We start from the raw sequence: 102,405 nt of genomic DNA, 5'->3' as shown, positions 1-102,405 counted from the left end.
TTTTCTCGTGCGGTGTCTATTCAAGGATGATGAATCAATGTCCTGCGGAAAAACGGGCTTGCAAGACCCCGCAGCGAGGCACGAGTGAAGTTCGTCCGCGGAAAGCGAGTGGATTTCCTGACCATTTGAAAATCCATAATGGAATTTACCATAGCTGAAAAAATAATAATTTAGAGCTCGGATTCTGGGCTGTGATAGCGGGTGATGACAATGGAAAGCGGGCTGTTACTTGATAAAGTTATCATTGTGGAAGGCACTTCTGATAAAAAGAAAGTGAAAAGTGTGCTCAAGGAAGACATTGAAATCATCTGCACGAACGGTACGATTTCGTTAACGAAGCTGGATGAGCTGGTTGATGAGTTATTTAACAGGGATGTTTATATTCTGGTGGATGCGGATGAGTCGGGCGAGAAGCTTAGAAAACAATTCAAAAGGGAAATGCCTGAGGCCTCGCATCTATATATAGATAGGATGTACCGGGAAGTTGCCTCGGCTCCGGCCTATCATATTGCCACCGTGCTTTTAAGCGCGAATATCGATGTGAAAATGGAATATGTAGAACAAAGGATGATTTAACGGGTTATGGAGGAATGGACTGAAAAAGAATTAAATACGGCGATACAATGGAAGCGAACATTTTGCCTGTATCTATATACACCGATGTGTGGAACATGTCAGGTTGCATCGAAAATGTTATCCGTGTCACTTGAAATGTTTCCGGATGTCACGTGCGGCCAAATGAACATGAATTTTGCGAAAAACCTGGCGACGCAATATACGATCGAAAGTGTTCCATGCCTGATGGTATTCAAAGAAGGAAAACTTGAAAAGAAAATATATGCCTTTCAATCAGTACCCTACCTGTATGGGGTGTTGAAGGAGATATCTTAACAAGGGGACAGTCAGGTGAGTCCAAATGCAACATTGTTGACTACAGTAGTGTTGTATGATATATTTTCAGGAAATGAGCATTATAAATTGAATATTCAGATTGTCTTATCAAGAGAGGCGGAGGGACTGGCCCGACGAAGCCCGGCAACCGGTAAACACATACACGGTGCTAAATCCAGCAGAGTATTGGCTCTGGAAGATAAGGAGAGATAGATCAGCCTCTTCTTATGAAGAGGTTTTTTTATCTTTATCCCATCGATGAAATAGATAACCATCAGGGCCGGAAAAACAAATGGTGAAGGGGAGTTGCGTAATGACGGAAAAGAAGAAAGATTATCGTTTTGAAACTTTAAGCATTCATGGGGGACTTGAAGCTGATCCGGTGACAGGAGCTAGGGCGTTGCCGATTTACATGAGCAATGCGTATCAGTTTAAAGATACCGATCACGCCGCGAACTTATTTGGGTTAAAAGAACCAGGTTACATATATACACGTATCCACAACCCGACAGTTACCGTTTTTGAGGAACGGGTGTCTCTGCTTGAAGGAGGGATCGGAGCTTTGGCAACGGCAAGCGGAATGGCTGCGATTACGTTATCCATTTTGAATATAGCTGGCTCGGGAGATGAGATCGTTTCGGCTTCTACCTTATACGGCGGCACTTATAATCTATTCGCGAACACACTTCCGAAATACGGGATCAAGGTGCATTTTGTTGATCCGGCTGATCCGGAAAATTTCCTAAAGGCCATTACACCAAGAACCAAGGCGGTTTTTGCTGAAACGATCGGCAATCCGAGCCTTCGAATCCTGGATATCGAAAAGGTTGCAGATATCGCACATGAAGCAGGCGTCCCATTAATTATTGATAATACATTTGCTACCCCGTACTTGTGCCGTCCGATTGACTTTGGAGCGGACATCGTCGTTCACTCAGCAACCAAATGGCTGTTAGGAAACGGAACAACACTTGGCGGGATAATCGTTGATGCCGGAAAATTCAATTGGAATTCTCCGAACTTCCCTGGCTTTACTGAACCGGATCCAAGTTATGGCGGGATCGTATATAGCGAAGCTGTTGGAGCGGCTGCTTTCATCACGAAAGCCCGGGTTCAATTGCTTCGTGATTTGGGCCCAGCTATAAGCCCGCAAAATGCATTCCAGTTTACGCTTGGATTAGAGACTTTGCATGTGAGGATGAAGGAGCATATTACAAATACGAAGACGATAGTGGAGTATTTGGAAAACCATCCTGCCGTAACTTGGGTTAGTTACCCCGGAAAAGAGGATCACCCGGATAAACAACTCGCAGATAAATATTTGCCAAAAGGAGCAGGGGCTGTTGTTATTTTTGGCATAGAAGGGGGAAGAGAAGCGGGAGCCATATTAATTAATTCCATCGAACTATGGTCGCATCTGGCTAATGTGGGTGATGCGAAAAGTTTAATTATCCATCCGGCAAGCACGACACACCAGCAGCTGAACGCGGAGGACCTTGTGAAGTCTGGTGTCAGTGAGGATTTGGTGCGCTTATCGGTTGGGATTGAAAATGTGGAAGATTTAATCGAGGACCTGGAACAGGCGATTGAGAAGGCGACCGGACAAATATCCAACGCTGCTAAAACGCGATAATCGCAAGACTCACGAAGTTCACGGATGCCCGAAGATAAATTATTATAGAAAAATATACATTTGACACTCTCTCTTTTCCCGTGATAAAATCACAAAAGTAAATATTAAATGAACTTTACGAAGAAATTCGTCAATTAAATATAGTTAGTGCTCTTATCAAGAGAGGTGGAGGGATGTGCCCGACGAAGCCCGGCAACCGGCAAGGTTTTTACCTTGAAAAGGTGCCAATTCACACGAAGCGGAGGCTTCGGGAGATGAGAGAAAGGCTTCATAGTTATATGCCTTTCTGCTCATGCGGAAAGGCTTTTTTTATGTCTTTGCCGAATGGTCCGACTATATTACTAAGTTTAAAGTTTTATGGATAAGAGGTGAGTGCAAATGATTTCACTTTCAAATGTTAGTAAAATATTTCGTTCTGGATTTTCATCAGGCGATCCAATAGTGGCTGTGGATGACGTGAATGTAACCGTTAAGGACGGGGAAATCTTTGGCGTTATCGGTTATAGCGGAGCAGGGAAAAGTACATTGATCAGAATGCTGAACGGGTTAGAGACGCCAACGACAGGTTCCGTAACGGTTGCAGGCAATGAGGTTTCCAAAATTAAAGGAGCCCGGCTGCGAAAAGCCCGCCAGGAAATAAGCATGATCTTTCAGCACTTTAATCTGCTCTGGTCAAGAACCGTGTTTGAAAATATCTCCTTTCCGCTAGAAATTGCCGGAGTTCCAGCCGGGCAACGTAAAAAAAGAGTGGAAGAGCTTATTAATCTCGTTGGCCTTGATGGAAGGGAACAAGCCTATCCTTCCCAGCTAAGCGGAGGACAAAAGCAAAGGGTGGGTATCGCAAGAGCACTCGCGAATAATCCAAAAGTCCTTTTATGTGATGAGGCAACTTCTGCTCTCGACCCACAGACTACGGATTCTATCCTGGATTTGCTCGTCGATATCAATAAACGCTTAGGATTAACAATCGTTTTGATCACGCATGAAATGCATGTAATCCGTAAGATTTGCCACCGGGTGGCGGTGATGGAAAGCGGAAGGATTGTCGAGCTTGGACCGGTTTTGGATGTTTTCAAAAATCCTGTTGAGCAGATCACAAAAACGTTTCGTCCAGCAGGTGACCGAACCTGAGGAGACGAAGGAGACAATTGAACATCTTTTGGATCAATATCCAGACGGAAAAGTGATTCAATTGTCTTTTGTGGGAGACAGTGTAGAAAGTCCTGTGATTACCAAGCTGATCAGAAATTACAATCTTGATGTGAATATTTTGCAGGGGAAAATTTCGCAAACTCAAAACGGTTCCTACGGGACTTTGTTTATTCATCTAAACGGAGACATCGAAGAAATCAACCGCGGAATCGAATTCATCAAAAAGCAGCAGGTTGGCGTGGAGGTGATTTCCGATGATGAGTGAGTTGTTGCCGAATGTTATTTGGGAAAGAATGTGGACAGCTACAGAAGAAACCCTGTATATGACGGGAATCTCGCTCGTGGCAACCTTCTTTATTGGAATCCTGCTTGGCCTGCTGTTGTTTTTGACATCGAAAGGACAGCTGTGGGAAAATAAACTAATCAATGTTATTGTTTCAGCCGTTGTCAATATATTCCGATCGATTCCTTTTATTATCCTGATTATCCTGTTGATTCCGTTTACAAAGGCCATCGTGAATACGATGCTCGGACCAAGCGCGGCGCTGCCGGCGTTAATTATCGGTTCTGCGCCGTTTTACGCACGATTGGTCGAAATCGGCCTGCGTGAGGTAGACAAAGGGGTCATTGAGGCTGCCAGGTCAATGGGGGCAAGAACAAGCACACTTATCTTTAAAGTGCTTTTGCCTGAATCGATGCCTGCTTTGGTGTCAGGAATAACGGTAACCGCAATTGCTCTGGTTGGCTATACAGCCATGGCAGGTGCAATCGGTGCAGGAGGGCTTGGAAATCTGGCTTATCTGGAAGGGTTTCAGCGTAGTAATAGCGATGTGACATTGCTGGCTACCGTTCTTATCCTAGTGATTGTGTTTATTATTCAATTTATTGGCGATATTATCTCATCTAAAATAGATAAAAGATAATCAAAAATTTATTAGTTTACAGGAGGAAAAGAAATGAAAAAGTGGTTAAAAACAATGGCTGCTTCAACAGCATTGGTATTAAGCTTAGCAGCTTGCGGCACTGACGAAGGCGGCGGCGCATCAGAATCAAAACCTAAAACAGAAGACAAGAAGATTGTTGTGGGTGCTTCAAACATTCCACATGCAGAAATTCTTGAAAAAGCTAAACCGATCTTGAAAGAAGAAGGCGTCGAGCTTGAAATTCAGGTATTCTCGGATTATATTCTTCCAAATAGGGCACTTGAAGATAAGGAAATCGATGCTAACTACTTCCAGCATATTCCGTACATGGAATTGCAAATGAAGGAAGAAGGCTATAAATTTGCCAATGCCGGCGGAATTCATATTGAGCCGATTGGAATCTATTCCAAGAAGCACAAAAGCCTTGAAGATATCCCTGAAGGTGGAACAATTATCATGAGGGATTCTGTAGCTGACCATGGCCGAATCTTAATGATTTTCCAGGAAAAAGGCCTTATTAAACTAAAAGACGGCATTGATAAGACAAGTGCAACCATTGATGATATTGTAGAAAATCCTAAGAAGCTTAAGTTTAAGCCGGATGTTGAAGCTGGATTGCTGCCTCAAATTTATAACAATGATGAAGGCGATGCAGTTGTTATTAATGCGAATTATGCTTTAGATGCTGGACTAGATCCTGTCAATGATCCAATTGCAGTTGAATCTAAAAAGGATAATCCGTATGTGAATGTTATCACTGTCCGTGAAGGCGATGAAGACCGCGCGGAAATTAAAAAGCTAGTTGAAGTTTTAAAATCCAAAGAAATTCAGGATTATATTAATGAACAATATAAAGGTGCAGTAGTGCCTGCAGAATAATCTGATAAGAGGGCGGGCTCATAAAGAGCTGCCCTCTTTATTTATTCACAAATGAATCAATTTCATAAATTTCATCCTTAGAGTCCCAATGATTCTGAGACGCAAAAAAGGAGTACCTCCCAAAATATAGCTGTGTTAGTACTCACTATTGATTTCCAAACCGGTTGATTTTCGCTGCAGGCGGCGACTCCGCTCACGGACCGCCCGCGGAAAGCGTCCGCCTGTAGCGGAAATCAACAGCCCCATTCAACAGGTACAAACTAAGAACATTTTTTGAGTAACTAAAATTCGGTTGGTCTTTGTTTCTTTATAAAACGGAATTGTGAAATTGATTCAACTAGTAAAAAGATACATTTAAGACCTCTCATAAAAATTTGAATGCATAAACAAAACTTTCTGAATTCTATCCATAGCAAGCATTTAACAAGCAGGGTAAGGCCAACCAGCCTGTATATATGTTTTAGGTATGCAAATACTATTCAGGATACTGAATGAGGAGATGATTTTTTGAGCAATGAACCAAGAAACGCCACAGAAGCTGCGATCCATGATTATAAAGAAGGCCTTGGCGTATTTATGCAAAAAATGCCTGATCTTGCACAGCATTATAACGCCTTTACAGAAGCTTGTTTTAAAGAGGGCCAAGTCTCTCAAAAGAACAAACAGCTAATTGCACTGGGAATTAGCCTTTATACACAAGATGAGTATTGCATTCTTTACCATGTAAAGGGATGCTTGGATAACGATGCCAGTGAAGAAGAGATCATGGAAGCAATGGGAGTCGCGATGGCATTCGGTGGGGGAGCAGTCATGAGCCAGGCAGTGACTCTCGTTCAGGACGCCATGCAGGAACTTAAAGAAATTCAGTAAAAAAAAGCCTAAGATGAAGGTTGCGGTAGGGCAAGATACCGATACTTTCAACTTAGGTTTTTATTTTCGGACTCACTTATACTTGTTATCTATACAAAATCCATGCTGCCATTATAAGAATAGCCGTTAAACTTCTCAATTTGGAGGATTAAGGAGTCGATTCATTATGAGTGTTTCGAGAAAACGTAATTTCCAGTTTAATCGCAAACTACAAGGGTATATGAAGTTTGAGTGAACAAAAGCTCAAGTGATAGAATAAAAAAGAAACGAAAACCAGAAAGGATTGATTCATTATCAACTCTCTAGATTTAAACGTTACAAGCGAAATGGAAAAGGCGATGCAGCAGTCACATGGGATTGGCTATAGTGAGTACAGCAGAAAGTTAGATGTCCGGCTCCAGGTGGAAAAACGCAGAGAAAGAGAGTATGAGCAATGCAATCAGATCGTAAATGATCTTCAGCGCAAGCTTCATCCGTAAGTTTGCTTTATAAAAGAACGCAAAACTTGGCCTTCATACAGTTTAAACAATGGAAGTTTCATGAGCACATGTTGCCTTGAGACTTCTTTTTGTTTAAATTCGCTATTTTTTTCGAATGAAGAAACTCGAATTGACAAAAGCTATAACAATGTATTTGACATGAAAAACAAGCATATTATTCCTCTCTTCGTTATTTGAATTACCTGCCTGAGAATTTCCACTATGTACAAAGGGTTTATATAGCCTTTATTAGTTGCTTACACTTTTCATTTGTTATAAGATTGTAATGAGAATAAATTGAGAATGAATGAAAGTATAGAAGGAATGCGTAACGCTTCCATGCTATAAATTAGGAATTATTCCACGGAGGTAAAGATAATGGCTGGTTCTACATTAACAATCAAAGATTTACATGTATCTATCGAAGGTAAAGAAATTTTAAAAGGGGTAAACCTTGAGGTTAAAGGTGGAGAGATCCATGCAATTATGGGTCCGAATGGTACTGGTAAATCCACTTTATCTTCAGCAATAATGGGTCACCCTAAATATGAAGTAACGAGCGGAAGCATCACATTCGATGGTGAAGATGTGCTTGAAATGGAAGTTGACGAGCGTGCGCGTGTCGGACTTTTCCTTGCGATGCAATACCCAAGTGAAATAAATGGTGTGACAAATGCGGACTTCCTTCGTTCAGCGATTAACAGCCGCCGCGAGGAAGGCGATGAAATTTCATTGATGAAGTTCATTCGCGAAATGGATAAAAAAATGGAACTTCTTGAAATGGATGAAGATATGGCTCAACGTTATCTTAATGAAGGTTTCTCAGGCGGGGAGAAGAAACGTAATGAGATTCTCCAGCTGATGATGATCGAGCCTAAAATCGCTATCCTTGATGAAATCGACTCCGGATTGGACATCGATGCGTTGAAGGTCGTTTCAAAAGGCATCAATGAAATGCGCGGTGGAGAATTCGGCTGCTTGATTATCACTCACTATCAGCGCCTTCTCAATTACATTACTCCTGATTACGTTCACGTTATGATGCAAGGCCGTGTTGTGAAATCCGGCGGACCTGAGCTTGCACAGCGTCTTGAAGCAGAGGGATACGACTGGATTAAGCAAGAATTAGGAATTGAAGACGAAACAGTAGGCCAAGAAGCGTAAGTAGGGGGATCTGAAATGACTACGGAAACGAAACTACCGATTGATAAGGAGAATATCCGCTCCTATTCACAAAAAAACAATGAACCATCCTGGTTTTCGGAGCTTCGGGTTCAAGCCTTGGCTGAATTCGAAAACCTTCCGATGCCCAAGCCTGATAAAACAAAGATCGATAAATGGAATTTCACTTCCTTTAAATCGCATATAGTTGAAAGCACTACATTTACTTCTTTGGAAGAACTTCCAGAGGAAGTGAAATCGCTTATTAATATAGAAGAAGCAAAAAATCTATACATTCAACGCAATAACACACCAGCATTCGTTAGTATTAGTGACGAGTTGAAAAGCCAGGGAGTTATCTTCACTGATATTTTTACGGCAGCTCGCGAACATGGAGAATTAGTACAAAAGTATTTCATGAAAGACGGCGTGAAGGTGAATGAGCATCGTTTAACGGCTCTGCATGCTGCCCTATTGAATGGAGGAACCTTCCTCTATGTACCTAAGAATGTAGAAATTAAAGAACCCGTCCAAGCGGTATTCATTGTTGATCATGCTGATACAACGCTCTTCAACCATGTCTTGGTCGTTGCAGAGGCAAATAGTTCTGTAACGTATGTTGAAAACTACATTTCTACTGTAGAAGCAGAAAATGGTGTAGCAAATATCGTCACAGAAGTATTCGTTAACGACAATGCAAAGGTTGAATATGGTGCGGTCGATACTTTATCTAAAGGGTACACTTCATATGTAAATCGTCGAGGTGTTGCAGGCCGTGATGCTCGAATTGAATGGGCACTTGGTCTTATGAATGACGGAGATACGATTTCTGACAATACAACCTATCTAATGGGAGACGGATCATTTGGCGATACCAAAACAGTAGTTGTCGGCCGTGGAGAGCAAAAACAAAACTTCACGACTCAAGTCATTCACTATGGCAAGCGTTCTGAAGGTTATATCCTGAAGCATGGCGTTATGAAAGACAGCGCATCTTCCATTTTTAATGGAATCGGCAAAATCGAGCATGGTGCTACCAAGGCTAATGCTGAACAGGAATCCCGCGTTCTTATGCTAAGTGAGAAAGCTCGCGGAGATGCCAATCCGATCTTGCTTATTGATGAAGATGATGTTACCGCGGGACATGCTGCTTCTGTTGGTCGGGTTGACCCGATTCAACTCTACTATTTAATGAGCCGGGGAATTCCACAAGTTGAGGCAGAAAGGCTTGTCATTCATGGTTTCCTTGCACCGGTCGTCAATCAGCTTCCAATTGAAGGAGTTAAGAAGCAGCTGACTGAGGTCATTGAAAGGAAAGTTAAATAATGAACCCATACGAAATTCGTAAGCTATTCCCCATACTGGATCAGGAAGTGAACGGTCAACCACTGGTTTATCTGGATAGTGCCGCAACATCGCAAAAGCCCGTTTCAGTAATTAAAGCAATTGAGGAGTATTATCGCGGTTACAACTCTAACGTACACCGCGGAGTCCATACCCTTGGAACGAAAGCTACGGATGCGTATGAAGGGGCACGTGAAAAGGTCAGAAAATTTATCAATGCCGCCTCTACCGAAGAAGTCATTTTCACAAGAGGCACGACAACATCCTTAAACACTGTAGCGCGAAGCTACGGAGGCGCTAATTTATCAGCTGGAGATGAGATCGTCATCTCCTATATGGAGCACCACAGCAATATCATACCGTGGCAGCAAATTGCCAAGGAAACCAGTGCCACATTAAAATATGTGCCGCTTCAAGAGGATGGAACGATTTCACTTGAAGATATGAGAGATACAGTAACCGAACGGACAAAGATTGTTTCAATTATGCATGTTTCCAACGTCCTTGGTGTTATTAATCCGATTAAAGAAATCGCAGCAATCGCCCACGAAAAAGGAGCGGTGATGGTCGTGGACGGGGCCCAAAGCGCTCCTCACCTTAAAGTGGATGTCCGTGATTTGGATTGTGATTTTTATGCTCTTTCCGGTCATAAAATGGTCGGTCCCACCGGTATCGGCGCACTTTATGGAAAAAAAGAGCACCTCGAAAAAATGGAACCAATCGAATTTGGCGGAGAAATGATCGATTTTGTTGGCTTGCACGAATCCACCTGGAAGGAACTTCCGTGGAAGTTCGAGGGCGGTACCCCAATTATCGCTGGAGCCATCGGGCTCGGAGCCGCTATCGATTTCCTGGAAGAAGTCGGACTGGAAAATATTGAAGCGCATGAGCATAAGCTGGCAGCCTATGCACTTGAGAAAATGTCGGCCATCGATGGGCTAACCATTTACGGACCTCGGGATGCGGGCAAACGTGCAGGGGTGGTTACTTTCAATATCGCTGATGTTCATCCTCACGATGTTGCAACCGTACTGGATGCGGAGGGGATTGCCGTCCGCGCTGGCCACCATTGTGCACAGCCACTTATGAAATGGCTCGATGTATCTGCAACGGCAAGAGCCAGCTTTTACCTCTATAACACGGAAGAAGACATTGATAAGCTTGTAGAAGGGCTTGTCAAAACAAAGGAGTATTTCAGCAATGTCTTTTAATAACCTAGATACACTATACCGTCAAGTAATCATGGATCATTACAAGAATCCCCGCAACAAAGGCAGCTTGGAAAATGGCAACCTTGTAGTGGATATGAACAATCCAACATGTGGTGATAGGATCAGGTTAACGATGCAAGTGGAAGACGGTAAAGTCACGGACACTAAATTCGATGGAGAAGGCTGTTCGATCTCAATGAGTTCAGCTTCGATGATGACACAGGCGATCAAAGGGAAGGATGTAGAAACAGCGATGAAGCTGTCAAACACTTTTTCTGCAATGATCCAGGGGAAAGAATATGACGATAATGGTCTTGACCTTGGTGACATTGAAGCCCTTCAAGGGGTGTCAAAGTTCCCTGCCCGCATAAAATGTGCCACCCTTGCGTGGAAAGCGATGGAAAAGGGCTTACAGGAATAAACAAAACACAAGCAATGGCGTGTTTTCACACCAGATGCTAACAGAAATGGAGGAAAAGTGATATGGCGAAGAAAATGCCTGAGATTGGCGATTATAAATATGGCTTTGCTGATAGAGACGTATCGATTTTCCGGTCAAAACGCGGTTTAACGAAAGAAATCGTGGAAGAGATCTCACGAATGAAAGATGAGCCGCAATGGATGCTCGATTTCCGCTTGAAATCATTGGAGCATTTCTACAAAATGCCAATGCCGCAATGGGGCGGAGACTTACAAAGCTTAAATTTTGATGAGATTACGTACTATGTTAAGCCATCCGAGAAATCAGAAAAATCATGGGATGAAGTTCCGGAAGAAATTAAACAAACGTTTGATAAACTCGGTATCCCAGAGGCAGAGCAAAAGTATCTGGCTGGTGTATCCGCTCAGTATGAATCCGAGGTTGTTTACCATAACATGAAGGAAGACCTGGAAGAAATGGGTATTGTTTTTAAAGATACCGATTCAGCACTTAAGGAAAATGAAGATATTTTCCGCGAGTATTTTGGAAAAACGATTCCTCCAACAGATAATAAATTCGCTGCATTGAATTCAGCTGTATGGTCCGGCGGTTCTTTCATCTATGTGCCAAAAGGCATAAAGGTTGATACACCGCTGCAGGCATACTTCCGTATCAATTCAGAAAATATGGGGCAGTTCGAGCGTACTTTGATCATTGTGGATGAAGGCGCACATGTGCACTATGTTGAAGGGTGTACGGCACCGGTATACACAACCAATTCACTTCACAGTGCGGTTGTTGAAATCATTGTCAAAAAAGATGCATACTGCCGTTACACAACGATTCAAAACTGGGCAAATAACGTGTTTAACCTGGTTACAAAGCGTGCTGTTTGCGATGCTAATGCAACAATGGAATGGATTGACGGAAACATCGGTTCGAAGCTTACAATGAAATACCCGGCTGTTATCCTAAAAGGGGAAGGTGCACGCGGTATGACATTATCAATCGCTATTGCCGGTAAAGGTCAGCATCAGGATGCAGGGGCTAAAATGACCCACCTTGCACCGAACACATCTTCAACGATTGTGTCTAAGTCGATTTCCAAGCACGGCGGTAAAGTAACATATCGCGGTATTGTCCACTTCGGTCGTAAAGCAGATGGCGCCCGTTCTAATATCGAGTGCGACACATTAATCATGGATAATCAGTCTACTTCTGATACCATTCCTTACAATGAAATCTTAAACGATAATATCTCATTAGAACACGAAGCAAAGGTATCCAAGGTTTCTGAGGAACAGTTATTCTACCTAATGAGCCGCGGTATCTCTCAACAGGAAGCAACTGAAATGATCGTAATGGGCTTCATTGAGCCTTTCACGAAAGAACTTCCAATGGAATATGCGGTAGAAATGAACCGCTTAATCAAGTTCGAAATGGAAGGTTCTATCGGGTAATAGAAAATATCATCCACTCCGCTGAAGCTCTTTCAGCGGAGGTTTTGTTTTTAAAAGAGAAAGTGTAAAATTTTTAACATGTATTGATGTCTAGCTCCGACGTACAGGACGTACTAGTGCCGACGAAGACATAAGGCCGTGGCGGTCTTAGTCGGCAAGCTCCCAGCCTCGACGCACAGGACGTGACGGATTAGCTGATGGTCCATACTTGCAGGGCGCTTGCGCTTTTCTTATGATAATCAAATGCAGACTGTTTAACCCCGGTACTATGCTATGATAAGATATATATATTTATTTAAAAGATGTGATGATGATGATCTATATTGGAGTTACGGGATGGGGAGACCACGATCGTTTGTATCCGGCGAAAACTCCCCGCCGGGATAAATTAAAAGAATATGCTGCCCATTTTCCAATCGTAGAAATTGATGCATCGTTTTATGCGATCCAGTCTAAACGGAATACAGAAAAATGGGTTAACGAGACCCCGGAATCTTTTCAATTTATCGTCAAGGCTTATCAAGGAATGACGGGTCATCAGCGGGGGGAAAGCCTTTTTCCAGGCAAAAAGGAGATGTTTGCCGCATTTCATGATTCGCTCCAGGCACTTAATGCGGCGGATAAGCTCTCGGCAGTACTGTTTCAATTTCCGCCCTGGTTTGACTGCAAGAAGGAAAATGTCGATTATTTACGCTGGTGCAAACAGGAAATAAGTGAAATACCTGTGGCGCTTGAATTCCGGAATCAGACCTGGTACGAAGCTCCATTTTATGATAAGACGTTGACCTTCATGGAAGAAGAAGGCTGGATCCATACAGTCTGTGACGAACCACAGGCAGGCAGCGGTTCCATTCCTATTGTACTTAAAGCAACCGACCTTGATAAAACGGTAATCCGTTTTCATGGCAGAAACGTACATGGGTGGAGAAACACAGGTGATGGAAATTGGCGGGAGGTCCGTTATCTGTATCGTTATAACCAAAAGGAACTGGAAGAATGGGCAGAAAATCTTCACTTTCTTGAAAAACAATCGAAAAATCTATATGTTTTATTCAACAATAATTCAGGCGGAGATGCCGCCGATAACGCCAAACAAATGATAGACCTTCTTGGGATAAATTATGAAGGGCTTGCACCAAAGCAGCTCGATTTGTTTTAATTCGGGAAGGGTATGTTAAACAAGGGAACAGTAGTCCATTCATGCATGGGTCGACATTACCGGATTGAGGGAGTTAAGATGTCAGAAATCATTCATTTATATCATACCAATGACCTTCACAGTCATTTTGAAAATTGGCCGCGGATTAAAGATTTTCTCAAACAAAGATGTGGGTTGCATAAAGAAGTAGGAGAAGAAGCCATTCTTCTTGATATGGGCGATCATATAGACCGCTGGCACCCCTTTACGGAAGGAACGCTCGGTAAGGGCAATATTACACTTCTGAATGAAGCCGGTTATCATTATGTAACCATCGGGAATAATGAAGGGATCACCCTGCCTTTCGAAGGGTTGGATTCTTTATATAACCAGGCTGAATTCAAAGTGCTGGCATCGAATATCTTTTATCGTAATGGTGAAAGGCCTAAGTGGGCATTGCCATATGAAATTCATACGACTGCAAATGGCACAAAAATAGGTTTGGTAGGACTAACGGCCTTTTTCCGACACTTTTATTCTGCACTAGGCTGGGAGCTCTCTGATCCATTTCTGGAGCTTGGCAAGCAGTTGGAAAATTTAAAAGAACAGAGCGATGTGATCGTTATTCTTTCTCATCTCGGAATCCACGAAGACGAAAGAATGGCAGCTGAATTTCCCGAGATTGACATTATTCTTGGTGCTCATACGCACCACATCTTACATCAAGGAAAAATGATTAATGACACGCTGCTGTGTGCCGCGGGTAAATTTGGCATGTTTGTCGGACATGTAGAAATAGAAGTGGGTGCCAGCGGGAAAGTTACCCGAAAAGAAGCTTATTTACACGATACAAATGATTTAGAGGAGAAACCGGATGAAAGAAGTTGGATAGACGATATCTATATGAGGGGTAAAGACTCCTTGCGGCAAGAAATTGTCCGGCTTCCAAGAAGTTTGAAAAGTGATTGGTTTAAGAAATCGGAGCTTTCAGTCATTTTATGTGAGGCTTTAAGGGAATGGGGCCAGGCAGACTGCGCCTTCTTAAATGCAGGACTGCTTTTGGAGGGACTGGATGCGGGCGAAGTTATGAAAGGGGATATCCATCAAATCCTTCCTCATCCGATCAATCCCTGTGTAGTGGAGTTAAGCGGAAGTGAATTGAAAGAAATTCTGTTACAATCCCTCAATGAAGAATGGCCGCACATGCAAATGAAAGGCTTTGGATTTAGAGGGAAGATTATGGGAGTTATTGTCTATGACTGTGTAAATTTTATAAAAGGCCAGAATGAAGTGATTGAAAGAGTGCAGGTAAACGGGAAGGAACTTATTGCCGAAAACCGTTACAAGCTGGCGATACCGGATATGTTTACATTCGGATACTTTTTTCCGCAAATCCAGCGCTCTAAAAATAAAGAATATTTCATGCCCGAATTTTTAAGAGATATCATGGTGTGGAAACTGAAAAAGATGTATTCGTGAAAATCGATAACACCCTTCTTTGCTTCATTTCATAAAGTATGAATGAAAAGGGAAGGAGCGATTAGATGATAAACGTCACCCCCATTATCATTCAAGGCAAGACTTTTTTAAGCATTTCTGTTACGCTGCCAAAAACGAATTTGCTCGTTGTTACGTCTGATTCTGGATATATTATGTGCGGTGCATTAGATGTTGGCCTATTGAATGAAAGGCTGAAAGACCGAAATATTATCGCAGGTAGAGCGGTTGGTGTGAAAACAATAGATGAATTGCTGAATGCCCCTTTGGAATCCGTGACACTGGCAGCGGAACAAATAGGGATTTCAAAAGGGCTCATCGGCAGAGAAGCCTTATTAATCATGCCATAATAATTTTTAGAGAATACAACATCTCGAGTGATGTCGTGTTCTTTTTTTTACCTTTTATTTGGATATTTTATAATTTATAAAAACAAACCTTTATATTTCAAGAAGAATATCCGATAAAAGGAGTAAAGGTAATTTTTGCCTATTGGATTGAACACTTAATAACCCGGCATATTTGAAGATAATCCAAAAAGGTAATTAAAAGCAATAGGAGTATGATCATGAGATTATTAGCTACAGATTCTTTGATTCCAGGTGTTGAACTTGGAAAAAGTATTCAAAATGAAAATGGACAAATCCTGTTAGGTGAAGGGATACAGCTAAGCGAGAGAATGATCCAGCGACTGAAGGATCTTAATATCCCATTTGTGTATATTAAGGATCCGAGGACAGATCACATTAAGCCGGGAAAAAGTATATCAGACGCATTAAGAAGAGAAGCCGTTCAAACGATTGAAAATACTTTTGTCGATATCCAGAGGAAGGATGTCTTTTCCAGCTCATTTGTCATTGAAAAGGCTTCTAAGCGTTTTAATGAGTTAATCCGCAATATTATGAATGAAATACGCGGGGATCAGGATCTTTTGACGATGATGGCAGATGTTTTTACATATGATAATTATATTTTTACTCATTCATTCAATGTTACGCTTTATTCTCTTGCTATCGGGATGGAGATGCAACTGAATCAAAAGCAAGTAGAGATGCTGGGACTTGGGGCTATTTTGCATGATGTCGGGAAAATGCTCGTTCCTGCTGAAATTCTGATGAAGCCAGATCGGCTGACTGAAGAAGAATTTGAGGAAATGAAAAAGCATTCCGAGGCGGGCTTCGAACTGATTAGAGGTGTAAAAACAGTTCCGGTCCTCGTAGCACACTGCGCCTACCAGCATCATGAGAGATTGGACGGTTCCGGTTATCCCCGCGGCCTTGGAGGTGAGGATATCCATACTTTTGGCAAGATTATTGCCGTAGCTGACGTTTTTGATGCGGTTACCTCGAATCGTGTTTATAGAAAAGCGATGCTCCCCCATGAAGGGCTTGAAATTCTGTATGCCGGCGCAGGCACTCAATTTGATACGAAAATAGTGGAAGCTTTCAGACGAGCCGTAGCTATCTACCCGAATGGGCTGGGCGTTGTATTGAGCGATGGGCGTCAGGGAGTCGTATCTCGCCAGAATGTCGGGGCCAGTGACAGGCCGGTCATTGAGATACTTGAGGAAAATGGGTTGCCAATTATTGATACATATGAAGTGGATTTAAAAACATATCTTCATTTAATGATTACCGGTTCCGACTCGTCCGATAGCAAGGTGAGCCATTAACGCTGAAAATAAAGAATGATTTCCCTCCTTACAAGCATACATATAGCATGTAAGGGGGGATTTTCTTTGGCATTCAGACGAAGGCAGAAAGGTCCTTTGCCGTTCAGATATGTATTACTTTTATCATTTGTTTTTTTTATCCTTTCTACGGCTGGTGGAGTGTTAATCATTGATAAAAGAATTGAACCAATATTGATGAGTTATGCCGAAGTCCAGACTCATGAAATTGCCAATTTGGTTATTAATAAAGCGATTAACCAGAAAATAATTGAGGAAAATGACTTTGATAACATTATAGAAATCACGGAAAATGACAATGGAGTAAAGTACGCAAAACTGAATCCAAGTGCGGTGAATCGAATACAGGGCGAAACGCAAAACCTTATCTTGATGAATCTTAAAGAAGCGGAAAAAGGCAATCTTTCCGATCTTGAATCATTAACGGATGTCGATATAAAAATGAATAAAAAAGACGAGTCCTCAGGTATGGTGTTCCACGTCCCGCTCGGGCAGGCCACCAATATCACCCTGCTTGGGAACTTAGGTCCGAAAATCCCGGTAAAGTTTCATACTATCGGGAATGCAAGGGTGAAGGTGAAGAGCAGTAATAAATCATACGGCATAAATTTTGGAAGTTTTAAGGCTGTAATTCATGTAGAAGTAAATGTCCAGGTGATCATCCCATTTGCTACTAAAACAACAACAATTAAACAAGACATTCTTTTAGGAGAAGTCATTATTCCCGGAGAGGTTCCCCAATATTATAATAACGGTGGTAATTCAAACCCGGCTGTGGAATTGCCGAAGCCGAAAAATAACTGAAGGTCCAGCTGCGGACCTTCCATATTGTTTAACGACGTTTCTTTGCTAAATCTTTTCGCTCCCAAACGCGCAGATGTGGAGTCGGATCAAAGCTCCATTCGATGAAGCCATTATCTTTATACATGCCATAATGCAGATGCGGTGGGAACTTCCCTGATGTTCCAGGCGGACCGTATCCAGAGCTGCCGACGCCGCCGATTACCATTCCCGGTTCAACAATCTGTCCATGCTTGAGATCCTTGGCAAACCCGCTTAGATGGGCGAAATAATGATACGTATTGTTAATGTCACGAATGCCGATCCGCCAGCCTCCGTATCGATTCCAGCCCTTCATTTCAATAATCCCGTAGCTGGTTGACCTTACAGGCAATCCATAATCGGCAAAGATGTCCGTGCCTTCATGGGATCGTCTCCCGCCCCAGCCGCGTGCCACGCCCCATGTACTGCGATAACTGTAATGTGTCCTGACCGGGACGGGAAACGCTTTTTCCTGAAGGTCTATGCGGCCATATTTTTTAAAAATCCTTGCATTGCCCATGATAATTCCGACTGCCTTATCCCGCTTATAATAATCCCAGAGTGCGATCCGAAAGTTATCTTCATCCGTACCGTAATAAAGAATTTGGTTGGCTATTGTAAATAAAACATCAGCATCATCATTTATATCTGCACGTGTGTCACCGTTTCCATCCATGCCGATTCCTTCAAAAAAACTAATGGAAAATGGATTGTCATCATTTTTATTAGGATTCAACAGTCCGCTCCATTTTTCGGGTTCTATATAAATGCCAACAGCACCCTTGGCGTCTTCCAAGTCTCTTCTGGCATCCCTCAGGCTGTGTTCATATTGATCGATTGCGGCCATGTAATACCATGGGATATGCGTGGTGGCTTCTATATTTTTATACAGCATCATCCTTGTAGTCAGCTGGTCTGATGGCTTGTCTGTATTGGCAGCGGCCTGTACTTGAAATGATCCGCATATAAAACTGAACACGATAAATGGAAGGACCTTTTTAAAGAACACGCTAATTCTCCTTTCCGCAAAATAATTAATATTGTCTATTCATGTGTGCCGGTGTCTGATACGAATCATAAGACAAGGAATAATTCGGCAGCGATTTATAATTGGCACAAGGATGCGTTCCGCCTAAATATTTACCGAGGATCCTGGTTGTTTTTTGAGGACGTTTGGGGTCTTGGTCACCCGCTCACACTTTTCTTTAATTCATGAAATTAGTTTGCTGAGTTATAATAAAAATAATGAAATCAAATAATGGTAATAAGATCGGAAACTTGTCTGAATGCATTTTATTATGATAAAGTGACAAGTGACATAAGAAGAAATTCACGCTTTTGCTTGGCAGATATTAAAGTATCAATTTTCCTATCTGCAAAAGTGCAATTGCACTAATCATTGCCTAAAAAGGCTCGCCAATCGTCGATTTTTTAAAAAACAGAATTGGAGTGACATCTTCATGAGTACAAAAGAAGAACATGTTCGTAAACCTGATTGGTTGAAAATAAAATTAAATACGAATGAAAACTATACAGGCTTGAAAAAAATGATGCGCGAAAAAAACCTACATACAGTATGCGAAGAAGCTAAATGTCCTAATATTCATGAATGCTGGGCTGTGAGACGTACAGCAACTTTCATGATCCTTGGCGATATTTGCACACGGGCATGTCGCTTTTGTGCGGTAAAAACAGGTCTGCCGACTGAATTGGATTTGGCGGAACCGGAACGCGTTGCTGATTCCGTATTCACCATGAATTTAAAGCATGCTGTTATTACAGCGGTTGCACGTGATGACCTAAAGGATGGAGGATCTGCTGTTTTTGCGGAGACAGTAAGAGCTATCCGCAGGAAAAACCCATTTACGACGATTGAAGTATTGCCATCCGATATGGGTGGGGTTTACGAAAACCTTAAAACACTGATGGATGCTAAGCCGGACATCTTGAACCATAATATTGAAACGGTCAGACGTTTATCTGACCGCGTACGTGCAAGAGCAAAATACAATCGTTCAATGGAGTTGTTATTGAGAGCAAAGGAAATGTATCCTGAAATCCCAACCAAGTCCAGCTTAATGATCGGTCTAGGTGAAACAAAGGAAGAAATCATGGAAACAATGGATGATCTTCGCGCTCACAAGGTCGATATTATGACGATCGGTCAATATTTACAGCCGACTAAAAAGCATTTGAAGGTACAGAAGTATTACAGTCCTGAAGAGTTTGCGGAATTGAAGGAAATCGCTCTTTTAAAAGGATTCAGCCATTGTGAAGCAGGTCCGATGGTCCGTTCTTCCTACCATGCCGATGAGCAAGTAAACTCTGCCGCCAGACAAATGCAGCAGCAAGGTGAAAAGGTGCTGGAAGCAAATTAATAAATAAAGCTATGTTAGAAATACACCCTGTTGATTTTTGGCTCAAGCGTTTGAAACCGTGGTTTCAAACGCCTTTCAGCACAGCTGAAGGTAGCTCATATTCCCGTGAGACCAGGGAGAAAGCTCGCTTTCTCAGGGGCTCATCGGAATATGAGCTTAATTGAGCCAAAATTTAATTTCAACAAAAATACATTACCATAAATAAAGAAAGTGCCAGGAATTTCACGGCACTTTCTTTTATTAAAATCAACGTCTATTCCCGATTTCCCGACTTATGGCGTATCACCTGCGATCGCCGATGCTTTCGCCGTTTGCGTTTTCACCGTCGCTCACCTTATTACCCTGAGGAGATTTAAGCATTTGCCTTATCGTTGAATCAATGGAGTCTTCAATGCCACGGCTGTCTGTATCTTGTGTCGCAAAATTTTCAATGTTTTGTCTGAGTGTTTCGTTATCACTGACATAGACATGAAAATAACGCGGCACGATGGATAAAGCCGTCCTTTTTACTTGATCTGCAGTCGCATTGCGGTTATTCGTATCAGAATCATATACGACCAGAACCTCTTCATCGGTAACAAGTGTAGATACATCATTCACATCTGGTATTTGATTGCCCAGGCGTGAGATAATATCAGCAAGCTGTTCCCGGTCTATCGTAGGTGCTTCTGTTCCGTTTTCATTTTCGCCAGTTCCGCTATTAACACGCGTATACCCGAAATTGTCAGAATCATTATTTGCTCCACGGTAGTCTTCATCATAATATTGAGATGCCGCATTCAATCTCGTCGGAGTTGTGTCAACGATGCCGGTACGCTGGTCATTATCGCGAGAATCGCCACAGCCGGAAAGAACAAGTAGTGAGCCCAAACCTATTGTCAGTATTGATTTTTTCAAAGATCAAGCACCCCCTTAATGCTTAGGATGAACAAGTCATTTAAATTTAGCTTAGTAATTCATGGGGAATCAGTTATAATTTAAGGTAGTTAAGTGTAATGATGTGAGGTGAAAAAATGATTAGTATCAATAATATGGCCTATGAAATAGCAGAGGATTTTAGGGAAGGCTTCAATGAAGAGGCTTTTCGTGCTCGTTATAGCGAGATTTTAACGAAATATGATTATATAGTCGGCGATTGGGGTTACGGACAGTTAAGGCTCCGCGGTTTCTTTGACGATCAGAACCAAAAGGCAACTTTTGATAATAAAATCAGCACCCTCACCGAATATCTATATGAATACTGTAACTTTGGCTGCCCATATTTTGTGGCGAGAAAAATAAAGAAATAGCATAGATATTTTTTGGGCTCATTTAGTTCGGTCCCAGAAGAGTCCCTTGCGAAAGCAAGCTTTCTCTGAGGCCTCTTCTGGGACCGAACAACCTTTCAGCTTCGCTGAAAGGCGTTTGAAACGTAAGTTTCAAACGAATGAGCCAATTTCGTAATACTGAACAGATCGCGTTTTTACCCTTCTTACTTTAATTTTGATTATCACTTTCCGTATAGGGTGCTTGCTGCCCGGATTCCGGGTCATCGTGTGTCGGATGGGCTCCGTCGTATTGACGGGGCCTGTTTTCATGTAATGACTTATTTTCATAAGTAAAGGCACTATAATATCTTTGCCCTTCTTCCCACGGAGTGCTTTTATTTTCCACAGGTTTGTTTTTCCCTCTTTTAGCTCCGTATGGCCCTTCGGTGAATTCCTCGGGTACCAGGTAGTCCCGTTGTTTTTCCACATTTGCGAAATCGAAGTATTCTTCTTTTTTATCCACTGCATTCACCCTTATACATACATTTTGACGTCACGTTAAAAGATTCGACAATCTTTATCTAAGGGTTCCCTAATGTGACTGTTCTAGACAACTTCAAATAAAAAATTCCGTAGCTCGGTTGCTTCGTTTTCTGAGATTTGAAAGGCATGTTCAAGATAGCCTTCCTCATCCAAATCATCCGGCCCGATTATCGCAAATCGATTACTCTGCATATCGAGCACTAGCTTTTTCCCATAGAAACGATCAGTGGTTGTGATGGCAAGGTCGAATCTAGACTGTTCTCCCATGAAGCTCACAAAACGTGTCTTTGAATCGATCAAGTCATTGTATAAGAAAAAACGTTCTTCCAAAGTTAATATCTCCTTCCTTGTAAACTGAATTTCGGTCTTTGTTTTTCATCATAACAAATAATGCATCGAAACAGTCAAAGAAAATCGATATCTTTGATTGAGCTTGTCTGAGGAAATTGAGAGTATGGGGAGGCTATGGTATGATCAAGGGGTTGATCTAACACAAATCCGATAGTAAAAACAGGTCATTACCGAAAAGGAGTCTTGTGACAATGTATTTTGTAGACCGACATAAAATTGAACAAATCGTAAATTATCTGGAACAGCAGCTTGATCGCTTTGAAACCAATTCGGAATGGGAGAATGATCTCGCCAAGCTCGCATTGGAGAGAATCGTCCAAACATCGCTGGATGCCGTGCTCGATGCAGGGAACGCTATGATTGATGGCTTTATCATGCGGGATCCGGGAAGCTTTGAAGATATTGTAGATATTCTGCTCGATGAAAAAGTGATTGATCAAAAAGCCGCCGATCAGTTTAAGCGGGTATTGCTCCTAAGGAAAACGCTGGTTCAGGACTACATAACCATCTCGCATGAAGAGCTGTTGAAAAATTTTACTGACAATATAGATGCGTTTAAGGCATATCCCAACCTGGTCAGGAAATATCTAACAAACGAATTAGGCCCCGTGTCTGCATTCAAAAACTAAAATGAATATATAGGCGGCAGGCGGGACCAAACATTTATAATTTTCCTGTCGTCTGCTGAATAGTAGGAGTGAAAATAGTGAGACAGTATAGAGGTTATTTAATTGATCTAGATGGGACGATGTACCGGGGAACGGAAAAAATAGAAGAGGCTGGAGATTTTGTCCATGAGTTGAGAAAAAGAGGGATTCCGTATTTGTTTGTGACGAACAATTCTTCGAGAACACCCGCACAGGTGGCTGAAAAGCTGAGGGAATTTGATATCCCAACCGAAGACACCCAAGTGTTTACAACAAGCATGGCCACTGCCAATTATATTGCCGAGCATAAAAAGAAAGCTTCTGTTTATGTAGTTGGAGAAGAAGGGATTATCCATGCGTTAGAGGAAAAGGGCATGACCATTGATGATGATAATCCGGACTTTGTCGTCATGGGGATTGACCGAGGCGTGAATTATGAAAAGCTTGCAAAAGCCTGCCTTGCTGTCCGTAAAGGGGCAACCTTTATTTCAACGAATGGAGATATTGCCATTCCGACTGAAAGAGGGCTGCTTCCGGGGAATGGATCGTTAACATCGGTTGTTGCGGTTTCGACACAAGTGCAGCCGATATTTATAGGGAAGCCCGAATCAGTCATCGTCGAGCAAGCCTTAAAAGTCCTTGGTGTGCCAAAAGAAAATACGATTATGGTCGGCGACAATTATGATACCGATATTCTTGCAGGCATAAATGCCGGGATGGATACACTGTTAGTTCATACAGGAGTAACGACAAGGGAACTGCTGCGAAATTATAAAGAACAACCTACGTATACAATAGATTCTTTACATTTATGGGAATTTGAATAAGAAGATAAAGGACCGGTTTCCCATGCGTGGCATAGGGAAACCGGTCCTGTTTTTATAGCGATAATCCAAATATATGAGCGATGCTCCGAATAGGAGCGATGCCCCGAATATATGAGCGATTAATCCAAATATATGAGCGGTGCCTCGAATATATGAGCGGTCCCCAAATATATGAGCGGTGGCCCAAATATATGAGCGATGCCTCGAATATATGAGCGGTCCCCAAATATATGAGCGATGCCTCGAATATATGAGCGGTAATCCAAATATATGAGCGATGCCCCGAATATATGAGCGATAATCTAAATATATGAGCGAAGCCTCGAATATATGAGCGATAATCCGAATATATGAGCGGTGACCCAAATATATGAGCGAAGCCCCGAATATATGAGCGATTATCCGAATATATGAGCGAAGCCCCGAATATATGAGCGGTCCCCAAATATATGAGCGGTGGCCCAAATATATGAGCGAAGCCCCGAATATATGAGCGGTGGCCCAAATATATGAGCGAAGCCCCGAATATATGAGCGAAGCCCCGAACATATGAACGGTCCCCAAATATATGAGCGAAGCCCCGAATATATGAGCGATAATCCAAATATATGAGCGAAGCCCCGAATATATGAGCGGTGGCCCAAATATATGAGCGATGCCTCGAATATATGAGCGGTCCCCAAATATATGAGCGAAGCCTCGAATATATGAGCGGTAATCCAAATATATGAGCGAAGCCCCGAATATATGAGCGATAATCTAAATATATGAGCGAAGCCTCGAATATATGAGTGAAGTCCCGAATATATGAGCGATAATCCGAATATATGAGCGGTGACCCAAATATATGAGCGAAGCCCCGAATATATGAGCGGTGACCCAAATATATAGAGCGATAATGCAAATATATGAGCGATGCTACGGATATATGAGTGATAATGCAAATATATGAGCGAAGCCTCGAATATATGAGCGAAGCCTCGAATATATGAGCGGTGGCCCAAATATATGAGCGATAATCCAAATATATGAGCGGTGGCCCAAATATATGAGCGATTATCCGAATATATGAGCGGTGACCCAAATATATGAGCGATTATCCGAATATATGAGCGAAGCCCCGAATATATGAGCGGTGACCCAAATATATGAGCGAAGCCCCGAATATATGAGCGATAATCCAAATATATGAGCGGTGGTCCAAATATATGAGCGAAGCCCCGAATATATGAGCGATAATCCAAATATATGAGCGGTGGCCCAAATATATGAGCGATAATCCAAATATATGAGCGAAGCCCCAAATTGTTGCATCCTTGCGGTTCGTCGTGGCTCAGAACGACGAAGACGTCTTAGTCGTTGTTCCTCTTAATGAAGAGCAGGCCCCGACGTTACACATATCGATGTCGCAGGTCTTAGTTGATGGGCATAACGATCGCCATTCTTACTCTACATTTTGTACGCGGTGGGCAAGTCTGCTTGAAGCAGCTGCAGCGATGGCACCAACGATATCATCCAAAAATGTGTGAACCATTCCGGTGCTTTTGTCATTTAAATATTTCAGGATCCCGGGTTTCTGTTTATCGATATAACCGTAGTTTGTAAAACCAATCGACCCATATACATTCACGATCGAAAGTGCCAGGATTTCGTCGACCCCATATAATCCCTCATCGACTTCAATAATTTTCTGAAGCGGTTGTTCGAGCATCTTTTTCTCAGTCAACATATCAAGCTGGATGCCAGTGAGGATTGCGTTTTGCACTTCTCGCTTTGATAAGACTCTTTCAACATTCTCGATACAGTCCTCCATCTGCAGATTTTCATGGTAACTTTTTTGAAGATACATAACCAAATCCGCAATATCTTGTACCGTTACCCCTCTTTCCGCTAACCATTTTCTTGCCGTTTGTTCGGTCATATTCACGCTTTTTTCTGCCATATTATCACCCGTTTCTGAATAATTCAGTTGGTCTAAGCTATTTCCCAAAAATTTATTGTATTAAAACCGTGTAATGAAATGTTTGTTCAAATAATCATTATTCATTCAGAAATCTGCCATTTCTTCATATATATAAGAGATAGAATACCCAACTATACTTACTTTACACTATTTGAAAGCAGGTGTTTACCCATATGATAGAAGAAATCATTTACGAAAATTACGGAATCCATGTAGAGCGGGAGGAGCAAATAGGACGGTTTCCTTCTTTTCGTTCACAGAATGTACTATATATTATTATACCGCTTGAAAAATTGGAACAGGAAGAATTGGTGGAAAGGCTAAAAATGTCTGAGCATCTGATTCAGCAAGGAGACCGTTATGTTTCATCCTTTATCATGGCAAAACATCAGAGTTATATTTCTGAAGCAGATGACCAAATGTTCCTGCTGCTTGGAAACAACGTCCTTGCAAAGACACGAGATCTACACCTTGGCAGGAAGCTTTCCAAATTTCATGCCAGAGCACGTACTATTGACTATCCGATAAAACAATGCTCGCGAATCGGAAATTGGAAGGTTTTGTGGGAACAGCGGATCGATCAACTCGAAAGAATATGGCGCGACACACTCCAAACACACCCCAATAATCAATTTGAAAAGTATTTCGTAGAAACCTTCCCATACTTTATGGCTCTCGGTGAAAACGCGATCCAATATGTAGTGGATACTGAAATCGACGATAACCCGGGCGAATTGGACGCGGGTACGGTATGTTATGAACGATTTACGAGCGAAGCCTGGGGCGGGACGTATTGCATCAAAAATCCTTTTGACTGGATATTTGACCACGGAAGCAGGGATATCTCGGAGTGGGCCAGGCAGCTTTATTTTTCAAATCCGCAAACGTACCAGCCTGGCCTGCGGCAGTTCGTAAACGAATATCAGAGCGTCCAGCCGCTTACTTCCTTTTACTGCAGGCTTCTCTATGCACGCCTCATCTTCCCAATTCACTATTTTGAAACCATTGAAGGGTATTACAGTAACCCGTCCGAGGCGAGATCACTGCAGCTTGAAGATCAAATTGCTGCTTATACCGAAAAATCGGCTGATTATGAAGAGTTTCTACGAAGCTTTTATGAGGTGGTCGAAATACCTGTTAGGCAAATGAACATACCGATACTGACCTGGCTTTAAGTATGGCAAGAAGCATATGGTCCCCTTTTGTTTGTAATATATTTTGAATTTTATTTCATCTCATTTCATCCTGCATTTTCCTATGTTATGATAATCATAACTTTAACACTGAAAGCATAGAAGGGGTCGCAATGAAGGTGATCGTCCTCCCGCGCCTTAGTAGCTCGACTATTAAAATAAGAAAAGCGATGATGGAGCCTTATTGCGTGGGTGGTTACAGGAAATGAACCACAAACAGTCGCAAATAAAAGATCACAAAAATAAAAAAGCAGAAGAAATGCGAGTACAGGAGGCAGACATGAAGAAAATCACAGGGATGGCAATTATTATACTTTTCCTATTAATCAGCATTTTTAACGGCAAAGCGAGTGCTGCTGTAACACAGCAAAGCAGCTGCAGTAAAACCAGTTTCCAGATACAGATCAAAGTGAGTGCCGACCTTAAAGAGAAGCCGGACGCTAAGGCTAAGACTTTGAAAAAACTGCCAGCAAACCAAAAGCTGGGGGTTATCGAACGCAAAGGCGGGTGGTATACGGTTTGTTATGGAGCCAAGACTGGGTATATCGCCGCAAGCCAGGCGAAAGAGCTTTATAGCTCCCAAGAAAACCTGATGCTTTCAAAGTTTAAAACACGGCTAAGTGTCAAGCAGGTTCTTGCGGTGACGGCGAATAAGCCAACAGATACGAAGGTTACGATCAAAGCCTATGAATTTACATATGGCGAGTGGAGAAGAACGTTTAAACCAATGGCAGGTGTGGTTGGCAAGAGAGGTTTATCGTCCAATAAGGTCGAAGGCGACGGTAAAGCGCCTATGGGTATATTTTCAATGGGAATCGGTTTTGGCAGTCAGGCAAAGCCAGCCGGCATGAAATGGTCATACAAGAAAACCACTAAATATGATTATTGGATTGATGATTACCGATCGAAAGATTATAACAAATGGGTCACATCAAGAAAAGCCCCATCAGTTAGCCATGAGAAAATGAACAACCCGCTCTACAAATACGGTGCGGTGATAAATTACAACAGATACCCGGTCGTTAAGAAAAAAGGCAGCGCGATTTTCTTGCATGTCTGGCGTGGTCCGAACAGCCCAACCGCTGGATGTATAGCAACAGACGAAAGAAATGTCGTCAGCATTTTAAAATGGCTGAACCCGGATAGTAAGCCGCACATCCTTATCAGCACCACTGACCATCTGAAAAAAATAAAATAACGTTAGCAAAGTGCTTTTCCAAAAGGGAAGGGCACTTTTTCTTAATAAATTAATAGAGTGTGCCTGTCACTCTTGATAATTTGCGGATTACACTTTATAATGTCTACTATGTAAAAACAAATGTATATGCAGAAAAAACAGAGGGAGAGGGGAAATTATATGAAAGCCATCTCTATCGGGCTGTTAGGATTAGGTACAGTTGGTTCGGGAGTCGTCAAAATTGTCGAGAGTCATCAAGACAAACTGATGCACCAAATAGGATGCCCTGTAGTCATCAAGAAAATACTTGTAAAAAGCTTATCGAAAGAACGCCAGGTGGCTGTTGATCCCAGTATGCTTACAACGAATCCGGACGATGTTATTAATGATCCGGAAATCGACGTAGTGATAGAGGTCATGGGTGGCATAGAAGAAACTCGCAGCCTGCTGTTGAATTCAGTCAGAAATAAAAAACACGTCGTGACAGCCAATAAAGATTTGATGGCCCTTCATGGACCTGAATTATTATCGGAAGCAACTGCGAATCAATGTGACTTGTTTTACGAAGCCAGTGTTGCCGGTGGAATTCCAATTTTAAGAGGTCTGGTAGACGGGCTTGCATCGGATCGGATTACAAAGATGATGGGCATCGTCAATGGCACGACGAACTTTATTTTAACAAAAATGAGCAATAACGGCAGCGCGTACGAAGATGTGCTTAAAGAGGCGCAGGAATTGGGCTATGCGGAAGCAGATCCCACTTCTGACGTTAGCGGAATGGATGCCGCACGTAAAATGTCGATCCTCGCTACCCTTGGCTTTTCCATGAATATAGATTTGGATGATGTGAAGGTAAAGGGCATTACAGAAATCAGTAAGGATGATTTGGATTATAGCCAAAAGCTTGGCTACACGATGAAGTTGATTGGAATAGCCTCACGCTGCGGCGAGAAAGTGGAAGTGAGCGTTCAGCCTACCCTGCTTCCTGAAGATCACCCGCTTGCTTCTGTAAAAGATGAATATAATGCAGTCTATGTCTACGGAGAAGCGGTCGGTGAGACGATGTTCTACGGACCGGGTGCGGGAAGCCTCCCAACGGCTACAGCAATCGTTTCCGATTTAGTGGGAGTTTTAAAGAATATGAGACTGGGAGTGAACGGCAGAAGCGCCGTGGCCCCTCAATACCCGAAAGCAATGAAAGGCCCGGAGGATATCAACGCCAAATTTTTCATCCGCCTGCATGTCAGCGATGAAGTAGGTGTGCTGGCGAACATTACCTCTATTTTCTCGGAGCATGGGGTAAGCTTCGATAAGATCCTTCAGCTTCCGTTAAAGCAGAAGGAATCATCTGAAATTGTACTGGTAACACATCGGGCATCATTATATAACTTCGAAAAAATTATGCAGGAACTAAATGATTATGAAATGATTAAAGAAATAAAAAGTGCATACCGCGTAGAAGGAGAGGGAGCAATATGAGCTGGAGAGGATTAATTCAAGAATATGCATCATTCCTGCCTGTATCGGAAAAAACACCAAAGCTGACGCTGCTAGAAGGAAACACACCATTACTTCCTTGTGATCGGTTATCCGAGGAATTGGGCGTCGAGCTTTATGTTAAATACGAAGGAGCCAATCCGACCGGTTCTTTTAAAGACCGTGGAATGGTAATGGCTGTGGCAAAGGCGATTGAAGAGGGAAGCGATACGATCATTTGCGCATCAACGGGCAATACGTCAGCGGCCGCGGCGGCTTATGCGGCAAGAGCGGGACTTCGCTGTATCGTTGTCATTCCTGAAGGAAAGATCGCAATGGGTAAGCTTGCACAGGCTGTTATGTACGGCGCAGAAATCATCTCGATCGAGGGGAATTTTGATAACGCCTTGCAGATTGTCCGCAACATTAGTGAAAATTCTCCGATCACGCTTGTAAACTCTGTAAATCCATATCGGATTGAAGGACAAAAAACGGCGGCATTTGAGATTTGTGATGTACTTGGCGGAGCACCGGACGTGCTTGTCCTGCCAGTAGGAAATGCCGGAAATATTACTGCCTACTGGAAAGGCTTTAAAGAGTACCATCAGCAAAAAGGAACAGGTCTGCCGCAAATGAGAGGATTTGAAGCGGAAGGCGCCGCTGCGATTGTTCATGACCGTGTCTTTGAAAGTCCAGAAACCATTGCTACAGCTATTCGGATCGGGAATCCAGCAAGCTGGAGATTCGCGGTTGAAGCTGCAGCGCAATCAAATGGAAAAATCGACGAGGTTTCGGATGAAGAAATTTTAGCTGCCTACCGTTTATTGGCCAGCAAGGAAGGAATCTTTGCCGAGCCTGCTTCTTGTGCCTCCATTGCGGGTCTGCAAAAACAGCTGCAGAGCGGTGAAATTAAAAGAGGAAGTAAGGTGGTTGCCGTATTAACTGGCAATGGCTTAAAGGATCCGACGACTGCGGTGGAAACAAGTCTCATTCAGCCTGTTTTGTTGGCGATGGACGAAAAGATCATCATGGAACACTTGCAAGGTGTGGGCCAGTCATGATGAAAGAAGGAGAGATGTATTCCATCACCGTACCGGCAAGCACTGCCAATTTAGGACCGGGCTTTGATTCTATTGGCTTGGCGCTTGGACTTTACCTAAAATTGGAGGTAAGCCTTGCTGAAAAATGGGAGGTCATTCCGCTTACAACGGAATTGGCTGTTTTTCCTTCAAATGAAGACAATTATATCATTTCAGTGGCCAAAAAAGTTGCGGACCATCACGGAAAGGAACTACGGCCGTGCCGCGTGTATGTGTCCAGTGATATCCCGCTTACGAGAGGACTTGGAAGCAGCGCGTCCGCCATTGTGGCCGGCATTGAACTAGCGGACGTGGCCGGAGGTCTTCAATTAACGAGAGAAGAAAAAAACCGGCATGCATCCTCCTTTGAGGGACATCCAGACAATGCGGGTGCCTCTGTATATGGGGGGCTTGTCGTAGGCAGGCATGTTAAAGAGAAAACGGATGTCATTTCATTTCCGCTTGATGAAGTGAAGGTAATTGCCGTCATTCCGGATTATGAACTTCCTACGGAGGAATCAAGAGAAGTATTGCCTGCCACTCTTTCATTTGGAAATGCTGTGCAGGCAAGCGCTGTTTCCAATGTATTGGTTGCGGCGCTGTTATCCAAGCAATGGAAGCTGGCTGGAGAAATGATGAAGAATGATGAATTCCACCAACCATTTCGTTCACATCTCGTCCCTCATTTAGCTAAAGTGGAAGAAATTGCTGAAGAATCAGGTGCATTCGGAACGGTCTTGAGCGGTGCCGGCCCTACGGTAATCAGTTTTGCTTTATGGGATAAGGCAAGCAAGGTAAAGAAGAAACTGGCTGAAGCATTTCCTGAGTTTATTGTACAAGAACTGAAAATCGATAATCATGGAAGCCAGGTTGAAATGCTAACAGAAGAGAAGCTTAAATCGAAAGAAAGAGCATAGCAAAAAAGCTGACTGTGGTGAATGTCCTTCGTAAAGGACGCTTCACATAGTCAGCTTTATTTTCGCAGATAAGAAAGTTTATACTTTCTTATCTGCATAAGGGCAACTACGCCTCTGATTTCGCCTTTCAGGCTCGCCAATCGGCGAGTTTACTTTATATGTTACTCTATTAGAATACTTGTTCAACTTCTTCTACACCTGGAACTTCTTCAAGAAGAGCGCGTTCAATACCGGCTTTTAGCGTGATAGTAGAACTTGGGCAGCTGCCGCATGCTCCAAGCAAACGAAGCTTGACAATTCCATCCTCTACATCCACAAGTTCGCAGTCACCGCCGTCACGAAGAAGAAACGGACGAAGTTTATCCAGCACCTCTTGAACCTGACCAAACATTGCCTGTTCAGACATTGCAATCGACTCCTTTCCTATTCTTTATTATACTGCCATGACTAAAAAAAATTCAACTCAAACTTCTTCTAATGGAATCTTTCTTTTTTTTAGAGCTGGAAATCAGGTACAATAGAAATAAATAAGCAGGAGGGGAAACATGGAGCAAAAAGAGATTGAGATACAAGTATACGGTGCCGAACAAATATGTGCGAGCTGTGTAAATCTGCCATCATCAAAGGAAACATATGAATGGCTTGAGGCAGCCCTCTCCAGGAAATTCCCGGACCAGAATTTTACGATTACCTATATTGACATATTCAATCCCCAAGCGGAACCAAAAAAGCAGGATTTCTCCAAAAGGGTCATAGAAGAAGACTTGTTCTATCCAGTGGTAGTCATTGAGAATGAAATAGTCGGAGAAGGCAATCCGCAGTTAAAAACAATTGTTAAAGAAATGGAAAAGTACGGCTATAAAGGCTAAGAAAAAAGTTTTGAAGAGAGATACTCTTCAAAACTTTTTTAACCTCTATGATACTTATACATCCACAGGATTCCTGATTTTAATAAACGAGCTACTCTTCCAGTAATGGCACGGTCTGCTACAAGGCCAAAGCCGTGTTTTTTGCCAAGCGAGCCCAGCACGCCCTTTAATTTGATAGTCGGAAAGCTTTCAGGGAGCGGTTCGCCTGCCCACTTTTTCAAAAGGACCGTTACGATTTGTTCAGCCTGGCCTTCAGCCAGCTGGGCGCTCGGAGCATGAGAAAGGCTTGCGCAGTCCCCTACTACAAAGACGCTGTCATCCGTCGGAAGGAAATGCTGCGGTGTTAAGATCGCCCTGCCCTGTTTATCCTTTTCAATATTCATATCTCTGACAACTTTATTCGGCTGGATTCCGGCAGTCCAGACAATTACATCACTTGATATCGCTTTGTCATGGTTATATAACAGCATTTCTTCAACCTTGGTAATATTTGAATTTGGAACGATGTCAACATTATGTTTGTGAAACCATGATTCAACGTATGTACTTAATCGTTTAGGAAAAGCGGAAAGAATATGATCGCCGCGGTCAAATAATTTAATTTTTAAATCAGGTCGGCTTTCTATCAGTTCACTTGCCAGCTCGACACCGCTCAACCCTGCACCGACGATGGAAACAGTTGATCCTGTCCCAAGATTGTTCAGGGCCTGATAGGTGCGGCGCGATTTATCGATCGTTTGGATGCTGTATGTATAGGTATCAGCGCCCGGAACATTGTGATATTTATCTTCACATCCAAGCCCAATCACCAGGTCATCATATTCGATTGGATCCTGGTCTTTCAGGAGTACTTTTTTATCCTCTAAATCAATAGAGCTGATTTCTCCATATGCGACATTCAATTTCGTATCCTCCGGAAATGCGACCCGGATGTGTTGATCGGAAATCGTTCCCGCTGCTAATGCATAATATTCGGTTTTTAAGCAATGATATGGATTCCGATCAACCAAAGTTATGTTTACATCATCGGGAAGTTGTCCATCCAATAATTTTTCAAGTATTCTCATTCCACCATAACCGCCACCAAGTATGACTAAGTTTCTCATCGTGAATTTCCCCTTTGTTTCTACAGAATAACTTGTTACTAATTTCACTTACCCCATATTGTAGATATTATCGTTACAGCGAAATAAATTACGGCGCCAAGATAACGATATTAAATAGTTAAATAATCATAGTCAAATTCAAATATTGCGATTTTTTAAATCCATACAAAGTATATCGAAATTGTGACAAAATCACAATAATATTGTGAAAATAAAGCGTTTTCCAAAACTTGTTTCGTTGACTGTTTAAAAGAAAAAGGGTAGGATAATCTGTTAGTGATAGAGAGGTGAGAGAATGAACCCAATCATAGAATTTTGCATAAGCAACCTTGCCAGTGGAGCTTATCCGGCTTTGGAACAATTAGAGCGAGATCCCAATTTTGATATTGTAGAATACGGTTGTTTGGGTTATTGCGGAAAATGTGCAGCAAGCTTATATGCTCTTGTTAACGGCGAGCCGGTTACAGGTGATACACCTGAAGAACTTGTCGAAAATATATATAAATATCTCGAAGAAAATCCAATGTTTTAAAGTAAATTCCGACCCTTCAAGCATGTGAAAGGCGTAAAGACGGTTTCCTAATAAAACCAATCTTTTAGAGAAGCTGTCCTCATGGTCAGCTTCTTTTTCAGGTTTTCATTCGCTTATTTCGCAGTTTGTCGATCACGGATTTCCTGCCACCGCTCTCTTGCCATTTCAACGAGCTTCGTCTCCACAGCTTGTTTTTGTTTCTCGATAACCATGGAAAAATATTTTGTTGCCGCAGCAATGTCGCCTATTCTGACCGACAACTCGCCCGTTAAATACAAGAGACGGATTTCCGTGACTTGTGTCCCTTTAAAATCTTCCGTTGAATAGGATTCAAGATATTCCTTCCGAGCGAGCTTTAAAAATCGAATTTCCTGTTCATCCTCTTTCTTTTGACGGTATAGCCAGGCAATCCGCATGTAAATACCAGCCGTAGTGATATGTTTTTCCTTTTTTAACGTTGCACAATAACCGGCCAGTTTATAAGTGTTGAGCGCATCTATGATTGTTCTTTCGCCACTGTAATTGTGCTTCGTCCATTTTGATGTGACCTTTTCCTCTATCTGTTTCTTTGTTCCGGGTGCAAAAGTTTTCGTAAAATCTTCGGAAAACGAAAATCCGCATTCTGGGCAGACGAAAATATTATAAAAGAGCGGATTGGCTTGATCGCTTTCGTATTGTGGACGGAAATCAGTATCGTACTCGGTTACCTTAATAAATTTGGCCCGAAGCTTTTTAGTTGTGAATTTATTTTTACAATAGATGCATTCAACTTTCCGGTCAAATGCAGGCTGTAATTCTTCCAATTCCATCACCCTTTGAAGTAGGTATAATGTGATTCTTTTATCCTGGGAATTTGTCCCTATAAAATAATTATAGCGAACATGTTAATGCTTTTACAGGATTAATTTGGATTGTTTCAGCTTTTAAAATGTATATGAGTTGAGCACCTTCAATTTTTTAGTATATACTAGGGTAGTAAAGAACTTCTCACAATAGAGAGTATTGTCCTGATGGTTTCAAGTGGAAATTTTGCACTTTCTCAAATTTATTAAGGGAGGGTTTTATATGAATGAAGAGTTACAATTAACGGAAGCGGCAGCTTTTCAAATAAAAGAAATGATGAAGCATAATGGCGAAGAAGGGTCTTTCTTAAGAGTAGCTGTAAAAGGCGGTGGTTGCAGCGGACTTTCTTATGGAATGGGCTTTGAACAGGAAGCAGCTGAACAGGATCAGCTGCTTGAACAGTTCGGTATCCGTATTCTGGTCGATAACCAGGATGCCCCGATTTTGAACGGAATTAAAATTGATTACAAGCAGTCCATGATGGGCGGCGGCTTCACGATTGATAATCCGAACGCGATTGCCTCATGCGGTTGCGGATCGTCCTTCCGTACGGCAGCCAATGCCGGTGCACCGGAAAATTGCTAATAACAAATAAACAGGGGACCCGGCGTAAATGCCAGGGTCCCCTGTTTTGTATGAATGGAGCCGATCTTACAAATGATCCAGGGCTTCTCCTATAGGAACATTGCCGTTTAATATTTCAAACGTTTTATTTTTTGTCGAGTCCAACTCTAGAGACTCAGCCAGGACCGTCGCAACGTCTCCTCTGGTAATTTCCCCTTTATTATTTTCCAGCTTTGTCTGGGCGATGATTTCACCGGTCGGTTCATCATCTGTCAGAAATCCAGGGCGGACGATGGTAAATCCTAAACCACTATTTAGCAGGTGCTCATCAGCGTCGTGCTTTGCCTGGAAATAGTGCTGCATTTCCTTTACACCTTGTTCCGGGTGTTCGGCACCCATGGAACTGAGCATGACAAAATGATTGACATCGTTTTTCTTCGCAGTATCAATCAGTCCAATCGCTCCATTTCTGTCAACGTCGATTGTCTTTTCGGGTCCGGTTTTTGAGCCGGATCCTGCAACGAAAATGACGGCATCGATATCTTTAAAGGCATGGTTGGTGTCTTTTTCAAGGTCTGCCAGTACCGGCACTGCCCCCAGTCCCTTCATTTTTTCGGATTGTTCTTCCTTTCGGATCATTGCTTTAACGGTATGTCCTTTTTGCACTAAAAGATCGACAAGGATTTTGCCTGTTTTTCCGTTTGCCCCAGCTATTAAAATGTTCAAAATGTATCATCCTTTCACGTTCTTTTGCTAAGTTTTTGTTATCACCACTATAGTGTTTGTACCCACTGTTGTTTTTAGTAAACAAAAAAAGGCCTGCAAAGCCAATAATGCTGGCTTATGCAGGCCTTTTTAAATGAGACTTAAAACATGGAAGTACTGTGTAGGGGTTGGACACGTGCTTTAGGGTCGATATATTGCTTCGCGTTATTAACGGCAGTTGGCGCTTCACCGAAACCGGTTGCGATTAACTTTGCCTTCCCATCGTAAGTGCAGATGTCGCCTGCGGCATAGATGCCCGGGATATTTGTTTCCATTTTAGAATTCACCACAATGGAGTTCTTCTGAATTTCAAGGTCCCACTCTTTAATCGGGCCGAGAGAAGAAACGAAGCCGTAGTTAACAATGACTGCGTCCACATCGAGTATTTCTTTTTCCTCCCCGTTGGCGCCTTCTAAAACTACCTGTTTTATTTCATTGCCATCGCCAATGACTTCAGCCGGGACATATGGAGTCTTTATTTCCACCTTGGAATTTTTAAGATTTTCGACACTGTGTTCATGTGCGCGGAATTTATCGCGGCGGTGAACAAGGGTCACTTTTTCTGCAATCGGTTCAAGCATCAGCGCCCAGTCAACCGCTGAGTCTCCACCGCCGAAGACAACGACCTTTTGGCCTGAAAATCGATTTAAATCATCAATAAAGTAATGCAGGTTCTTTCCTTCATATTGATGAGCTTCTTCCAATTCAATGCGGCGAGGCTGGAATGCACCGTTGCCTGCAGTGATAATGACAGTTTTTGTATAGTGAATTTCTTTATCAGTCGTAAGCTTAAAAATGCCGTCTGCCTGCTTTTCTAATTTTTCAACAGCCTGTTCAAGAGCAATCGTCGGTTCGAATTTTGCCATTTGTTCTTTAAGGTTGTTAACGAGCTCCTGTGCCCTGACTTTCGGAAAGCCTGCTACATCATATATGTACTTTTCCGGATAGAGCGCAGACAATTGTCCACCTAGCTGTGGAAGACTTTCGATAATCTTAACGGATGCCTGCCGCATTCCCCCATAAAATGCAGTGAATAAGCCAGTTGGGCCTCCGCCTATGATCGTAATATCATATACCTTTTCATTCTCCTTCAATGTAATCCTCCTCAAGTAAAAATTGTTTATTTAATATAATAGCATAAATTGCTGTCGACTAAAGAAAAAAGGCATGGAAAAACAAAGATATTGTGAAAAGTGATTCATTCTTAAGAATATTCCAATAGCTTTTTCTTGTTGCTAATGGATGATAATAACTCCTATTTTCGTTACAGGACTTCACTCTTAACGTTTATTTAACAAATAAATGGTTGTAAACATGATTTTTACCTGAAAAAAGCGTTTTCAGTCTTGAAAAAGAAGATAAAAAGGAATAATATTTATTTAGACATTATTTTGTTAAGATTTTATGCCATTTTTTTGGATTCGTTCGTGAAGTAATTCACAATCAGTACTTTTAGCTTTTTATAATGAAGTTTGTCCTATTGTGAAAACATATAATTATGGAAAGCCACAAAAATTGTAAAGGTGGAAGTGATACCGTGAGAAAGCCGAAAATAGTTATTCTGGGTGCAGGTTACGGTGGTCTAATGACCGCAACGCGCTTACAAAAGTCTTTAGGAGTAAACGAAGCTGAAATCGTATTAGTGAACAAGAATGATTACCATTATGAAACAACTTGGCTGCATGAAGCCTCTGCAGGCACTCTGCAACCCGATCAAGTACGCTACGATATTCGCAGCGTCATTGACAAAAGTAAAGTTGATTTCATTCAAGATACGGCGATAGAAATTAAACCGGCTGAAAAGGTCGTTAAGCTTGGAAACGGCGAAGTTTCTTATGATTACCTTGTAGTGGCTCTTGGCGGGGAATCAGAAACTTTTGGAATTGAGGGGATGAAAGAGTATGCATACTCCATTTCTAACCTAAACTCTGCGCGTCAAATCCGCGGCCATATTGAATATCAATTTGCTACTTATAATACTGAAGAAGTAAAGAAAGATGAGCGTTTGACAATTGTTGTCGGCGGTGCCGGCTTCACAGGAATTGAATTTCTTGGTGAATTGGCGAACCGGATTCCCGAGCTTTGCAAACAATATGATGTCGATTTCCATAAAGTACGTGTCATTTGTGTTGAAGCAGCCCCAAGTGCGCTACCAGGCTTTGATCCAGAGCTTGTAAGCTATGCTGTTTCTCACCTTGAGAAAAAAGGTGTTGAGTTTAGAATCGGCACTGCCATCAAGGGCTGTACACCTGAAGGAATCATTGTGGCCAAAGGGGAAAATGAAGTGGAAGAAATTAAAGCCGGTACTGTTGTATGGGCTGCGGGCATCCGCGGTAATTCGATCATCGAGGCTTCCGACATCGAGGCTATGCGTGGCCGTGTCAAAGTCAATCCTGATCTTCGCGCACCAGGGCATGATAATATCTTTATTATCGGGGATTGCAGCTTGATCATCAACGAGGAAATTAACCGTCCATATCCACCTACTGCACAAATTGCGATGCAACAAGGAGAAGTCGTCGCGAAGAACCTTACAGCTTTAGTGCGTAACGAGGAAAACCTGGAAGCATTTACTCCTGATATTAAAGGTACGGTATGCTCGCTAGGTGAAGACGATGCCATCGGTGTTGCGTTCGGCAAGAAAATGACAGGAAAGAAAGCTTCATTCATGAAGAAAATGATCGATAACCGCGCTCTTTATATGATTGGCGGACCGTCAATGGTTATCAAAAAAGGGAAATTCAATATTTTATAATATTAAATCATGAACGACTGCCGGGGATTATTCCTTGGCAGTTTTTTAATTTTATGCGTATGAATGTTTACTTAGTTGAATCAATTTCATAATTCCTTTTTATAAAGAAACACAGACCAACTGAATATTAATTACTTAAAAATTTTCTTAAGGTTGTACCTGTTGAAATTGGCTGTTGATTTCCGCTACAGGCGGACGCTTTCCGCGGGCGGTCCGCGAGCCTCCTCGTTGCTTCGCTCCTGCGGGGTCTCACCTGGCCACGCTTTCCCGCAGGACGTTGAATCATCATCCATGAATAGTCACCGCACGAGAAAATGCGTATGCATTTTCGAGGAGTCGCCGCCTGCAGCGAAAAGAAACCCGTTTGGAAATCAGGAGTGAGTACTAACACAGCGTATATTTTGTTAACTTAACTGAGCATGGATACAAATGAAGCATTATAAATGAACGTAACGATGTCAAAATGGACCTTGGTGGTAACTTACTCATTTCGACATTTTGGGGAGGTGCTCCTTTTTTGCGTTTCAGAACCATTGGGGCTCTAAGAGTGAAATTTATGAAATTGATTCAGTTAATGAATAATTGCGCGAGAAAGAACACGCTCGCTGATGCTCGGACAACTACTTTCTTTTAAGTAAGAAACCATGAGGGGACCCTTTTAGACGGCTTGAATCCGGGAAACCAGTTTGTTTATATGACATATAAAAGTATTTGCAATTTTCAGTAAACTGGATAAAAATAAAGCTAATAGAAGAAAATGATATATGTATCCGTTTACATAAATAGTTATGGGATTTTTCATTTTTGAACATTTTTGTTATATTATCAGAAAATTAAAACTTTTTATTCGAAGGGTGATTTTTATGATAATTAAAAATAATGAATGCGACTATTGTTCGGGAAAAGGATATTTCCAGCTACTACTCGGTGGCTCAGAAACCTGTTCCTGCTGCGGAGGAAGCGGAAAAAAACAAGATAACTAAAAAAGAAAAGGGTTAAAGTATACAATATTGACGAGCCCCTCCTCATTAAGTACACTAGTAATGATGCTTCTTAGGGAGGGGCTAGTACAGATGTCTATACCTATTTTACTTATATCCGTGCTTTTATTTTTTGTTTTATTCTTTGGAATCGGCTTTTTGCTGAATATGCTTTTTCGCTCTTCTTGGATTATGGTTTTTATATTTCCTTTAGTAGCCATTTCAATCGTTAATAAAGTGAAATTAATTGAGTACTTCAGGAATCCGGGTGATTCTTTTGGACAGCTTGGGGAGAATTTTTCAGCATTACATACTGCTGATATTATCATCTTGCTAAGCGGACTTGCCGGTGCAATTTTAGCTGGATTTGTCATAAAATTGTTGCGAAAAATGGGATACCGAATGTTTTAGGGAAAAGTCAGGCTGCATGTCATATGCAAGCCTTTTTTTTCGCTCTTTTTCCTGACTTTGCTTGTTATACTAAAAAAATAATTCGCGCTCATAGGAATACTTCTCTGTTTTTTGGGAAAGTAATATTCTTGTGAGGAGTGAAAAAATTTTATATGAAAAAAATAAAAAGCATATGTAAAAGGGTCGCTATTATATTGTTATTTATATTGGCACTTCATACTACTTTCGTTCACATTACCGGAGTCGACGCAAGTATGTACATGACAGAAAGATATAATTCTTTTAAGAAGGAACCAACTGTAAATAGAAATCGGAACGATAATCTTGGTTTTAAAGCATTGCAGGTTGATAACATGAATGAAACGGTGACTTCGGTTACGGAACAGAAATCAATTGAGGAATCTTTGGACTTTTCCGAATATCCCAAGCATAAGGTTGTGGCAACCGGTTACACAGCAGGGTATGAATCTACTGGAAAGAATCCAGATAGTCCTTCTTATGGAATCACATACTCGGGTGTAAAAGTAAAACGCGATTTGTATTCTACCGTTGCGGCGGACTTAACAGTATTTCCGGTGGGGACGATCCTCTTCATTCCGCATTATGGTTTTGGAGTCGTTGCGGATAAAGGCGGAGCCATAAAAGGAAACAAATTGGACCTTTATTATGATACCGTCGATGAAGTATATAATGATTGGGGAAAAAAGACATTGGACGTATACATAGTGAAGAAAGGAAACGGACGATTATCCGAGCAAGAATTGACCGCATTGAATGAAGATAAAGACATGCAGGTTTTCCGCCAGCAATATACCAGGAAGGCGAAAAAATAGCCTTCAATTCTATATAGGTTTCACATGAATGAGCCAAAAATATTGATTAACAACTTTAAATTCATAAATTCAACTTATATAGTCTATTTCCAAAGTGAAAAGGCTAATACTTATTTACCAGCAAAAACCTTGCTCCAATTTCGGGGCAAGGTTTTATGGTGTTGCTTAAAAATGTATTTCTAACGCCCTATATTTTTCGGGATGAAGCCTTTTTGCAAGTTTAGTCAAGCCTTCGATCAGGCGAGGGGATGGCCGACAGTATAGAGGTTCTTCAAGAATGAGGATTTTGTCACTTTTAACGGCATCCATCTCATCCCAGCCTTTGCGTTTTTTTACCAGCGCGGGTCTGACTTTTTCTTCGGGAACGCCAACCCATGCGAGGCAAATAAAGTCGGGATTGCGTTTAATGATCTCTTCGGGTGACACCTGGACGCTTGCAAGCTCGATATCTTCTAACAGGTTATAAGCCCCCGCTAGCCGGCTTATTTCAGTCAACCAGTTAATGCCTCCGGGGCTGAATAGCGGATTCGGCCACCATTCCCAGTAAAGCGAAGGCTTGTTTGCAATCGTAGCGGAAACCTTTTTAAATTGTCCGATTATATTTAAAAACTCTTCCGCTTTTTGTACGGCTTGTTGTTTTTTACCTACAGCTTCCCCCAATATCTTTAAATCATTGGCTATATCCTCAAGGGACTGCGGGTTCAGCACAATATGGGGAATATTTCTTTCCTCCAACTGTTTAACGTTCTTTTCCATCCCTGGCACGCTTAAGGAGGCTAACACCAAGTCTGGCTGCAGTTCTTGAACCCGGTCTATGTTGATCGATAAATCTGGACCTAATTTAGGCAGGCTGGCGACGATTTCGGGCCAGTCAGAATAATCATCAACTGCGATCAGTTGGTCTTCGATACCAAGATAGGCGCAAAGTTCGGTATTGCTGGGACATATTGAGATAATCCTCACATAGATTCACCTACCCTTTAAAAATAAAAAAATGAAGAAAAAGTGCGATAAAGATTCCTGTCAGCCCGCCAAAAAATACTTCAATCGGCTTATGGCCAAGCAGCTCTTTTAGCTTTCTTTGCTTTTGCCCCTCTTCTTTATTTTGCCATTTTTTTGCTTCCGAAACAAATACATTGAAGTCCGCAACAAGCTTATTCAGTACCGCAGCCTGCTCACCTGCCTGACGCCTTACCCCTGTGGCATCGAACATCGTAATGATAGCAAATATCAATGCAACCGCGAATACAGGAGAGGTCATCCCGGCTTCCAGTCCCACGCCTGTTGCCAGTGCTGTCACCGCCGCAGAATGGGAGCTGGGCATTCCTCCGGTGGAGGTGAGCAGCGACCAATCCAACTTTCTAAGGGCGATATATTGAATCGGCACCTTAACGAATTGAGCGAAAAAAATCGCCGTCAAGGATGCGACCAAAGAGAAATTCAAAAACATTTCCATGCGACCAACCTACTTTCCACTAGTTATTCTTCATTGCAGAGGTTTTTGAATAGTTTTTCCATAATCTTTTCTGATTACGCCTCTGATTCCATAGATATATTGTCTTTAAACTAATTGGATACACACTAAACGTAAATCAGAAAAAATCTTTTTTACTTATAAAATTTTTAGATGAAGTGAAATTTCATAATTGATGGTAACTTCGATATAATGTATGAAAGAAAAGTTTGGAGGTAGAACAATGTTTGCTGTTCAAAAGAACATTAACTTAGATGATAAACAGGAATGTCTCCTGATGGGCGTTTTTGATAAACCGGTCAAGCTGGAAGGAGTGGCACAGGCTGCAGATGAAAAGCTAGACGGTCAGTTGACGGAGTTGGTAAAGGAAGGAGAGATTTCTTCCAAAAAGAAATCAGTAGCCAAAGTACATACCCTCGGGCGCCTTGGAGCAAAGAGATTGATTTTCGTAGGTTTAGGAAAGGAAAAAGAACTGACGTTTGAAAGCCTGAGAGAAGCGTTTGGTAAGGCTGTTAAGTTCTTGAAAGGCTCCAAATTAACTAATGTGTCCTTGGCACTGGATACATTCACGACAGCAAATGTGGATGCGTTAGACACGGCCCATGCTTTCGGCGAGGCATTGGCACTTTCAGCCTATGAATTTGCGGGTTATAAGCAAAAATCAAATGAAGTCGATAAAGCAATTGAGGCGGTCACAATCTATAGCGAAGCCGATGAAGAGGAGATTTCAGCTTCCTTAACGGTAGGCCATGTGTTCGGAAGAGCTACAAATTCGGCGAGAGATTTGGTAAACACTCCCGGTAATTTGCTTACAGCTACCGATCTCGCCAATTACGCATTAAAGCTTTCTGAACGCTATGGTTTTGAAGCGGAAATCCTTGAGAAAGAAGAAATGCTTAAGCTTGGCATGGGAGCCATGCTAGCGGTTAACCAGGGATCAACAGAGGCTCCGAAAATGATCGTTCTGAAATATCAAGGCAAGGAAGAGTGGAAGGACGTTATCGGTCTTGTCGGTAAAGGAGTTACCTTCGATACGGGAGGATACTCGATTAAAACCAAAGCCGGCATCGTCGGGATGAAAACGGATATGGGCGGCGCGGCATCCGTTTTGGGCGCCATGGAAATCATCGGGGAATTAAAACCGGAACAAAATGTGGTCGCTGTCATCCCTTCCACAGATAACATGATCAGCGGAAATGCGTTCAAGCCGGATGATGTCATTATCTCAATGAGCGGGAAAACGATTGAAGTGCTGAACACCGATGCAGAGGGACGCCTTGTCCTTGCTGACGCCGTTACATATGCGAAGCAACATGGAGCAGATTACTTGGTCGATGTTGCTACATTGACGGGCGGTGTCATCACAGCGTTAGGGAATGAAATGACCGGCGCGATGACCAATAATGAGGAATTCTTTGAACAGGTACTGGAAGCTTCCTTTGAAGCGGGGGAACCGATGTGGCGTCTTCCGATTACGGAGAAAGACAAGGAACGCGTGCGCGGAAGCAAGATAGCGGATTTGAACAACTCACCGGGAAGTGCGGGCCACGCTATCATGGGGGGAGCGTTTATCGGAGAATTTGCCGAACGTACACCTTGGGTGCATCTTGATATTGCCGGAACTGCTACAACAAGCAATGCTTCTGATTTAGGCACAGCCGGCGCTACAGGAGTGATGGCAAGGACTCTGGCGCTTTTGGTGGAAAGATTTACAGCGGAAAAAGAGTAATAAAAAACCGAAGCTTTTTACAGGCTTCGGTTTTTTTACTGCCCGCTCAGCCTTGTGAAAAAAATCGTCTGAAAAGAAGGGTTTTTGAGAGGGAATGAAGAACCAATTTAAAAAAAGATAGAGAAGGAGAACCGAAATGAACCTTGAAAAAACATTAATGAACACATTGGGAATAGAGATTACCGAGCTGCGGGAGGGCAAGGTGATCGCGACGATGCCGGTCGATGAGAGGACCTGGCAGCCATTCGGCCTGCTTCATGGTGGCGCTTCCGTGGCCCTTGCTGAGACAGTGGCGAGCATTGGGGGTTTTGAATTGGTGGACAAAGAGAAGGAAGCGGTCGTCGGCCTTGAAATAAACGCGAACCATATCCGCGGAAAAAGAAATGGCGTAGTGACGGCGGAAGGGAATGTTCTGCATCAAGGGAAAACAACGATGGTATGGGATATAAAAATCCGTGACGAAGAAGAGAGACTGATCAGCGTATCCCGTTGTACCCTTGCGGTAATCTCCATTAAAAAAGATGCAGACGCTTAGGCGTCTGCATCTTTTGGTACCAAAGGGACTACAAATAAAGTATTTATAACCAATTATTCCCTCTCAATCAGGGAAGGCTTTGATTCCCGGCTCTCCTTCAAGTCATCCTCAACGCTCTGATCCCAAAGCTTAACGTCCGTATTATAGGCAGCCCGGCTGATCAGATGGCCGGCAACCGGAGCGGTCATGAAGATAAAAAATATGCCAAGTAAGATTCTCGAATTAAAATGGCCATGTTCCACAAAGAAAAAAATAAATGTGCCGGTCAGCAGCAACATAATTCCTAGTGTTGAAGTTTTCGAGGCTGCATGGTTACGTGTATAGACGTCAGGGAGTCTGATGATGCCGAACGCCGATACTAGCGATAGGAAGGCACCCAGCAAGATAAATGCTCCTGAAATGAATTTAAAGATCTCGGTCATTTTCGATTACTTCCCCTTTCTCTATGAATTTCGAGAACGCAACGGTTCCGATAAACGAAAGGATCCCTAATAAAAGAATGCCTTCCAGGTAAGCGGTTGTATCCAGGAGCATGGAAGTTAGCGCCATAATCGCAATTAGGTTTATGCCCATTGCGTCTAAGGCCACTACTCTGTCGGGAACGGTGGGACCTTTAATTAACCTGTATAGGAGGCCAAGCATGGAGATGGAGACACAAAGCAGGGAAATCTGCAAAACAATCTCAAACATTACTTGCTCACCTCCATAATCGCTTTTTCGAACGAACCTTTAATATCCTGGATTGCTTCTTCTTTATCAGCGATATCCATGGCATGGATATAGAGCGTTTTATTGTCGGGAGAAACATCCACTACGAGAGTACCCGGTGTTAACGTGATCAGGTTTGCGAGAATGGTGATCTCCCAATCCTTCTCCAGTTCCGTCTCAAGGGCAAAGATGCCCGGCCGGATATCCAGCTTTGGTCTGAGAATGACCTTTAGCACTGAAATATTGGAAAGAATCAGCTCCCTGGTGAAAATAAGGATCAGTTTCACAACCGCAAAGACACGCAGTAAATAGAACCTGCTGTCGAAAAACCTTCGGATGCCCAAGATTATCAGCAGACCAAAGAAATAACCGACTAAAAAGGTGGTCCCGGTATATTCATTTTTTAAAAACATCCATATAAAAGCAAGGAACACGTTCAACAATATTTGAAAGGCCATAAAATTACTCCTTTAAAACCGCATTGATATAAATGTCGGGCTGCATTAGCGTCTCCGTTGCTTGGGAAATGAATGGGTAGACCGCCTCCGCAGCAACACCGTAGACAATCGATACCGCAACAAGGAGAGCAGCCGGAAACAAAAGCCGTTTGACTAGCACACGATCGGCATCCGCGTATGGACGTGGCCGGGAGGGAGAGGGGGGCCCCCAAAAACCATTGATGAAAATTTTCATGACAGAGTAGAGCATCATTAAACTAGAAAGAAGAATCACCGCAAAACCAACATATTCCCCTCCACTTACAGCTCCTCGCAGCAGTAACAGCTTACCGGTAAATCCGGAAAATGGCGGGATGCCGGCAAGCGAAAGGGCGGCGATAAAAAATGTCCAGCCGAGGAAAGGATAGGAATTGAGCAACCCGCTGATTTCACGCAGGTTGCTGGTGCCCGTTATCTTAATCATGACCCCGATCAAAAGAAACAAAGCTGCTTTGATGATGATGTCATGAATCATATAAAAGATCGAACCAGACAACCCTTGTTCATTCATTAAAGAGATTCCGAACGCGATAACCCCCACAGCAATCACGATATTATAGATAATGATTTTCTTTAGATCCCAATAGCCAACCGCCCCGATGACACCAACGATAATCGTTGGGATGGCAAGAATCCCAAGAAGTTCGTGTGTATAGCCCTGATCATGGTAGAAAAGCAACGTATAGGTGCGCATAATCGAATAGAGACCGACCTTGGTCAGCAGTGCTCCGAAGAGAGCAATCACCGGGATGGGCGGAACGTAATAGGAACCCGGCAGCCAATAAAACAAAGGGAAAATCGCCCCTTTCAAGCCGAATACAATCAAAAAGGAAACAGCAATAACTGTAATGATGCCCGGCTGTCCTGCTTCGGCAATCCTTCTGCTGATATCGGCCATATTCAGCGTGCCCACGACGGAATAAAGATAGGCAACGGTAATGACAAAAAGTGCTGACGAAATGACATTCACAAGAATATACTTCAACGATTCCCTAAGCTGTGGCTTTGTGCCGCCCAATACCAGCAGGACATATGAAGCCATCAGCATTACTTCAAAGAATACGAACAGATTAAAGATATCCCCGGTTAAAAAGGCCCCGTTAATGCCAACGAGCAGGAATTGAAAGACCGGATAATAAAAGAATTTTTCTCTTTCAATACCGATCGAATAAAACGAATAAACCAAAATCGCTATTCCGACCATGCTTGTCGTAAGCACAAGCAGGCTGGATAGCATGTCCGCCACCATGGCAATTCCAAACGGTGCCTCCCAGCTGCTTACCTCGAGTGCCATAATCCCTTGATGATGGACATTCCGAACCAGGACAATAGAAATCACGATTCCAAGAATTACAGAAAGCAGGGACAGAATCCGCTGTGCTTTTATCTTTTTTGAAAAGAAAATCAGGATGATGCCTGTTAAGAACGGCAGCAAAACAGGCAAGAAAACGATATTATTCATTAGCTTCTTTTCCCCTCAATTGATCCATATTGTCCGTTCCAAGCTCTTGGTATGTCCTGTAAGCGAGGACAAGAAAGAAGGAAGTAACCCCAAAGCTGATTACGATGGCCGTTAAGATCAGCGCCTGTGGCAAAGGATCGACATAAGATTTAGCTTGTTCCCCGAGCAGCGGAACCGTCCCTCGCTTCAATCCGCCCATCGTTAAAATAAGCAAATGAGCGCCATGGCTAAGTAATCCGGTACCAATAATAATGCGCAATATGCTTTTTGAAAGCATCAAGTACGTAGCGCTCATGAATAAAATGCCAATTACAACTGCCATTAATACTTCCATTATTCACTCTCCCCAATCGTTTGAATAATGGTCATCGTCACTCCAATAACGACAAGATATACGCCTAAATCAAATAGAACTGCTGTATGTAACGACGTGTGACCGATTATAGGCAAATCAAAATACTGATAGGCATGGGTCATAAACGGAGCATCAAAGACCAGCGCTCCGGTCCCGGTTAATGCTGCAATCAGAAGTCCGATCGCCACCACCAGCTTGTAATCAATCGGCAAGATATTTGCCACCGTTTTTATATCATAGGACAGGAGCAGCAAAACGATGGCCCCCGAAGCTAATAATCCTCCCACAAAACCTCCCCCGGGTGAGTAGTGCCCCCCGAAAAATATATAGATAGAAAAAAGGAAGATAACAGGGGATGCCACTTTTGTAACGGTTTGAAGGATCAGATCATTCGTTTTCATCCGTCAACTTCCTCCTCGTCAGCCTTAATTTAATCATCGCAAAAATGCCAAGGGCTGCAATTCCTAACACAGTAATTTCAAACATCGTATCAAGGCCGCGGAAATCTACCAGAATGACGTTAACAATATTCTTGCCTCCAGCCTCCTTATACGCGTTCTCCAAATAGTAGCCGGAAATGGAGTCAAACAATTTGTTACTGTGCGATGATAAGGCGATTAAAGCAACTATGACACCAACACCTATAGAGATAAGTGCGTTATTCAGTTTGAAGGTCATCCGCTCTTCCTTCCTGCTCGGTAGCTTCGGCAAATGATAAAAGCAAAGCAGAAATAGAGCAACGGATATCGTCTCGATCACCAGCTGGGTAAGGGCAAGATCAGGGGCCCTGAATAACACAAAGAAAATGGATACCATATAGCCTACCGCCCCAAGGATGATGATTGAGGTTAATCTGGACTTTGCAAAAAGAATCGCAATGGCACCTATAGCGATGATCGTTGCCAGAATCAGTTCATAGATCCCGATGGGTGCAGTGTTTTCACTATCAAAAGCAAAGGCATCTTTCCAGAAGAGCGTAAATCCGAGTGAAACGATAAAAAACAGAAAAATATAAACGAGATAGGTTCGGATATAGCCTGTCATAAACAGCTTTGTTATCGAGATGAAGACTTTTTCGCCTCCTTTAAGAAGCGAATCATAAAAGCTGTTTAAAGACAATCGATCCGGCAATATCCCGTAGATTTTATTCCATTTGTTCAATGTGAGGTAAAGAAGCACCCCAAAAATGATGACCCCGATGGTCATGAATAACTCTGGCTGAAAGCCATGCCACGGTGAGATGTGAACATGGAATTCATTTTTCGCTAGCCCGGGTTGGATCGCCGCAACGACGGGTTCAAGGATGCTCGAAGCCAGAAGGTTTGGGAAAAGGCCGAATATTATCACCAATGAAGCCAGGATAACAGGGGGTATCAACATACCAATCGGCGCTTCATGTGGTTTTTTCTCCAGCATTTCCGGCCGAAAAACTCCTGTAAATGGCTTAAAGGCAATAATCAAGCTGTAGATGAATGTAAAAATACTGCCCGTCCAGGCGATAACCGGAAGCAACACACCCCATGTGTCCAGATTAAATAAATCCATTTCCGTTACAAGGATCATAGCCGCAAAGAACATTTCCTTGCTTAAAAACCCGTTAAAAGGGGGTACACCTGCCATTGACAGCGCACCGATTAAAGTAATCGTGAAGGTGATCGGCATAAAATTCATCAGCCCGCCCAGTTTGCGGATATCACGAGTCCCTGTTTCATGATCGATGATTCCTGCGGCCATGAACAGGCTCCCCTTAAAGGTAGCATGGTTAATCAAATGAAACACGGCTGCGACAGTTGCGGCCATATATATATTTTCATTCATGGTTTCATAGTGGAGAGCAGCAGCCCCTAGTCCTAATAGTGACATGATCATCCCGAGCTGGCTAATCGTCGAAAAAGCGAGTATCCCTTTTAAGTCAGTTTGCTTCACTGCAGAAAATGAACCCCAGAATAAAGTAGCGATTCCGAAACCGGCGATGAGCCAGAGCCACAATCCGGATTCGGCAAACACAGGACTTAACCTTGCGACAAGATAGATCCCTGCCTTTACCATGGTAGCCGAATGAAGATAAGCACTGACGGGCGTAGGAGCCTCCATTGCATCGGGTAGCCAGATATGGAACGGAAATTGTGCTGATTTTGTGAAAGCCCCAAGCAGTATAAGCAGGATGGTGGCGTTAAATAATGGATGGGCCGTCAATTCTCCACTCTTGCCAATAAGCTCACGCACGCTGAAGGTTTCACCCATGAAAGCCAACAGCACAGATCCCCCAAGCATACTAAGCCCGCCCAAAACGGTGATCAGCATCGATTTTTGGGCACCGTAGCGGGAACGCTCCCGATGATGCCAATAACCGATCAAAAGGAAGGAAGAAAAACTGGTGAATTCCCAAAACATATACAAAACAATCAGGTTATCTGATAATACCAAACCAAGCATTGCACCCATGAAAATTAGCAAATATACATAAAAATTATGCAGTTTTTCTTTATCCTTATCGAGATAAAAAATCGAATACAAGATGACGAGTGCCCCGATGCCTGTGATTAGAAGAACAAATAACAGACTTAAGCCATCCAGATAAACATCAAAATTCACATCCAGCGAAGGGATCCAGGCGAGGCTTGCCATTACCTGCTCCCCATTGCTTGTCTTTGGGATGAATATGAAAAAGTATATAAACAGCAGGATAGGAATAATAAGTACAAACCATCCGGTATGAATCCACCTGAAACGCTTGTACATAAGCGGTACAAAAAGCGCAGCCACAAAAGGGAAAAAGACGGCCCAGTGAAGCATTGACATAGGTTCAGCCTCCTTAGTGAGTAACTAGTCATCAAAAAGTCCTTTTATATTATGTAAAGGTGCACATGTTTTATTTATGTATCGAAATGCATGTTTTTTTCGGTAACAAATAAGAGATTTCTTATAAAGTATAAACTAATTTTTAGGCCGGTGCATTTCATATCGGTTTCTCAAGCCTTTGAATGAAACTGAGTTATTAAATAGGTAGTAACCAGTCGAAATCCGCCCAGAAAAATTTATTAAAATCGTATAAACTTCCTGCCTTTTTTCTAAAGCTAATGGAGAGGATGATGATAAGCTTATACTACAATCGGTATTCGGTATCTTATTGTTAGGCGCGCATGTCCAGACCAAAAGAGATTACACCCGAGTTTGACATCAATGATCCTGGAACTACGTCTAATCTCCGCCTTACGGCTCGTCAATTGACGAGTTTTCTTTATTCCCAAATTTAAAAGACCATTGTACATTGATGAATCTTTTTGCATAATGGAAGAGAACTAGATATAGAGATGGAGAAACATAATGAAAAATACATATTTGATTGGTTACTTTCCGTTAATTGCGATTGTTCTTTTCAGTCTTTCGTTTGCGGTATACGGCCAGATGCAAGTTTTGATCCTGTTGAGGAATATTGGAATTTACGATGGGATGCTTGAATTTTTTTCTGAGACGGGGATCAAGCTTTCCTTGTTAATTGTCATGTTTTTGATTTGCTTTATGCTATTCTCTGCCCTGAAGCTGATTTCAGATACGATAATCGAACTTTCCCTTTTGTTTTTCTCAAAAGACTCAGAGGGGGAAGATTTAAAAAATATCCGGATGGGTGCGATGATTTATTTTATTGGCGGAGCGGTTTCTTTGGTTAGCGTGAATTCGATTCTCGGTTTAGCAGCTATTTTTTTAGGGACGACCGTCATTGCTTTTATTTATCTCGTGTATAAAATAAGTCCGAGCCTGACGACTTCAGGATTAATTGGCTTAATTTTTTTTGATACTTTCGTTTGGTCGGGGATGATATTGGTTGTGGCTTATTCGTCCATCAGGCTTTACAACAGCATGATGGCAAGTTTGCCGTTATAGTGGAAAATAAATAACGCGGGAAGCAGTTTGATAGTCAATCAAATACTGCTTCCCGCTTTTTTAGTTAAAATCTTTATTAATATCTTTCCAGATTGATAAATTCGGATAAGTATGCTGAATATACTCAATGCTTGCAGGTTTGTCCTTTCCGATCCATACTCCCGTTGTATAGTCATTTGTGAGCCCTACGAACCACATATCCTTAACATCATTTGTCGTGCCCGTTTTCCCGCCAATGTATCCTCCGGGAAGGTAGGCTCTTGTGGCTGTGCCGTTTAAAGTAACTTCATGCAGCAATTCCCTCATTTTTTTTACGGTTTCTGGCTTCCATACCGTTTGCGGTTTATCGTTCCATTGATAGAGCACTTTTCCATCCTTGCCGGTCACTTTGCGGATGGCGCGGGCAGGGAGATAGGTGCCATCTTCAAAGGAAGTAAAGGCATTAGTCAGTTCGAGCGGACTGATCACATTTGTAAACCCGCCAATTGCTGCGGAAAGATGATAATCCTCTTCGTTCACTTGACTAAATTGAAACTTTTCCAAATAGCTAAAGCTCTTTCTTATACCGGTTTTATCAAAAAGCCTTAGGGCCGGTGTATTATATGAATTGGCAAAGGCCTTTTTGATGGTCACCATTCCATACACACTGCCGTCGTAATTTTTTGGGCAATATCCGTTTTTGCAATAGCGGGCACCACTGACACCCTCCAGCAGACTTGCGTTCGTTTCTTCAATATAAGGGGCATAGACCAATAATGGTTTAATGGCCGATCCCGGCTGGCGGTAGCCTTGATAGGCGCGATTGAAAGAATTTTTTTTATAATTCGTTCCCCCAATCAAAGAGACAAGCTCGTGCGTATGATGCTGTATGACGACTGCAGCACCTTCCACGTTGGTGGAAGATAAACGGCTTTGAACAGCACGTTTCGCACGACTCTGTATCCCGGTATCAAGTGCCGTGTGTATTGTAACACCCGATTCCAACAAGTCGGTTACCTTATTATCAAGCTCAGCTGCAGCTTCTTCTCGAATTTTTGGCTCGGGGTCGCGCAATCTTTCCATCATTCCTTCAGAATGGGCGACTAGACTTCTAAGTTCACTTTTCACATAGTCTGTATAATCTGGGTACAAGTTATTTTGTTCCCTGACATTTAACACAATTGGTTCTTTGACAATTTCAGTATATTCTTCTTTTGTCAGCTTGTTCAGTTCTACCATTTGGGAAAGAATCCGTTCCTGCCGTTTCTTGGTAGCGTCATAGTTTTTCAAAGGATTATACAGGTTCGGGTTGTTCGGAATCGCTGCAAGAAAAGCAAGCTCAGCCTTGGAAAGGTTCTTCGCGGACTTGCTAAAGTAAAATTGAGCCGCCGATTCGATTCCGTAATTCCCATTGTGATAGTAGATGGCGTTGATATACAATTCCAGGATTTCGGGCTTTGACAGAGTCCGTTCCAGCTGATAGGAATAGAGGAGCTCAGTCAATTTTCGATTATAGGTTTTTTCCTGTGTAAGATATACATTCCTGGCCAGCTGCTGGGTGATCGTGCTGCCGCCCTGTTCAATCGAATCACTCTGGGAGTTTGCGACGATGGCCCGGCTAATGGCGACAGCGTCGATTCCGGCATGCTGATAGAACTGCCTGTCTTCAATCGTGACAAAGAGATCCTTCAGAAATAAGGGAATATCTTTATCGGAAATATATATCCTCTTTTGAAGTCCTGCTATTTCAGAAATGACGGCGCCGTCTGCAGCCCTCACAAAACTGGTTTGCGGCAGTTTAATTTCATCGCCTGATATTTTCGTATCAAGCACCTTGTGGAAGCTCTCGGCGGAAGTCCATTCCCGATAGGACAGAAAGATTAAGAGCGTAAGCAAAGGAACGAGCAGGATGATAACAACATAGCCAAAAGACTTGCGCATAAGTCAACTTCCAATCTAATATATTTTGTTATGACGGCACCCGCTTGAAGTTTGGAATGTACAGAAATCCCTATCTTCGTCACGGGAATTTTTCGCTTAAAAGGCCCGTCGATCGATTTATGTCGAAAAATCTCGATTTACTTCCCCATAATAATCCAAAACCTGACAGGAAAAAAGGGGTTGCTAAGAAAAATACCGAATAAAATGCAAAAAAAGATAAAAATTATTCAGAAGTTTCTGTTATAATATTTGAATACTGATGCAGAAAAAAGGATAATTATTTAAAAATTGAACGTTTTATATATAAAAGGAAAGGAGGCATGGATATGGAGGGTGGACAACAGCATTTATTTATCGATTTTGAATTTACCATGCCCGAAGGAAAGATGAACCCAGAAGGTTTTTATCCGGAAATTATTGAAGTTGGACTTGCGGCCGTGATCAATGAGCAAATTATCGATCAATTTTCATCATTTGTCATCCCGTCTAAATTCTCTAAACTTACAGACCGCTGTAAAACTTTCCTTAATATTTCACAGGAACAGGTTGATAGCGGGATGCCTTTTAAAGACCTAATTGCTTTATTGAAAAAATATGACCAAAAGCAGCCTACTTCGATTGTTACTTGGGGAAACATGGATATGAAGGTATTGCGCCAAAATTGCCAAAGAGCAAATGTTGAGTTCCCGTTCCGCGGCAAGCAAATCGATTTATCGATGGAGTATAAACGCTTTTTCGGTGATCAGAACCAGACTGGATTGTGGAAAGCCGTTCAGGCATATGGAAAAGAAGGCACAGGGAAACATCATCGTGCCCTTGATGACGCACTGACTACTTACAATATTTTTAAACTGGTAGAAAAGGATAAAAGCTACATGAAAAATCACCAGCCTACGACAATAGGTGACCGAATCGATTTATCAAAAGTGTTTGATAATCTTGCATTATAAAAGCCAAATCACTTCCAACTGATTTGGCTTTTAGTATTTAATTAAGCGAAGTTACATATCTCTGTTGGATTTTGGTTCACTTTGCTCCCCAGCCATGAAAAGAAAGAGAAAGCGAGCTTTCTCCCATCTTTTCATGGCTGGGGAGCTTCCTTTCAGCATTCTGCTGAAAGGCGTTTGAAACCAAGGTTTCAAACGAATGAACGAAAATAATATTAAGAACGCGATATAAAGAGCCTTTATTTAAAATAATCTGTTTCCAGCTCATTGAGCATTTCCAGGCTTCTTTGGTTCCATTCCTTACTGTCTTCAGAAAGCTGCTGCTTCATTTTGTCCAAAGACTCTTTTAGTGAAGCCTTATATTCCGGGATTGTCTCTTCATAATGTTTAACCATATTTTTCGGGATATTGGCCTGTTCCCTGTAAGCAAGAGCCCGCCTTTGGTGAAACATCGTCACATCCGTCTGCTTAGGATTATGGAGATCTCCTTGCATCGGATGCTTTGCTACGGCAAGAACCTTAACAAGATAGGCATTCGGACGAATGTCTGTAAGCTCTCCGATATATTTTCCCGTTTTATAAATCGCCGTTACTTTATCCCCAACTTTAAAGTTGTCTTCCGTCATGTCTTTCCCCGCCCTTTCAAATACATTTCTACTCTCCATGATACATAAGATGCATGGATTTTTACAGTCAGCAGATTTTCTTTTTCCATTGCTGGAACGAAGATGTAGATAATGATAATATGGGGGTAAAATAATGGAGCAAACAAAATGGATAATCAGCTAATTGTGAAAGACGAGATTACCATCATTCACCTGCTTCAAAGGTATGGGGGGTTTTAGTGAAGCCTCCATTTATCAAGCAATGGGACGACTTGCCTGAAGATTACGATTATAATGTGGATTTAAACATCGGCAGTGAAATTTTATGGGGTCTGGATGACGGTCAATATACGAAATTGACTGTCATTACATGGGAACCGCAGAGCCTGCTTAGGATTTCCCTTTATAATTCAAGATGGGAACGACCTTTGGCTCCCGAAGACATCGCCTATACTTACAGCTTATCTGGTAATGACGGAAATATTCTGCTCTCAATCGAAATCGGTGACTTTGGGAAGCTTCCTGATGGAGAAAAATATTTCGAGGCATCGGTAGAATTTGCTGAAGAAGCCTTACAAAAAAATAAGGCTCTGTTAAACGATAATGTTGTTTTTGGGAAGGGAATCTGCGAGACTCCTCGAAAATGCATACGCATTTTCTCGTGCGGTGTCTATTCAAGGATGATGAATCAACGTCCTGCGGAAAAACGGGCTGGCAAGACCCCGCAGCGAGGTACGAGTGAGGAGGCTTGCCAGTTCGTCCGCGGAAAGCGAGTAGATTCCATGACCATTTGAAAATCAACAATGGAATTTAACAGAGCCAAAAATAAAAGAACTCGCAGAACAATAGAGGTTTCTAAAAATATGCTTTTTTAAAAAAAGTCGTGTAAAGTTGACAAATGAAGGCAATTAATAGAAGAAGCCAAGATTTCAGGGAAATTAAGAAGAAAGAAGTGAATCGATTATGACAGACTTTCCTCAATTAACGACAGAAGTACTGGAAAATGAAAAAGCAGTTGTCATGGAAACAAACCAGGGAAGTATCAAGATTAAGCTATTTCCGGAATTAACTCCAAAAACGGTAGAAAATTTCGTTACGCATGCCGAAAATGGCTATTATGAAGGTGTCATATTTCACCGCATCATTAAAGACTTCATGATCCAGGGCGGCGATCCACAGGGAACGGGCATGGGCGGAGAAAGCATTTGGGGCGCTCCGTTTGAAGACGAATTTTCGATGAAGGCGTTTAACCTGCGCGGCGCATTGTCGATGGCGAATGCAGGGCCCGGCACAAACGGCAGCCAATTTTTCATTGTTCAAGCACAGCATGTCGACAGCAGAATGGGCGAGCAAATGAAACAAGCGGGCTATCCGGATGAAATTATCACTGCTTATATGGAAAAAGGCGGAACCCCTTGGCTGGATCATAAGCATACGGTTTTTGGCCACGTTGTGGAAGGCATGGACATTGTCGACAAGATCGCCGGCTTAGAAACGGGATCTGGAGACAAACCAATGGAAGACGTCGTGATTCAATCAATCAAAGTTATATAAAGAGAAGAAGAAACGAAGGCGAGCTTTCGTTTCTTTTTTTCGAATGATAAGCTGGAGAGCACTGAGGATAATTGCTATAATGAATGAAATAAACGTGGGAACTTTAGAAAGGATGTAAGAAATGGACTTTCTTTATAACACCGTATTTGCACTTTTTCTTTACTTTCCTGAAGATAAAAGCGAATATATCCCGGCAGCAATAACTTCCGCAATTTTCTTCATCGGTGCCGTTTTTACAATGAGATTCATCATTAAATACTCACGTAAAGAGGCGCTTAAAACGAAGGAATTAGAAGAAGAAATCAACAAAAGAAATGGGCCGAATCATGAGTCTGTAAAATAAGAAAACCGTGAATTTCGTTATGAGATTCACGGTTTTTATATGTAATTACTCTGGATATTTTGCAGCGATAAAGAAACAGTGAGTAAAATGATTATAGAAAGCCCTATCGTTACATCTATTGAAATATATAAAAGTCTAAGAAGAATGTTATTCAATAAATTGAAGGTGAAATTGGAGGAGTGACATTTTATGAAGAGAGGCATCAGTTTTGAGATTCCAAATGAATACGGAACCTTTCTTGGAGATGTACTAAAGCCAATTAATACTACTGAGTACAGTTGGCGAATTGGTAGCGGAGAGTCCTATATAGTGGTCGATGATAAATTAGATGAAGAACTTTTCTCTGCAGATAAAAAAGTAATGGAAGACAAGGAGCTTAAAAACCTATTAGAAAACAATAGGTATTATATTATTTTCGCTGACTTACAAGCATATCCAAAAGGTAACATTTCGAAAATTGAAACTTATGAAGATTTCACTGAAAGCCAATGTGAACTTGTTCTGTTGGTAGTGGATAGCACCCATTCAACCATCTATTGCAAGGATAATGAAAAACTCAAATTATTTTATAAGAACGCACAAGATTATGGATTTGAAGAGGTGCAATATATTACGGATGAAAATGATACAAGAACAAGGCTATCTGTGTGGTAATAACATAAAAAGACCTTCGTGGTTGAAGGTCTTCAATCCTTGTGTAAAAGGTTTGATTATTTGAAATGAAAACTCCCATCATTTGAACGAAATGTTTTTATCCTTCATTTCTGTCAATTCCTTATTTTTCACATGTTTCAATAGTGCGACCGCCAGAAAACTGACAATGACCAGCAGGAGCCAGGAGCTAATTTTGCTGACATGTACGAGCTGCCATCCAGCTTGCTGGTTTGGATATTGCCAGGCGCCAAAGAAAGTGACGATGTTTTCCGCAACCCAGATAAAAAAGCCGATCAAGACAAAGGATAGTGAAAGGGGCATCTTGTAGGTCGTTCTTTGGATTGAGAACGCCACAAACGTTCTAAAGAAAAGCAGAAGGATTACCGCTTTTAGAACCCAGCGCAGGTCCCAGGTATAATGATGGGTGAAAAAGTTAAAGTAAGTCGCCGCAGCCACGAGGGTTACCATCCAGGTATTTGGCCAGTTAAGCAGCTGCAAATCCATGCGTCGCCATGCCTGGCACATATAGCTGGCGACACTGGCGTACATAAATCCGCTGTATAAAGGGACTCCCGCTATCTTAGACCATGCTTCCTCCGGATAAGCCCAGGATCCCATATGAACCTTATATAATTCCAGAGCGAGGCCGATGACATGGAATAGGCATATGACTTTGAATTCATCAAAGGTTTCCAGTTTGGTAACCAAAAATAGAAGCTGGGAAAGCAGGCAGACGAGCAGAATAAAGTCATAGCGCGCGATAAAGTCTCCCGGAATGAACTTCGAAACCGCCAGCGTCAGAAAAATAATCACAGGAAAAAGGCAGGACATGGCCTGGTGATAGCCGAAAATTAATAAATGGTGTATATATTTCATAAAATACTCCTGCAGAAAATTTAAGTTTAGTTACTCTAACACTACACTAGCGCAAATAGAATGAGAAGAGAATATGGAAATATTTTCTGATAATAGGATGGAGAGGAATGATTCGATGTTTAAAAAAGTAGCTGCGGATATGCTGGGTTTGAGCGATATCGGAAGTGTAATCAAGCCTGCTGATTATGACAAAGTTGATGCGGATGATTATGTCATGCATGAAGACGGTGAAAAAATTTATTTCTTAATAAAGTCCAAGATGGATGAATACTGTTTTACGAACAAAGCGTTGATCCATCTCGATGGTACGAGCGCAGTGAGCAAAAAACGCACTCTTCGCCGCTATAGATATAGTGAGCATACACTCTCTAATGTTTCCCTTGAAACGGCAGGGACGGTCGATTTGGATGTGGAAATAAAATTCGTCATCGGCTCTGTTCCGTTTTCCATTGATGTGCATAAAAAATTCATCGAGGAGATTAAAGACCTGTTTAAAGCTTTAATCAAGATCACTGAAATCTGTCATGAAAACGAGTATTCATTAAACTATGCGCATCAAAGTATCGACCTGGCTTCGAATACATTAAGCCGGGTAAAGTCCCCTGAAGCCCAGCTGGTTGAAAACTTCAAACAGATAAACGAGGCTTCCTTCAACTGGTTTATGGAAAGCAGGAAGAAATATCATGTAAAAGATTTCGGATATGTATTCGAGAAATATATTAATAATTAAGCGATAAGAGGCTTTGCTTGTCTTCTTATTGTCCTATAATTGTAAGTCATCCGCCGTGAATGTCTTGTGCTGCAGCAGGATCTGGCTTATCAGGTACGATTAAATTATTCAAGTCTTCTTTGTGAAAATCCTAATTTGACCCCTCAGCATAAAGCCTTTTTATCTTTTGGGTCCGGACCATAAATTATGTCGGAAAAAAATACCGAAATAAAGGCGGGGAGATAGAAAATACTAAGGGAAGTAGCGTTAAACATAAAGCGATCGCAATGTAGTACGTATCGGATTACGTTTAGCAACCGGAAAGGATTGGCGCAGATGCTCTCAGATCAAAAGTTATCCGAGTTGAAAAATCAATTGCAACAAACAAGTGAAGATTTAAGAAATAGATTGCACGAGTCAAATGATCTCAATTTAAAGCAGAGTCTTCTTCGCGACTCTTCTTTTGAATTGTCCAGCTATGATAATCATCCTGCGGATGAAGGCACAGAGTTGTTTGAAAGGGAAAAGGACCTCGCACTTTTAGAACATTACCGAAATGAAATCAGGGATAATGAAAAAGCGCTTCAAGCTATGGACGAGGGAACATATGGGAAATGTAAAGTGTGCGGAGAGGATATTCCTGCCCTTCGCCTAGAGGCCTTGCCAACCACCCTATATTGTATTGAACATACGCCTTCCCATGAGACCTCCCACAATCGGCCGGTCGAGGAAGGGGTTCTTATGCCGCCGTTCGGCAAGTTCGATATGGATGAGGAAGACGAGAACGTAGTGACGGATGCAGAAGACACCTGGCAGGAAGTAGCGACATTTGGCACCTCGAGTTCTCCGTCAGACTTGCCGAGACCTAAGGATCACCCCAATGATTGGTATGAAGAGAGCGAAGAAAATATCGGCTATGTAGAGGATTATGAAAATTTTGTCGGTGTCGATATCGAAGGCAAGAATATAACCATTTATCCGAAGCATGAAAAATATGAGAAAATGCTTGATGAAGAAGGCGTTATGAGCATATTGGGTGATTTGCCTGCTTATGAACATGATCCATATGTTGAAGAAGATGAAAAAGACGAATAAGAAATAAAAACCGCGGAGAAACTTTCAACAATTTTCTCCGCGTTTTTCATGCTTCTCTTATGAAAAAGACTTCTTCAGCCTCTGTAAACCTTCCAACAGAATCGGTCGCGGGCATCCGATATTCATGCGGACAAAACCTTCACCGCCTGGTCCGTACTTAGTGCCTGGCTCCAGAGCCAGCTTCCCTTTTTCAACCAGCGCTTTTTTCAATTCTTCATCAGTGAGCCCTAATTTGCGGCAGTCCAGCCAGACTAAATAAGAGGCCTCCGGATACATGAAGCCAATTTCCGGCAACTCACGGCTTATAAAATCCTTTGTTATTTCAACATTCTCTGTTAAGTAGGCCATCAATCCGTTCAACCAATCTTCCCCATCACGGTATGCCGCTTCCATCGCGGCCAATCCGAAAAGGTTTAATCCGTGAAAGGCATTCCGGTCCTGGACGGCTTTAATTTTTTTCTGGAATTCCATATTTTCTGTGATCATTAATGAAGATTGCAATCCGGCTATATTAAATGTTTTGCTCGGAGCCATAAGTGTAACGGTTATGTTTGCATATCTTTTATCAATGGAGGCAAGCGGAATGTGCTTAAATTCAGGCAGATAAAGATCGCCATGGATTTCGTCTGAGATGATAATGACTCCATATTTCATACAGAGCTCACCGATTTGCGCCAGTTCCTCTTTTGTCCAAATCCTACCGCCAGGATTATGGGGATTGCACAATAAAAAAAGCTTTACCCCGCTTTTCAGTTTTTCTTCGAAATCGGTAAAGTCTATTGTAAAACGGTTTTCCGTAATCTGCAGCTGGCTGTTGACTACTTCGCGTTCATTGTTTTTGATCATGTCAAAGAAAGGCGTATACACTGGGGATTGCAGCATCACCTTATCACCCGGTTCCGTAAATGCCTGGATGGTGACAGCAAGCGCCGACACGACTCCCTGGCTGAACATGATCCATGATTTTTTAATATCCCAGCCATGTCTTGTTTTCATCCATGCCTGGATCGTATCGTTAATGGTTTTGGATGGTGCTGTATAGCCAAAAACCGGATGCTTGATTCTGTCAATCAGTGCCTCTTGGACAGGTTCTGGGGAAGGGAAATCCATATCTGCCACCCACATTGGCAGAAGGTCCTGAGCTCCGTATATCTCCCCGAGATAATCCCACTTGACTGCACCGGTGTTTTTTCTCTCTATTAAGGTTTCAAATAACTTGTTGTCCATAAACTGATCACCGCCGTTTTATTTTTTTTCATAATGATATTATAATGATAACAGGTTGAAATAATTATTGCAGGTGATTTACGGATGGATAGACAGCAGATGAATATGGAGCTTGTCCAGGCTTTACAGGACTGGGACCCAATCGACTGGGGCCGGGATGCTTACGAAACGGAAATCGCGGATTGCGTTATGGCCGTAAGTGATCTGGATGACCCGAAAGAACTGGCAGTCCAAATTCAAGGGATTTATGAATTTTCGTTTGAAATAAAGATTGATATGAAAGAGTGCCTAGCCATTTCGCAAAAGCTACTGCTTATTAAACATAACGCAAGCTGCTCTTTATGATTTATGCTGATGCAAAAAGCGCAAATTATGCTTTTTGCATCAGCTTTTCTTTTACGAGAAACTCCTTGATATATTTGCAAACCTCATCAGGTTTTTCTTCGGGGATCAGATGTCCCGCATCTTCGATAACGATTAATTCCGAATTCTTCAAGTCAGCATGGAGCCGTCTTCCGATGCTTAAAGGTACGACCCGGTCATGCTTTCCCCATAGCAAAAGGCAGCTGGTCTCGATTGCCTGTAAGTCCTTTTCCGGCAAATCGCCTTCACGGTCACGTAGCATCCGTGTCAATGCCTTGAAAATATTATCATTCAGAAATGGCTCCAGATAACCCTCCCGCATTTCATCATCAATCAGTTCTTTGTTATACACGACATTTCGTAAATTCACCTCTACCCCTGTTTTCTCAAGCCACCGTTTAACGACTTTGGGGAAGTAGGGAATATAACTTGTGTATCTTAATAGACGCTTGGATTTTGGCAGATAGCCGGAGCTTGCCAGGAGAACGGCGTTTTTGGCCAGCCCGGGACGGTTTTTAATTATATACAAACAAATTTGTCCGCCCATGGAATGGCCAACGAGCGTGCATTTGCTAATTCCAATTGCATCCAAGAAATCGAGCAGGGTCAATGCCAGGTTTTGATAAGAATAACTAAAGCGCCTCGATTTGCCACTATGTCCAAAAGGCGGAATATCAATTGAAATCACATTGTAATCCCTGCTTAGTCTTGGCAGTAACGTTCGATAACAAAAGGAAGAAGATAAAAAACCATGAAGCAAGACTAACGTAGGAGCTTCCTTCGAAAGTACTTGCTGCTCGTAATAGATGTCATTGCCTCTAATATGGCGAACTTTTTTCATCTGCCGTCACCCCGCTGAAAGTTTTTCCTATTTTACCCATTAGGTGAGCAGTCTAATGCTAGTTTTCTTAAAAAAAATGATTTTACCTATTGGGAGTGCTTGTTACATTTGTTATAATTCGATTGGAGTTTATTTTTGTTTGATAATTCTGTATATTTTGCGGATTGCGATGATAGTTAATAAATATGGTTTCAACAGGGAGAGAGAAGCATATGAATTTAAATGAAAAAGAACTGGAAGTACTAAGTATAATCGAGACGAATAGTCGAATTGACCATAGTGATCTTGCGAAAATGACCGATTTGTCAAAGGAAGAAATTGAGACGGTACTTAAAAAGTTGGAGGATATGAGAGTGATTGTTCGTTATGCGACCGTCATTAACTGGGCGAAGGTGGATGGTTATGAAGGTGTAACGGCAATGATCGATGTGAAGGTGACCCCTAAAAGAGGTGTTGGCTTTGATGAGGTGGCCCAAAGAGTTTACCGATTTAAAGAAGTAGAATCAGTATACTTGATGTCCGGTGTATATGATTTATCAGTAGTGGTCAGGGGACGTTCGATGAATGAAGTGGCCAAGTTCGTGTCTGAAAAGCTGTCTACCCTTGATTCTGTGATCTCGACAACGACACATTTTATCTTGAAAAAGTATAAGCATGACGGCACAATCTTTGAACAAGTGGAAGAAGATAAGCGAATTGTGGTGTCTCCATGATTAAAACCAGTTATGTTTCGAAAACGGTAGCAAGCCTTAAACCATCAGGAATACGCCGTTTTTTTGATCTTGCGGCAAATATGGAAGGAGTCGTGTCTCTCGGAGTCGGCGAACCTGATTTTGTAACGTCCTGGTCTGTAAGAGAAGCTGCGATTGCATCGTTAGAAGAAGGACGTACTTCCTACACAGCCAACGCAGGTTTAATGGAGCTCAGGATGGAAATTGCCCGGTACATGGAAAAGGCGTTTCGCGTATCCTATAATCCGGAAAACCAAATTATTGTAACGGTCGGAGCTAGCCAGGCAATAGATATTGCCTTGCGTGCAATAGTCAATCCCGGAGAAGAAGTTCTGGTGGTAGAGCCATGCTTCGTATCCTATGCGCCGCTTGTGACCATGGCCGGCGGAATCCCAAAAACGATTCAGACTGCAAAGGAAAACGATTTTAAGCTGATGCCGGCGGAGCTTGAAGCCGCGATAACTCCGAACACGAAAGCGGTCATGATTTGTTCGCCTAACAATCCGACAGGCACCCAGCTTGGAAAAGAAGAATTAATAAACCTCGCGCAAATCATTAATAAGCATGACTTACTTGTGATCGCGGATGAAATATATGCCGAGCTCGCCTATGACGAAGCATTCACTTCGATTGCAGCCATCGATGGCATGATGGAAAGGACGATATTAATCAACGGTTTTTCAAAAGGATTTGCGATGACCGGATGGCGTCTTGGCTTTGTTTGCGCGCCTTTGGAAATTTCCGAAGCCATGCTGAAAATCCATCAATATGCGATGATGTGTGCTTCAACAATGGCCCAATATGCCGCCTTGGAAGCATTGAAAAATGGAATGGCGGATGTGGATGAAATGCGGACGAGTTATCGAAGAAGACGAAATTATATCGTTAAGTCTTTTAATGAAATCGGCTTGGAATGCCATAATCCCGGCGGAGCCTTCTATGCCTTTCCTTCTATCGCGGGAACCGGATTAAGCTCTCAAGCATTCGCAGAGCGATTGCTGCTTGAGGAACGGGTTGCTGTTGTGCCAGGTGATGTATTCGGGGACAGCGGAGAAGGACACATTCGCTGTTCCTATGCTTCTTCGATGGAACAATTGCAAGAGGCTGTCAGAAGAATTGAGCGGTTCCTAAATAAGTGAAATAAAAAAAGCAAGATCCCGTATCGGATGAGCTTAATAAATAATTAAGCACCCGGTTTTAGAATCCTGCTCAAAAAGGGGGAATACTCGAAAAACAATCAAAACGGATTACGATTGTTTTTTCAGGTAATCATTTTGTGATTACCGAGAAAGTCTTATCCCTGTTTTAGCCAAATTATTGATGTTTTATACATGAAACTTTACAAGACGTGTTACACGACACGTCTTTCTTCATGAAATAAAGAGGTTATCCGGATTTCTCTCCTGCCATATGTTTTGCGTACCAACGCTTTCCATGCAATCGTTGAAACATCCAGGAAAATGCTGGCAACTGTCCCCGCTTGTACAACCAATATTGATCGGGTATATCGCGCTTTGGCTGATGTCTGCCGGGTTCCACAGTCGCGACAACAACACCCGGTCCATCATGGCGATTTCGAATCGCTAAAACACTTCCCTCTTGATCAACGATCATGGCGCCTGCTTCGTAATAGCCGCGATAACGCAAAGGCATCCAAGGCAACGGACATTCAATTGGCCCGCAGTGTGACGCGTGAACGACGGGGGAACCAACGAGCGTCGCGAATGAACGAACGCTTTCCAACGCTGTTTTAGCGTTTTCCGTTTCCCATTTGCTTGTCAATGATTTAGGATACCACGAAGGAACGCTCCACCAACAGCTTCCGCCAATAATCATATCCACCTTTTCACGAACCCTGTGAGCGGTTTGTGAACGCATGAATTCCCAGCATAATGCAGAACCGACAGTCATGTCAGGAGTATGTATGATACCGTCGTCTTCGCCGCCGACATAATAACAGTTTTCCCACATCGTAGGCAAATCTTTGTCATGCCTCCCAAGGATTACTCCTTCGGGAGAAGCAAGCAGAAATGCATTACGAACATGTCCGTCGCTGTCGCGGCATAAAAAAGACCCTCCAACAAACGCGTGATGCCGTTTTGCCAGCGTGATCAAAAGAGTCGAGGCTTTACCTGCCAGAGGCAACGCTGTACTAGCGATTCGCTCGTCAAAGCCCATTCCCGTCGTAAAAAATTCAGGGAGAATAATCCATTTCGCACCCTTTGCTGCTGCTTCGTCTGCGAGTTTTTCGCACATTAACAAATTAGTATTCACATCTCCAAGCACAGGCTGAAGTTGGATTGCAGCTACTTTAACTTCCGGAACATGAATGGCTGTCATAGTCATCGACCTTCCCTTATTATTTTCTAAATATTTAGTCTATTATGTTTATTTTATATAAAATTCGTTTACAATGCAAAAATTGTAAAAAAAATAAAAACCCAAATGCAAATCTAGAGATTTGAATCTGGGTTTAAGGAACTTTTGTCTTAGTTATTCGCATGGTTAGCCTCATACATCATAAGCATTTGCATATTCGGCAAAAAGTCTTCCTCGCTAAATTCCAATGCCTTACGCAAAGCGAGCTTTGCTTTCTTTGTTCCTAATTGTTTAACGAGTAATTCAATTTCATGATCCATTCCATAAGGGTTTGTTTTGTCATGCTGGTCAAAGATTTCAGAAACAGGGACATCGAGAACGGTCGATAATTTGAGTCCGGTCAACATATCAGGGATTTTCTCGCCTGACTCATATTTTTCAATCGCTTTTGTTCCTACACATACTTTAAAAGCGAGATCCTGCTGGGACAGATTTCTAAGCTGACGATGTAGTTTTATATTTCTGCCAATGTTTGTCATGATCATACACCCTTTCGAAAAAATGTAGATGATCTTTCACTCTTATTTTACCATTTATCTCCCATGGAAAAGTGAGGAAAAAATGAACATTTCGTGATCATGATAAAATTTTATTTTACTGCTATTTTCAAATCTATATAATGGAAATGTTATTTAAAGCAATGAAACAAAAACGAAAGTTCTGTCGTTTTATAGATGTAAGGCAGTTTGTTAGGTTAGGAGGAAAGCCAGTTGACTGAAGAAGAACTCATATCCAGAGCGCAAAACGGCGATATGCAGGCATTTAGCGAACTGATTAGCTGTTATTCCCCCACTGTTGAAAGATTTGCGTATCAAATGGGCAATAAAGCCGATGACATAGAGGATATCACCCAGGAAGTCTTTATTAGAGTGTACAGATTCATCCATCAATTTTCGCGGTCGAAATTTTCAACGTGGCTCTACAAAATAACGCTGAATGTCACAAGAGATTATTCACGGAAAAAGCAAAGTCACATCAGGAAGCTCTTTTCATTGCAAAACGAAAGGCAGGTCCATTCGCTGGATTCCGAGCAGCACATGCTTAGGAGTGAGGAAGACCGGGTGCTTCATGAATGTATCCAGAAGCTTGACGAGAAATATCGTGTACCTATTATTCTTTTTTACTTTCATGATCGAAAATATGAGGAGATTTCGGACATTCTAACGATCAATGTTTCTACGGTGAAGACAAGATTGCTGCGGGGGAAAAATCTGCTGAAGAAGCAAATGGAGCTTTCAGCGGAGAAAGAGGGTGAAAGCATTGGATGATAACCAACTAGTTGAAAAACTTGACAGCCTGAAAGAAGCCTATTCCGAGATTCCTTTACAATCCAATCCTGATAAAATCGCCTCCGGGGTCAAAAAGAACGTCAAAAAACCACGACGCCGTCTTACCCCTTTTTCTTATGTGGCTTGTATACTGGGGGTTGGCATGATTTCAGGAATATTGCTGATGCAATGGTTAGGTGATTTAAGACAAGGTGATCACGAAAATCCTTCTTTTACCGAGAATACAGAACCGTTCAGCGAAACGAAAGAAAATGAAAAGCGTTACACGATTTTGAGCGTAGATGAACTCAGGGAGTATTATCAAAATCGGGTGCGCAATACGAGCAATATCATTGGGATGAACGATTTCCAAAACACAAAGTACGCCATGGAGGTCAATTTGCGTGTTCATGAAACGGATCGGCGAATCGGGGATAAACAAATTACGGAGGATGAGCTGCCAAGAGCGCTTGAAGAGGTGAGGATGGAAATCGAGTCCAAACTGATTACACCATCCGAAATCAAGGAGGAGATGAATTCAGCGGAAGGCAAGGAATATAACCGCCTGCTAAATGTTTATTTGGCACAGCAGCAAACCTTTCTTAAAATCTTCCAGGATAAGCATTTGTCACGAATTCATGAAATAGCGAATTTGGGTAATGTCAGCATGACGGAGGAGACCTTAGAACGATTAAATGCCAACCAGCCAACGGGAGATAAAGACCTGGATGAGATTGGCCAGCGGGTGGTCGAACAAGGCTTTAAGTTCATCTTTGAGGGAGAGGGGCTTGCAATCACGATTGATTATCAGGGTTTAAGTGAATCGGAAAAAGGAAAATTGAATGCGGCCGCAGAAAGTTATCTTAGTTTAAAAGAAAAGTACCCCAAATCAGAATTAGGTTTTGATGGCTCAAGGGAGGAACTGGGACAGGTATTGGTGAAATACGAGGAAGCTATTAAATCGAATGAGAAAGCTTTAAAGGACGATTTAATAGCTGATTATCATTTTTACTATGAGGCCTTTATTAGAGGTAAGGATAACTACCCTCTTACCGTTGTAGCAGGAATGTTAAGTAACGGGGATCGAGCTGCCTGGAAGAGTGTGAGCACGTCTTATCCTGATACAGAGACTGCTGCGAAAGTGGAAGAAGAATATGAAAAACTCGAAAAGGATGGATTCAGGCTGCCAAAAGGCTATACAAATGAAAAAGTCTCCTTCCCCTCCTTCGCGGAGGAATAAAAATCTCTAATAAATAGAATATGTTTGAAAAGATTGGAAAAGAGGAAACAAACCTATAGGGATTTGTTTTCTCTTTTCGCGTTTTAGAATGAACTTTTGAACGATAGGAATAATAAGACAGAATCCATACCGGAAGTTTCGTAGCGATAGCTATTTTTGATAAAAATCAATATGTATGATATAATTTTATATTGTGTGAAAACGTGGAAAAATATAATTTATTTAGGAGTGTTACCATGTCTGAAAAAATTGAAGTTGGAACCGTTGTTGCTGGTAAAGTAACGGGGATTCAGCCGTACGGTGCGTTTGTTGCTCTAAACGATTCAACACAAGGTTTAGTGCATATTTCTGAAATTACCCACGGTTATGTAAAGGATATCAATGATCACCTAAAGGTAGGAGATGAAGTGCAGGTCAAGGTTCTTTCTGTTGATGAAGCGGCAGGTAAAATCGGATTATCCATCAGGGCTACTGAAGAAGCTCCTGAACGTCCGGAGGCACCAGCCAATCGGTCTCCTAAGAAACAGCGTCAGGCTGCTGTAAAATCTGCTGCAAACGATAATGGAGAAGGATTCAACACATTAAAGGACAAGCTTCAAGAGTGGATTGACCAGTCCGAGCGTGAGGATTTAATTAAAAAATAATAAAGTGACCGGCCAAGATGGCAAATCCATTAGGCCGGTTATTTTTTTAGTGAAAATAATTGAATATTTTGATTGAAACGAATACATAATTTACATTTTTATATAACCTTGTAAAATGGAAGTATAAAGGTGATTGGAGGCATTATGATGTCAATCGAAACAAAGTCTGAAAAACTGATTCAACAATCCGAACAATATGGCGCTAGCAACTACCATCCGCTGCCGATTGTTATATCCGAGGCCGAAGGAGTTTGGGTCAAGGATCCCGAAGGCCATAAATACATGGATATGCTTAGTGCATATTCTGCAGTCAATCAGGGACATAGGCACCCAAAAATTATTCAGGCATTAAAGGATCAGGCCGACAGGGTCACTCTGACTTCAAGGGCGTTTCATAACGATCAGCTCGGGCCGTGGTATGAAAAGATCTGCAAACTGACTGATAAAGAGATGGCACTTCCGATGAATACCGGAGTCGAGGCCGTTGAAACGGCTGTTAAAGCGGCACGCCGCTGGGCTTATGATGTAAAGGGTGTTGCTGATAACCAGGCGGAAATCATTGCTTGTATCGGAAACTTTCATGGGCGTACGATGACCGCTGTTTCGCTTTCTTCCGACGAGGAATACAAACGCGGATTCGGTCCAATGCTTCCAGGGATTAAGCTTATACCTTACGGTGACCTTGAAGCATTGAAGGCGGCGATCACTCCAAACACGGCAGCTTTCCTTATAGAACCTATCCAAGGAGAAGCGGGAATTTTAATTCCTGAGGAAGGCTTTTTGAAAGCTGCATATGAACTTTGTAAAGAAAGCAATGTTATGTTCATTGCCGATGAAATTCAAGCTGGACTTGGTCGTTCTGGAAAAATGTTCGCCTGCGAATGGGAAGGGGTCACCCCTGATATGTATATCCTTGGCAAAGCATTGGGCGGAGGAGTTTTCCCGATATCCTGTGTAGTGGCCAATAAGGACATTCTCGGTGTATTCAACCCAGGTTCCCACGGGTCTACTTTTGGGGGGAATCCCATGGCTAGTGCTGTTTCAATTGCTTCGCTTGATGTGCTTGTCGATGAAAAGCTAGCCGAACGTTCGCTTGAGTTTGGGGAATACTTTATGGGCAAGCTTAAGGAAATCAAGAATCCAAACATTATGGAAGTGCGAGGCCGCGGCTTATTTATCGGGGTCGAGCTAAGAGAGCCGGCACGCAAGTATTGCGAGACATTAAAAGAAGAGGGGTTGCTCTGTAAGGAAACCCATGAAACGGTCATTCGTTTCGCTCCGCCATTAGTCATTACAAAGGAAGAAATTGACTGGGCAATCGAGCGCATTCAAAAGGTTCTATCATAAATAAACATCTTTTTAGGTAAGGCATAAAAATAGCCGGCATTTCACCGGCTATTTTTTTTATTTAACTGGTTTGGCTACAGCTTCTTTTACGCGTTCTTCACTAGGCTTGAATAACATGGCCAGATTGACTAAGCCCGCAATTCCAACCAGACCATAGATGATACGGGCAAGCGCTGAGTCTTGTCCACCAAAAATAGAAGCGACTAAATCGAACTGGAAAAATCCAATAAGTCCCCAGTTAATCGCTCCGATAATTGTAAGTACAAGTGCAGTTCTTTGAATGCCACTCATTGTATTTCCTCCTTAAAATAGATGGTTCAAGTAATATGTTGCTATTCATGTTCCGAAAATATGCAGGTTTTTCTTAAAATGTTTAATCACATTTTTTGAAATAATACATGGAGTTAGGTCATAATGAAAAAAAAGGAGGTAGTGATATGGAGAATTTCATATATAAAAACCCTACAAAATTAATTTTTGGCAAAGGGCAAGTGGACCAACTGAAGAAGGAAATCCCCTCGTACGGCAAGAAGGTGCTGCTTGTTTACGGTGGAGGCAGCATTAAAAAGAGCGGCCTTTATGATCAGGTAATCGGCCAGCTGCGGGAAATAGAAGCCGAAATTCACGAACTGCCTGGAGTCGAACCAAATCCCCGCATTTCAACAGTCCGAAAAGGTGTTGAGATTTGTAAGACGGAGGACATTGACTTCATCCTTGCGGTCGGCGGTGGAAGTGTCATCGATTGTACGAAAGCAATTGCAGCTGGTGCAAAATATGATGGGGATGCCTGGGACCTTGTCATAAAAAAAGCGCAGGTAAAAGCAGCTTTACCATTTGGAACGGTGCTGACGCTTGCAGCAACAGGATCTGAAATGAATTCCGGCTCTGTAATTACTAACTGGGAAACTAAAGAAAAATACGGCTGGGGCAGTCCGTTGACATTCCCGCAATTTTCAATCCTGGATCCGGTCCATACATTTACCGTACCAGAAAATCAAACGGTATACGGTATCGTGGATATGATGACCCATGTATTGGAACAATACTTTCATCAGCCTACACACGCGCCCCTGCAGGACCGTTTCTGTGAGTCGCTTTTGATTACTGTAATGGAAACTGCCCCAAAATTATTGGAAGATTTGGAGAACTATGAACACCGTGAAACGATTCTTTATTCAGGCACCATCGCTTTAAACGGCTATCTGCAAGTTGGCTACCGCGGAGACTGGGCCACCCATAACATTGAGCATTCTGTTTCAGCCGTCTATGATATCCCACATGCCGGAGGACTTGCAATTCTGTTCCCGAATTGGATGAAGCATGTTATGTCCGAAAATGTCGGGCGATTTAAACAGCTAGCTGTACGTGTCTTTAATGTGAATCCGGAAGGAAAGACCGATGAAGAAACGGCTCTTGAAGGCATCGAAAAGCTTCGCGAATTCTGGAGCAGCCTGGGTGCTCCAGCCAAACTATCCGATTATGATATCGATGATTCCCAAGTGGAAACAATGGCAGACAAGTCAGTTGTGAACGGTGAATTCGGCAACTTCAAAAAATTGAACCGTGAAGATGTGCTGACGATTTTAAGGGCCTCGCTATAAGAGGGATTTAGTTTGAAAGGCTCTTCACCATAAATCGTGGTTTAATATTGATTAACGTAATATCTCAGTTATTTTGCAACAAAGTTGATTGGCGAGGATATGCGAGACTCCTCGAAAATGCATACGCATTTTCTTGTGCGGTGCCTATTCATGGATGATGATTCAACGTCCTGCGGGAAAAGCAGGCCAGTTAACGGAACGTCGACTAAGATCTGCCACGTCCTTATGTCTTACGTCGACGCCAACACATCCTGTGTAAGTCCCGGAGGCGTCCCTTTGCCGAGGAGGCTCCCGGACTGTCCGCGGAAAGCGAGCGCCTGGAGCGGAAATCAACGGATAATCAAAAGCTTAAACCACTTCTTTTGGTGAAGAAGTGGTTTAAAAACCTACCTGGAATGCGGAAGAAAATGACCGAATTCCAGGTTTTTTATGAAACTTTTGTAAAATGTCCATTTGGTTGCGCTTTCGCAAGGGAGGTTCCCTTGATTATCATGCCAGCTTTCGGTAAAGTGAAGGTGAATTCTTTAGAAGATGGAGGAACTAACATGACACATGTACGTTTCGATTATTCAAAAGCATTATCTTTTTTTGGAGAGCATGAAATTACATACTTGCAGGATGCGGTGAAGGTAGCGCATCATTCCCTACATGAACAAACAGGAGCGGGAAATGACTTCCTTGGATGGATCGACCTGCCGGTTGATTACGATAAAGAAGAATTCTCCCGTATTCAAAAATCTGCTGCAAAGATTCAAAGTGACTCGGATATTTTGGTGGTCATTGGAATCGGAGGTTCTTATTTAGGTGCCCGTGCGGCGGTAGAAATGCTTCAGCATAGCTTTTACAATGCTTTGCCAAAAGAAAAAAGAAAAACGCCGCAAGTATTGTTCGCAGGAAATAACATCAGCTCCACCTATATGAAAGATCTCATGGATTTATTGGAGGGCAAAGACTTCTCCGTGAATGTGATTTCTAAATCCGGTACAACGACTGAGCCTGCCCTTGCGTTCCGGATTTTCCGTAAGCTTTTAGAAGAGAAATATGGCACTGCGGAAGCGCGTAAACGCATCTATGCCACTACTGATAGAGAAAAGGGAGCCTTAAAAACGCTTGCAACAGAAGAAGGCTATGAGACGTTTGTGATTCCGGATGATGTCGGCGGACGCTATTCCGTTTTAACAGCGGTAGGCCTGTTGCCGATAGCGGCAAGCGGAGCAGACATTGAAGCAATGATGAAAGGCGCAGCCGAAGCTAGAGAGGATTTCAGTAAATCTGAACTGGTTGACAACCCTGCCTATCAATATGCGGCGGTTCGCAACCTTTTGTACAATAAAGGCAAAACGATTGAAATGCTGATTAACTATGAACCGGGACTGCAATACTTTGCTGAGTGGTGGAAACAGCTTTTCGGAGAAAGCGAAGGCAAAGACCAGAAAGGCATTTTTCCTTCTTCTGCAAATTTTTCAACGGATTTGCATTCGTTAGGACAATACGTTCAGGAAGGCCGCCGGGATTTGTTCGAAACCGTCATCAAGGTTGAGAAGGCCCGCCATGAATTAACAATTGAAGAAGAAAGTAATGATTTGGACGGCTTGAACTATCTTGCCGGACAAACAGTTGATTTTGTAAACAATAAAGCATTTGAAGGCACATTGCTTGCCCATACTGACGGAGGGGTTCCAAACCTTATTGTCAGCATTCCGGCGCTAGATGCTCATACATTTGGCTATCTTGTATATTTCTTCGAGAAAGCATGCGCCATGAGCGGATACTTACTGGGAGTCAATCCATTTGATCAGCCCGGTGTGGAAGCCTATAAAGTAAATATGTTCGCGCTTTTAGGGAAACCTGGATTTGAAGAGAAAAAAGCAGAGCTTGAAAAACGTTTGAAATAAATTTTTTTAAGAATAATCGAACAAAATCACCATCTATTTTCGGAGTACAAAAAGCCGGATGATACATTTCTTGCTAAGAGAGGTTAGAACCGGCCGTGTACTCCGAAAATTTATTTAGAATTGATTTGCCATACTATGTAACGTGACTATAAATATTTACCGTTGATCATCCGTTGCAAGGTAGCAAGTGTGATAAATTGGAACGGGAAATGCCCAAAAATTATTAACTTAACAGGACTTGTTAGGTCAATGATTTTTGGGCTCTTTTTATTCTTATAAGATAATCGTCTATTGCTTATTATGGGTAGGCTTCAAATAAGAAATCCAGTATAGCATTGAAACAAATATCGTCCCGCCAATGGCATTGCCGATAAATACAGGAACAAAATTCTCTAAAAAGTCCATCCAAGTAAAATGTCCAGCAAATATGGCTGCCGGTATAATGAACATATTAGCGACAACGTGCTGGAAGCCTATTGCCACAAAGCCCATGATCGGGAAGAATATCGCCAATATTTTTCCGCCGATATCTTCTGCCCCATACGTCATCCATACAGCCAATCCAACAAGCCAATTACAGCCGATTGCAGAGACTAGGCTTTGAAGAAAGGTTGAATCCAGTTTAGCTTGGGCAGTTGCCACCGTCTTATGCAAATATGGCTCCGCTTCAGTTAAACCTACGATATGACCAAAAAAGTAAGCAATAAAAATAGCTCCTACAAAGTTTGCGATTGTTATCCAGAACCAGTTGTTTATCAGTTTGGAGACTGAAACATGTTTATGCAGTGCAGCGATAGACACAGCCATCATGTTGCCTGTTAAAAGTTCTCCGCCGCCAACGATGATCAGTACCAACCCTAAAGGGAAGACAGCAGCTCCAATTAATGAACTCAATGTTCCCCATTCCTCGGGCAGCCCCGCGACAACTCTTATATCCAATAAATAACCTAATGAAATATAGGCCCCACCCAAAAAACCAAGAACCAGCATGCTTAAAAGCGGCAAAGATGCTTTTGTTACACCGGCTTCGACTGCTTTTTCCGCAATCTGCAAGTGATTATTAAACGCCACGGTGTCTTCCTCCTTGTTGTCCAGCGAACAATGATTCTTTTATTGTTCTCCAAAGTCAAAAATCGTATAAATTTTATATAAAGCAATTATTAAGAGGGTTTCTCTACCTGCTCTATGAAACGAATTCAATATGATTTTACTTTTGTCATATCCGCAATTTCCTTTGCTTTGATTAAGGCTCTGTTAAATTCCATTGTTGATTTTCAAATGGTCATGGAATCTACTCGCTTTCCGCGGACGAACTGGCAAGCCTCCTCACTCGTACCTCGCTGCGGGGTCTTGCCAGCCCGTTTTTCCGCAGGACGTTGATTCATCATCCTTGAATAGACACCGCACGAGAAAATGCGTATGCATTTTCGAGGAGTCTCGCAGATTCCCTTCCCAAAAACAACATTATCGTTTAACAGAGCCTTGATTAAAAAACGGAATGGATGTATAAGAACGCCAAAAAACCGAATAAGGGACTTTTTAAGTGTCCATTATTCGGGGTGGAAAAGTTCAAATATAGTAAGGTTATTATTATAAGTAAGAGTATACTTTTTAACTTTGACAGAGGTCTAACTAAACGCCCAGCCCCGACGCACAGGATGTGGCGGTCTTAGTCGCTTTTCCTGGAATTATTTCTTGTCCACTGGCCAAACTAATCAAAAGCGCACAAAGGGGTTTTAAGGATGATTGAGGTTTCTTCCCGGCTGGAAGGAAAAACATTTGTTTTATATGAACTGGAACTCAAAATGAAGCCGATGGGTTATGTCATTTCCGGAAATTGGGATTATGACCATGGGTATTTTGACTATAAAATTGATGATGATGACGGCTATCGATTCTTGCGGGTTCCATTTAGAGCTGTGGATGGACAATTGGATGCAGGTGGGGCGACAGTCCAGCTGCAAAAACCATTCCTCCTTGCCCATCAATATCAGGATGACGTTGATGACGAAGGTAAAATTGGGAATCTCTCCGCTTCTTTCAATCAATTTCAGGAACCAAAAAACCCGGATGCCGAGTTTCCGGAAAATTATATTGGTTTGGGGAAAGCTTTAATTCATGATTTGGAAAAGAAGCTTCTCGATCAATCGTGATCACCAATGATTAATATACTGTCACCTTCTTGAATTCTGAAATCTAAAGAAGGCTTGATTAATCTCCGGCCTTCTCTTTCTATGCCTGCCACAAGTTTACCTTGATCGATTAAAGCATGGTTCAACTCCCGGTAAGTAAGCCCTTGCCATTCGTGCTCAATAGGAACGGACTTGAATTCAATTCTGCTGTCTTGTTTCTCGGCCTGTTCTGCTTCATTAAATTCAGGCACGATCTTATCAATCAAACTTTTAACCATTAACTCACTGGCAAAACGATTTGTTTCAATAATTCCGTTCGCACCCGCCCTGAAGGCATTTGCGATTTGTTCCCTGGTCAGTATCTCGACCAGGCAAAAAATATCAGGCTTGGCCCCCTTAACGGCGAGCAGTGTTAAAATGGAAAACATATCAGCAAGAGATTCATCCCGCCTCATTTCAGCGGTAATGAGTACTTTCTCTGCTTTTCTTAAATTGGCTTTGGCCAGGACTCCGTCAATCGTGGCTTTACCACGGATAAAATGGACGTTTTCCTTTGGGAGAGGATGCTTATGTAAGGATTCATCAATTAAGACGATAGAGTTACGGGGCTGAAGAATCCCCATTTCTCGGATGATTTCTTTCGACCGTTCATTCCAGCCGACGATAATGATATGGCTGTCCCTCGTAAAATCCTTTTTCCCTTCCATATAAAGATGTTCCGATGAAACGGCAACCGCTGCTATCGAAGCGAAATAAGATGAAACCAACCCAGCGCCGGATAAAATTAAAATAATGCCGATGGCTTTACCTGCTGCTGTTGAAGGGGCGAAATCGCCATAACCGACCGTAGAGATGGTCACGATGGCCCACCAGATTCCATCAAAAACAGTTCCGAATGTTTCTGGCTCTACTAAATGTATAAGCAGGCCGAAACAAATGAACACCACGATGATTATAAGTAACAACCTCGTTAATCTCGGTAAACGAGGGAAATTTCCGCTTATATGTCTTATCCTCAGCATTCTTCATCTCTCCCATCCACTATCATTATGGACAAAAAGATGCGGTCTCATATCAACAAAAAGCCTTAAAAAAGAGCGTGACTCATCAGCCTGAGTCCGCTCTGTACTTATGTGCGTTTTCTAACATTAAAATTATCCGATATGAGCAGCCAGTTTTGCGGGAAAGATAGACCGAGCTTCCAATAACTCATACCACGCAGATTCAATTCTTTAACCAAATCAAATTTAGCTTGGATCGAACGCGCATCCTCAAACCAAACCTCATGCCTTCTCCCATTTTCATCGGTATAGTTAAAATGAGGTGCCTGGGCATTATAGTCGTAAAGAATACTTACATTATAACGGGCGGCGATTTCAATGGCCTGCTGCGGGCTCACGGCCCTGGCAGTTGATCCCTGGACAAATGGAAGGGTCCAATCATATCCGTATAAATTCTGACCCATCATGACTTTAGAGGAAGGCATTTCCGAAATCGCGTATTCAATAACCCTCCTCACCGGGCCGATTGGCGAAACAGCCATGGCCGGACCGCCGCTGTATCCCCACTCATAGGTCATGAGGACGACAAAATCAGCAATTTCCCCATGGGCCGAGTAGTCATGGGCCTCGTACCAACGGCCTGGCTGATCAGCTCTAGTCTTCGGGGCAAGGGCTGTTGATAACAGCCATCCCTGCTGGGTGAACCTGGCCTTTGCCCTGCGCAAGAATTGGTTATATGCTTCCCGGTCCTCCGGCCTCAGATATTCAAAATCAAAATGAATATCACCAAAGCCGTATTGATTGGCGACCCTGACGATATTATCGAGGAACCGGGTTTGAATCTCCTGATCATTGAGCAAAATCCGCCCAAGCTCGTCACTGAATGCGCCATTTTCCAGATTGGTAATGACCATCATCAATACCACATTATTTTCCCTTGCAATAGCCGGTAAGGTGTTTAGCGGCGGTTCTCTTAATGATCCGTTCCGCAACGCCTGAAAACTGAAAGGAGCTAAGTAAGTGAGATAGGGTGCCACTCTCCTCGCATCGTTTTCGAGGGCAGGACTGACTGATGTGCCCCTCGGTTCCACATATGCATTGAATTCAGCATCAGTTTTGGGCCGTGGAGGAATATAAAGTCTTTGGCCTACGCTTAGTGTTTGATTAACCGAAATTCCATTAATTCTTGCCAGTTCCTGATACGGAATCCCTACTCTTTGCGAGATGGACCAAAGGCTGTCTCCCGGCTGAACATAATAAAAGCTGCCGGTGATGGGAATGACGATGGTTTGCCCCGCTACAAGGTCATTTGGATTAGGGATTTCATTTGTTCTAATAAGTTCATCAACACTCACATTGTACGACTGGGCAATGTTGTTTAAAGTCTCATTTTGACTAACCACGTGAATGTGCAAGTATCTCCCCCTCCTTTTCGGGTAGTGATCTAGAAGAACGCTACAGCCATTATATGTTCCCCCTGAGTGATACATGAGTCAAAATCTTCCTATCTACTAGTGCAACTCCGCTTATTCTTCGTCTGAATGCTCGCCAATCTTCTGTTCCGCCGAGCACTGAAAAATCGTAACATTCATTAGACAATTTTCAGGAAGCAAGGTACAATCGGACTTGTGAATAAAAGGATTAAATGAGGTGGCAGTAATTAATATTTGGGAAATTTTTGTTGCAATTGTTCTTGGACTGGTGGAAGGGCTGACTGAATTTGCGCCCGTCTCCTCTACCGGGCATATGATTATCGTGGATGATCTTTTGTTTCAATCGAAAGAGCTATTTGGAAGTGAAGTGGCGAATGCTTTTAAAGTAGTTATCCAATTGGGCTCCATATTGGCCGTGGTGGTAATATTCTGGAACCGTTTTATGGATCTGCTTGGCATCAAGAAAATACAGTCAGAATCAGGTGAACCCGGAAAGAAGCTCAATCTTTTGCAAGTGCTTGTCGGACTTATCCCTGCAGGTGTGTTGGGTGTATTATTTGAAGACTATATTGATGATAATCTATTTACAACTAAGACAGTAGCTGTAGGATTATTGCTTGGCGCTTTCCTCATGCTTGCCGCCGATAGATTTCAGCCTAAGGTAAAGGCTGATACGGTAGATAAAATTACATATAAACAGGCATTGGGTGTAGGCTTGATTCAATGTTTGGCCTTATGGCCCGGCTTTTCGCGTTCAGGCTCAACGATTTCCGGTGGTGTGCTGCTTGGAATGAGCCATCGTGCCGCCTCTGATTTTACATTTATCATGGCCGTGCCGATCATGGCTGGTGCGACACTTTTGAAGCTGGTGAAATACTGGAATGAATTCACTCCTGATGTGCTGCCGTTTTTCATTGCCGGATTCATTAGCGCATTCATTTTTTCATTAATTTTTATCCGCTTTTTCCTGAAGCTGATTGATAGAATCAAATTAACACCTTTTGCGATTTACCGAATCGTTTTGGCGATTATTTTGTTCATGGTAGCCGTGTAAAAAAGCTGAAATGCATGGCCGGAGTTCCTGCGGCCATGCATTTTTTATTTTTTTAAATTATTTTAGGAAACTATTAAATTTTTTGTAGTCACTTGGGAAATAATAAAAAACAATAAAAACGCTTACTCAACTGGTATGGAAGGATTCTTTTAAAAACTATATTGGAAAAGCATGGTTTGGGACAGATAAACTACTTGACTTCAACACTAATCGTCCATATACTACAAAACGATGAATATTTAGAAAACTTCTTAGACAGACGATCTGGGGGATATAGATGAACAATGTTTTTCGAAAGAAATCAATAAATGATTTAATGGCGAATAGCCGTAAGAACGAACTTAGCCGTTCGCTCAGTTTACTCGATTTAATTTTTCTTGGGGTTGGCTGTGTAATCGGTACAGGGATTTTTGTTGTCACAGGTGTAGTTGCGGCCGAGAGCACCGGACCATCCATCGTTATTTCCTTCATTATTGCTGGTATCGCTTGCGCATTGGCTGCGTTTTGTTATGCAGAGTTTTCTTCAGCTGTTCCTGTGTCAGGAAGTGTATATACCTATACGTATGCAACACTTGGAGAACTCTTTGCTTTTCTGATCGGTTGGGATCTGATGTTGGAATATGTGCTCGCAATCGCGGCTGTTGCGACTGGATGGTCGGCCTATTTCCAATCCCTTATCTCCGGTTTCGGCCTGCATATTCCTGAAACGCTCTCTTCAGCACCTGGGAGCGGTAAAGGCGGCATGATGGATCTTCCCGCGATGCTGATCATCCTTCTGATTACGGCTCTTGTCAGCCGGGGAGTGAAAGAGAGCACGCGCTTTAATAACATTATGGTATTCGTCAAGCTTGCTATTATCTTACTTTTTATCGGGGCGGGAATCAGTTATGTGAGGCCTGAGAACTGGACACCGTTCGCTCCGTTTGGTTTTGAAGGAATCGTGACAGGTGCCGCCACTGTATTTTTTGCTTATATCGGATTTGATGTGATAGCAACGGCTTCGGAGGAAGTGAAGTCACCGAAACGAAACATGCCGATTGGGATTATCAGTTCGCTGCTCATCTGCACGGCTCTCTATATCGGAGTCTCGCTTGTGTTAACAGGGATGGTTCCTTATCAACAGTTAAATGTTGGAGATCCGGTTGCGCTGGCACTTAGACTGGTCGGACAGGATTCCATTGCGGGAATTATTTCAGTTGGGGCAGTTGCCGGGATTACTACGGTACTGCTAGCACTGATCTATGCACAGGTCCGCTTAACGTATGCGATGAGCCGAGATGGATTATTGCCTAAAAAAATGGCTACTGTTCATAAGAAGTATAAAACGCCGTTTTTCAACACCTGGCTAACAGGCTTTGTTGCCGCAGGTATTGCCGGACTTGTTGATTTAACGACACTGGCACATCTTGTGAATATGGGTACACTTGCAGCGTTTACATTGATTTCCATAGCCATTATCGTGTTGCGCAAGAAGCATCCTGAAATTAAGGCCAGCTTCCGTGTGCCATTCGTTCCGGTACTGCCCGCTATTAGCGCACTGCTTTGTATATACTTATCATTAAGCCTTCCGGAAACTACATGGAAAGCATTTGGAATTTGGCTTGCCGCCGGTTTTATTGTTTATATGGTCTATTCTCGAAAACATAGTAATCTAAATTAAATGATATATTGAAAAGGGTGGTCTTGAAAGAGATGAAACAATCTCAGTTCAGACTCACCCTTTGTTATTTTAAAAAAATTTTTCTTTCTGAAATATTTCTAATTTTAAAAAGCATGTTTAAAAGTTTTACTTTTCTAAAAATTATATCTAAATAATATTTGTGATATAATTGCAAGAAAATCTGCACACACTTGTACGGGGAGGAAGGACAGTGGGAACAGACCAATTAAAGAAAAACATCGGATTTGTTGTTGCGACATCTATCGTCATTGGTACGGTAATTGGTTCGGGGATCTTTATGAAACCGGGAATTGTCCTCTCCCAGAGCGGTAATTCGACAAATGCATTGCTGGCCTGGCTCATAGGAGGACTTATTACATTGGCAAGCGGTTTAACGATAGCTGAAGTCAGTGTGAAGATTCCCAAGACAGGAGGGCTTTATGCTTATCTTGAAGAAGTTTACGGAAGACTATGGGGTTTTTTATGCGGCTGGGTACAGACGTTTATATATGGTCCGGCTGTTATGGGGGCGTTAGGCCTGTATTTCGGAACCCTACTTGCGGGATTCTTCGGTTATTCAAATGAAAGCATTAAGATTATTGGGATTTTAACCGTTTTATTTTTGGGTGGGATGAATATTTTAGGAACTCGCTACGGAGGGTTCATCCAGAATATTTCCACGGTTGGAAAACTGATTCCGATTATTGCCATCGCTTTTTTTGGCATGATTAAGGGTGACATGCCAATTTTGAATGTTGACAGCGGCAGCACTTCACAGACTATCAGCATGGGTGCAGCAATTCTTGCCACACTTTGGGCTTATGACGGCTGGATGAATGTCGGGTTTATGGCCGGTGAAATGAAAAATCCAGCGAAAACAATGCCGAGGGCGATCATTACTGGCATTGTAATTGTAATCGTAGCTTACCTGTCAGTGAACATCGCTTTACTGCACGTGCTTCCTGCTGCTCAAATCGTTGAATTAGGCCCGAATGCAGCGAATGTAGCAGCAACGATACTATTCGGCGACTTTGGCGGTAAATTAATCACGATTGGAATTCTAATATCGATTTTCGGATGCTTGAACGGTAAAATCTTAACCTTTCCGCGAATTACGTTTGCGATGGCAGAGAGCAATCTCCTTCCAGCCGCCAAGATGTTATCAAGCGTTCACCCAACCTTTAAGACGCCTTTGAATGCGACAGTCTTTCAACTGATTATTGCCGTCATTATGATGCTTGTCACTAATCCGGACAGGCTGTCGAATATAGCCATTTTCAGCGTGTTTTCCTTTTATGGGCTGGCTTTCTTCGCCGTATTTAGTTTAAGGAAACAAAAGCAAGAAACAGACACGTACAAAGTGCCGCTTTATCCATTCACCCCAATTGTTGCGATATTAGGAGCGGTGTATATCGTGGTGTGTACATTAATCGATACACCTATGGATGCGTTCTTTTCCATTGCCATCACCATCATCGGCCTTCCTGTTTATTGGCTGTTGACGAAAAGAACAGCAAAAAGAATATAATGATTACAGATGCTCCTTTCATTTCGGTGAAGGGAGCTTTTTAAATAAATCCTTCAATCCACCATTAGACAGGCAGGCGCAATCGTATTAACATGAATAATACCTGAGTAAAAAGAAAGGTCTGAGAGGTAATGGATTATATTGAGCCGGCAGGCAAGTCATATAAAAGAACGATTATTGCTTTGTTTCTAGGCAGTTTTGTAACATTTGCTGATTTATATAGCACCCAGCCTGTTATTCCTATTTTTACAGAGCAATTTAAGGTAACCCCGGCCACTGCAAGCTTGACGCTATCCGTCGCTACGGGAACTCTGGCTGTTTGCCTGCTGATTCTCTCGTTTTTGTCCGAAAATATTGACCGGAAGCAGATCATGGCTGCTTCTTTGGTACTTTCGGCAATTCTATCGATTTGCGTCGGATTCACTGAAGAATTACATTTGCTTCTTATTCTAAGAGCATTGCAGGGAGCGGTATTAGCAGGGTTCCCATCCATTGCGATGGCTTATATTAATGAAGAATTCAATCCAAAGAATTTAGGGTACGTGATTGGGATTTATGTGAGTGGTTCAAGCATTGGAGGTCTGGCCGGCCGGTTGCTGGTAGGTACAATTTCTGACTATTTCACATGGAATGTAGCAATAGGGTGCCTCGGATTTCTGAGTTTAGGTATTAGCGTTTTGTTTTGGTTTTTGTTGCCGGAATCCAAACATCAGAATCGACGAAGCAACATATCCATTCGTAGATTGAAAACATCTATTTCTCATAATTTTAAAAACAGAGGGCTTTTCCTGTTGTATTTGCTTGGTTTTTTACTGATGGGATCCTTTGTCACCATCTATAATTATATCGGAATTCCTTTGATGAAGGATCCATACAATTTATCGCAGACATTGCTAAGCTTTATCTTCATCATCTATCTTGTTGGAACATTCAGCTCAGCATGGATGGGAAAACTCGCAGACCGGATGAACCGAACAAAGGTTACTTTATCTGGAATTCTTCTGATGGGAGTCGGTGCGCTGTTAACAATATGTGATCCTCTGTTTGTGAAAATTACAGGGCTCGCCATTTTTACGTTTGGTTTTTTTGGGGCACATTCAATCGCAAGCAGCTGGGTCGGATTGTTTGCCCATAAAAGCGAAAAGGCCCAGGCTTCGTCGCTTTATCTATTATTCTATTATGCTGGCTCAAGTCTTATTGGGGCATTTGGAGGACTATTTTTACAACAATACGGCTGGTTTGGTGTCATCGGATTGATAAGCAGTTTGCTAATATTAGCTGTCTTATCCTGTTTTTTTATTGGGGTCAGCTATCAAACTGTCAGAGGAGAAGAAAAAGAAAGTATTCGGAAAATCTAGCAGTCATTACAGCATCTTCTAATATAATAGGCCCGGTCTTTTCTCTGACATATTCCCCTTACTATGAAAAAAGTAATGGAAATTCATTGTCATATATGATATAAATTACCTAGTGGGTCTGTTATAATACAGAAAGGGGAATTGCTATGAGTCTGTTAAAGTATATTATCAGGACAAGTGTTGTGGTAATACCAGCTACGGCGCTAATCGGCTTGTTCATTAATTTATTTAATGATATACAGGGCTGGCATTTTTGGGTGAACATCTTGTCTACAACCATTATGGGTGCCGTTGTCGGAGTTCTTTCATCGGTCTTGAATCACAAAAGATTTATTAAACCGATAGAGTCGATTAATGAGTATTTAGAAACAATTGCTGACGGCAATATGCAAAAAAGGTTGAGTGATGAAAATTTAGGTGAATTGAAGTCAGTGGCAACAAGCGTCAACCGTGCTGTCGAGGCGTGGAGCCATGTTCTTCGAAATGTTCAGAAAGCCTCGAACGAGATTAATGAATACTCGGCCCAGCTATCGCAGGGAGCAGAACAAACAACCAAGGCTACTGACCATATTTCCAATACGATTGAAGAAATGGCACAAGGTGCTGAAAGCCAGGTTCAGGGAGTCGGTCAAGCATCTGATGTTATTTATCAAATGTCTGCGGGCCTTTCACAGGTTGCAACGAGTGCCGTAACAGTGACGGATAGTATCAATGAATCGTTAGAGAAGGCTAACACAGGAACGAATTCCATCCAACTGGCCGGCAGGCAGATGAATTCGATTCATACCAATGTTAACGAGCTTTCAAGAGTTGTGAAAGGCCTTGGAGAGCGGTCTGATGAAATTGGCAAAATAGTCGATGTCATAACGCAAATTGCCGCTCAGACCAACTTGCTTGCCCTAAATGCAGCCATTGAGGCGGCTCGTGCAGGGGAGCAGGGTAAAGGGTTTGCTGTTGTTGCCAATGAAGTACGGACACTGGCTGAGCAATCAGGCAATGCTACACAGCAAATTGGTGAAATCATTACACAGATACAGAATGATACACAACAAGTTGTCGAAACGATGGAATCAGTAAACAGCGGAGTAACAGAAGGAATTGGGGTCATGAGCGGGGCGGGTGATTCATTTACTCAAATCCAGCTTTCTATCAACTCTGTTTCCAGTCAGATCGAACAAGTTTCCGCGGCTATTCAGGAAATGGCAGCAGGAACGAAATTGGCAGTAGGCTCAATGGATAATATTTCTAATGTAGCCGCTGAATCTGCATCAGCTACGCAGAGCGTGTTGGCTGCAACAGAACAGCAGGTTGCATCCATGGAAGAAATGAGCGCCTTTTCAAAATCACTTGCAAAATTGGCCGGTGAAATGAAATCAACGATTCATACTTTTAAGATTTGATGATAAAGAAGGAGGCCGAGCACGGCCTCCTTCTTTATTTCCTATTTTTTCTTTGTCGGCACAGTTTTATTTTCATCCAGAACTTTGTTAATCTTAGTGCTGTTATTGTTTGAATTAATGATACGGACTAAATCAGTCATATTTTCAGCTTCGTAGTCTCTTTTATCTTCGTTCATATAATCCCTCTCCCCATCAGATTTTTAGAAAAAACATTGCCGTATAGATCTCCTACAAGACATCGTCCAATATATCTTCCATTTCAAGGCGCAGCCTTTCCGTCTCATCCTCCATTACCGTTATGATCGTTCCCTCAATTTCGACGACATCGCCTGGCTTTGATTCAAGCGGGAAAAGATTGATAGGGAAGCCTTCTGCTTCACCATTAATTGTGACAATTCCATAATCTCCTTCAAAGCGGTCGATGATCCCTTTCATTGTTTCATTCATATTTATCCGCTCCTATTCATCATTTTTATTCATTTAGCCATGCTATTCCCGTTTTAGGTTCAATTTTAAACAATCGAGAGGATATTCCCTCTTTTCCAAATGAAGGAAATGATTAGTTGCTGAACAAAACAACCGGATAAGAGACTTTACTTTCTTTTCTGATAATATCCTATGTACATTTCCTACTATGAAATCACGGTGGTTGATACCGGAAGCAGCGGGCCGAACAGCGGTGCCAATAAAGTGACCGGGTATGCGACAAACTTAATGGCTGCACTGCAGGAATCGTTAAAAGCCTCTTCGGGAATCGATGTGAAGGAACTGATCGAAAACTTCGCGGGCAAACGGGATGCATACCCGGCCAGACATGCTATCGAAAAAGAGCTGGTAGAAACAAGCATGACTACTGCTGCAAGTTTAGAAGAAACAAAAGGAAAGAAACAATAGAACTGTAATTTTGCAGTGAAATTTTTTAAAAAGGCTTAATCCTTATATAGGGATTAGGCCTTTTTCAAATTTCTAATATGGATTCTTGTTATATTCATTATCCGCTTTTGCTAAATTTTCGTTGCGCTCAGGATTCAGTTAAGTAATGGGAGTCCGGGTTCATGTGCGTAGCTGCATCACCGCCATGATATCTTCCACGATCATGCCGAAGCCATATGAGGAAAGTGGTCGTTATATGCCTCTTTCCTTCATCATTGCGCTTAAGTCATCTGTTCGCCTCGCAGGATCAAAATAAATCTTCAAAAACGACAAAGGTGTCTCTTGAATGAAAAGAGGGACCTTTTTAATTGCTGCACACTAGCTATATATACCTACTAAAAATACAATTGTTCATAAAAAAAGAAAAACCTCTGATACAAATTATCCGATTTTATGAAATTATTAAAATATTTATCCGAATTTCTCTTCAGCATGATATATTAGTCTAGGTTTTTACTATTTTGAGAGGATTGTGAGGATATGTCGATTAAGCATAATTTGAAAAAATGGGTTGCCTCTTCCGTAGCATTTGGATTGATAGCCACTCAATTTGCTGTACCATCTTTTGCCCAGGGTAAAAATGAACACCAAAAGTACAACCCTCGTTCAAGCTCCGAAGTTTCATTGCGAATCATGGAGACGACTGATGTCCACACGAATCTTTTAGGCTATGATTATTACAAAAATGCTTCATCTGATTCTGTCGGTTTAGCCCGGACAGCGACTCTCATCAAACAGGCAAGAAAAGAAGTGAAAAACAGTGTCCTGGTTGATAACGGAGACTTAATCCAGGGAACACCGCTGGGGACGTATAAAGCGAAAGTGAATCCTCTGAAAAAAAGGGAAGTCCATCCTGTATACAAAGCGATGAATCAAATGGGCTACGACGTTGCTACATTCGGAAATCATGAGTTTAATTATGGCTTGGAATATCTGGGAGAGGCCATAAACGATGCTAATTTCCCTTATGTGAATGCCAATGTCTATGCCAAGGATCGTGACAAGAACCCTCATAATGATAAAAATATTGTAAAACCTTATAGAATAGATGAAAAAACGGTAACAGACAAAAAAGGTAAAAAACATAAAGTAAAGATTGGGTATATCGGATTTGTTCCGCCGCAAATCATGGATTGGGACAAAGGCAATCTCGAAGGCAAAGTGACTGCTAAAGGGATCGTCGAATCAGCTCAAAAATACATTCCAGAAATGAAGAAAAAAGGCGCTGATGTCGTCATCGCCTTAACTCACTCCGGCTTTAGCGGTGATACGAATAACACTGAAGATGTTATTTATTCATTGAGCAAGGTACCGGGAATTGACGCAATTACGTTCTCCCATACGCATAAGGTTTTCCCTGCTGCAAATGAAAGTGCGCTCGACGTTCTCTTTAAAGATAGCACTGGAAAAGTGCTGCCGGGAGTTGACAATAATAAAGGGACGATTAACGGTGTTCCTGCGGTACAAGCCGGATACGGCGGCGGAAACCTTGGAATTATCGACCTGGACTTAGAGCGTGTAAAAGGGAAATGGAAAGTGATTAATTCCCAATCCGTTAACCGTACTGTATTCGATAAAACAACAGGCAAAAAAGCAGAGGAAGATAAAGCGATCGTTGCAGCCGTTAAAGCAGACCACGACGCGACCGTTAAATATGTAAATACACCAATCGGAACGACAACTGCACCGATTCACAGCTTCTTTGCACTTGTGCAGGACGATCCATCCGTGCAGGTCGTAACGAATGCGCAAAAGTGGTATGTAGAAAAGTATATTACGAATAACAAACCGCAATATAAAGACCTGCCAATCCTTTCCGTTGGAGCGCCTTTCAAAGCGGGCCGCAACGGTGTGGAAGAGTTTACGGAAATACAAACAGGCGACCTGACAATCAGAAGCGCCGGAGATTTATATCTCTATGACAATACGCTTAAAGCGATTAAAGTAAAAGGCTCTGTCGTCAAAGAATGGATCGAGATGTCTGCAGGCAAATTCAATACAATCGACCCTGCTAAACAAGAGGAGCAAGAGCTGTTAAACAGTAAATTTCAGGCTTACAACTTTGATGTGATCGATGGGGTTACTTATCAGGTAGATGTGACTAAGCCTGCCCGCTATGATGAAAAGGGAACGAAAATCTCTGAATCCAGCCGTGTTAAGAATCTGAAGTATAACGGTGAAACTGTAAATCCAGATCAGGAATTCGTCGTCATCACGAATAACTACCGCGCTTCCGGCGGAGGAAACTTCCCTGGCGTGAAGGGCAGCGAGTATGTTGTAGATTCAGCGGATGAAAACCGCCAGATCTTAATGGACTACATCACAGAGGTAAAAGAAATCAACCCGACTGCTGATAACAATTGGTCTATCGCGCCTATCTACGGGGATGTAAATGTAACATTCACTTCTTCTCCAAAAGGAGCAAACTATTTAAATGCAGACAGCAAGATTTCTTATACAAACAGAACAAATGATCAGGGCTTCGGTATTTTCAAATTCGATCTAAAAGGCGAGAAGCCGGAAAATGTAAAGGTACAAATGTTAGGAATCAATGACCTTCACGGACAATTGGATACAACCTCTGAATTTGGAGGAGTGAAGCAGGGCCGTGTGGATTACCTAGCAACTTATTTAAAGAACCGGGAAGCGGAAAATCCAGAAAACACATTATTGGTTACGGCAGGGGATGCTGTTGGAGCAAGTAGCCCGGTATCCTCCAAGCTTCAGGACAAGCCTACACTTGAGTTCCTGAATGATATGGGGTTCGATGTTGGTACGGTCGGAAACCATGAATTTGATAAAGGCGTCGACATGCTGATGGCGCAAATCAATGGCGGAAAGGCACCAAATTCCGATGTTGAATTCGAAGGATTGGATTTTCCTTATGTCGTTGCCAATGTAGTATACAAGGATACAAAGAAGCCAATTCTTGACCCGTATGTCATTAAAAAGGTTAGCGGCCAAGAGGTCGGATTTATTGGTGTGGTAACAAACGCGACACCTTCAAAAGTAACTCCGGCCGGGATTGAAAAAGTTGAATTTATCGAGCAAGCTCCTGCTGTCAACAAAGCAGTAACGGAGCTAAAGAATAAAGGGGTAGAATCAATCGTTGTTGTGTCCCATGACCCGGGCAGTGACAAAAATGGCGTTGTTTCAGGCGAGGTGGCCGAGCTTGCTAACTCAATCGACGACGAAGTGGACATCATTTTTGCAGGCGACAACCATGCCAGATTGAACAATGTCGTCGACAACAAGCTGATCGTTCAGGCTTACTCTTATGGAACGGCGATTGCAGATGTTGATTTTGAAATCGACCCGATTACAAATGATATCGTGAAAAAGTCTGCTGAAATTGTGACTGTCGCCCATGCCGGCGTTACTCCTCATGCGGAAACGACAGCATTTATTAACAAGTATCTCGATATGTTCCCTGAACTTAAGGAACCGCTTGGTACGACTGATGCACCAATCACCAGAACGGATGCTTATAATGCAGAATCAGCCCTCGGAAACCTGATTGCCGATTCCATGAGAGACGATCTGAAGTCCGATTTCGCATTCATGAATCCGGGAGGCATCCGCGCGGATATTCCTCAAGGAACAATCACGTATGCCGAACTAGCTAAGATTCAACCTTTCGGGAACACGCTTGTAAAGCTGAATCTAACAGGAGCCGAAATCAAAACACTGCTGCAGCAGCAATGGACGATCGAAGGCGCTCCAAAAACGCTGCAAATCTCCGGCTTGAAATATAAAGCTGATTTCAGCAAACCAGTCGCAGAACGGGTTGTTGAGTTAACCAAGGCAGACGGCACACCAATTGAAGATGCACAAACGTATACCATAACAGTGAATGACTTCATGGCTGGCGGCGGCGATAACTATCTCGTCCTTAAAGGGAAAGAAAGAACCTATGGCTCCCCAGACCTTGACGCATTTGTGAACTATGTGAAAAAGACATTCAATGGCGGCAAGATTACTGCTTCTGTTGAAGGTAGAATTGTAAATATTAATAAATAAGTGAAGCAGAAAAATAACCCGGGAGGCTTAGCCGCCCGGGTTATTTTTTTGCAACGAATATTTAACAAAATGAAAATAGAAGCAACAGTCTTCAGTGTCCCGGCAACAAAAATAGGGGAAGTGGAAACAAAACGGGACATACAGGCAACGAATCTTGCGGTGGCAACAAAATGAAAATTCCGGCAACAATCTTCATTGTCCCGGCAACAAAAATAGGAGAAGCGGCAACAAAGCGTGACATTCAGGCAACATAATCTTCCGGCGGTTATCGAAATAAGACGCAAGCTAGAATTATTGCAAGACGCTTGTGCTTTTCTTGGGGAAAATTGTAACTAATTTCCTTTCTATTCGTCTCTTCTAATAAAAGAGGGGGAAATAGAATGAAATCAAGAAACGTGATTGCTGCATTCGCATTTCTTTTTTTGCTCCTGCTGGTTGCCTGCTCAGGAGACAATGAATCGAGCGATAAAGCTGAGCCGGACTTGCAAACAGAAAACCTGAAGGATTCAAGTAAGACAACCGAGAACATCTCAGAGGGGGAAGGAAAAGCAGAAACAGTCAAAGAGGATAGTGAACCTGCCGCAACCGAGAGAAAGGTGATTCATAATGCGGAACTGCGGTTGGAAGTGAAAAACCTCGAAAAACATCATGTAAAGCTCGAGGATAAGGTGAAACAGTACGGTGGATATATTGTGCAATCGAATGTGTTCAGCGAAGATCAGGGCTATCTGAATGGAACGGTGATAGCCAGGGTGCCCGAGAAAAGCTTTCAGAAGTTCCTGAGCGAGGCTGAAGCAACAGCGGCAAAGGTCATTGAACGAAATGTAAGAGGCGAGGATGTCACGGAGGAATATGTCGATTTGGAATCACGCCTCAAATCGAAAAAAGCAGTGGAGGCAAGGCTGCTGGACTTCATGCAAAAAGCAGAAAAAACCGAGGACCTTCTGAAGATCTCGGGTGATCTCGCAAATGTGCAGGAAGAAATAGAGACAATCGTTGGTAGAATGAAGTTCCTCGATAACCAGGTGGCATATGCCACTGTGACAATCAATACTTTTGAGGAAAAAGTAGTCGTGCCAACTATTGATAAAAAAGACTTAAATACATGGGAAAAAACAAAAAAACAATTTGCCGGCAGCATTAATTTCTTAATGGCTGTCCTTTCAGGCATCACGGTCTTCTTCATCGGAAATCTCCCGGTTTTCATCATTCTTTTCGTGATCGCATTTCTCATTTACTATATAGTAAGGATAAGAAAGAAGAGAAGAGAATAAATACAAGTAAGAGGGAGAAATGAGAACTGTTGCTTAAAAGAATAAATGACTGGGCAAGGGCATTGAAGAAGCAGATTTTGATCGTGTATTTTTCCTATAAAGATAAGCGAACTCCCTGGTACGCTAGGATATTCGCCGCTTTAATAGTGGCATATGCCTTCAGCCCGATTGACCTTATTCCAGACTTTATCCCAATCCTTGGGTACCTGGATGATATAATAATCGTCCCTTTTGGGATCATGATTGCGTTAAAATTAATGCCCGGCGACGTGCTCGCAGATGCAATGACGCATGTGGAAGACAAAAAAGGCAGTAAACCGAAAAATTGGCTTATGGGCGGGGCTGTTTTAATTTTATGGTTTCTACTGTTCTTGTGGCTCGCTCGCCTATTATATAATTATTTTTTTAGCTAAGGAAAAACACCTCCTGATCGTTTGACCGGGAGGTGTTAGCTATTCAATTTGTTCGTTTATTTAATCCGAATCCAAAGTAACATGCTACAAGCAGGATAATCCATATCGGACCGACGATGAGGGCGATAATTGTATTTTCGGAAAAGCCCATCAGGACGATGACTAACGCCAAAAATGCTAATGAAATATAGGAACTTAACGGATATAACGGCATTTTGTATGTTATTTGCCTTTTTTCTTCTTCCACCATTCTTCTCCGGTATAGAATATGGGAAATCAGTATCGTTCCCCATGTCCAGATGGCTCCGAAAGTAGCGATGCTTGTTACCCATCTGAACACTTTTTCTGAAACGATATAGTTTAGATAAACACCGAATAGTAATACAACGGCAGAGACGATTATCGCGATGCCGGGGATCCCATTTTTTGTTGTTTTTTCAAAGCTTTTTGGAGCTTCATTTTGCTGTGCCAGATTAAAAAGCATCCGTCCCGTGCTAAAGATGCCGCTGTTACAGGAAGAGAGAGCGGCGGTAAGGACAACGAAGTTAATAATACCGGCTGCTCCTTTAATCCCTAACTGCTCAAATGTCATTACAAACGGACTTTGTTCCGGACTGATTTCATTCCATGGATAAATGGCCATAATGACAGTTAACGAAAGCACATAAAATATCAAAATACGCCAGAATACGGAATCGATCGCGCGAGATAACGCCTTTGTCGGATTTTTTACTTCCCCCGCTGTTACCCCAATCATTTCAATGCCCAGATACGCAAACATAACCATCTGGAAAGAAAGTAATACGCCTGAGATGCCATTCGGGAAAAAACCGCCATGACTAAAAAGATTGCTAAACCCCGTAGCAACACCACCATTTCCAAAGCCAAACAGGATGATCCCCAGCCCCATAATAATCATTAATACAATCGTTACGATTTTAATGAGAGCAAACCAAAACTCTAACTCTCCATATGCTTTGACTGCCAGGAAATTAACCGTTACCATGATCACTAATGCACCAAGAGCCCAGGCCCATTGCGCCGTACCAGGAAACCAGTACTGCATATAGATTCCGACTGCCGTAATTTCAGCCATACATGTTACAATCCACAAAAACCAATAATTCCAACCGGTGATAAACCCTGCGAGCGGTCCAATATAATCCCGGGCATAACGGCTAAACGAACCGGCAACGGGATTTTTGATGGCCATTTCACCAAGCGCTCTCATAATAAAGAAAATAACAAGGCCGCCAAGCGCGTAAGCTAACAAAATCCCAGGCCCCGCAAGTTTAATTGCATCGGCGGAACCAAGAAACAGACCGACTCCAATCGCTGCGCCGAGCGACATTAATGTAATATGTCTCTGTTCCAAACCTCTATGTAACTGTGACTCTTCTCTGTTGTTTTGCATACGATTCTCCTTAGTTTGAATGTTAACTGCGATGTTAATAGAAATAGAAGCTTTTTCGGAAATCGCTTTCACTTTTTAAACGATATTTTTTCATTATTTATAATAAAAATAATATTAATAAAATATTATTTTGTAAAGAGTAAACGAGGGAAATAGGTATATATCCTTTAATTTAAGGAAAATTCAGTTAAATTTTTAAGACCAATTGATAATAAAATTATTTAAACATAAAAAAACAGCAGCTGCCATTAGTATTTTCCTTTTATGGGTCATCATTCAGGCGGGATGGAATATGATAAAGGGAATATTTAGCGGAGGTGGAAGGATGGCAGTTGTAAAAACCACGCAGACCGATATTGATTTATTGGCACGATTGCTAAGAGCGGAGGGTGAGGGAGAGGGCCAACAGGGTATGCTGCTCATCGGAAATGTAGGAATAAACCGAATAAGGGCGAATTGTTCAGATTTTAAAGGGCTGCGGACTGTTCCTCAAATGATTTATCAGCCCCACGCTTTTGAAGCTGTCCAAAAAGGATACTTTTATCAGAAGCCGAGGGAACGTGAAAGAAGGCTGGCACGCCGGGCAGTAAATGGTGAGAGAATATGGCCGGCAAAATATGCTCTATGGTACTTCAGGCCGCCGGGAGATTGTCCAGCTACCTGGTATAATCAGCCTCATGTTGGACGTTACAAGCTCCATTGTTTTTATCAGCCAACAGGGGCCGAATGTGAGAATGTTTATAATACCTATTAATTTGTCTAGGAGCTGTGCTGCAGCTCCTTTTTGGTTGTCTATGAACAGATTATTTTCTTTATGGGTAAGGCACGAGTAAAATATAGTCTACTGGAGACTGCTCTAAGATGTCTCAAGTATTGCAAATTGGATAGACTAATCACCAGAAATATAAAAGGAGGTTTTTACTATGTTATTGAAAGGCAAACGAGTCGTCATTGTTGGGGGTACTTCCGGCATTGGATTGGCAACAGCCAAGGCATTCCTTGAGGAATCCGCCCAAATCATTATTGCGAGCCGTTCTGCATCGAAGCTTTCTGAGGCAAAACAGAGTCTTGGTGATGGTGTAGAAACTTATGAAGTCGATTTTCGCAGCGATGAGAAACTGGCAGACTTTTTCAATAAAGTAGGGAAATTTGATCATTTAGTCGTTACGGCAGGGGAAGGGGCGATGGGCCAATTTAGCGACTTGCCTGTTAACGATGCAAAAGCTGCGTTTGATAGCAAGTTCTGGGGACAGTACATAACCGTTAAGGCTGCTATCCCGTTTTTGAATGAAGCGGGTTCCATCACGTTAACTTCCGGTGTGTACGGTGTGCGGCCTCCTAAGGGTGCTTCAACTTTAGCGGCGATTAACTCGGCGCTTGAAGGATTGGTTCGCGGACTTGCAGTAGATCTTGCTCCTGTAAGGGTAAACATTGTTTCACCTGGAATCGTTGATACGCCAATGTACGGCGGGATGCCACAAGAGCAACGTCAGGCTATGTATAACGGGATAGCTGAGCAGCTGCCAGTTGGCCGTGTAGCAACATCTGAAGACATCGCAGAATCCTATGTCTACTTGGCGAAAAACGGATTTTCTACCGGAACCGTTATCCTTATCGACGGGGGAGCACGTTTGGTATAACTTAACTGAATTTGAAGTACGGGCCGCTGCCTCTGTTAAATTGAGGAGCGGTCTTTTTCTTATGAAATTAAGAGATGTCTGTTTGAAATTTCATCAATTTCTGCATTTTGTGTTCGGAAATTGAAAAATTATTGTTCGCATTTATTTGTGCTCGATAAATGAAATTTGTGCTCGAATATTCAGATTTGTGCTCGATAAATGAAATTTATGCTCGATTATCCAGATTTGTGCTCGATGCCAGCCCTGAACATAAGGGGTCACCGCTTGCGTGTGATTTTAAATCCATTATCAACTGTTTCAAATCCGATACGGGGGTAGTACTCCATGGCAACAGGGGAAGCCAACAGCAACAAAGTTACTTCTTCACCGAGCTGCTCTTGCAGCAATCGAACTAATTCTTTGCCAATCCCCTCATTCTGATATTCACTGTCCACTGCCAAGTCTGATAGATAACAACAATAGCAATAATCGGTTATCGCCCTGGTAATTCCAATCAACTTCCCATCATCCCAGGCACTGATAATGATATCCGCATTGTCGATCATCCGTTGAAGCCGAGGCAAGTCATCAAATGACCGTCTAATCCCTGAAGCTTTAAACACTCTTGAAAGATCCTCTGATCTGATTTCTGTGGTTGTTTTGTATGAAATATTCAATATTCATTCCCCCTAAAATAGAATGGCTTCATTATATTTGAAAACTGGTATTAAGATAAGTGCCAGATATGAAATAAATAATAGTGCCAGTTTGATGAAGGGTTTATTAAAAAAGTCATAGTTCCCTAGTTTTGTTATAGTAATTGTATACAAACAATCTGAAAGGTTGGTGCTCAGTGGACTCTATAGGCCTAATAAAAGAAATCTATCGTTACCCTGTTAAATCGTTTCATGGCGAGAGTGTTGCCAAAAGCAAGGTTCAGGATTATGGGTTATATGGAGACAGAAGCCATGTGTTTATAGATGAAGCGAGGCGCAAAAAATACTTGATGGCAACGTACATTCCGGAAATGCTGGCTTATAAAGCGCAATTTGAAGGGGAAGAAAAAGATGATCAGTTCCCGCGCGTTAAGATTGCTGCCCCGGACGGAAGGGAGTTCTATTGGGACGATGATGAATGTTTGGAAGAAATGAAAACTTTATCCGGCCAATCCCACATCTATCAAAAAGTATTCTCTCCCGGTCATGTGCCAATTGGGGCAATTGAAGAAGAGCATATATTACTAGTCAATGAGGCTTCGCTAAGAAAGTTAGAAGAAATGTGGGGAAAGCAAGTCGATTTTCGGCGTTTTCGGCCAAACCTGGTTATTTCATTACATGATGACACCCCTTTTTTAGAAGACACCCTGTTCGGAAAACAAATAAAAATCGGGGACGTTATTCTTGAAATCAAAAGACATTGCGAAAGATGCAATATTATCAATATCCATCCTGACACAATGGAAATGGAAAAGACCCTTCTAAAAACAGTAGTGAGAGAACGCAATAATTATTTTGGTGTGTATGCGACGGTCGTACAAACAGGTGAAGTTCATACAGGTGATGAAATTGTTTTAATCTAATAGGGCTCTATTTAAATGCAACCTTCAGGTCCTCAAAGAAAAATTAAAAAGCCAAAGAAAATAATCTTTCTTTGGCTTTTTTATATGCTGTAATTGCAGTTTTTTTAGTCGTTGACCGAGCTTGTTATCTTAGCCACAAACTCACTATTTTATAAATCTGAAACCAGAGTGTATACAAGCCCGGACAACTATGGGTACGACTATGATTTTACTTAATAGTTTTTAATAACCATTTAAAAAGTTGTAAACTTAGCGTAAAAATATCATACCTTACTAAATTATTATCGGACAATTATTTTATATGTTAAATGATAACTAGGATTTTTATGAAAAATAGGAAATTTTATCTATAAAACTGGGACTGGCTGTAAAATCATAGTCAGTCGGTTACAAACTCCTTATATATCATTGATTATATATTTTTGAAACTTTTTCCTAAGATTTCATCACTAATTGTTTGAAGGGAGTTGAAAAGATGAAAGGTCCAAATCATAAATTAATTCAAAAAGCGATCAAGGGAAATAAAAAAGCTTTTGAACAATTAATTATGAAACATCATGAACAAATGTACCGCACGGCTTTTTTATATGTCCGGAATAAAGAAGATGCCCTGGATATTGTTCAAGAAGCAACCTATCAGGCTTTGGTTTCAATCCACACCTTAAAGAATCCGGAGTATTTCATGACATGGTTTACGAAAATCATCATTCGTTGTTCGGGCCAAGTTATTGAAAAAAGAAAAATGTTGTGCCGTTAACAGAAGATATTATGTATAACATGATGTCAAACAGTGATTACGTACATATCGATTCTATGATGTTATTAGAAGCAATCGGCCAGCTGAAAGAGGGTTACCAGACAGCAATCATTCTCTTTTACTATTACGACTATTCCATTAAAACAATTAGTGAAATGATGGAGATCCCGGAAGGAACAGTGAAAACGTATTTAAGCAGAGGAAAGGAAGCTTTAAAAAAAGTTTTTAAAGGGGAGATGAACTATGGATAAAAAGTTAGTCAAATCCGTCATTGATAAAATCGATGTGCCTACAGATGAAGTGTTTGATGCTATCCATAAAGGAATGAAAAAAGCTGATGAGAAACCTCAGCCTTTTTCAAGGAGAAGAAAAATGCTCTTCGGCTCTATAGCTGCTGCTTCTCTTGTTGGAATTACGTTCGGCTCGGGATTTGTGAGTCCGAAAATGAATCAGGTATTGGCCGAAGCGCCGTTTATCGGGGATCTATACCGGGAGTTTGGCGATTCGATGGGATACAGTCTGGCGAAACAAAGCCTGGTCACGGAGCTGAATCAATCAGTCACTAAAAATGGCGTAACTGTCAAATTGACGAGCGCCTACTTTGATGGGAATATCGTGTCAGTCACGGGCCATGTGAGCGGGGATGTAAATTGGAAGATGAATGGGGAAGATGAGGTCAACTTTGATAAGAACTTTGAGCACAATAAAGGGGACAATGATCCCTGGTTAAGTGGTTCTGAAGAAGTGAGGAAAACAGGCAACGGCTATGATTTCAAATGGACCATGTTATACCCTTATGAAACGATCAAAGAAGATTTCACACTTCCGGTAACGATTCACTCTATTAATGGATCAAAAGGCGATTGGAATTTTGACATTCCAATCAAACAAAAGAAATACAGCACATTAGCAATCAATCAATCAAAATCTTATCCGGCAGATGGAATCGAGCTGAAATTCAAGGAATTGATCACGGCCCAGGCATCTTCATCCGTCGTTTATGAGGTGGTTTCGGATTATGAACAAGATCATATCCATATCGGAAAAGCGAAGGATAGTAATGGGCGTATATTGTATCTTGACAATGCGACAAATTATGCAGAAGCCAAAGAAACGGATGGCTATCATGTAACTTCAAGAAGAATGATTGATAAGATTGATAATGATGTTACATCCATTATCTTTTATCCATCAGTCAGCATTATGGATTCCACAGAGGAACAGCTCCTGGATGTCAGCTCCTTCGATTTAAAGAGCAAGCGGACGAACCACGGAATTAAAGTAAATAAGATCATACAAAAAGGAAACAAGCTGATTCTTGATTATCAACTTCAGGGACTGTCCGCTAAAATGTCGAAGCATAGTTTTGATATAATGAACGATAATCTGTCAGGTGCCTTTACGTTAATAGATAAAAATTATCTGGATTTGATTAATGAAGAAAATCCATTTCCTCCAGAAAATCACGGTATTACATCAAACAAAGTAACACTATTGGATAAAAAGACATTTCACTTCCAATCTGAATTCAACTTAAACGGAGAAGAAAAAATTGAAGACTTTAGATTAGAGGAAACAATGCTGCGCTTTGATTTTAATCACTTAAATGTAGTTGTAAAAGATTTGGAACCTGTTACGATTCACCTCCCTAAGCGGGATAACAAGTGATCGTTTTCCGGACTTGACTCCTATCCCAAAAAAGGATAGGAGTCATTTGTATTCATAAATAAGTTCCGCAAGCCGCATCAACCCTTTTTCCAAGTCCGGCAATGAGGCATACGAATACGACAGACGGAGATGCTGCCCGTCGTTGCGGTCATACACATTTCCTGGATTAAGCAAAATCCCTTCTTTTAAGGCATTTTCAAAAAGCTTTGGAATCGACACTTCTTGCCTTAAACGAAGCCAAATATAAAAGCCGCCTTCGGGGATATTCCAGCTTGCTAAATCTCTAAAATATTTATTCAGCAGGTCAAGAGTGTAATCTCTGCGGAACTTCAATTCAGCTCTTATTTCTATCAAATATTCCTCATAAAAACCATTTGAAAGCCATTCGGCGACTGCATATTGTGACAGAGTACTAGAGCCGTAATCTGTCTGCATTTTAATATCTGCTAACCGGTTTATTACAGGTTCGGGTCCGGTGATCCACCCAATCCGCAAGCCGGGGCCCAATGTTTTGGACATGCTGCCAATATGCAAGACAAGCCCCTGGTCATCGATGGCTTTTAAAGGAGCGGGCGGCGGACTTTCAAACCACAAGTCCCCGTACACATCATCCTCGATAATGGGCAGCCTTTCTTGCTTGCAAACATTCAGCAGTTCCTTTCGTCTTCCTTCAGACATTAAAATACCTGTTGGGTTATGAAAAGAAGGAATCGTATATAATAAAGCTCCGTTGTGCTGCCTTTTTAAGCGGCCGATTGAATCGGTTATAATTCCTTCTTCATTTAGCGGGATTCCTAATAAATTCATACCCGCTGATTGAAACACATGAACCGAATTCAGGTACGAGGGTGTTTCAAGGAAAACGGTGGAACCGCGGTGTAACAAACCAAGGGATATTAAATGCAATGCCTGCAGTCCCCCTGAAACAATTAAAATCGATGAAGGAGAAGTCTTGATTCCTTTTGTCTTTAGATGCTCGCTTATCATTTCTCGTAAGTACAGATTGCCTTTTGGTTCTGAATATCCGAGGGAAAAGCTGCGTGCCGAGTTTGCTTGGAATATTTCCTTCATCTTTGCTACTGGCAGCAATTCCGGTGACAGCTCACCGGTGCCAAGACGAATGAAGTCAGGATTTTTCTCCGCTTCATTAATTTCCTGGATGATTTTGATATTAGGCTGATAGCTGCCAGACTTGACATAGCTGTTCCAATCGGGCGGTGGAACGGCGGCAATCAGGCTCCAAGTATTGTTGACAACACGTGTCCCTTGTCCAACCTTTGATTCAATCAATCCATCCGCGGCTAATTCATCCAGAGCAAAAACAACGGTGCTCCGATTCACTTTAAATGTATCGGCAAGAGCCCGTTGCGTGGGGATCTTCATTCCGACCGTCCATTCACCGTTCATGATTTTCGTTTTCATATATTCATAAATTTGTTGGTGCAGAGAAACTGATGAAGATCTGCGGGGAACCCATTCTTCTTTTGGCATGTTATGACTCCTTGCATTTTCTTTTATTATAATAGATTGGTTGGGATAACTTCCATCCAATTGGTTGGAGACGTAATCAAATTTATCCACTAAAATGGAACCAATCAACAATCAGGAGGCGTAAACATGTTCGAAGCCATTCTTCATGGAGCCATTTTAGCATTTGGGCTCATTCTCCCGTTAGGGGTACAAAATGTTTTTATATTCAATCAAGGGGCGACACAGCTAAAATTTTTAAAGACCCTGCCAGTTATTATTACAGCGTCGATCTGTGATACTTTTTTAATTTCGTTGGCCGTTCTCGGAGTATCAGTCCTTGTGCTAGGCTCTTTTTGGCTAAAAACAATTCTGATGACGGCCGGTATTATCTTCTTAATTTATATGGGGTTTGTTATATGGAGAAGCAAGCCTGCTAGTGAACAGCAGCAGACAAACGAGATGCTTTCACCTAAAAAGCAAATTGTTTTTGCCATGTCTGTATCATTACTTAACCCTCATGCTATTCTCGATACAGTTGGTGTCATCGGAACAAGTTCATTAGCTTATGCCGGAGCAGAAAAGCTCGCCTTTGCTTGTGCCTGCATAGTTGTTTCATGGATTTGGTTCTTTGGTTTAGGGATTGCGGGCAGACTAACCGGAAAACTGGATAAGTCCGGACGGTTTTTAACCGTTTTAAATAAGATTTCAGCGATTGTGATGTGGGGTACAGCTATCTATATCGGCTCATCGTTGTTAAAACAATTTTAAATTAAAACAGTGCGAGCTTCTCTTATGTTAGAATTATTAGATAATTCATGAAGGGGGTTGGAAATTTGTGTTTTCCAAAGATGAAACCAGGTTTTCGAAAGCGCTAAAATCGGTTGCCAGAAATGAAGATATTAAAAAATACATTCAGGAATCTCCGGAGTTATATCCATTATTTATGCGTGCCGCAAAACGGTTTGTATCGGGGGAGAAGAGGCAGGAAGGAATCAATAAAGTAAAGGAGCTTATCGAAAAAGATTATTTTGTTTCCATAGAATACATAGGAGAAAACACCAGGTCCAAAGAGGAGTGCATCGCCTCGAAAGAAGAATTTATTTCCTTGATAAGGGAGTTAGGCAAAGAAGGCATTCAATCCACAGTGTCATTCGATTTATCTCATATTGGAATGTCGATTGATCGGGAATTAGCTTTAAAACATATAGAGGAAATGGCGCATGAAGCCAAACGGAATCATTTAAATCTCATGATCAGCATGGAGGAATCAGAAAAGACCGAACCGATATTAGATATTTATAAGCAGGTTGCTTCTTCTTATGACAATGTCGGGATTACTTTACAGGTGCATTTAAAGCGTTCTTTAGATGATCTCCATGAATTGTTCCACTATCCAGGGAAAATTAGAATTGTGAAGGGAGCCTACCAGGAGCCACTGGATATTATGATCCCACGCTCAGAAGAACTGGACAATCGTTATCTTCAATTTATTGCAGAAAGCATAGCTGAAAATCAGCCTATTTCGATCGCGACCCACGATGAAAAGCTTCTTGGGCAAATCATCGAGCGAGGCTATTTAGCACATTCTACAGTGGAAGTTGAAATGCTTGATGGAGCAAGACCGGATTTAATTAAAAGGCTCTGTTAAACGATAATGTTGTTATTGGGAAGGGAATCTGCGAGACTCCTGCGGAAAAACGGGCTGGCAAGACCCCGCAGTGAGGTACGAGTGAGGAGGCTTGCCAGTTCGTCCGCGGAAAGCGAGTAGATTCCATGACCAT

104 protein-coding genes, 4 pseudogenes and 2 riboswitches are annotated in these 102,405 nt (G+C 42.1%); of the genes and pseudogenes, 73 read left to right on the top strand and 35 right to left on the bottom strand.

What is annotated here, in order from left to right; all coding sequences use genetic code 11:
* Positions 1–204: 204 nt before the first annotated feature.
* The 18 genes and pseudogenes from D0463_RS08120 to yunB all read left to right on the top strand — a co-directional run bounded on the left by D0463_RS08120 (position 205) and on the right by yunB (position 17,553).
* Entirely contained in the window at positions 205–576 is a 372-nt protein-coding gene (locus D0463_RS08120; RefSeq protein WP_117306895.1) for a toprim domain-containing protein, read from the top strand.
* Between the two features lie 6 nt (positions 577–582).
* Entirely contained in the window at positions 583–891 is a 309-nt protein-coding gene (locus tag D0463_RS08115) for a thioredoxin family protein (RefSeq protein ID WP_117306894.1), read from the top strand.
* Between the two features lie 102 nt (positions 892–993).
* Positions 994–1,097: riboswitch (SAM riboswitch) on the top strand.
* 107 nt (positions 1,098–1,204) lie between these two features.
* A complete protein-coding gene (locus D0463_RS08110; RefSeq protein WP_117306893.1) occupies positions 1,205–2,524 on the top strand; it encodes an O-acetylhomoserine aminocarboxypropyltransferase/cysteine synthase family protein in 1,320 nt (439 codons plus the stop codon).
* A 150-nt stretch (positions 2,525–2,674) separates the two neighbouring features.
* Positions 2,675–2,785: riboswitch (SAM riboswitch) on the top strand.
* A 117-nt stretch (positions 2,786–2,902) separates the two neighbouring features.
* Positions 2,903–3,941, top strand: a pseudogene (locus D0463_RS08105) (methionine ABC transporter ATP-binding protein).
* Positions 3,931–4,599, top strand: a complete 669-nt coding sequence (locus D0463_RS08100; RefSeq protein ID WP_117306892.1) for a methionine ABC transporter permease — start codon at positions 3,931–3,933, stop codon at positions 4,597–4,599. The pseudogene D0463_RS08105 and the gene D0463_RS08100 overlap by 11 nt, the downstream one beginning before the upstream one ends.
* A gap of 33 nt (positions 4,600–4,632) precedes the next feature.
* Complete coding sequence (locus tag D0463_RS08095; RefSeq protein WP_117306891.1) at positions 4,633–5,478, top strand: MetQ/NlpA family ABC transporter substrate-binding protein; 846 nt, start codon at positions 4,633–4,635, stop codon at positions 5,476–5,478.
* A 507-nt stretch (positions 5,479–5,985) separates the two neighbouring features.
* On the top strand, positions 5,986–6,348 hold the full coding sequence (locus tag D0463_RS08090) for a carboxymuconolactone decarboxylase family protein (RefSeq protein WP_254052739.1): 363 nt from the start codon (positions 5,986–5,988) through the stop codon (positions 6,346–6,348).
* A gap of 326 nt (positions 6,349–6,674) precedes the next feature.
* Positions 6,675–6,827 (top strand): YuzK family famiily protein, encoded by a 153-nt coding sequence (locus tag D0463_RS19585; RefSeq protein ID WP_174234300.1) that lies wholly within the window; start codon positions 6,675–6,677, stop codon positions 6,825–6,827.
* A 378-nt stretch (positions 6,828–7,205) separates the two neighbouring features.
* The gene (gene sufC, locus D0463_RS08085; RefSeq protein WP_117306890.1) at positions 7,206–7,991 is read left to right on the top strand and encodes a Fe-S cluster assembly ATPase SufC; all 786 of its coding nucleotides are present in this window, start codon (positions 7,206–7,208) and stop codon (positions 7,989–7,991) included.
* A 15-nt stretch (positions 7,992–8,006) separates the two neighbouring features.
* Positions 8,007–9,314, top strand: coding sequence for a Fe-S cluster assembly protein SufD (gene sufD / locus D0463_RS08080; protein WP_117306889.1), 1,308 nt, complete (start codon positions 8,007–8,009; stop codon positions 9,312–9,314).
* Positions 9,314–10,543 carry a cysteine desulfurase gene (locus D0463_RS08075; protein WP_117306888.1) on the top strand — a complete coding sequence of 410 codons (1,230 nt, stop codon included), beginning with the start codon at positions 9,314–9,316 and terminating at the stop codon, positions 10,541–10,543. The genes sufD and D0463_RS08075 overlap by 1 nt, the downstream gene beginning before the upstream one ends.
* On the top strand, positions 10,533–10,964 hold the full coding sequence (gene sufU, locus D0463_RS08070) for a Fe-S cluster assembly sulfur transfer protein SufU (RefSeq protein ID WP_117306887.1): 432 nt from the start codon (positions 10,533–10,535) through the stop codon (positions 10,962–10,964). The genes D0463_RS08075 and sufU overlap by 11 nt, the downstream gene beginning before the upstream one ends.
* Positions 10,965–11,026: 62 nt before the next feature.
* Positions 11,027–12,424, top strand: a complete 1,398-nt coding sequence (sufB, locus tag D0463_RS08065) for a Fe-S cluster assembly protein SufB (protein WP_117306886.1) — start codon at positions 11,027–11,029, stop codon at positions 12,422–12,424.
* A 313-nt stretch (positions 12,425–12,737) separates the two neighbouring features.
* Entirely contained in the window at positions 12,738–13,583 is an 846-nt protein-coding gene (locus D0463_RS08060) for a DUF72 domain-containing protein (protein ID WP_117306885.1), read from the top strand.
* A gap of 78 nt (positions 13,584–13,661) precedes the next feature.
* Positions 13,662–15,041: a bifunctional metallophosphatase/5'-nucleotidase gene (locus tag D0463_RS08055; RefSeq protein ID WP_117306884.1), complete on the top strand. Its 1,380-nt coding sequence runs from the start codon at positions 13,662–13,664 to the stop codon at positions 15,039–15,041.
* A gap of 65 nt (positions 15,042–15,106) precedes the next feature.
* Complete coding sequence (locus D0463_RS08050) at positions 15,107–15,409, top strand: YunC family protein (RefSeq protein ID WP_117306883.1); 303 nt, start codon at positions 15,107–15,109, stop codon at positions 15,407–15,409.
* Positions 15,410–15,627: 218 nt separating this feature from the next.
* Positions 15,628–16,731 carry an HD-GYP domain-containing protein gene (locus D0463_RS08045; protein ID WP_117306882.1) on the top strand — a complete coding sequence of 368 codons (1,104 nt, stop codon included), beginning with the start codon at positions 15,628–15,630 and terminating at the stop codon, positions 16,729–16,731.
* Between the two features lie 66 nt (positions 16,732–16,797).
* Positions 16,798–17,553: a sporulation protein YunB gene (gene yunB / locus D0463_RS08040; protein ID WP_254052738.1), complete on the top strand. Its 756-nt coding sequence runs from the start codon at positions 16,798–16,800 to the stop codon at positions 17,551–17,553.
* 28 nt (positions 17,554–17,581) lie between these two features.
* Here yunB and D0463_RS08035 read toward each other — a convergent pair whose 3' ends face one another.
* Positions 17,582–18,580 carry a M23 family metallopeptidase gene (locus D0463_RS08035; protein ID WP_301950633.1) on the bottom strand — a complete coding sequence of 333 codons (999 nt, stop codon included), beginning with the start codon at positions 18,578–18,580 and terminating at the stop codon, positions 17,582–17,584.
* Positions 18,581–19,025: 445 nt separating this feature from the next.
* Here D0463_RS08035 and lipA point away from each other — a divergent pair, with 445 nt between their 5' ends.
* Positions 19,026–19,949: a lipoyl synthase gene (gene lipA, locus D0463_RS08030; RefSeq protein ID WP_367946574.1), complete on the top strand. Its 924-nt coding sequence runs from the start codon at positions 19,026–19,028 to the stop codon at positions 19,947–19,949.
* A 282-nt stretch (positions 19,950–20,231) separates the two neighbouring features.
* Here the strand turns inward: lipA and D0463_RS08025 are convergent, their stop codons facing one another.
* Positions 20,232–20,846, bottom strand: a complete 615-nt coding sequence (locus D0463_RS08025) for a YhcN/YlaJ family sporulation lipoprotein (RefSeq protein ID WP_117306879.1) — start codon at positions 20,844–20,846, stop codon at positions 20,232–20,234.
* 116 nt (positions 20,847–20,962) lie between these two features.
* Between D0463_RS08025 and D0463_RS08020 the strand changes: the two genes are divergently transcribed.
* The gene (locus D0463_RS08020) at positions 20,963–21,238 is read left to right on the top strand and encodes a YutD family protein (RefSeq protein ID WP_117306878.1); all 276 of its coding nucleotides are present in this window, start codon (positions 20,963–20,965) and stop codon (positions 21,236–21,238) included.
* Positions 21,239–21,425: 187 nt separating this feature from the next.
* Here D0463_RS08020 and D0463_RS08015 read toward each other — a convergent pair whose 3' ends face one another.
* Together D0463_RS08015 and D0463_RS08010 are read right to left on the bottom strand one after the other, a co-directional pair.
* Positions 21,426–21,719, bottom strand: a complete 294-nt coding sequence (locus D0463_RS08015; RefSeq protein ID WP_117306877.1) for a cytosolic protein — start codon at positions 21,717–21,719, stop codon at positions 21,426–21,428.
* Positions 21,720–21,802: 83 nt separating this feature from the next.
* Positions 21,803–22,069, bottom strand: coding sequence for a DUF3055 domain-containing protein (locus D0463_RS08010; protein ID WP_117306876.1), 267 nt, complete (start codon positions 22,067–22,069; stop codon positions 21,803–21,805).
* 212 nt (positions 22,070–22,281) lie between these two features.
* Here D0463_RS08010 and D0463_RS08005 point away from each other — a divergent pair, with 212 nt between their 5' ends.
* Positions 22,282–22,719, top strand: coding sequence for a DUF86 domain-containing protein (locus D0463_RS08005; RefSeq protein WP_117306875.1), 438 nt, complete (start codon positions 22,282–22,284; stop codon positions 22,717–22,719).
* A gap of 77 nt (positions 22,720–22,796) precedes the next feature.
* Positions 22,797–23,564, top strand: coding sequence for a TIGR01457 family HAD-type hydrolase (locus tag D0463_RS08000; RefSeq protein WP_117306874.1), 768 nt, complete (start codon positions 22,797–22,799; stop codon positions 23,562–23,564).
* A gap of 1,444 nt (positions 23,565–25,008) precedes the next feature.
* Here the strand turns inward: D0463_RS08000 and D0463_RS07995 are convergent.
* Entirely contained in the window at positions 25,009–25,506 is a 498-nt protein-coding gene (locus D0463_RS07995; RefSeq protein WP_117306873.1) for a phosphatidylglycerophosphatase A family protein, read from the bottom strand.
* 194 nt (positions 25,507–25,700) lie between these two features.
* On the opposite strand from D0463_RS07995, the gene yutH reads away from it, so the two are divergent.
* The 5 genes from yutH to thrB all read left to right on the top strand — a co-directional run bounded on the left by yutH (position 25,701) and on the right by thrB (position 31,369).
* Positions 25,701–26,702 (top strand): spore coat putative kinase YutH, encoded by a 1,002-nt coding sequence (gene yutH / locus D0463_RS07990; RefSeq protein ID WP_117306872.1) that lies wholly within the window; start codon positions 25,701–25,703, stop codon positions 26,700–26,702.
* A 298-nt stretch (positions 26,703–27,000) separates the two neighbouring features.
* The gene (locus D0463_RS07985) at positions 27,001–27,918 is read left to right on the top strand and encodes a L,D-transpeptidase family protein (RefSeq protein WP_254052737.1); all 918 of its coding nucleotides are present in this window, start codon (positions 27,001–27,003) and stop codon (positions 27,916–27,918) included.
* Between the two features lie 159 nt (positions 27,919–28,077).
* Entirely contained in the window at positions 28,078–29,376 is a 1,299-nt protein-coding gene (locus tag D0463_RS07980) for a homoserine dehydrogenase (RefSeq protein ID WP_117306871.1), read from the top strand.
* Positions 29,373–30,434, top strand: a complete 1,062-nt coding sequence (gene thrC, locus D0463_RS07975; protein ID WP_117306870.1) for a threonine synthase — start codon at positions 29,373–29,375, stop codon at positions 30,432–30,434. The genes D0463_RS07980 and thrC overlap by 4 nt, the downstream gene beginning before the upstream one ends.
* Positions 30,434–31,369: a homoserine kinase gene (gene thrB, locus D0463_RS07970; RefSeq protein WP_117306902.1), complete on the top strand. Its 936-nt coding sequence runs from the start codon at positions 30,434–30,436 to the stop codon at positions 31,367–31,369. The genes thrC and thrB overlap by 1 nt, the downstream gene beginning before the upstream one ends.
* A gap of 169 nt (positions 31,370–31,538) precedes the next feature.
* Here the strand turns inward: thrB and D0463_RS07965 are convergent.
* A pseudogene (locus D0463_RS07965) lies at positions 31,539–31,760 on the bottom strand (NifU family protein); the annotation flags it as partial.
* Positions 31,761–31,914: 154 nt separating this feature from the next.
* Here D0463_RS07965 and D0463_RS07960 point away from each other — a divergent pair.
* On the top strand, positions 31,915–32,238 hold the full coding sequence (locus tag D0463_RS07960; protein WP_117306868.1) for a YuzD family protein: 324 nt from the start codon (positions 31,915–31,917) through the stop codon (positions 32,236–32,238).
* Between the two features lie 38 nt (positions 32,239–32,276).
* Here the strand turns inward: D0463_RS07960 and D0463_RS07955 are convergent, their stop codons facing one another.
* A complete protein-coding gene (locus tag D0463_RS07955) occupies positions 32,277–33,344 on the bottom strand; it encodes an NAD(P)/FAD-dependent oxidoreductase (protein ID WP_117306867.1) in 1,068 nt (355 codons plus the stop codon).
* A 295-nt stretch (positions 33,345–33,639) separates the two neighbouring features.
* Between D0463_RS07955 and D0463_RS07950 the strand changes: the two genes are divergently transcribed.
* Positions 33,640–33,876, top strand: a complete 237-nt coding sequence (locus D0463_RS07950; protein ID WP_117306866.1) for a YuzB family protein — start codon at positions 33,640–33,642, stop codon at positions 33,874–33,876.
* 113 nt (positions 33,877–33,989) lie between these two features.
* Here the strand turns inward: D0463_RS07950 and D0463_RS07945 are convergent, their stop codons facing one another.
* The gene (locus D0463_RS07945; protein WP_367946572.1) at positions 33,990–34,685 is read right to left on the bottom strand and encodes a DUF2225 domain-containing protein; all 696 of its coding nucleotides are present in this window, start codon (positions 34,683–34,685) and stop codon (positions 33,990–33,992) included.
* A 256-nt stretch (positions 34,686–34,941) separates the two neighbouring features.
* Between D0463_RS07945 and D0463_RS07940 the strand changes: the two genes are divergently transcribed.
* Entirely contained in the window at positions 34,942–35,304 is a 363-nt protein-coding gene (locus tag D0463_RS07940) for a HesB/IscA family protein (protein ID WP_117306864.1), read from the top strand.
* A 66-nt stretch (positions 35,305–35,370) separates the two neighbouring features.
* On the opposite strand, the gene D0463_RS07935 is transcribed toward D0463_RS07940, so the two are convergent.
* Together D0463_RS07935 and D0463_RS07930 are read right to left on the bottom strand one after the other, a co-directional pair.
* Complete coding sequence (locus tag D0463_RS07935) at positions 35,371–36,009, bottom strand: SDR family oxidoreductase (RefSeq protein ID WP_117306863.1); 639 nt, start codon at positions 36,007–36,009, stop codon at positions 35,371–35,373.
* 140 nt (positions 36,010–36,149) lie between these two features.
* Entirely contained in the window at positions 36,150–37,142 is a 993-nt protein-coding gene (locus D0463_RS07930) for an NAD(P)/FAD-dependent oxidoreductase (protein ID WP_117306862.1), read from the bottom strand.
* Positions 37,143–37,585: 443 nt separating this feature from the next.
* Between D0463_RS07930 and D0463_RS07925 the strand changes: the two genes are divergently transcribed.
* From D0463_RS07925 to D0463_RS07910, 4 genes are all read left to right on the top strand, one after another.
* The gene (locus D0463_RS07925) at positions 37,586–38,803 is read left to right on the top strand and encodes an NAD(P)/FAD-dependent oxidoreductase (RefSeq protein WP_117306861.1); all 1,218 of its coding nucleotides are present in this window, start codon (positions 37,586–37,588) and stop codon (positions 38,801–38,803) included.
* An 863-nt stretch (positions 38,804–39,666) separates the two neighbouring features.
* Complete coding sequence (locus D0463_RS19330) at positions 39,667–39,786, top strand: YuiA family protein (protein ID WP_160118381.1); 120 nt, start codon at positions 39,667–39,669, stop codon at positions 39,784–39,786.
* A 90-nt stretch (positions 39,787–39,876) separates the two neighbouring features.
* Positions 39,877–40,194: a YuiB family protein gene (locus tag D0463_RS07915; RefSeq protein ID WP_117306859.1), complete on the top strand. Its 318-nt coding sequence runs from the start codon at positions 39,877–39,879 to the stop codon at positions 40,192–40,194.
* Between the two features lie 152 nt (positions 40,195–40,346).
* On the top strand, positions 40,347–41,027 hold the full coding sequence (locus D0463_RS07910) for a 3D domain-containing protein (protein ID WP_117306858.1): 681 nt from the start codon (positions 40,347–40,349) through the stop codon (positions 41,025–41,027).
* 165 nt (positions 41,028–41,192) lie between these two features.
* Here the strand turns inward: D0463_RS07910 and D0463_RS07905 are convergent, their stop codons facing one another.
* On the bottom strand, positions 41,193–41,990 hold the full coding sequence (locus tag D0463_RS07905) for a cobalamin-binding protein (RefSeq protein WP_117306857.1): 798 nt from the start codon (positions 41,988–41,990) through the stop codon (positions 41,193–41,195).
* 10 nt (positions 41,991–42,000) lie between these two features.
* Complete coding sequence (locus D0463_RS07900; RefSeq protein WP_117306856.1) at positions 42,001–42,483, bottom strand: divergent PAP2 family protein; 483 nt, start codon at positions 42,481–42,483, stop codon at positions 42,001–42,003.
* A 241-nt stretch (positions 42,484–42,724) separates the two neighbouring features.
* On the opposite strand from D0463_RS07900, the gene D0463_RS07895 reads away from it, so the two are divergent.
* Complete coding sequence (locus D0463_RS07895; protein ID WP_117306855.1) at positions 42,725–44,230, top strand: leucyl aminopeptidase; 1,506 nt, start codon at positions 42,725–42,727, stop codon at positions 44,228–44,230.
* A gap of 136 nt (positions 44,231–44,366) precedes the next feature.
* Positions 44,367–44,765, top strand: a complete 399-nt coding sequence (locus D0463_RS07890; RefSeq protein WP_117306854.1) for a hotdog fold thioesterase — start codon at positions 44,367–44,369, stop codon at positions 44,763–44,765.
* Positions 44,766–44,818: 53 nt separating this feature from the next.
* On the opposite strand, the gene mnhG is transcribed toward D0463_RS07890, so the two are convergent.
* The 7 genes from mnhG to D0463_RS07855 are packed head-to-tail and all read right to left on the bottom strand — an operon-like array spanning position 44,819 to position 50,589.
* Positions 44,819–45,187: a monovalent cation/H(+) antiporter subunit G gene (mnhG, locus tag D0463_RS07885; RefSeq protein WP_117306853.1), complete on the bottom strand. Its 369-nt coding sequence runs from the start codon at positions 45,185–45,187 to the stop codon at positions 44,819–44,821.
* Positions 45,171–45,455 (bottom strand): Na(+)/H(+) antiporter subunit F1, encoded by a 285-nt coding sequence (locus D0463_RS07880; protein ID WP_117306851.1) that lies wholly within the window; start codon positions 45,453–45,455, stop codon positions 45,171–45,173. Before D0463_RS07880 ends, mnhG begins: the two co-directional genes overlap by 17 nt.
* Complete coding sequence (locus D0463_RS07875; protein ID WP_117306849.1) at positions 45,455–45,931, bottom strand: Na+/H+ antiporter subunit E; 477 nt, start codon at positions 45,929–45,931, stop codon at positions 45,455–45,457. The genes D0463_RS07880 and D0463_RS07875 overlap by 1 nt, the downstream gene beginning before the upstream one ends.
* A 4-nt stretch (positions 45,932–45,935) precedes the next feature.
* Positions 45,936–47,432: a Na+/H+ antiporter subunit D gene (locus D0463_RS07870; RefSeq protein WP_117306847.1), complete on the bottom strand. Its 1,497-nt coding sequence runs from the start codon at positions 47,430–47,432 to the stop codon at positions 45,936–45,938.
* Positions 47,425–47,766, bottom strand: coding sequence for a Na(+)/H(+) antiporter subunit C (locus tag D0463_RS07865; protein ID WP_117306845.1), 342 nt, complete (start codon positions 47,764–47,766; stop codon positions 47,425–47,427). The genes D0463_RS07870 and D0463_RS07865 overlap by 8 nt, the downstream gene beginning before the upstream one ends.
* Entirely contained in the window at positions 47,766–48,188 is a 423-nt protein-coding gene (locus D0463_RS07860) for a Na(+)/H(+) antiporter subunit B (RefSeq protein ID WP_117306843.1), read from the bottom strand. The genes D0463_RS07865 and D0463_RS07860 overlap by 1 nt, the downstream gene beginning before the upstream one ends.
* Complete coding sequence (locus tag D0463_RS07855; RefSeq protein ID WP_117306842.1) at positions 48,175–50,589, bottom strand: Na+/H+ antiporter subunit A; 2,415 nt, start codon at positions 50,587–50,589, stop codon at positions 48,175–48,177. The genes D0463_RS07860 and D0463_RS07855 overlap by 14 nt, the downstream gene beginning before the upstream one ends.
* A gap of 525 nt (positions 50,590–51,114) precedes the next feature.
* Between D0463_RS07855 and D0463_RS07850 the strand changes: the two genes are divergently transcribed.
* A complete protein-coding gene (locus D0463_RS07850; protein ID WP_117306840.1) occupies positions 51,115–51,672 on the top strand; it encodes a DUF5366 family protein in 558 nt (185 codons plus the stop codon).
* Between the two features lie 60 nt (positions 51,673–51,732).
* On the opposite strand, the gene D0463_RS07845 is transcribed toward D0463_RS07850, so the two are convergent.
* Complete coding sequence (locus tag D0463_RS07845; protein WP_117306839.1) at positions 51,733–53,592, bottom strand: transglycosylase domain-containing protein; 1,860 nt, start codon at positions 53,590–53,592, stop codon at positions 51,733–51,735.
* Positions 53,593–53,918: 326 nt separating this feature from the next.
* On the opposite strand from D0463_RS07845, the gene kapD reads away from it, so the two are divergent.
* Complete coding sequence (kapD, locus tag D0463_RS07840) at positions 53,919–54,542, top strand: 3'-5' exonuclease KapD (RefSeq protein ID WP_117306838.1); 624 nt, start codon at positions 53,919–53,921, stop codon at positions 54,540–54,542.
* A 236-nt stretch (positions 54,543–54,778) separates the two neighbouring features.
* On the opposite strand, the gene kapB is transcribed toward kapD, so the two are convergent.
* A complete protein-coding gene (kapB, locus tag D0463_RS07830) occupies positions 54,779–55,165 on the bottom strand; it encodes a kinase-associated lipoprotein KapB (RefSeq protein ID WP_117306835.1) in 387 nt (128 codons plus the stop codon).
* 218 nt (positions 55,166–55,383) lie between these two features.
* Between kapB and D0463_RS19680 the strand changes: the two genes are divergently transcribed.
* From D0463_RS19680 to D0463_RS07810, 4 genes are all read left to right on the top strand, one after another.
* Complete coding sequence (locus D0463_RS19680) at positions 55,384–55,938, top strand: hypothetical protein (protein WP_216824890.1); 555 nt, start codon at positions 55,384–55,386, stop codon at positions 55,936–55,938.
* 169 nt (positions 55,939–56,107) lie between these two features.
* A complete protein-coding gene (locus tag D0463_RS07820; RefSeq protein ID WP_117306834.1) occupies positions 56,108–56,698 on the top strand; it encodes a peptidylprolyl isomerase in 591 nt (196 codons plus the stop codon).
* A gap of 121 nt (positions 56,699–56,819) precedes the next feature.
* Complete coding sequence (locus D0463_RS07815; RefSeq protein ID WP_117306833.1) at positions 56,820–57,041, top strand: hypothetical protein; 222 nt, start codon at positions 56,820–56,822, stop codon at positions 57,039–57,041.
* A gap of 189 nt (positions 57,042–57,230) precedes the next feature.
* Entirely contained in the window at positions 57,231–57,695 is a 465-nt protein-coding gene (locus tag D0463_RS07810; protein ID WP_117306831.1) for a DUF2691 family protein, read from the top strand.
* 78 nt (positions 57,696–57,773) lie between these two features.
* Here the strand turns inward: D0463_RS07810 and D0463_RS07805 are convergent, their stop codons facing one another.
* Entirely contained in the window at positions 57,774–58,571 is a 798-nt protein-coding gene (locus D0463_RS07805) for a DUF817 domain-containing protein (protein ID WP_174234299.1), read from the bottom strand.
* Positions 58,572–58,686: 115 nt separating this feature from the next.
* On the opposite strand from D0463_RS07805, the gene D0463_RS07800 reads away from it, so the two are divergent.
* Complete coding sequence (locus D0463_RS07800; RefSeq protein ID WP_117306900.1) at positions 58,687–59,301, top strand: PH domain-containing protein; 615 nt, start codon at positions 58,687–58,689, stop codon at positions 59,299–59,301.
* A 315-nt stretch (positions 59,302–59,616) separates the two neighbouring features.
* Complete coding sequence (locus D0463_RS07795) at positions 59,617–60,375, top strand: TraR/DksA C4-type zinc finger protein (protein ID WP_117306829.1); 759 nt, start codon at positions 59,617–59,619, stop codon at positions 60,373–60,375.
* A gap of 57 nt (positions 60,376–60,432) precedes the next feature.
* Here the strand turns inward: D0463_RS07795 and D0463_RS07790 are convergent, their stop codons facing one another.
* Positions 60,433–61,602 carry a MalY/PatB family protein gene (locus tag D0463_RS07790; RefSeq protein ID WP_117306827.1) on the bottom strand — a complete coding sequence of 390 codons (1,170 nt, stop codon included), beginning with the start codon at positions 61,600–61,602 and terminating at the stop codon, positions 60,433–60,435.
* A gap of 84 nt (positions 61,603–61,686) precedes the next feature.
* On the opposite strand from D0463_RS07790, the gene D0463_RS07785 reads away from it, so the two are divergent.
* Positions 61,687–61,947: a DUF1871 family protein gene (locus D0463_RS07785; RefSeq protein ID WP_117306825.1), complete on the top strand. Its 261-nt coding sequence runs from the start codon at positions 61,687–61,689 to the stop codon at positions 61,945–61,947.
* A gap of 25 nt (positions 61,948–61,972) precedes the next feature.
* Here D0463_RS07785 and D0463_RS07780 read toward each other — a convergent pair whose 3' ends face one another.
* Positions 61,973–62,806: an alpha/beta fold hydrolase gene (locus D0463_RS07780; protein WP_117306823.1), complete on the bottom strand. Its 834-nt coding sequence runs from the start codon at positions 62,804–62,806 to the stop codon at positions 61,973–61,975.
* 212 nt (positions 62,807–63,018) lie between these two features.
* On the opposite strand from D0463_RS07780, the gene D0463_RS07775 reads away from it, so the two are divergent.
* Together D0463_RS07775 and D0463_RS07770 are read left to right on the top strand one after the other, a co-directional pair.
* Entirely contained in the window at positions 63,019–63,519 is a 501-nt protein-coding gene (locus D0463_RS07775) for an Lrp/AsnC family transcriptional regulator (protein ID WP_117306821.1), read from the top strand.
* Positions 63,516–64,676, top strand: a complete 1,161-nt coding sequence (locus tag D0463_RS07770) for an aminotransferase (RefSeq protein WP_117306819.1) — start codon at positions 63,516–63,518, stop codon at positions 64,674–64,676. The genes D0463_RS07775 and D0463_RS07770 overlap by 4 nt, the downstream gene beginning before the upstream one ends.
* 247 nt (positions 64,677–64,923) lie before the next feature.
* Here the strand turns inward: D0463_RS07770 and D0463_RS07765 are convergent, their stop codons facing one another.
* Positions 64,924–65,877, bottom strand: a complete 954-nt coding sequence (locus tag D0463_RS07765) for a carbon-nitrogen hydrolase family protein (protein WP_117306817.1) — start codon at positions 65,875–65,877, stop codon at positions 64,924–64,926.
* A 149-nt stretch (positions 65,878–66,026) separates the two neighbouring features.
* Entirely contained in the window at positions 66,027–66,395 is a 369-nt protein-coding gene (locus D0463_RS07760; RefSeq protein WP_117306816.1) for a helix-turn-helix domain-containing protein, read from the bottom strand.
* A 231-nt stretch (positions 66,396–66,626) separates the two neighbouring features.
* Between D0463_RS07760 and D0463_RS07755 the strand changes: the two genes are divergently transcribed.
* The 4 genes from D0463_RS07755 to D0463_RS07740 all read left to right on the top strand — a co-directional run bounded on the left by D0463_RS07755 (position 66,627) and on the right by D0463_RS07740 (position 70,415).
* Entirely contained in the window at positions 66,627–67,184 is a 558-nt protein-coding gene (locus tag D0463_RS07755; protein ID WP_117306815.1) for an RNA polymerase sigma factor, read from the top strand.
* Positions 67,168–68,424, top strand: a complete 1,257-nt coding sequence (locus D0463_RS07750) for a tetratricopeptide repeat protein (RefSeq protein ID WP_133299560.1) — start codon at positions 67,168–67,170, stop codon at positions 68,422–68,424. Before D0463_RS07755 ends, D0463_RS07750 begins: the two co-directional genes overlap by 17 nt.
* Before the next feature lie 236 nt (positions 68,425–68,660).
* Positions 68,661–69,068 carry a S1 domain-containing post-transcriptional regulator GSP13 gene (gene yugI / locus D0463_RS07745; RefSeq protein WP_117306812.1) on the top strand — a complete coding sequence of 136 codons (408 nt, stop codon included), beginning with the start codon at positions 68,661–68,663 and terminating at the stop codon, positions 69,066–69,068.
* 147 nt (positions 69,069–69,215) lie between these two features.
* On the top strand, positions 69,216–70,415 hold the full coding sequence (locus tag D0463_RS07740; protein WP_117306810.1) for an ornithine--oxo-acid transaminase: 1,200 nt from the start codon (positions 69,216–69,218) through the stop codon (positions 70,413–70,415).
* A 57-nt stretch (positions 70,416–70,472) separates the two neighbouring features.
* On the opposite strand, the gene D0463_RS07735 is transcribed toward D0463_RS07740, so the two are convergent.
* On the bottom strand, positions 70,473–70,706 hold the full coding sequence (locus D0463_RS07735) for a DUF378 domain-containing protein (RefSeq protein WP_117306808.1): 234 nt from the start codon (positions 70,704–70,706) through the stop codon (positions 70,473–70,475).
* Positions 70,707–70,852: 146 nt separating this feature from the next.
* Between D0463_RS07735 and D0463_RS07730 the strand changes: the two genes are divergently transcribed.
* Together D0463_RS07730 and D0463_RS07725 are read left to right on the top strand one after the other, a co-directional pair.
* A complete protein-coding gene (locus D0463_RS07730; protein ID WP_117306807.1) occupies positions 70,853–72,016 on the top strand; it encodes an iron-containing alcohol dehydrogenase in 1,164 nt (387 codons plus the stop codon).
* Between the two features lie 545 nt (positions 72,017–72,561).
* Complete coding sequence (locus D0463_RS07725; protein WP_117306899.1) at positions 72,562–73,911, top strand: glucose-6-phosphate isomerase; 1,350 nt, start codon at positions 72,562–72,564, stop codon at positions 73,909–73,911.
* 288 nt (positions 73,912–74,199) lie between these two features.
* On the opposite strand, the gene D0463_RS07720 is transcribed toward D0463_RS07725, so the two are convergent.
* Complete coding sequence (locus D0463_RS07720) at positions 74,200–74,982, bottom strand: formate/nitrite transporter family protein (protein ID WP_117306805.1); 783 nt, start codon at positions 74,980–74,982, stop codon at positions 74,200–74,202.
* A 671-nt stretch (positions 74,983–75,653) separates the two neighbouring features.
* Here D0463_RS07720 and D0463_RS07715 point away from each other — a divergent pair.
* Positions 75,654–76,064 carry a YugN-like family protein gene (locus D0463_RS07715; protein WP_117306804.1) on the top strand — a complete coding sequence of 137 codons (411 nt, stop codon included), beginning with the start codon at positions 75,654–75,656 and terminating at the stop codon, positions 76,062–76,064.
* On the opposite strand, the gene D0463_RS07710 is transcribed toward D0463_RS07715, so the two are convergent.
* Positions 76,055–77,065, bottom strand: a complete 1,011-nt coding sequence (locus D0463_RS07710; RefSeq protein ID WP_117306802.1) for a potassium channel family protein — start codon at positions 77,063–77,065, stop codon at positions 76,055–76,057. The two genes, D0463_RS07715 and D0463_RS07710, sit on opposite strands and share 10 nt — an antisense overlap.
* Before the next feature lie 107 nt (positions 77,066–77,172).
* Entirely contained in the window at positions 77,173–78,459 is a 1,287-nt protein-coding gene (locus tag D0463_RS07705) for a glycoside hydrolase family 18 protein (RefSeq protein ID WP_117306800.1), read from the bottom strand.
* Positions 78,460–78,703: 244 nt separating this feature from the next.
* Here D0463_RS07705 and D0463_RS07700 point away from each other — a divergent pair, with 244 nt between their 5' ends.
* The 6 genes and pseudogenes from D0463_RS07700 (at position 78,704) to D0463_RS20385 (ending at position 85,477) form a co-directional block, all read left to right on the top strand.
* Positions 78,704–79,531 carry an undecaprenyl-diphosphate phosphatase gene (locus D0463_RS07700; RefSeq protein ID WP_117306898.1) on the top strand — a complete coding sequence of 276 codons (828 nt, stop codon included), beginning with the start codon at positions 78,704–78,706 and terminating at the stop codon, positions 79,529–79,531.
* A gap of 277 nt (positions 79,532–79,808) precedes the next feature.
* On the top strand, positions 79,809–81,191 hold the full coding sequence (gene bcaP, locus D0463_RS07695) for a branched-chain amino acid transporter BcaP (protein WP_117306799.1): 1,383 nt from the start codon (positions 79,809–79,811) through the stop codon (positions 81,189–81,191).
* A 211-nt stretch (positions 81,192–81,402) separates the two neighbouring features.
* Positions 81,403–82,719, top strand: coding sequence for an APC family permease (locus D0463_RS07690; RefSeq protein ID WP_117306798.1), 1,317 nt, complete (start codon positions 81,403–81,405; stop codon positions 82,717–82,719).
* Between the two features lie 131 nt (positions 82,720–82,850).
* The gene (locus D0463_RS07685; RefSeq protein WP_117306797.1) at positions 82,851–84,077 is read left to right on the top strand and encodes an MFS transporter; all 1,227 of its coding nucleotides are present in this window, start codon (positions 82,851–82,853) and stop codon (positions 84,075–84,077) included.
* A gap of 146 nt (positions 84,078–84,223) precedes the next feature.
* Positions 84,224–84,526 (top strand): annotated as a pseudogene (locus D0463_RS20390) (HAMP domain-containing protein); the annotation flags it as partial.
* A 141-nt stretch (positions 84,527–84,667) separates the two neighbouring features.
* Positions 84,668–85,477, top strand: coding sequence for a methyl-accepting chemotaxis protein (locus D0463_RS20385; protein ID WP_483295725.1), 810 nt, complete (start codon positions 84,668–84,670; stop codon positions 85,475–85,477).
* 41 nt (positions 85,478–85,518) lie between these two features.
* Here D0463_RS20385 and D0463_RS20085 read toward each other — a convergent pair whose 3' ends face one another.
* Entirely contained in the window at positions 85,519–85,653 is a 135-nt protein-coding gene (locus D0463_RS20085) for a hypothetical protein (RefSeq protein ID WP_301950632.1), read from the bottom strand.
* Between the two features lie 52 nt (positions 85,654–85,705).
* Positions 85,706–85,924, bottom strand: coding sequence for a DUF3006 domain-containing protein (locus D0463_RS07675; protein ID WP_117306793.1), 219 nt, complete (start codon positions 85,922–85,924; stop codon positions 85,706–85,708).
* A gap of 189 nt (positions 85,925–86,113) precedes the next feature.
* On the opposite strand from D0463_RS07675, the pseudogene D0463_RS19840 reads away from it, so the two are divergent.
* The 5 genes and pseudogenes from D0463_RS19840 to D0463_RS07655 form a co-directional block, all read left to right on the top strand.
* Positions 86,114–86,371, top strand: a pseudogene (locus D0463_RS19840) (flotillin family protein); the annotation flags it as partial.
* A 519-nt stretch (positions 86,372–86,890) separates the two neighbouring features.
* On the top strand, positions 86,891–90,430 hold the full coding sequence (locus D0463_RS07665) for a bifunctional 2',3'-cyclic-nucleotide 2'-phosphodiesterase/3'-nucleotidase (protein WP_117306792.1): 3,540 nt from the start codon (positions 86,891–86,893) through the stop codon (positions 90,428–90,430).
* Positions 90,431–90,478: 48 nt separating this feature from the next.
* Positions 90,479–90,604, top strand: a complete 126-nt coding sequence (locus tag D0463_RS20080) for a hypothetical protein (RefSeq protein WP_301950631.1) — start codon at positions 90,479–90,481, stop codon at positions 90,602–90,604.
* Positions 90,605–90,810: 206 nt separating this feature from the next.
* A complete protein-coding gene (locus D0463_RS07660; protein ID WP_117306791.1) occupies positions 90,811–91,704 on the top strand; it encodes a DUF4349 domain-containing protein in 894 nt (297 codons plus the stop codon).
* Between the two features lie 29 nt (positions 91,705–91,733).
* Positions 91,734–92,117 (top strand): YkvA family protein, encoded by a 384-nt coding sequence (locus D0463_RS07655; protein WP_117306790.1) that lies wholly within the window; start codon positions 91,734–91,736, stop codon positions 92,115–92,117.
* A 43-nt stretch (positions 92,118–92,160) separates the two neighbouring features.
* Here the strand turns inward: D0463_RS07655 and D0463_RS07650 are convergent, their stop codons facing one another.
* Entirely contained in the window at positions 92,161–93,531 is a 1,371-nt protein-coding gene (locus D0463_RS07650; protein ID WP_117306789.1) for an amino acid permease, read from the bottom strand.
* Positions 93,532–93,856: 325 nt separating this feature from the next.
* Here D0463_RS07650 and D0463_RS07645 point away from each other — a divergent pair, with 325 nt between their 5' ends.
* The gene (locus D0463_RS07645; RefSeq protein ID WP_117306897.1) at positions 93,857–94,285 is read left to right on the top strand and encodes a cell wall hydrolase; all 429 of its coding nucleotides are present in this window, start codon (positions 93,857–93,859) and stop codon (positions 94,283–94,285) included.
* Positions 94,286–94,454: 169 nt separating this feature from the next.
* Positions 94,455–95,171, top strand: a complete 717-nt coding sequence (locus tag D0463_RS07640; RefSeq protein WP_117306788.1) for an SDR family oxidoreductase — start codon at positions 94,455–94,457, stop codon at positions 95,169–95,171.
* A 257-nt stretch (positions 95,172–95,428) separates the two neighbouring features.
* Here the strand turns inward: D0463_RS07640 and D0463_RS07635 are convergent, their stop codons facing one another.
* The gene (locus D0463_RS07635; protein WP_117306787.1) at positions 95,429–95,827 is read right to left on the bottom strand and encodes a GNAT family N-acetyltransferase; all 399 of its coding nucleotides are present in this window, start codon (positions 95,825–95,827) and stop codon (positions 95,429–95,431) included.
* Between the two features lie 176 nt (positions 95,828–96,003).
* Between D0463_RS07635 and D0463_RS07630 the strand changes: the two genes are divergently transcribed.
* The 4 genes from D0463_RS07630 (at position 96,004) to D0463_RS07620 (ending at position 99,154) form a co-directional block, all read left to right on the top strand.
* The gene (locus D0463_RS07630) at positions 96,004–96,729 is read left to right on the top strand and encodes an MOSC domain-containing protein (protein WP_254052736.1); all 726 of its coding nucleotides are present in this window, start codon (positions 96,004–96,006) and stop codon (positions 96,727–96,729) included.
* Between the two features lie 475 nt (positions 96,730–97,204).
* Positions 97,205–97,486, top strand: a complete 282-nt coding sequence (locus D0463_RS20235; RefSeq protein ID WP_367946571.1) for a sigma factor — start codon at positions 97,205–97,207, stop codon at positions 97,484–97,486.
* Entirely contained in the window at positions 97,477–97,737 is a 261-nt protein-coding gene (locus tag D0463_RS20230; RefSeq protein WP_367946570.1) for a sigma factor-like helix-turn-helix DNA-binding protein, read from the top strand. Before D0463_RS20235 ends, D0463_RS20230 begins: the two co-directional genes overlap by 10 nt.
* Positions 97,730–99,154, top strand: a complete 1,425-nt coding sequence (locus D0463_RS07620) for a DUF4179 domain-containing protein (RefSeq protein WP_117306786.1) — start codon at positions 97,730–97,732, stop codon at positions 99,152–99,154. The genes D0463_RS20230 and D0463_RS07620 overlap by 8 nt, the downstream gene beginning before the upstream one ends.
* A 42-nt stretch (positions 99,155–99,196) precedes the next feature.
* On the opposite strand, the gene D0463_RS07615 is transcribed toward D0463_RS07620, so the two are convergent.
* On the bottom strand, positions 99,197–100,645 hold the full coding sequence (locus D0463_RS07615; protein WP_117306785.1) for an aminotransferase-like domain-containing protein: 1,449 nt from the start codon (positions 100,643–100,645) through the stop codon (positions 99,197–99,199).
* 126 nt (positions 100,646–100,771) lie between these two features.
* Between D0463_RS07615 and D0463_RS07610 the strand changes: the two genes are divergently transcribed.
* Together D0463_RS07610 and D0463_RS07605 are read left to right on the top strand one after the other, a co-directional pair.
* Positions 100,772–101,392 (top strand): LysE/ArgO family amino acid transporter, encoded by a 621-nt coding sequence (locus D0463_RS07610; protein WP_117306784.1) that lies wholly within the window; start codon positions 100,772–100,774, stop codon positions 101,390–101,392.
* A gap of 67 nt (positions 101,393–101,459) precedes the next feature.
* On the top strand, positions 101,460–102,272 hold the full coding sequence (locus D0463_RS07605) for a proline dehydrogenase family protein (protein ID WP_117306783.1): 813 nt from the start codon (positions 101,460–101,462) through the stop codon (positions 102,270–102,272).
* The last annotated feature ends 133 nt before the right edge of the window (positions 102,273–102,405 follow it).

The sequence above is a fragment of the Bacillus sp. V59.32b genome (assembly GCF_003429085.1).
Classification (GTDB): Bacteria; Bacillota; Bacilli; order Bacillales; family DSM-1321; genus Peribacillus.
Note: the sequence above shows the minus strand (reverse complement) of the source record. Positions and strands in the feature narration are given on the sequence as shown.

Bases quoted from the DNA above. Each gene is read 5' to 3' on its own strand.
- D0463_RS07955 (WP_117306867.1), bottom strand. From the start codon at position 33,344: ATGAGAAACTTAGTCATACTTGGTGGCGGTTATGGTGGAATGAGAATA.
- D0463_RS08050 (WP_117306883.1), top strand. From the start codon at position 15,107: ATGATAAACGTCACCCCCATTATCATTCAAGGCAAGACTTTTTTAAGC.
- D0463_RS07660 (WP_117306791.1), top strand. From the start codon at position 90,811: ATGAAATCAAGAAACGTGATTGCTGCATTCGCATTTCTTTTTTTGCTC.
- D0463_RS07805 (WP_174234299.1), bottom strand. From the start codon at position 58,571: ATGAAATATATACACCATTTATTAATTTTCGGCTATCACCAGGCCATG.
- D0463_RS07950 (WP_117306866.1), top strand. From the start codon at position 33,640: ATGAACCCAATCATAGAATTTTGCATAAGCAACCTTGCCAGTGGAGCT.
- D0463_RS07870 (WP_117306847.1), bottom strand. From the start codon at position 47,432: ATGAATAATATCGTTTTCTTGCCTGTTTTGCTGCCGTTCTTAACAGGC.
- D0463_RS07610 (WP_117306784.1), top strand. From the start codon at position 100,772: ATGTTCGAAGCCATTCTTCATGGAGCCATTTTAGCATTTGGGCTCATT.
- D0463_RS19330 (WP_160118381.1), top strand. From the start codon at position 39,667: ATGATAATTAAAAATAATGAATGCGACTATTGTTCGGGAAAAGGATAT.
- D0463_RS07875 (WP_117306849.1), bottom strand. From the start codon at position 45,931: ATGGCCTTTCAAATATTGTTGAACGTGTTCCTTGCTTTTATATGGATG.
- D0463_RS07900 (WP_117306856.1), bottom strand. From the start codon at position 42,483: ATGGAAATGTTTTTGAATTTCTCTTTGGTCGCATCCTTGACGGCGATT.
- D0463_RS07795 (WP_117306829.1), top strand. From the start codon at position 59,617: ATGCTCTCAGATCAAAAGTTATCCGAGTTGAAAAATCAATTGCAACAA.
- sufD (WP_117306889.1), top strand. From the start codon at position 8,007: ATGACTACGGAAACGAAACTACCGATTGATAAGGAGAATATCCGCTCC.
- mnhG (WP_117306853.1), bottom strand. From the start codon at position 45,187: ATGACCGAGATCTTTAAATTCATTTCAGGAGCATTTATCTTGCTGGGT.
- D0463_RS07915 (WP_117306859.1), top strand. From the start codon at position 39,877: ATGTCTATACCTATTTTACTTATATCCGTGCTTTTATTTTTTGTTTTA.
- D0463_RS08120 (WP_117306895.1), top strand. From the start codon at position 205: ATGACAATGGAAAGCGGGCTGTTACTTGATAAAGTTATCATTGTGGAA.
- D0463_RS07640 (WP_117306788.1), top strand. From the start codon at position 94,455: ATGTTATTGAAAGGCAAACGAGTCGTCATTGTTGGGGGTACTTCCGGC.
- D0463_RS08055 (WP_117306884.1), top strand. From the start codon at position 13,662: ATGTCAGAAATCATTCATTTATATCATACCAATGACCTTCACAGTCAT.
- D0463_RS07890 (WP_117306854.1), top strand. From the start codon at position 44,367: ATGAACCTTGAAAAAACATTAATGAACACATTGGGAATAGAGATTACC.
- D0463_RS07865 (WP_117306845.1), bottom strand. From the start codon at position 47,766: ATGGAAGTATTAATGGCAGTTGTAATTGGCATTTTATTCATGAGCGCT.
- bcaP (WP_117306799.1), top strand. From the start codon at position 79,809: ATGAACAATGTTTTTCGAAAGAAATCAATAAATGATTTAATGGCGAAT.
- D0463_RS07685 (WP_117306797.1), top strand. From the start codon at position 82,851: ATGGATTATATTGAGCCGGCAGGCAAGTCATATAAAAGAACGATTATT.
- sufC (WP_117306890.1), top strand. From the start codon at position 7,206: ATGGCTGGTTCTACATTAACAATCAAAGATTTACATGTATCTATCGAA.
- D0463_RS07945 (WP_367946572.1), bottom strand. From the start codon at position 34,685: ATGGAATTGGAAGAATTACAGCCTGCATTTGACCGGAAAGTTGAATGC.
- D0463_RS07845 (WP_117306839.1), bottom strand. From the start codon at position 53,592: ATGCGCAAGTCTTTTGGCTATGTTGTTATCATCCTGCTCGTTCCTTTG.
- yutH (WP_117306872.1), top strand. From the start codon at position 25,701: ATGATAGAAGAAATCATTTACGAAAATTACGGAATCCATGTAGAGCGG.
- D0463_RS07675 (WP_117306793.1), bottom strand. From the start codon at position 85,924: ATGAATGAAACAATGAAAGGGATCATCGACCGCTTTGAAGGAGATTAT.
- D0463_RS07810 (WP_117306831.1), top strand. From the start codon at position 57,231: ATGAAGAGAGGCATCAGTTTTGAGATTCCAAATGAATACGGAACCTTT.
- D0463_RS08110 (WP_117306893.1), top strand. From the start codon at position 1,205: ATGACGGAAAAGAAGAAAGATTATCGTTTTGAAACTTTAAGCATTCAT.
- D0463_RS07960 (WP_117306868.1), top strand. From the start codon at position 31,915: ATGGAGCAAAAAGAGATTGAGATACAAGTATACGGTGCCGAACAAATA.
- D0463_RS07790 (WP_117306827.1), bottom strand. From the start codon at position 61,602: ATGGACAACAAGTTATTTGAAACCTTAATAGAGAGAAAAAACACCGGT.
- thrC (WP_117306870.1), top strand. From the start codon at position 29,373: ATGAGCTGGAGAGGATTAATTCAAGAATATGCATCATTCCTGCCTGTA.
- D0463_RS08095 (WP_117306891.1), top strand. From the start codon at position 4,633: ATGAAAAAGTGGTTAAAAACAATGGCTGCTTCAACAGCATTGGTATTA.
- D0463_RS08020 (WP_117306878.1), top strand. From the start codon at position 20,963: ATGATTAGTATCAATAATATGGCCTATGAAATAGCAGAGGATTTTAGG.
- D0463_RS07780 (WP_117306823.1), bottom strand. From the start codon at position 62,806: ATGAAAAAAGTTCGCCATATTAGAGGCAATGACATCTATTACGAGCAG.
- D0463_RS07775 (WP_117306821.1), top strand. From the start codon at position 63,019: ATGAATTTAAATGAAAAAGAACTGGAAGTACTAAGTATAATCGAGACG.
- kapB (WP_117306835.1), bottom strand. From the start codon at position 55,165: ATGACGGAAGACAACTTTAAAGTTGGGGATAAAGTAACGGCGATTTAT.
- yugI (WP_117306812.1), top strand. From the start codon at position 68,661: ATGTCTGAAAAAATTGAAGTTGGAACCGTTGTTGCTGGTAAAGTAACG.
- D0463_RS07645 (WP_117306897.1), top strand. From the start codon at position 93,857: ATGGCAGTTGTAAAAACCACGCAGACCGATATTGATTTATTGGCACGA.
- D0463_RS07940 (WP_117306864.1), top strand. From the start codon at position 34,942: ATGAATGAAGAGTTACAATTAACGGAAGCGGCAGCTTTTCAAATAAAA.
- D0463_RS07910 (WP_117306858.1), top strand. From the start codon at position 40,347: ATGAAAAAAATAAAAAGCATATGTAAAAGGGTCGCTATTATATTGTTA.
- D0463_RS07980 (WP_117306871.1), top strand. From the start codon at position 28,078: ATGAAAGCCATCTCTATCGGGCTGTTAGGATTAGGTACAGTTGGTTCG.
- D0463_RS07615 (WP_117306785.1), bottom strand. From the start codon at position 100,645: ATGCCAAAAGAAGAATGGGTTCCCCGCAGATCTTCATCAGTTTCTCTG.
- D0463_RS07880 (WP_117306851.1), bottom strand. From the start codon at position 45,455: ATGTTTGAGATTGTTTTGCAGATTTCCCTGCTTTGTGTCTCCATCTCC.
- D0463_RS08045 (WP_117306882.1), top strand. From the start codon at position 15,628: ATGAGATTATTAGCTACAGATTCTTTGATTCCAGGTGTTGAACTTGGA.
- D0463_RS07995 (WP_117306873.1), bottom strand. From the start codon at position 25,506: ATGGCAGAAAAAAGCGTGAATATGACCGAACAAACGGCAAGAAAATGG.
- D0463_RS07760 (WP_117306816.1), bottom strand. From the start codon at position 66,395: ATGACAAACATTGGCAGAAATATAAAACTACATCGTCAGCTTAGAAAT.
- D0463_RS20235 (WP_367946571.1), top strand. From the start codon at position 97,205: ATGAAAGGTCCAAATCATAAATTAATTCAAAAAGCGATCAAGGGAAAT.
- D0463_RS08115 (WP_117306894.1), top strand. From the start codon at position 583: ATGGAGGAATGGACTGAAAAAGAATTAAATACGGCGATACAATGGAAG.
- D0463_RS19585 (WP_174234300.1), top strand. From the start codon at position 6,675: ATGGAAAAGGCGATGCAGCAGTCACATGGGATTGGCTATAGTGAGTAC.
- D0463_RS20085 (WP_301950632.1), bottom strand. From the start codon at position 85,653: ATGAACGAAGATAAAAGAGACTACGAAGCTGAAAATATGACTGATTTA.
- D0463_RS08060 (WP_117306885.1), top strand. From the start codon at position 12,738: ATGATCTATATTGGAGTTACGGGATGGGGAGACCACGATCGTTTGTAT.
- D0463_RS07665 (WP_117306792.1), top strand. From the start codon at position 86,891: ATGTCGATTAAGCATAATTTGAAAAAATGGGTTGCCTCTTCCGTAGCA.
- D0463_RS07770 (WP_117306819.1), top strand. From the start codon at position 63,516: ATGATTAAAACCAGTTATGTTTCGAAAACGGTAGCAAGCCTTAAACCA.
- D0463_RS07725 (WP_117306899.1), top strand. From the start codon at position 72,562: ATGACACATGTACGTTTCGATTATTCAAAAGCATTATCTTTTTTTGGA.
- D0463_RS07815 (WP_117306833.1), top strand. From the start codon at position 56,820: ATGGACTTTCTTTATAACACCGTATTTGCACTTTTTCTTTACTTTCCT.
- D0463_RS07985 (WP_254052737.1), top strand. From the start codon at position 27,001: ATGAAGAAAATCACAGGGATGGCAATTATTATACTTTTCCTATTAATC.
- thrB (WP_117306902.1), top strand. From the start codon at position 30,434: ATGAAAGAAGGAGAGATGTATTCCATCACCGTACCGGCAAGCACTGCC.
- D0463_RS20385 (WP_483295725.1), top strand. From the start codon at position 84,668: ATGGCACAAGGTGCTGAAAGCCAGGTTCAGGGAGTCGGTCAAGCATCT.
- D0463_RS07855 (WP_117306842.1), bottom strand. From the start codon at position 50,589: ATGTCAATGCTTCACTGGGCCGTCTTTTTCCCTTTTGTGGCTGCGCTT.
- D0463_RS07860 (WP_117306843.1), bottom strand. From the start codon at position 48,188: ATGAAAACGAATGATCTGATCCTTCAAACCGTTACAAAAGTGGCATCC.
- D0463_RS07740 (WP_117306810.1), top strand. From the start codon at position 69,216: ATGTCAATCGAAACAAAGTCTGAAAAACTGATTCAACAATCCGAACAA.
- D0463_RS07800 (WP_117306900.1), top strand. From the start codon at position 58,687: ATGTTTAAAAAAGTAGCTGCGGATATGCTGGGTTTGAGCGATATCGGA.
- D0463_RS08075 (WP_117306888.1), top strand. From the start codon at position 9,314: ATGAACCCATACGAAATTCGTAAGCTATTCCCCATACTGGATCAGGAA.
- D0463_RS07820 (WP_117306834.1), top strand. From the start codon at position 56,108: ATGACAGACTTTCCTCAATTAACGACAGAAGTACTGGAAAATGAAAAA.
- D0463_RS07735 (WP_117306808.1), bottom strand. From the start codon at position 70,706: ATGAGTGGCATTCAAAGAACTGCACTTGTACTTACAATTATCGGAGCG.
- D0463_RS08100 (WP_117306892.1), top strand. From the start codon at position 3,931: ATGATGAGTGAGTTGTTGCCGAATGTTATTTGGGAAAGAATGTGGACA.
- sufU (WP_117306887.1), top strand. From the start codon at position 10,533: ATGTCTTTTAATAACCTAGATACACTATACCGTCAAGTAATCATGGAT.
- D0463_RS07730 (WP_117306807.1), top strand. From the start codon at position 70,853: ATGGAGAATTTCATATATAAAAACCCTACAAAATTAATTTTTGGCAAA.
- kapD (WP_117306838.1), top strand. From the start codon at position 53,919: ATGGAGGGTGGACAACAGCATTTATTTATCGATTTTGAATTTACCATG.
- D0463_RS07650 (WP_117306789.1), bottom strand. From the start codon at position 93,531: ATGCAAAACAACAGAGAAGAGTCACAGTTACATAGAGGTTTGGAACAG.
- D0463_RS07710 (WP_117306802.1), bottom strand. From the start codon at position 77,065: ATGCTGAGGATAAGACATATAAGCGGAAATTTCCCTCGTTTACCGAGA.
- D0463_RS07765 (WP_117306817.1), bottom strand. From the start codon at position 65,877: ATGACAGCCATTCATGTTCCGGAAGTTAAAGTAGCTGCAATCCAACTT.
- D0463_RS07850 (WP_117306840.1), top strand. From the start codon at position 51,115: ATGAAAAATACATATTTGATTGGTTACTTTCCGTTAATTGCGATTGTT.
- D0463_RS07620 (WP_117306786.1), top strand. From the start codon at position 97,730: ATGGATAAAAAGTTAGTCAAATCCGTCATTGATAAAATCGATGTGCCT.
- D0463_RS08005 (WP_117306875.1), top strand. From the start codon at position 22,282: ATGTATTTTGTAGACCGACATAAAATTGAACAAATCGTAAATTATCTG.
- sufB (WP_117306886.1), top strand. From the start codon at position 11,027: ATGGCGAAGAAAATGCCTGAGATTGGCGATTATAAATATGGCTTTGCT.
- D0463_RS07715 (WP_117306804.1), top strand. From the start codon at position 75,654: ATGATTGAGGTTTCTTCCCGGCTGGAAGGAAAAACATTTGTTTTATAT.
- D0463_RS07895 (WP_117306855.1), top strand. From the start codon at position 42,725: ATGTTTGCTGTTCAAAAGAACATTAACTTAGATGATAAACAGGAATGT.
- D0463_RS07785 (WP_117306825.1), top strand. From the start codon at position 61,687: ATGGATAGACAGCAGATGAATATGGAGCTTGTCCAGGCTTTACAGGAC.